The following is a 92318-nucleotide window of genomic DNA, read 5'->3' as shown; positions in this document are numbered from 1 at the left end:
GTCGTTGATGCGCGGGAGGCCGGCACCGAACCGTCCACGGAAGCCGAGCGACTCGTGCTCGTGGCGGATCTCCTCGGCGACCTTCTTCCACTCCACGCCAAACGGCGGGTTCGCGAGCATGTAGTCGAAGGTCTGACCCTCGAGCCCGTCGTCCGTGAACGAGTTGCCGGGATGGATGTTCGACGCGTCCTGCCCCTTCAGCATCATGTCGGCGCGGCAGGTCGCGTACGTCTCGTCGTTGAGCTCCTGGCCGAACACCTTCAACTGCGCGGCCGGGTTGTGCTCGCGGACGTAGTCCTCGGAGACCGACAGCATCCCGCCCGTGCCGCAGGCCGGGTCGAACAGCGTGAGCACGCGGCCCGGCTTCGCGAGTACGTCCTCGTCGGGGAGGAACAGCAGGTTCACCATGAGCCTGATGACCTCGCGCGGCGTGAAGTGCTCGCCGGCCGTCTCGTTCGACTGCTCCGAGAAGCGGCGGATCAGCTCCTCGTACACGTAGCCCATCTCGGTGTTCGACACGACGTCGGGATGCAGGTCGATGTCGCAGAAGCGCGCGATCACGAGGTACAGGAGCTTCGAACGCTCCAGACGGTCGATCTGCACGTCGAACCCGAACCGGTGGATCACCTCGCGCGCGCCCGACGAGAACCCGGCGATGTAGCGCCGGAGGTTCGCGGCGATGTCGTTCGGCGCGTCGAGCAGCTTCGGGAAGTCGAACGGCGACACGTTGTAGAACTGCTGACCCGCGACCCGCTCCAGGATGGGGTCGACGTGCTCTACCCGGCCTCGGAGCCGCTCGTGCTCGGCGAGCACGGTCGCCTTCGTCGGTTCGAGGACGCAGTCGAGGCGGCGGAGCACGACGAGCGGGAGGATGACCTTCCCGTACTCGGACTGCTTGTAGTCGCCGCGCAGCAGGTCCGCGACGGACCAGATGAACGCGACCTTCTCCTGGAAGTTCTCCACGCGACCCACCCTCAACGCGTCGGCGTCAGGTTCCGATCACCTTAGGCAGCACGCGACACCGGGTCGTTCACCCCGGCTGCAAACGCGACTCCAACAGCTCGACCGTGCGCGTGTGCACCGCGACCTTGCGCGGCTCCAGGCCACGAACCGTCGCGACCTCGGCCGACGTCGCGATGCGGAAGATCGCGGCGCGCAGCAACAGCTGGTCCGCGTCCGGCACGTCGTGCAACCACTCGAACGCGCCGGCGCCCGCGCCCTCCCACTCGTAGGCATCGATCACGACGACCGCGCTCGCCCACTCCACCGGGCGCCAGTACGGCGTGAAGTCGAGCACGATGGGCCGACCGCGCGCGTCGAACAGCACGTTGCCGCACAGGTCGGCATGGACGACTTGCGACCGCGCCGACACCGGCGCGCGCAACGCCGACAGCCGCTCGACGAGCGCGACCAGCTCGGGTGCGCCGACCGGCGGCCACGCCTTCCACGCGACCGCGTCGGCGCGCCTCCACCAGTCGTCGGCCCGGTCCATCCACGCGGGTCGCGCGACGCCGGCGAGCGCCCGGTGCAACGCGCGGCCGGCCGCGATCACGTCGAGCCACGCGTTCGGACGCGGCCGCGCCTCGACCCATCGGTTCGCGCTCCACCCGTCGACCACCCACCGTGCGTGCGCGCCGCGCACGGGCGGGATCACCACCCCCGAGACGTCGACGCGTGACAGCACGTCCGCGCTCCAGATCGCCTGCTCGACGTCCGTGACCGGTTTGAGGACGACGTCTCCGCAACGCCACGACGCGCCTCCGCCGCCCGCGAGTCGTACGGGTTCACCGCGACAACCGAACGCGCGGCGAACGTTCACGCTCGGTGCACGCGCCCCCGGAGTCACCGCGCCATCTTGACGGACCGCCGACCACAGACCGAGGTCACGCTCAAGGTCGCTCACCGTGTGCCGACGAATACCGCCACCCAGTCGACCAACGAAGGGGATCCGATGTACAAGCGCGCGGCGGTCACGCTCGCCCTCACCGCGACGATCGCAGTCGGCGCATGCGGCGGCGGTTCGAGCCACCTGAGCAAGAAGGACTTCGTCAAGAAGGCGGACGCGATCTGCGCGGCCGGGCAGAAGAAGACGAACGCGCTCAAGGCACCCGACTTCGACCCGTCGGCCGACAACCTCACCGCGGCGCAGCTCACGCAGGTCGCGGACTATCTCGACAAGGGCGTCGCGATCCAGTCGTCGAGCAACGCCGACCTCAAGAAGCTGAACCCGCCCGCCGCGGACGAGAGCACGATCAAGAGCATGCTCTCTCTCGTGGACAAGGCTGACGGTCAGTTGAGCGACGCGGCGTCCGCGGCGCGGAAGAACGACGGCGCCAAGTACCGGAGCGGCATCCAGACCGCGACCGAGACGTTCGACAGCGCGTCGGCGAAGGCCAAGGCGTACGGCCTGACCACGTGCGGCCAGAACTGACGGTACGATCCGTACGCGAACCGACGGGACCGGGTCGACGATCCGGTCCCGTCTCGCGTCCGGGAGGATCGATGCGCGTCCACGCCGTTACCGCGCTGTTGACAACGACCGCCGCACTCACGCTCACCGCATGCAGTGGCGACGGCTCCGGCATGTCGAGGGCGGACTACGTCCGCAAGGGGAACGCGGTGTGCGCGGACCAACGGCGCGCCGTCGACGCGATCGAGACTCCGAACGTCGACGTGCAGTCGAACGACCTCACCCGCGCGCAGCTCGCCGAGGTGGCCGCCTTCTTCGACGCGGGCGTGAGGATCCAGCACGCGACCGTCGCGAAGCTGCGCGCGCTCGGGTACCCGAAGGGTGACCGGGCGACGCTGACGAAGATCTACGACCAGGCGGACCACGGCGCCGACTCGATCCAACAGGCGGCGAACGCGGCACGCGCCGGCGACCTCGCCCGGATGCGCTCCGCGCTCGACAAGGGAACCACCGACCTCGACGCCGCGCAGCACGCGGTCAACGCGTACGGGCTCGACAAGTGCGGGAGCGCCTGACCGAACCCGGCGCGACGCCCGAGCCTGACGTTGACGTCAGCCTCGTCGCTGGTGACACTCCCACCCCATGCAGACGAGTCGCTCGCCCATCCTCATCGGGTTCCTCTACGACTTCCCCCAAGGCGACGGAGGCACGGCCTTCGAGGAAGCCGTCCGCCTCGGGCTCGACACGCTCGACGAGGGCCGCATCGACCGGCCGGTCGAGTTCGTGACGCGTCACGTCGCCGGGCTGCCGGCCGGGAGCGAGCGCGCGGTCCAGCAGGGGTTCCGCGAGCTGGACGACGAAGGCGTGCTCCTGATCCTCGGGCCGTCCATCTCCGACAACGGCCTGATCGCGCAACCGCTCGCGGACGAGGCGCGCATCCCGTGCATCAACTACACGGGCGGCGAGCGGACGCGAGGCGAGTGGATGTTCCACTACCAGATCGGGTCGCTCGAGGAGGAGCCCGCGATCCTCGCGGGCCGGCTCGCGCAACGCGGGCTGCACCGCGCCGCGGTCGTGTTCGACAACTCGCCCGTCGGCCGTCGCTACGCGGAGTGCTTCGACGAGGCGCGGGTGACCGTCGGGGTGGACGTCACCGGGAGCTCCGCGATCTCGCCGCTGTCGGAGGACGTCACCGACGTCGTGTCGCGCCTGCGCGACACCGATCCCTCCGCGCTCGTCTACCTCGGTCTCGGCGTCGCGTCGCGCGCGGTCGCGCTCGCGCTCGCCGCGCTCCAGTGGGACGTGCCCGTCGTCGCGAACTCGTCGCTGATGTTCGGATACGCCCGGCCCGACTGGCGCGACGGCTGGCGCGGCTGGGAGTACATCGACGCGATCGCCGACGACAACACGATGCGGGCGGAGCTCGCGCAGGTCTCGAAGCGCACGGCGGCCGGACCCGTCCCGTGCGGCGCGTACGACATGGGACGGCTCGTCGGCGAGGCGATCGCGCGTGCGCACCACCTGACGCGCGCCGGTCTCAAGGACGGGCTCGAGCGCGTCAAGCAGCTCCCCGCGACGACGGGTGTCGAGGGGACGACGATGGGGTTCGGCCACTGGGACCACGCCGCGCTGAAGGGCGGCTACCTCGTGCTGCGCGAGTGGCGCGACGGCCGAACGGTGCAGGTCGGGACCTAACCGGAAGAGAGCTTCCGGATCGCGGCTACGATCCGGAACCATGGTCCCGGTTCCCGACACCCTGCCCCGACGCGCCGACGCGCGACGCAACCGCGAACAGGTCCTCGGCGCGGCGGAGGCCGTGCTGTCCGAGGTCGGCCTGAGCGCGCCGGTCGAGGAGATCGCGCGCCGCGCGGGCGTGGGCGTCGGCACGGTGTGCCGTCACTTCCCGACGAAGCAGGACCTCGTGGACGCCGTCCTGCGGCGGATGTTCGAGGCGCTCGTGCAGGACGCCAACGCCGCGCTCGAGGTCGACGACCCCGGTGAGGCGTTCCGCTCGTTCGTCGTCGCGCTGTCGGAGTTCCAGGTTCGCCACCGCGCGCTCGCCGAGCAGATGGCAGCACAGATCGAGGGGTCCGCCGAGGGCAAGCCGTTCCGCGTCGCGCTCTGGGACGCGATCACCGAGCTGCTGGCGCGCGCGCAGTCCGCGGGCGCCGTGCGCGCGGACATCGGCCCGTCCGACGTCGCCATGCTCGTCTCCGGTGTCGCGCACGCCGCTGCACTGGTCGGCGACGGGCACGCGCGCGTGCGCGAGCGCTACGTCACCATCGTGCTCGACGGGCTGCGCCCCGCCGAGCCGAGCGCGCTGCCCGGTCGCGCGATGTCGTTCGCGCAGCTCCAGCGGGCCAAGGACCGGCAGAGAACCTCGTGAGCGACGCACCGTACGCGCGCCGGTGGTGGATGCTCGGCGTCCTCTGCCTGAGCCTCCTCATCGTCTTCGTGGGGAACTCGAGCCTCAACGTCGCGATCCCGACGCTGTCACGCGACCTGCACGCGACGGAGTCGCAGCTGCAGTGGGTCGTCGCGGCGTACTCGCTCGTGTTCGCGGGGTTGCTGTTCTCCACGGGCGCGGTCGGCGACCGCTTCGGCCGCAAGGGCGCGCTGCAGCTCGGTCTCGTCGCGTTCCTCGCCGGCGCGGTGCTCGCATCCATGTCGGACGCGATGTGGCAGCTGATCGCGTGCCGCGCGCTCATGGGCGGCGCGGCCGCGTTCATCATGCCGTCGACTCTGTCGATCCTCGTCAACGTCTTCCCGACCGAGGAGCGCGCCAAGGCGATCGCGATCTGGGCCGCGACGACGGGTGCGGCCGGCGCGGTGGGCCCCGTCGCGAGCGGCTGGCTGCTCGGTCACTACTGGTACGGGTCCGTCTTCCTCATCAACGTCCCGTTCATCGTCGTGGCCCTCGTCGCCGGATGGTTCCTCGTGCCGACGTCGCGCGACCCCGAGGAGGCGCGCCTCGACCCGGTCGGCGCGGTGCTGTCGACGATCGGCATCTCGTCGCTCGTGTACGCGCTCATCGAAGCGCCGGACAAGGGCTGGGGCAGCACGGTCACGTTGAGCGCGTTCGCGATCGCGCTCGTCGTGCTGAGCGCGTTCGTCGCGTGGGAGCTCCACCGCGACGAGCCGATGCTCGACATCCGGTACTTCCGCAAGCCCGCGTTCAGCACGGGGACGGGCGGGATGGTCCTCGTGTTCCTCGCGATGTTCGGCGTGATGTTCCTGATCACGCAGTACTTCCAGCTCGTCCTCGACTACAGCCCGCTGTCGGCCGCGCTGCGCCTGCTCCCGATGGCGCCGATCATGATCATCGTCGCCCCGTTGACGCCGAAGCTCAGCGAGCTGTTCGGCGCGCACCGCACGGTCGCGAGCGGGATGCTGTTCGTCGCGGGTGGGTTCGTGATGTTCCGCTTCCTGGGTGTGCACACGCCGTACCTCTACGTGCTCGCGTGCATGATCCCGCTCGTGAGCGGCATCGCGCTCGCCATGTCACCGATGACCGCCGCGATCATGTCGGCGGTGCCGCCGCGCCGGGCCGGGGCAGGGTCCGCGATGAACGACGCGACGCGGGAGCTGGGTGCGGCGCTCGGTGTCGCGGTGCTCGGCAGCGTCGCGTCGTCGCACTACGGCTCCGCGCTCGGAAAGTTCCTCACCGGCCTGTCACCCGCGGCGCGCTCGACCGCGCGCGCGTCGATCGCGGGCGCGTTGCAGGTCGCAGGCAGAACGCCGGGCACCGCGGGTCCGCGTCTCGCGAGCGGGGCGCAGCACGCGTTCGTGGGCGGCATCCAGCTCGCGGTCACCGCGGGCGCGATCCTCGCCGTCGTCGCGGCCGGGATCGTCCTCCGCTACCTGCCCCACGAGCTCGCGCCGGAGGGCGCACTGCACGGTCCGGCGGAAGCGATCGAGGACGTCGCCGAGCTCGGCCTGGCCGGGGTCCCGACCGCGTTCGGCGACGAGCCGACGCGCGGCGACGCGAAGCGCTCGGCCTCAGGCGGGCCGGGCGTGTCAGTGACGCTTCAGTGAAGCGTGGGTCGGTCGAGGACCGACTCACGCTTCATCGAAGCATGTGCGACGGGCGTCAGACGCCGGCGCGGACGCGCTCGACGGTCTGGCGCCCGACGTCGCGCGCCTTGTCGAGCACTCCCGCGGCCGCGCCGGCCAGCAGGTTCGCGGGCGGCGTGTCGGGTGAGCGCGGGTGCGGACGCGTCGGCGCGACCTTCTTGCCGGCTGTGAGACGGGCCCCGAGCTCGTTGAGCGCGGCCTTGTCCATCGCCTTGCGGACGGAGGGGAACATCTCCTTCTCCTCCTCCTTGACGTGGTGGCGCACCAGCTCGATCAGTACGGTGACCTTCGCGTCGAACCGCTCGTCGTCGGGCGACATGCCCTCGAGCTCCGACAGGACCCACTTCACGATGCCGTGCTCCTCGAGCGACTCGAGCACGTCGGACGTCTCGTCCGGATCCCAGTTGCGGACGGTCGGATAGAAGATCTGCTCCTCGATCGCGGCGTGGACCGAGAGCTCCTTGATCATCTTGTCGACGAGGGTCCCCTTCGACTTCTTGGCCCGCGAGCCGGCGTTCTCGAACTTCGAGAAGAGCTCCTCGACCTCACGGTGGTCCTGCTTCAACAGCGTGATGGCGTCCATGTCGTCTCCGGTTCGTGGGCAACGCCTCGTCGATACCGCGAGCCGCCGTCCTCGGAAACGTGACGCCCGTTGGCCCGGTTTCGCTGACACACCCCCGTGTGATGATGGAAGCGTCGTATCCCAAGCGTGTAGTTTCACGCGTGTCATTCGATCGGGAGAAGCTCCCATGAACGACGTGACCAGCATCGACGCGACGAGCATTGACGTGACAAGTCTCGACGTGGGTGAGCCGACCGGAGCCGTCCGGTTCGAGCCGTGCGCGCACTACGTGCCGGACGGTGACTCGCCGTGGGCCTGCTGCGAGGGCTGCGGCTGGCTCGAGGCCGACCACGAGTCCGTCGCGGCCGTCGCTCACCTCCCCCGCCGCCACCTGGTGGAGCGCCGGGCGTCCTGACGCGGCGCTCCCGCCGGAGCGCGGCCGTCAGGCGGAACGACGGGGACGGGCCGCCTTCTTGGCCCCGGTCGCCTTCGTCGCGGTCTTGGCGGTCTTCGACGACTTCGCCGCCTTGCGCGGCGCGGCCGCGGCCTTGCCGGCCTTCCCGGCGCGCTTGGCCGGCGCGGTCTCGGGCTCGTCGTCGGCCGCGTTCTCGTCGGCGCCCGGTGACCCGCCCGACGTGCGGGCGAGGCTGGCCTCGAGCGCGGCCATGAGGTCGAGGACCTTGGCCGGCGCCTCCGAGACCGGCTCGGCGACGATCTCCTCGCCGGCGGCCTTGCGCTCGATGAGGTCGAGGAGCTGGTCGCGGTACTCGTCGCGGTACTTGTCGGGCTCGAACGGGCCCGACAGCGCCTCGACGAGCTGGCGCGCCATCTCGACCTCGCGCCGGTTGACCTCGACGTCCTCGCCGGGCACGCCCTCGAGCGAGTCGATCGCCACGACCTCGTCGGCGTAGCGCATCGTCTCGACGCACAGCACGCCGTCGACGGGCCGGATCGCGACGAGGTGCTCCTTCGAGCGGATGACGACCCGTCCGATCGCGACCTTGCCGAGCCCGGTCATCGCCTCAACGAGCAGCCGGTACGGCTTCTGCGCGTTCTTCTCGGGGACGACGTAGTACGGCTGCTCGAAGTAGACGGGATCGATGTCGGCGAGGTCGACGAAGTCCTCGATCTCGATCGTCCGGGTGGCCACGGGTGCGAGCGCCTTCAGCTCGTCGGGCTCGATCACGACGTAGCTGCCCTTGCGGACCTCGTAACCCTTCACGATCTTGTCGTAGGGGACCTCGTCACCGGTCTGCTCCGAGACCCGCTTGTAGCGGATGCGCGCGCCCGTCCCCTCCTCGAGCTGGTTGAAGCTGACGTCGTTCGATCGGGCCGCTGACGTCATGCGGACGGGCACGGAGACGAGCCCGAAGCTGATCGACCCGCTCCACACTGCGCTCGGCACCGCCAACCTCCATCCCGACGAGACGGCCACCAGGTCAGACGTCCGCGACGCGCACGACTCATCGCCTCGTCACGTCGGGGCGCCGACCGGCGTCCTAGGTTCGCAGGTCATGACCCCGCGATGCACGCGCCGGGCCGTCGCGTGACGGCGACCCACGTCGACGTCGGCGGCCGGCACCTGACCCTGACCAACCTCGACAAGGTCCTGTACCCCGCCGCCGGGTTCACGAAGGCCCAGGTCGTCGACTACTACGCGCGCATCGGCGAGTGGATGCTCCCGCACCTCGCCGGACGCGCGCTCACGCTCGTGCGGTGCCCGGACGGCGTCGAGGGCGAGCGGTTCTTCGAGAAGCGCTGCCCGCCCCATCACCCCGACTGGGTCCCCGCGGTCGGCGAGCTGCGCTCGTGCGAGGTGCGCGAGCTGGCGACGCTCGTCTGGCTCGCCAACCTCGCCGCGCTCGAGCTGCACACCCTCCAGGCCCGGGTGACGCGGCCGGACCGCCCGACCGCGATGGTGCTCGACCTCGACCCCGGCCCGCCGGCCGGGATCCTGGACTGCTGCCGCGTCGCGCTCGATCTGCGCGCCCTGCTCGACGAGCTGGGACTCGCCGCGGTCGTCAAGACGTCCGGCTCGAAGGGACTGCACCTGTCCGTGCCGCTCAACACCGACGACGCCGGCGTCACCGCGGAGACGACGAAGGGATTCGCGCTCCAGATCGGCCGCGCGCTCGCGGCGCACTTCCCGGACCGGGTCGTCACCGACATGCGCAAGGACCTGCGACCGGGGCGCGTGTTCGTCGACTGGAGCCAGAACGACGAGCACAAGACGACCGTGTGCGCGTACTCACTGCGCATCGGGCCGCAGCCGACCGTCTCGACGCCCGTCTCGTGGGACGAGGTCGACGACGCGCTCGCGGGCGGCGACGCGGACGCGCTCGTGTTCGAGACCGCCGACACGCTGCGACGGGCGTCGGACGGCGGCGACCTCTACGCACCGAACGTGGAGCTCGAGCAGCACCTGCCCCGGTTGACGTAGCACGCGTGCGTCACGCGCGCCGGGGAACCTGCTGGATGTAGATCCGGACGCGCGCGATGAGGCCGTCGCGGGTGAGGTCGAACACGAGCGCCTCCGGCGTGACGGTCGACTCGCCGTGCACCTCGACGGTCTCGCTGAGCTCCGCGGTGGCGGACCTCCCGTCGGCCGCGTACGTGACGCGCGCGACGTCCATGCCGTAGCCACGCAGCGTCGGCATCAGCCCCGAGATGAACGCGAGATACTCGGCCTTCGACGGGTACGTGTCGCCGTAGGGGCCCGTCCGCGAGAAGTCGTCGGCGAGGCACGCTGCCAGACCGTCCCAGTCGTGGTCCGTCAGCGTCCGGAGGTAGCGATCGACGACGTCGGACACCGCAGGATCGTACGCCGGGACCGCGTCCGGGGACCCCGAAGCGGTCCGGTACCGTGAGCCGGCATGTTCGGGGCTGTCTCGAGTACGCCCTCACCGCCATCCGGCCACGGCTCCACCCCGTAGCGCGCGGTCATGCGCGTCCTGACCCAGGGGACGGGCCTCGGCATCGACGTCGAGGGCCTCACGCACACGTACGGCAGCGGCCCCGACGCGCTCGTCGTGCTCGATCACCTCGACGTGTCGATCGCGCCCGGCGAGTACGTCGCGGTCACCGGGCGATCCGGCGCGGGCAAGAGCACGTTCCTCGCGATCCTCGGCGGGCTGGAGCGTCAGCAGTCGGGACGCGTCGTCGTCGGCGACGTCGACCTCGGCGCGCTCGACGGTGACGCGCTCGCGTCGTACCGGCGCGACCGGGTCGGCTTCGTGTTCCAGCACTACGGGCTCCTCGGCTCGATGACGGCCGCGGAGAACGTCGAGCTCGCGATGACGTTCGCGGGTGTGTCACGCGCCCGTCGTCGCGCGCGTGCGAGCGAGCTGCTCGACGCGGTCGGCGTCGGCGCGCGCGCCGGGCACCGGCCGAGCGAGCTGAGCGGCGGCGAGAGCCAGCGCGTCGCGATGGCACGCGCGCTCGCGAACGAGCCGCGACTCGTGCTCGCGGACGAGCCGACCGGCAACCTCGACGACGACAGCACCGTGCTCGTCCTCGACCTGCTCGAGCGACTGCCGTCCGAGCACGGCTGCACCCTGGTCGTCGTCACGCACAACCACCTCGTCGCCGAGCACGCCGACCGCCGGCTCGTGCTCGCGGGAGGCCGGCTCGTCACGCCGCGCGGGACGTGAGCGAGGCGCGGTGAGCTGGCGGGACGCGTGCGGTGTGGCCGCGCGCAGCATCGGGCGGCGGCTCGGTCGTGCCGTGCTGACCGTGCTCGCGGTGATGCTCGCGGCCGCGCTCCTCTCCGCGCTGCTCATCGTCGCGGGGGCGGCGCGCACGCGCGTCCTCAGCCAGCTCTCGAAGGGCGGACCGCTGGCGGGCATCCAGGTCGCGGCCGCGGCGCCCGACCCCGGGCAGCTCGACACGGACAACCCGCGTCCGGGCCCGGCACGCGACCTCGACGACGACGCGCTCCACATGATCCGCAACCTGCCGGGCGTCCGGTCCGTCATCCCGCTCATCAGCACGCCGGTGCGCGTGATCGTCCCCGATCCGCCCGTCACCGGTCACGGGACGACGACGGCGAGCGCGCCCGAGCCGTTCACCGAGACGATGACGGGCTTCGACATGCGCCACAGCGGGCAGCTGCCGATCACCGTGCTGTCCGGTCGCCTGCCGGCGCCGGGGTCGCTCGTCGAGGTCGCGGTCACCGAGCAGTACCTGCAGCGGATCCACGCGCAGAAGACCGACGCGAAGCGCGTGGTCGGCACCGAGCTCGAGCTCGGCGCACCGCGCGTGTTCCCGAACGACGACACGGTGCGCGGCCGGTGGACGCGCGCGCTCATCGTCGGCGTCGTCGCGCAGGGCAACGCGGCCGGTGACGTGATCGCACCGATCGAGCAGGTGCAGGCCGCGCAGCGGTGGAGCGCGTCGGGTGTCGGGTTGGACGACCTGCCGACGTCGAAGTACAGCGGGCTGTTCGTCGTGGCGAACGGTCTCGATCAGGTGGGCCCGGTGCGCAACGCGATCACGCAGCGCGCCGGCTACTCGACGAGCGCGCCGGAGAACCTGATCGCCACCGTGCAGCGCTACTTGCGCGTCGTCGAGATCGTGCTGAGCGGGATCGGGCTGATCGCGCTCGTGATCGCTGCACTCGGCATCACGAACGCGCTGCTGGCTGCGGTGCGCGAGCGCCGTCGTGAGATCGGCGTGCTCAAGGCGATCGGGGCGCGCGACCGCGACGTGCGGCGGATCTTTTTGATCGAGGCGTCGCTCCTGGGCCTCGCCGGGGGCGCGCTCGGGACGCTGGCCGGGTTCCTCGTGTCGCAGCTGATGGCCGCGATCGTGAACCAGTACCTGACCGAGCAGGGGCTGTCCGCGGTGCACGTCGGACTGCCGGTCCTCGTGTTCGTCGTCGGCGTCGTCGGGTCGGCGCTGCTCGCGCTCGTCGCCGGGACGGTGCCCGCCCAGCGCGCGGCGCGGCTCCCGGCGCGCCAGGCGATGGGAGACCTCTGATGCGCGGCCGTGCGCTGATCCCGACGCTCGCGCTGCTGACGGCGACGGTCGTGCTGCTGGGCGCCTGCACGGCCGGGAAGCCGCGCACGCTCCCGCGTGCGCGCAACGGTCCCGCGTTCACGTACGTCGCGATCGGCGGTGCAGACACGCTCGCGGACGGGACCGACGATCCACTGCGCCAGGCGTGGCCGCAGGTACTGTTCCGCACCGCGCTGCCGCGCAACGCGACGCTCGTCAACCTCGCGTCCTCGCCCGCATCCGTGCAGGACGTGCTCGACAGGCAGGTACCGCAGGCGCTCACGCTGCACCCGACGCTCGTGACCGTGTTGATCACCGACGACGCATTCCGCGGGACACCGACCGCGACGTTCGAGACCCGCTTGCGCGACGCGCTCGTGCAGCTGCGCCAGGGCGGCCGCGCACGCGTCCTCGTCGCCAACATCCCGCCCCTCGACGCGCGGCCGGGCTACCTCGCGTGCTTGCCCGGCGCGGCAGCCGCGTCCGACTGCACGCTCGACCGCCCCGTCCCCGACGTCGCGACGCTCGACGCACGCGTCGACGCGCTCGATGCCGCCGTCGCGCGCGCCGCCGCGGCAACGGGCGCGAACGTCGTCGACCTGCATGCCGCGGTGCTCGCCGAGCGCGCAGCAGGACGCGAGACGGCCGAGTACGACCCCGGCGCGATCTCGCCGAACGCGCAGGGCCAGCGCGTGATCGCCACCGCGTTCGCGGACGCGTACCGGCGCAGCAACGCATGACGGACGCCCGGCCGCCGCGTGACGCGCAACGCCGTCGCGTCTACCTCGCGGAGACGCCGTTGCCGGGCCGCAAGCTGCCCGCGTTGGACCAGTGCGCGGCGTTCGTCGACACGGTCGTCGGATCGCTGTGGTGGGAGCTGCGCTTCCCGCACCTCACGATGGCCGACGTCCCGCGCCTGCGCCCGGGCCACGGCGCGCGCCAGGCGTTCTACTGCGAGCTCCCGAGCGGGCCCGCGATCACGCTCCCGCGCCGCTACCGCACGACGGGTGTGGTGCTCCACGAGCTCTGCCACTGGGCGCTGGCCCGGGACGACGACCTGCCCAACCACGGCCGGACGTTCGCCCGTCTGCTGCTCGACGCGACCGAGGAGTTCGGGGGCGCGCCGCGTGCCGACGCGCTCGCGGAGTCGTATCGCGCGCAGCGGGTGCACGTCGCGAAGCCGCCCCGGCTCGGGCCCGACGGCCGGCTGCGCTACGGGTGGGACGAACGCCTGCGCCTCGGTCGGGGAAGACTGTTCGACGTGCACTGCCACGACGGTGACGGCAACGGCAACAGCACGGGGACGACGACGTGCGTCCGGGCGCGCTTCGACGGCTGGGGTCGCGGCGGTGCGACGTTGCGGTTGCGCCGGCAGGACGAGACCGTCGTCGTGCGCGCGTCATCGGTATGGGACGTCCGCCGCGTGCCCGACGCGCGCGCGACGCCACGCCGGTAGCGGGCTTCCGTGCACGAGGGCAGTCGCCGCGCGGTCGTCGCCGCGTTGCTCGCGAACCTCGGCATCGCGGCCGTGAAGCTCGCCGTCTTCCTGGTGACGGGTGCGGCCTCGATGCTCGCCGAGGCGATCCACTCCTTCGCGGACACCGGGAACCAGGGCCTCCTGTTCCTCGGCGGCAACCGCGCGCGACGCGCGCCGACGCCCGAGCACCCGTTCGGCTTCGGCAGCGAGCGCTACTTCTGGGCGTTCGTCGTCGCGGTGATGCTGTTCACGCTCGGTGCGCTGTTCGCGTTGCTCGAGGGTGCCGAGCGGATGGTGCACCCGCAGTCGGTGTCGTCGCCGGGGTGGGCGCTCGGGACGCTCGTCGCCGCGATGGTCCTCGAGAGCCTGTCGTTCCGCACCGGCACGCAGGAGGCGCGCAAGCTCAAGCGACCCGGGTGGACGTGGTTCGACTTCATCCACCGCTCGACGAACCCCGAGATCACCGTGGTGCTCCTCGAGGACTCGGCCGCGCTCGTCGGGCTCGTGTTCGCGTTCGCCGGCATCGTGCTCGCGTGGATCACGGGGAACGACCGGTTCGACGCGGGCGGGAGCATCGCGATCGGTCTGCTGCTCGGTGTCGTCGCGGTCGTCCTCGCGTCCGAGATGCAGAGCCTGCTGATCGGCGAGTCGGCGGGTCCCGCCCGCGAGCAACGGATCCGCGACGCGATGGCCGACGGGCCCGAGGTGCGCCGGGTCATCCACCTCCGTACGCTCGTCCTCGGCCCGGAGGAGCTGCTCGTCGCGGCGAAGCTCGACATCGTCGCGCCCTCGATCGCCGAGCTCGCCGCCGCCATCGACACGATCGAGGCGCGGGTCCGTCGCGCGGTGCCGACGGCGCGGGTGATCTACATCGAGCCCGACCTGTACCGCGACGCGACGCCCTCCGAGGACGGCGGGATCCGTGACGATCAGTCGAGCCGGCGGAGCTCCGAGCGGTAGCGCTCGCCGTTGCGGACGTAGCCCTTCGCGTTCTCGAGGATCATCGACTCGGGATCCACGGCGCCTTCGCGGAGCTTGGCGGGCACGCCGAGCGCCATCGCGCGGGCGGGGACCTCCATGCGGTTCGGGACCAGCGCGCCCGCACCGACGAGCGCGCCGCTGCGCACGACCGCCTCGTGCAGCACGATCGAGCCCGACCCGATCAGCGCACCCGACTCGACGGTGCAGCCCTCGAGATGCGCGAGATGCCCGACGACGCAGTCGTCGCCGATCCACGTCGACAGCTCCGCGGTCGCGTGCACGATCGCGCCGTCCTGGATGGACGTGCGCGCGCCAACGGTGATGCGACCGACGTCACCGCGCAGCACGGCCTGCGGCCACACGCTCGTCTGCGACCCGATCGTGACCGCGCCGATGACGGTCGCGTCGGGATGGACGAACGCGTCGGGAGCGATGACGGGCCTGACGTCGCCGAGCGCGTAGAGGGCCATACCCTGGAGGCTACGTGGCCCGTCCGCGCACGGGCCGCAGCGCGTGGGCAACAGTCCCCCACTCGCTCAAGTCGACCGCGCGCGTGCCGAGATGAACGCTGTGACGCTCACCACAGCCGACCCGATCGCCCTCCCCGGCGTCGACCACGGCGCCCGACGCCTCGCGGTGCTCGGCCGGGTGAAGCTGCCCACCACGATGGCGCTGCTCGAGGGACTCGGGCTGCGGGCCGGGATGCGGTGCCTCGACGTCGGGTGCGGGTCGGGCGCGATCACGCTCGCGATGGCGTCGGTCGTCGGGCCGACGGGTCAGGTCGTCGGCTTCGACCACAACAAGGCGGTGCTGCGCTGGGCCGTCGACGCCGCGCACCGCGAGCACGTCACGCAGGCCACGTTCTGCACGGCGGACGTCTCCGATCTCGACGCCGACGGGTGCTACGACCTCGTGTTCGCGCGGTTCCTGCTCAGCCGAGTCCCGAACCCCGACGACGCGCTCGACCGGATGGTGCGCGCGCTCCGCCCGGGCGGGATCGTCGTCGTCGAGGACGAGGAGTTCGCGGGCCAGTTCTGCCACCCGCGCTCGGCGGCGTTCGACCGGTTCGCCGAGCTGTACGCCGCGGCGCTGCGCCGGCGAGGAGGAGACCCGGAGATCGGTCCGGAGCTGCCGGGCCGTCTCGACGCCCACGGGCTCGAGAGCGTCGGCGTCAACGTCGTGCAACCGACGTTCCGGCAGGGCGAGGGCAAGCGTCTGCCCGCGCTCACGATGGCGCACCTCGGTCCCGAGCTCGAGGCCCACCACATCGCGGACCTGGACGAGGTCGACCACCTGACCGCGCAGCTCGAGGAGCTCGCCCTCGACGACACGTCGATCGTCGGCCTCCCCCGCGTCTACCAGTGCTGGGGCCGCCGCCCCGCCTGAGCGAGGTCGCCCGGAGGGCGACCGGAAGCGGTGGCCCGAGCGGCCCGGCGCCGCAGGCGCCACGAGCGGAACAGCCTGAGCGTCGCACCCGCACCGCAGTACCCTCCCGCGGGTGACCACCAGCACGATCGACGTCGACGCGCACGTCGCGCGCATCGCACGTGAGGGCTACACGATCGTCGAGCACGCGATCGAGCCCGACCTCGTCGACGAGCTGTCCGAGGACCTGGTGCGGCTCGAGCGCGTCTACGACGTCACGCCGTCCGCGAACAGCTTCGAGGGCGCGAAGACCGTCCGCATCTACAACCTCCTCGCGTTCGGCGAGTGCTACGAACGCATCCCGGTGCACCCGAACGTGCTGCCGATCGTCGAGGGGGTGCTCGACCGCGGCTGCCTGGTGTCGTCGCTGTCGTCGATCGCGATCTGCCCCGGCGAGGTCGCGCAGCCGATCCACGCCGACGACCAGCTCATCCCGCTGGCCAAGCCGCACGCGCCGACGGTGTGCAACACGATGTGGGCGCTCACGGACTTCACCGAGGCGAACGGCGCGACGCGCGTGATCCCGGGCTCGCACCTCGCGGACCACTCACCCGACTACGGCCGGCCGTACGAGAGCGTCGCGGCCGAGATGCCGCGCGGCAGCGTCCTCGTGTGGCACGGCAGCCTCTGGCACGGCGGCGGCGCGAACAGCACCGACGATCGTCGGGTCGGCATCGCGATGAACTACTGCGCGGGCTGGATCCGCCAGCAGGAGAACCAACAGCTCGGCATCCCCCGGGAGATCGCGGCGCGCTTCTCACCCCGCCTGCGCGAGCTGTGCGGGTACGGCGTCTACAACGGGCTGATCGGGCACATCGACAAGCACAGCCCCGCCGAGATGCTCGACGCGATCGCGGCGAGGGGCGACGGCCGCCGCGACGCGACGAGCCCGATGGTGTGGGACCACCTCACGTGACCTTGTAGAGCGCCTCCATCCCCGCGACGAGGTGGTCGTTGACGTGGCAGTGGAACAGCCACGTCCCCTGGTTGTCGGGGCGCATGTCGGCGACGACCATCGATGCGGGCAGGAGGTTCACGACGTCGACGCGCATGCCCATCGACGTGACGTCGTTGCCGTGCCAGTGCGGTGTGTGGAGGTCGACCTCGGTCCCCATGCCCATGACGTACCAGCGGACGCGCTGGCCTCGCTTCATGGTGAGACCGGGCAGGTTCCCGAAGTCGTACCCGTTGATCGAGTGCATCAGGTTGCTCTCGTGGAACTCGTCCGACTGCTTGTCCACCGCGGATGGGTCGAGCGTGTACTTCTGGATGTTGGTGTCGATCCACGGGCTGTCGTTCTCGTCGTCGACCTCGAAGTTCACGACGAGCTCACGGTCGACGTCGCGCGGTGAGCCGTCGGCGCGGGCCATGCCCTTGCGGGTGACGATGATGGCGCCCATCAAGCCCGCGTAGACGTCCGGGCCCTCGTCGCTGTGCGAGTGGTACATCCACATGATCGAGCTCGGGTCGGCGGGACCGGGACCCGAGCGCTCGCGCACCTGCCACACGTACGTGTGCGTGCCGCCCGTCGCGACGCTGTCGTCGGCCTTGTCGGCACCCGACGTGCCGTCGTCGTACGGCGCGCCTTCGGAGTCCTTCTCGTAGTAGACGCCGTGCGCGTGCATGCTCGCCGGGAACGGCGTGTTGTTCCTGAACACGATCTTCAGCGTGTCGCCGACCTCGGCGTGCAGCACCGGCCCGAGGTCACCGAGGTGCTGCCACTCGGGAGCGACGGGCGCGAGCTTCGTGAACGTCGCGTCCGTGTACTCGCGGTAGATCGACTTCATGTACACGTGGCCGATCGTCGTCGGCCCGCGCTCGTCCCAGGTCGCCTCCGGCTCGCCGAGCGGCTTGCCCGTCACGAGGTTCTTGCCGCTCGGCGCGTAGTCCCAGGCGACGGGATCGGCCGCGATGTAGTGCACGCGGACCTTGCCGTGCAGCGCCGCGAACGCGCGCTCGTCGGCCTCGTCGGAAGATGCGGCTGCCGTGGTCGTCGGTGTCGCGTGCCCCGCGTGCGCTGCGTGCCCGTCGTGGGCCGGGGCCCGGGCCGCGCCGCCCCGCGGCGATGCGCCGCAGCCCGCCGCGATGATCGCCCCGAGCGCGAGCACCGCGCCCAACCGCCGTGTCGTACGTTCCGCCCGCATCCCGCCGCTCCCCTGCACTGCACGACAGGGGCCCACCCGCGCCCTGCCTGGCCCTGCACCGATTCGAGGGCGGGAGGTTAGGGCTACCTTCCCTTCCCCGGCAAGGCCGGGCGCACGATCGGCCGGTGCCGGCGCACGACGCGCGCGACGTCGCGCCGCAACGGGAGCCTGTACTCGATCACGCCGTCGCGGTGGTCGAGGAACTCGACGCGATCCTCGGGCAGTCGCGGGAGCGGCGGGTCGGCGTGCGTCTCGGCATCCGGTCGTTGTGGGTCAGACTGACGCCATGCAGACCGTCCTCGGCATCGACATCGGCGGCAGCGGGATCAAGGGCGCGCCCGTCGACCTCGAACAGGGCCGCTTCGCCGTCGACCGCGTGCGCATCCCGACGCCCGAGGGCGCGCCGCCCGGGCCGGTCGCGGAGGTCGTCGCGAAGGTCGTGTCGTCCTTCGAGACCGACGGACCGTTCGGGTGCACCTTCCCGGCCGTCGTCGTCAATGGCGTCGCACGCACGGCCGCGAACGTCGACCACGCGTGGATCGGGACCGACGTGCACGCGTTGCTCTCCCAGCAGACGGGGCGCGACGCCGTCGTGATCAACGACGCCGACGCCGCCGGCCTCGCCGAGGTGCGTTACGGCGCGGGGCGCGATCGGGACGGGACGGTCGTGGTCCTCACACTCGGCACCGGGATCGGCTCCGCGGTGTTCATCGACGGGCACCTGGTGCCGAACACCGAGCTCGGCCACCTCGAGATCCGCGGGAAGTCGGCCGAGGAGCGCGCGTCGGACCGCACGCGCGACGACGAGGACCTCGGCTGGCACCACTGGGCGCAACGTCTGAACGAGGTGCTGGCGACGATCGAACGCCTGCTCAGCCCCCAGCTGTTCATCCTCGGCGGCGGCGTCAGCAAGCGGAGCGACAAGTTCCTGCATCTCCTGTCGACCCAGGCGGAGGTCGTCCCGGCGTCGCTGCGCAACGACGCGGGGATCATCGGCGCGGCGTTGGTGGCGAGCGGCGCGCGGTAGAAATGCACGCACCGTGCAACCGTCCCCCGTGCACCCGGGAGGTCTCGTGACCGACGCGACCGTCGACACCCGTTCCGGCAAGGTCAGCGGCACGTTCAGAGACGTGCGGACGGAGCCGGGCCGTGCGCGGACGCGCGGGACGGCCCGGCCAGAGGGAGCCGACGGCAACGGCGTGCACGTGTTCCGGGGCATCCCGTACGCGGCGCCGCCCACCGGACCGCGCCGCTACCGCGCGCCCCAGCCACCTGATCCCTGGACCGACGTGCGCGAGTGCCTCGACGCCGGACCGGTCGCGCCGCAGCCGCCCTCGCCGTTCGAGGCGATGCTCGGCGCCCCGAGCCCGCACTGGGACGAGGACTGCCTGACGCTCAATGTCTGGACGCCCGGCCTCGACGACGCGCGCCGGCCGGTCATGGTCTGGATCCACGGCGGCGCGTTCGTCAACGGCAGCGGCTCGACGCCGTGGTACGACGGCACGCGCTTCGCCCAGCACGGCGACCTCGTCGTCGTGACGATCAACTACCGGCTGGGCGCGCTCGGCTTCCTGCACCTCGCGCCGTTCGACCGCGACCGGTTCGCCGACGCGGGCAACTGCGGCCTGCTCGACCAGATCGCCGCGCTGGAGTGGGTGCGCGACAACATCGAGAACTTCGGTGGCGACCCGTCCCGCGTGACTGTGTTCGGCGAGTCGGCGGGCGGGATGAGCGTCGGCACACTGCTCGGCATGCCGGCCGCGCAGGGACTGTTCGCGCGCGCCATCGTACAGAGCGGGTCGGCATCCTTCGTCGCCGACGAGGCTCGCGCGACGCGCATCGCCGAGCGACTGCTCGCGAAGCTCGACCTCGACCCGTCGCGCGTCGACGAGATCGAGACGATCCCCGCGCAGGCCGTCGTCGACGCCCAGTCCCGCCTGTACGACGAGGAAGCGCGCACGCAGCTCCCGTTCGTCCCCGTCGTCGACGGGCTCCACATCCCACGCCCGCCGCTCGAGGAGATCGCCGCCGGTGACGCGGGTGACGTCCCGCTGCTGATCGGGACCAACGCCCACGAGATGACGCTCTTCCTGCTCCTCGACCCGTCGCTCGCGTCGCTCGACGAGGCGTCGCTCACCAAGCGGGCGGTCGGCGCGCTCGGCGAACGAGGCGAGGAGGCGGCCCGGCTGTACACGTCGAACCGTCTCGGCGCGCCGCTGGGCGACGCGCTGATCGCGCTCGAGAGCGACCGGGTGTTCCGCATCCCGGCGATCCGCCTCGCGGAGGCCGAAGTGCGCGCGGGCCGGCCGGTGCACATGTACCTGTTCGCGTGGGAGACGCCCGCGTTCGGCGGCGCGCTGCGGTCCGCGCACGCCCTCGAGCTGCCCTTCGTGTGGGACGCGCTCGACCAGAACGGCGTCGGGATCCTGACGGGTGACGGCCCCGAGCGCCAGGCGCTCGCGACCAGGATGCACCGACACTGGATCGAGTTCGCGCGCACCGGCGAGCCCGGATGGCCCGAGTACGACCTCGAGTCGCGTCGTGTCGTCGTGTTCGACGGCGAGGGCGAGCGCGTCGTCGCGGACCCGGCCGGTGACGAGCGCCGGCTGTGGGACGGCGTCGGGTGAGGATCTTCCGGCGCTCCCGTCGCGCCCGTGACGACGCCGGCGCTCGCCCGAACGAGCGCATCGACGAGCTCGTCGAGGAAGCGCGCGAGGACAACCCGGACGAGACGACGCGCCGCGAGGCGTACGAGCTGGAGCTCATGGAGGAGGAGCGCTCGCGGGAGGGCGCCCAGGTCGAGGTCGACGAGCCCGACGAGCGCTAGGACGTGAACCAGACGCGTGCGGACGCGCGCGTCTCGCCGTCGACCCGGATCCAGACGGTGAGCGGCTCGTCGCCGCGCGCGGGCGCGACCACGACCGCGACCTCGTCGTGCGGGTTGATCGGGGTGTGGTACTCGAGCTGCGCGCACCGCACTGCACCGCGCTCACCCGCGGCGAGGAGCTCGTCGACGGGCTCCCAGTAAGCCGCGTTGTTCATGTGACCCATCAGGTCGAAGTCCGACGCGCGGGTCGTCCAGACGCGCGCTGTGGCGTCGGCCGGCGCGGGTGGGTGGATCAGGTGTGTGCTGACGCGTGGCGCGCCGTCGGGGTGCGGGAACCACGCGTCGAACCCGTCGGGCAGACGCGCGGGCCGACCGGTCCGCGGGTCGACGAAGATCCACACCGCGCGTGACACCACGTGCGCGCCGCGGTCGCCGCGCAACGTCGTCACACGTTCGGCCCAGCGGGGCCCGAGACCGGTTCCCCGCGTCTCCATGCGCACGTTCTCGAGGAAGCGTGGGAGCGCACGGACGTCGAGGTCGATCCGGCGCAGCACCCACGCGCCGCTGCGACCGAAGCCGGCGTCTGAGATGTCGTCGTAGGCGATGTCCTGGTGATGGCGCGCCAACGGCGCGAGGCGGAGACGGCCGTCGCGCCCGACGTCGCCGAGCCGGACCGTGACGTCTTGCGTGAAGACGCGGTCGCTCACGACGCGCGCGCCAGCGTCGCGAGGGTGTCGACGAGCGCGCGCGTCGGTGGCGCGAGCTCGCCGTCGGCAAGATGACGCCATCGCGGACCGAGGCCGCGCACCCGCGGCGGGAGCTCGATCTGCACGCCACGCCGGGCGAGGTTCACGGGGTTGGCGGGGTGAAGCCCGCGCAGCGCGACCGGGATCGTCGCGACGTCGTCGACGATGTCGTACTCGGGGAGCGCCGCGCGCAGCGCGGTCGCCACGGTCGCGGCGAGCGCGCGGTCGGTGCCGCCGACGAGCAGCGTCGTCCAGTAGCCGTCGCGGCCGTGACCGTGGAGCGAGAACACCACGTCACAGTGTGCGAGGAACGCGCGCAGCGCGTCCGACTCGGCCGGGTCCGCGAGATGCGAGGGAAGGTGCCAGCGCAGGTCCTCCGGCTGCAGGACCGCGTAGAGCGACGCGCCCGCGCACGTCGCCGCGAGCGCCGCGACCTCGGCCGTCCGGCGTTCGAGGCTGCCGCCGTGGAGCGCCATGAAGCCCACTCGCGAGCGCAGCTCGACGCGCTCCTCGACGCCCGGCGTCCCGAGCAACTCGGCGAACACGGCCGGAAGGCTACGTCGTGGGAGGAACCCGACGGAATGCCCGCGGCTCGGGCAGCTGCTCTCCTTGCAAAGAGGTGGGGCCGGCTGACGCGCCGCCAGGCGAGAATGCCGTGCGATGGACACCGACGCGCTCGTGCTCGTCGCTCCCCGGCGGCTGGAACGCCGGCGGCTGCGGGTGCCGGACGTCGGCGAGGACGACGCCGTCGTGCGGGTCGAGGCGTGCGGGCTGTGCGGGACGGACCACGAGCAGTACACGGGGACGCTGCCGCTCCCGTTCGCGTTCGTGCCGGGACACGAGACCGTCGGGACGGTCACGGCGATCGGCGACATGGCGGCGCGGCGGTGGGGCGTCGAACCGGGCGACCGGATCGCGGTCGAGGTGTTCCAGTCGTGTCGCGAGTGCGCGCCGTGCCGGGCCGGCGAGTACCGCCGCTGCATCCGTCATGGGCTGCGCGACATGTACGGCGCGACATCGGTCGAGCGCGCGCCCGGGTTGTGGGGCGGCTACGCCGGACATCAGTACCTCTCGCGCGACACGATGCTGCACCGCGTGCCGGGCAATCTCGATCCGGTCACGGCCACCGTGTTCAACCCTCTCGGCGCCGGGATCCGATGGGCGGTGACGGTGCCCGGGACGCGTGAAGGCGACGTCGTCGCCGTGCTCGGGCCCGGGATCCGCGGGTTGTGCGCGACCGCGGCCGCGAAGGACGCGGGTGCGGGGTTCGTCATGGTCACGGGCGTCGGTCCGCGCGACGCGCCCCGGTTGGCGATCGCGTCGCAGTTCGGCGCGGACGCCGTGTGCGACGTCACGAGCGACGACCCCGTCGACGTGTTGCGCGACGGCGCGGGGTGTCTCGCCGACGTCGTCGTCGACGTCACCGCCAAGGCACCCGAGGCGCTCGCGCAGGCGGTCGCACTCGCGCGGCCGGGCGGGACGGTGGTCGTCGCCGGGACGCGCGGCGTCGCGGAGACGCCCGGCTTCCATCCCGACCACGTCGTGTACAAGGAGCTGCGCCTCGTGGGCGCGCTCGGCGTCGACGCCCCCGCGTACGCGCAGGCGCTCGACGTGCTCGCCTCGCGGCGCTACCCGTTCGACACCCTCCCCCGGCGCGTCGCGTCGCTGGGCGAGACCGAGACGCTCCTGCAGGCGATGGCCGGCGAGACCGATGTGCCGCCGCCCGTCCACGGCGTCGTCGTCCCCGACGCGTAACGTCCTTCGCTCATGAGCGACATCCGCACGCCGCTCGAAATCGTGAGAGAGGTCTACGCCGCGCTCGGGGCGAAGGACCTCGACCGCGTCGTCGCACTGTGCGATCCGGACGTCGTCGTGATCCAGGACGACGCGCTGCCGTGGGGTGGGCACCACGTCGGCGCGGACGGGCTCGCCCAGTTCGCGATCGCGCTCGTCGGCACCATCGACTCCGCCGTCACACCGCACGCGATGTTCCAGGCGGGGAACCGCGTCGTGCAGTACGGCCGCACGGTCGGAACCGTGCGCGCGACCGGAGTGTCGTTCGACCTCCCGGAGTGCCACGTCTGGACGGTCGACGACGGCCGCGTGACGAAGGCGGAGTTCTTCATCGACACGCCCGCGATGCTGGACGCGCTCGGCAACACCGCGTCCGGCTAGCTATCGGCTCGTCCGGTTCGCTCGTGCGTAGCGCTCCGGTGTCGTGCCGATCGCGGCGGCGAAGTCCCGGATGAGATGCGCCTGGTCCGAGTAGCCGAGCTCGGCCGCGACCTGGGCCCAGTCGACGTCCGCGCCGTCACGCACGCGCTCCGCCGCCTCGTACAGCCGGTACCGGCGCACGACCGCCTTCGGGCTCACCCCGACCTCATCGGCGAAGCGCCGTTGCAGCTGCCGGACGCCGATGCCGACGTCGCGCGCGAGCTTCTCGACGCGCGCGTACGTGGGGTCGGCCGCGACTCGCTCGACGAGCGCCGTCATGTCCTCCGACGGTTGGCGCGCCTCGGGAGCGCGCGCAGCAAGGAACCGATCGATCACCGCGACGCGCGACTCGTTCGTCGTCTCGTTGCGGACGGCTTCCACGAGCTCGTCGCCCGCGGCCCCGAACACCTCCGCGACAGGCACCGAGCGGTCGCGTAACTCCGACATCGGGCCGTCGAGAAACGGGCGGAAGCCCGCGGGCCGGAACATCACGCCGAACGCGCTCCCCGTCCCCTCCAGCCGCCGTTCCGTGACCCGGGTCGTCACACCGTGGACGAGCGCCACATCGGGCTCGAAGACGACGTTGACGACCGGGTGCGCGAAGACCCGCTGGGTATACGACTCACCGGGCGGGAGATCCCACGTCGGGACCCAGTAGCGGTCGACGAAGCGGGCGACGGGCGGGCGCGGCGGATACCGGTCGAGCCGGAACCGTTGCAGACCTGCAGCGGGGGCGATGATCCCGCGCGCGTCCTCGTCGACCGGTCGCACCACGTCGTGGACCGTATCGGAGCCGATGTCGTGTTTCTTCAAGATGGCACGTGGGCCAGTACGCGATCGTGGGCGCATGAACGAGATCTCGGAGCGCTACGCACGCCTGGCCGGCGAGTTCGCGACAACGATCGCCGGCGTTCCCGACGACCGGTGGACCGCCCCGTCGCCGTGCGAAGGATGGACCGCGCGCGACGTGGTGCGGCACGTGGTCGAGACGCCGGCGATCTTCCTGCGCCTGGTCGGACGCGAGATGCCCGAGGTGCCGTCCGTGGACGACGACCCGGCTGCCGCGTTCGACGCGTCGCGCAAGGTCGTGCAGGCGGACCTCGACGACCCGGAGCGCGCGAACGTCACGTTCGAGGGCGTGTTCGGGACGATGACGTTCGCGGAGTCGATCGACCGCTTCATCAACTTCGACCTCGTCGTGCACCGATGGGACCTCGCGCACGCGACCGGTCAGGACGAGACCATCGCTCCCGACGAGATCCGGCGCGTCGAGGACGCGACCGCGGGCTTCGGTGACGCGCTGCGCGGCGAGGGTGTGTGCGGCCCGGCGCTCGACCCGCCGGCAGGCTGCGACGAGCAGACGAAGGTTCTGGCGTTCCTCGGCCGGAAGGCGTGGTGAGCGAAATCGGGTGAAGCGCCGCGTCCCGTCGCCGTAGCGTTCGCGTTGCGTGCGAGTTCGCCTCGGAGACGCCGACGACACGGACGCCGCGATCGCGGTGTGGAAGGCGTCTCGCGAGGCGCGAGACGCCGGGGTCGTGACGTCGGCCGACCGGGAGCGTCGCGCTCGCGACGACTTCTCTCGCCCGGACAGCTTCCTCGTGGTTGCCGAGGACGATCGCGTGGTCGGCATGGCGCTCGCGATGCACACACGCGACGGTGACGGCAGCGGACCCGTCGTCCCCGGCCGCTGCCACGTCGAGATGGTGTTCGTCACGCCGGACCGATGGGGCACGGGCATCGGTGCCCGCGTGCTGGATGGGCTGCTCGACGAGGCCTGCGCACGCCGCTACGAGTCGATCGAGCTGTGGACGGGGATCGACAACGAACGCGCGCAACGGCTGTACGAGAGCCGAGGCTTCGTGCGGTCGGGACAGGAGCAGGACACCGAAACAGGCGATCGCATCGTCCAGTACGAGCGACCTTTGGGGTATGAACGGTACAGAACACCGGGCAGATCCCAGAGTTCGGCCTGACAGGCGGTCCCGCGGGACCGCCGGCGCGCGGGTGCGGCGCGTCACTCCACCCAGGTGCCGTCGCGCATGACGACGCGGCCCTCCAGCTCGTCTGCCTCACGCCACGCGAGGACGCGCACCGGGCGCATCAGCAGGTACACCCAGCCGCCGCCGTACGGGCGCGGATCCCAGCCCAGCCGCTCGGCGAACAGCTGCGCGTGCGCGTCGCCGACCTCGGTCGCGCCGACGACCTCGACCTCGGTGTCGACGACCACGACGTCACGCGTCGGACCGAGCCCGAGACGAGCACGTCCTGACGCCACGACGTTGCGCGCGGTGACGCTCGTCGCTTCGGTCGCTATCACGACGCGCTCGCCGTCCCACACGAACGACAGTGGTACGAGATGCGCGACGCCCGCGGGCGACGCGGTCGCGACCCACGCGTCCTCGTCGTGCGCGAGCTTCTCGAGCGCGTCCGCCTTCCGCTGCGCGCGTGGTCGTGGCGGCACGGCGACGCCTGCCTCAACCGTTCCGCGGCACCTCGCGGAACGGTTGGCCGCGGTACGGGTCAGGCTCCTTCGGGAGACCGAGCACACGCTCGCCGATGATGTTCTTCTGGATCTCGTCGCTGCCGCCGTAGATCGACGGCGCGGGCGAGAAGAGCGCCATCTCCTGGATCGCGCCGCCGCCCGGCGTGTCGGGACCCATCAGCGTCCCCCACGGCCCGAGGATCTCGAGACCGACCTCGCGCGACAGCCGCGTGATCCGGCTCATCATCAGCTTCGCGGTGTTCGCCTCCGGCCCTGGACCGCGCCCGGCTGCACGCGCGGCCTTCGTGCGCAACGCGGTCATGCGACCGATCTCGTTCAACGTGTAGAGCTGCGCGAGGTTCTGGCGGACGACGGGATCGCGGTCGCGCCCGAGCTCCTTTGCGAGCTGCATGAAGAGCTTCCCGCTGCGCGTCGACCCGACGTTTGCACCGGCCCCACCACCGCGCGGCGCGCCACCCGCGAGATCGCCGGCACGCCGGTCGAGGAAGCCGGCCTTGCGTCCCGGGAACGCGCCGCCGAGCGCGCCGCTGCCTCCGCTCCCGAGGCCCGCGCGCTCGTTCGCGAGCGTCGTGTTCGCGACGGCCCAGCCGCCGTTCAGCTCACCGATGCGCGCGTCGTCGGACACACGGGCATCGGTGAAGAACACCTCGGAGAACAGCGCGCGCCCCGTCATCTCGCGCAACGGCCTGACCTCGACGCCGGGCTGGTCCATCGGGAGCGCGAAGTACGTCAGCCCCTTGTGCTTCGGCACGTCCCAGTCGGTGCGCGCGACGAGCATGCCGAGGTCCGCGAGCTGGCCGCCCGACGTCCAGACCTTCTGCCCGTTGACGACCCACTCGTCGCCGTCGCGCTCGGCGCGCGTCTGGAGACCGGCGAGGTCGGATCCCGCGCCCGGCTCGCTGAACAGCTGGCACCACGCCTCCTGGCCGTTGATGATCGGCTTCAGGTACCGGCGCTTCTGCTCGTCGGTGCCGTGCGTGATGATCGTCGGCCCCGCGAGCAGGATCCCGAGCCCCGACGGCGGCCCGACCGCGCCCGCAGCCGCGATCTCCTCGGACACCGCGGCCGCGAGGTCGCGGGTGAAGCCCTTGCCGTACCACTCCTCCGGCCAGGTCGGCACCGCCCAGCCCGACTCCGCGAGCCGGTCCCACCACTGCGCCAGCGTGAGGTCGGGGTCCCAGTTCTCGGCGAGCCACGCCCGCACCTCTTCACGAACGAGCTCAGCCGTGAGCACAGCCATCGAGGCTCCTCTTCGTCTCGCTCAATCGAGCAGTTCCAGCACCTTGTCGGACGGGCGGGCGATGATCGCACGCTCGCCGCGGAACACGACAGGTCGCTGCATGAGCTCGGGGTGCGCGAGCAGCACGTCGACGACCTGCTTCCGGGTCCGGTAGTCGGCCTCGTCCAGCCCGAGCTCCTTGAACCGCTTGTCCTTGCGGACGAGATCGGCCGGCGGGTCGGGGATGTGGTCGAGGATTCGTTCCAGCGTGACGCGATCCGGCGGGGTCTTCAGGTACTCGACGACGTCGAACTCGACGCCTCGCTCGCGCAGGATGTCCACTGCGCCGCGCGCCTGGCCTCAGCCGGGATTGAAGTAGACGAGCAACTTCTCCATCGCGTTCACCCTAGGCGGTCGACCCGCTCCCGCAGCGCCCGAACCTCGGCGCGGAGCTCACCGATCTCGGCCCGTAGCTCGGCGAGTCCGTCCCGCTCGCGTTCGGCGGGATCCGCGACGGGCGCCGGCGACGCGGGTGCGTCGGTGCCGAGCAGCTGGGCGTACCGCGTCTCCTTCTGACCGGGCTCACGGGCGAGACGGGCAACGAGCGGCTCGTCGCGCGCCGCGAGCGCGTCGAGCGTCGCGACGACGTCGTCGAGCGCCTCGAAGTGGTGCAGCCGGTCGGCGCGCCCCTTGAGCTCTCCCGGCGTCTGGGGGCCGCGCAGCATGAGCACGGCGAGCAACGCCGTCTGCGCGTCGTCGAGACCGAGCGACTCGTCGAGCAGCTGCCAGTACTTGATGACGCGACTGCCCGATGTGACACCGCGCCGCGACAGGCCGCGGTCACGCAGACGGTCGAGCGCGGCCTCGATCGTCGCCTCGTCGTACGACGCGACCGGGTCACGGTTCGTCGTCTGGTTGCACGCGCTACGCAGCGCGTTGAGGCTCAACGGATACGTGTCGGGAACGGTGCGCTGCTTCTCGACCAGACAACCGAGAACGCGCACCTCCTCAGGCGTCAGCTCGTGCACGGGTCGAGCCTACGGAGCGTGGTGGGTGTTCAGCACAGCCCTCCACGAGCCGATCTACCGTTGTTCCCCGTTCGGCTCCCGGGAGGGTGGGCCCCGTGTCAAGGCTGGATCGGCTCGGTCGCGCCGCGGCCCGCCGCCACTGGTTCGTCATCGCCGCGTGGCTCCTCGCGGCCGTGGTGGTCGTCGTCGCGGCATCGGCCTCGGATGGACGTCCCGTCGACGTCTACTCCATCCCCGGCGCCGAGTCGCAGCACGCGCTCGACCTCCTGCGGGAGCGCTTCCCCGCGCAGGCGGGCGACAGCGCGACGGTCGTGTTCGCCACGGAGACCGGCACCGTGCGCGCCGCGGCGCCGTCCGCCGGGATCGCGGCCACCGTCGCGAAGCTGCAGAAGCTGCCACACGTCTCGTCCGTCGTCGCGCCCGAGGGTCCGCTCGCGGCCGCGCTCGTCTCGAAGGACGGCCGCATCGCGTTCGCACGCGTGCAGTACGACCGCAGCGCGGAGCAGCTCGGCACCGTCGCGTTCCGAGACCTGCAAGCCGCCACCGCGCCAGCGCGCGCCGCGGGGCTCGACGTGCAGCTCGGCGGCACCGTCGTCGACTACGGGAACCAGTCCGCGCACGGCAACGGTGACGCGATCGGCCTGCTCGTCGCGATCGTCATCCTGCTGTTCGCGTTCGGCTCCGTGATCGCGATGGGGCTCCCCATCGGGACCGCGCTGTTCGGTCTCGCGATCGGGCTCTCGCTCATCACGTTGCTCGCGTCGGTCACCGACGTCGGGACGGTCGCGCCCGAGATGGGGACGATGATCGGCCTCGGTGTCGGTATCGACTACTCGCTGTTCGTCGTCACGCGATACCGCGAGTCGCTCGCGACGGGGCTCGACGTCGACGCCGCAGTCGGTCGCGCCATCGCGACCGCCGGTCAGGCGGTGTTGTTCGCGGGCACCACCGTCGTGCTCGCGATCTGCGGGCTGCAGCTGTCCGGCATCCCGTACGTCGCGGTGCTCGGCTACACCGCGGCGATCGTCGTCGCGGTGATGATCGCCGCCGCGCTGACGCTGCTGCCGGCCCTGCTCGGGCTCGTCGGCCGCGGCATCGACCGCCTGCGCGTGCCCGGCATCCGGTCGTCGATCCCCCGTGAGGGCACCGGCTCGCACGCGCACGGGTTCGCGCGCTGGGCGCAGTTCGTGGCCCGTCACCCGTGGCCGCTCGCGGGCGTGAGCCTCGCGGTGCTGCTGACGCTCGCGTACCCGGTGACGCAGATGCGGCTCGGCCAGACCGACGACGGGAGCGCGCCGGCGTCGTCCACCCAGCGCAAGGCGTACGACCTCCTCGCCGACGGCTTCGGCCCGGGTGTGAACGGACCGCTCGTGCTCGCGATCGCGCTCCCCCGCCCCGGCGACACGACACCGGCGAACGCCGTCGTCGACGCGGTGAAGGGCGTGCCCGGCGTCGCCGCGGTCGCACCGCCCCAGATCAGCCCGGACCACGACGCGGCCGTCGTCACCGTCGAGCCGTCGTCGCGCCCCGACTCCGCGGCGACGGCGTCACTCGTGTCGACGCTGCGGCACGACGTGCTGCCGCCCGTCGTCGCGAAGACCGGCGCGAAGGTCTACGTCGGCGGCGTCACGGCCGCGTACGTCGACCTCGGCGACCGCATCGCGGCGCGGCTGCCGTGGTTCATCCTCGCCGTCGTCGGGCTCTCGTTCCTCTTGCTCATGGCCGCGTTCCGGTCGGTCGTGATCCCGTTGACCGCGGGCGTCATGAACCTGCTGTCGATCGGCGCGGCGTACGGCGTCGTCGTCGCGGTGTTCCAGTTCGGGTGGGGCAAGGAGCTGCTCGGCCTGCACAGCACCGTGCCGATCGTGTCGTTCGTGCCGATGATGATGTTCGCCATCCTCTTCGGCCTCTCGATGGACTACCAGGTCTTCCTGCTCACCCGGATCCGCGAGGAGTACGAACGGACCGGCCAGACGCGCGCCGCCGTGGTGTCCGGCCTGGCAACCACGGCGCGCGTCATCACGTCGGCCGCGCTGATCATGATCAGCGTGTTCCTCAGCTTCGTCGCGACACCCGCCGTCGTCGTGCAGATGTTCGGCGTCGGGCTCGCCGTCGCGGTGCTCGTCGACGCGTCGATCGTGCGCATGGTGCTCGTCCCGGCCGCGATGGAACTCCTCGGGCGAGCCAACTGGTGGCTGCCGAGCTGGCTCGACCGCGTGCTGCCGCGCATCGCGCTCGAAGGTGGGGAGGGTCCGCGGCCCGCGACCCCGGAGCCCGTCCCGGTGCCCGAGACGGTCGCCGCCCGCTAGGCCTCAGCGCGCGCGGCAGGCGGGGCGAACGCGGTTCGTCTTCTGCGGGCTCGCGGCGAGCGGCCCGCGGCTGCGGGCTGGGAGCGGCGTCGCCCGGACACGGTGCGAGGAGTCGCGCGACGTGTCGCGACCGAGCGGCGGGTCGACGGCCGACACCGCGAAGAATCCCAGCAGCATCCCGAGGATCGCGACGGCGCCGCCCAAGCCGAGCATCAGCAACCCGACCACGTGCTCGTTACCCCCCAAGGGTGCCGGCCGCCGGAGGCTGCGGCCGTTCGTGCGAACGTTACCCGCGCGTCACTTGGTGACCAAGGCATCCGCGCCCGCCGACGGGTCGGGCCGTCAGACTGCCGTCACCGGCGCGGGCAGCGCAGACTCGCCCGCGAGCCAGCGGTCGACGGCGGCCGCGCACGAGCGCCCCTCGGCGATTGCCCACACGATGAGACTCTGGCCCCGGCCCATGTCGCCGCACACGAACACGCCGTCGACGTTCGTCGCCCAGTGCTCGTCCCGGGCCACGTTGCCGCGGGCGTCCAGGTCGACGCCGAGCTGCTCGAGCATCCCGCCCCGCTGCGGCCCGGTGAACCCGAGGGCGAGGAGGACGAGCTCGCACGGCAGCTCGAAGTCCGTGCCCTCGATCTTCTCGAACGCGGTGCGCCCGTCGTGGGCCACGCGCTGCACCTCGTGGGCGCGCAACGCGCGGACGCGCCCGTCGTCGTCACCGACGAAGCACTCGGTGTTCACCGAGAAGACGCGCTCGACGCCCTCCTCGTGCGCGGACGACGTCCGGAACATGAGCGGCCACATCGGCCACGGTGTGCTCGGGTCCCGCTCGTCGGGAGGGCGGGGCATGATCTCGAACTGGTGCACCGACGTCGCGCCCTGCCGGATCGCCGTGCCGAGGCAGTCCGCGCCCGTGTCACCGCCGCCGATGATCACCACTCGCTTGCCGTGCGCGGTGATCGGCGCCTCGGTGATGTCGCCCTCCTGCACGCGATTGCCCCACGGGAGGTACTCCATCGCCTGGTGGATCCCCGCAAGGTCACGTCCCGGGATCGGGAGGTCGCGCCACTGCGTCGCGCCGCCCGCGAGCACGATTGCGTCGAACGACGCGCGCAGCTCGTCGACCGCGACGTCGACACCGACATTCGCGTTCACACGGAACTCGGTGCCCTCGGCGCGCATCTGGTCGAGGCGGCGGTCGAGGAACCGCTTCTCCATCTTGAACTCGGGGATGCCGTAGCGCAGCAGCCCGCCGATGCGGTCCGCGCGCTCGAACACGACGACGTCGTGACCCGCGCGCGTCAATTGCTGCGCGGCGGCGAGCCCCGCGGGACCGGAGCCGACGACGGCGACGCGCCGACCCGTCTTGACCGTCGGCGTCACCGGCGGGAGCCAGCCCTCCTCCCAGGCGCGCTCCGCGATCGTGACCTCGACCTGCTTGATCGTGACCGGGTCCTCGTTGATGCCGAGGACGCACGAGGCCTCACACGGCGCGGGGCACAGCCGGCCCGTGAACTCCGGGAAGTTGTTCGTCGCGTGGAGTCGTTCGCTCGCCTCGCGCCAGTCGTCGCGGTACACGAGGTCGTTCCACTCCGGGATCAGGTTCCCGAGCGGGCAGCCCTGGTGGCAGAACGGGATGCCGCAGTCCATGCAGCGCGCGGCCTGCGTCTGCAGGCGCTCGGCGGGGAACGGCTCGTACACCTCGTGCCAGTCGCGCACGCGCAGCTCGACCGGGCGCCGCTTCGGCGTCTCCCGCCGGTATTTCATGAACCCCGTGACCTCACCCACGCTGTCTTCTCGCTCGTTTCATTGAAACCTGAGTACCGCCCAGCAACCGATTTCTCTCAATGAGAGATCGCGCTAGCCGTGGGCCGCGCTCATGACGGCTTCGTCGACGGACAGGCCGCGCTCCTCGGCGATGCGGGCGGCTTCGAGGACGCGCTTGTAGTCGGTCGGCATGACCTTCGCGAAGCGCTGCACCTCGTGGCGCCACGACTCGAGCATGCGGCGCGCGACCGCGGAGCCGGTCTCCTCGTGGTGCCGGCGCACGATCTCGCGCAACCACTCCTGGTCGTCCTCGTCGAGCTGCTCGAGGTCGACCATCTCGCGATTCAGCCGCGTGTAGAAGTCGCCGTCGGGGTCGTACACGTACGCGATCCCGCCCGACATGCCGGCACCGAAGTTCCGACCGGTCGAACCGAGCACGACGACGCGACCACCCGTCATGTACTCGCACCCGTGGTCGCCGACCCCCTCGACGACTGCGGTCGCCCCCGAGTTGCGGACGCAGAACCGCTCGCCCACGACGCCGCGGAAGAACGCCTCGCCGCCGGTCGCGCCGTAGAGCACGACGTTCCCGGCGATGATGTTGTGCTCGGCGACGAACGCGGACTCCTTCGGCGGGAAGACGACGATCCGCCCGCCCGACAGGCCCTTGCCCGTGTAGTCGTTGGCGTCGCCTTCGAGCCGCAACGTGATGCCACGCGGCACGAACGCGCCGAAGCTCTGCCCCGCCGACCCCGTGAAGTGCACCTGGATGGTGTCGTCGGGGAGCCCGTCGCCGCCGTAGCGCTTCGTCAGCTCGTAGCCGAGCATCGTCCCGACCGTGCGGTTGACGTTGCGGATCGGCAGCTCGAGCGAGACGGGCTGGCCGTCCTCGAGCGCGCCCTCGCACAGCTGGATCAGCGTGTTGTCGAGCGCCTTGTCGAGCCCGTGGTCCTGGCTCTTCGTGCAGTACCGGTCCTGGGCCGGGTCGTACTCGGGGACGTACAGGATCGGCGTGAGGTCGAGCCCGGACGCCTTCCAGTGATCGACGGCCTTCCGCACGTCGAGCATCTCCGCGTGCCCGACCGCCTCGGCGACGCTGCGGAACCCGAGCTGCGCGAGCAGCTCGCGCACCTCCTGCGCGACGAACTCGAAGAAGTTCACGACGAACTCGGGCTTGCCGCTGAACTTCTTGCGCAACTCCGGGTTCTGCGTCGCGATCCCGACTGGGCAGGTGTCGAGGTGACAGACGCGCATCATCACGCAGCCGCTCACGACGAGCGGCGCGGTCGCGAAGCCGAACTCCTCCGCGCCGAGCAGCGCGGCGACCACGACGTCGCGACCGGTCTTCAGCTGACCGTCGGTCTGGACGACGATCCGGTCGCGCAGCCCGTTGAGCAACAGCGTCTGTTGCGTCTCCGCGAGCCCGAGCTCCCATGGCGCGCCGGCGTGCTTGATCGACGTGAGCGGTGACGCGCCGGTGCCGCCGTCCTGACCGGAGATCAGCACGACGTCGGCGTGCGCCTTCGCGACGCCGGCCGCGACCGTCCCGACACCCACCTCGGCGACGAGCTTCACGTGGACCCGCGCGCGCGGGTTCGCGTTCTTGAGGTCGTGGATGAGCTGCTTCAGGTCCTCGATCGAGTAGATGTCGTGGTGCGGCGGCGGCGAGATGAGCCCGACGCCCGGCGTCGAGTGCCGCGTCTTCGCGATCCACGGGTAGACCTTGTGCCCGGGCAGCTGCCCACCCTCGCCCGGCTTCGCGCCCTGCGCCATCTTGATCTGCAGGTCGTCCGCGTTGACGAGGTACTCGCTCGTCACGCCGAAGCGGCCCGACGCGACCTGCTTGATCGCCGAGCGACGGAGGTCGCCGTTCGGGTCGGGCACGAACCGGTCGGCGTCCTCGCCGCCCTCGCCCGTGTTCGACTTGCCGCCGAGGCGGTTCATCGCGATCGCGAGCGTCTCGTGCGCCTCCTGCGAGATCGAGCCGTAGCTCATCGCACCCGTCGAGAAGCGCTTGACGATCTCGGAGACCGGCTCGACCTCGTCGATCGGGACGGGCGGCCGCTCGCCGAGCTTGAGCTCGAAGAGACCGCGCAGCGTCGCGAGCTGCTTCGACTGCTCGTCGACGAGACGCGTGTACTCCTTGAAGATCTCGTAGCGCTTCGTGCGCGTCGAGTGCTGCAGCCGGAACACGGTGTCCGGGTTGAAGAGGTGGTACTCGCCCTCGCGCCGCCACTGGTACTCGCCGCCGACCTCGAGCTCACGGTGCGCGAGCTCCTCGGGACGGGCCGGGTACGCGAGCGCGTGGCGCGCCGCGACCTCCGCCGCGATCACGTCGAGGTCGATGCCGCCGAGACGGCTCGTCGTGCCGGTGAAGTACTCCTCGACGAGCTCGTCGCCGAGGCCGACCGCCTCGAAGACCTGCGCGCCCGTGTAGGACGCGACCGTCGAGATCCCCATCTTCGACATGATCTTGAGGATCCCCTTGCCGGCGGCCTTGATGTAGTTCTTGATCGCCTTCCGCCGGTTCACGCCCTGCAGGTGACCCTCGCGGATCAGGTCGTCGAGCGACGCGAACACCAACCACGGGTTCACCGCGCTCGCGCCGTACCCGATGAGCAGCGCGAGATGGTGGACCTCGCGCGCGTCGCCCGCCTCGACCACGAGGCCGACGCGCGTGCGCGTCTTCTCGCGGATCAGGTGGTGGTGCACCGCCGACGTGATGAGGAGCGACGGGATCGGCGCCAGCTCCTCGGTCGCGTAGCGGTCCGAGAGGATGACGAGGTTCGCGCCGCCCGCGATCGCGTCGCTCACCTGCCGCCGGATCCGCTCGATCGCGCGGTGGAGCGCGTCGCCGCCGCCGACGACCGGGTAGAGCGCGTCGACGGTGACGGCCTTGAAGCCGATGTCGTCGCCGTCCTCGTCGATGTAGCGGAGCTTGGCGAGGTCCTCGTCGTCGATGACGGGGTGGGGCAGCACGATCTGCCGGCAGCTCTCGGGCCCGGGCTCGAGGAGGTTCGACTCGGGACCGATCGTCTGGCGGAGCGACGTGACGAGCTCCTCGCGCATCGCGTCGAGTGGGGGGTTCGTCACCTGCGCGAACAGCTGCGTGAAGTAGTCGAACAGCATGCGCGGCCGGCTGGACAGCACCGCGATCGGCGTGTCGTTGCCCATCGAGCCGAGCGCCTCGCCACCGGTGCGCGCCATCGGCGCGACGAGGATCCGGAGCTCCTCCTGCGTGTAGCCGTGCAGCCGCTGCTGGCGCACCGCCGACGCGTGCATCGGCGTGAGCGTGGTGCGCGGCGCGAGATCGTCGAGATGGACGAGACCCTTGTCGAGCCACTCGCCGTACGGGTGCTGCGCGGCGAGCTGCGCCTTGATCTCGTCGTCCTCGACGATGCGGCCCTGGGCGGTGTCGACCAGGAACATGCGGCCCGGCTCGAGCCGGCCCTTGCGCACGACGGTCGCGGGGTCGACGTCGAGCACGCCCACCTCCGACGCCATGATCACGAGGTCGTCGGACGTCACCCAGTAGCGCGACGGACGCAGGCCGTTACGGTCGAGCACCGCGCCGATGACCGTGCCGTCGGTGAACGCGATCGACGCGGGACCGTCCCAGGGCTCCATGACCGACGCGTGGAACGAGTAGAAGGCGCGCTTCTCGTCGCCCATCGCCTGGTGGTTCTCCCAGGCCTCCGGGATCATCATCAGCACCGCGTGCGGGAGCGAGCGGCCGCCCAGGTGGAGCAGCTCGAGCACCTCGTCGAAGCTGGCGGAGTCGCTCGCGGCCGGTGTGCAGATCGGGTACGCACGCGAAAGATCACCGGGGATCAGGTCGGAGTGCAGCAGCGACTCGCGGGCGCGCATCCAGTTGCGGTTGCCCTTGAGCGTGTTGATCTCGCCGTTGTGCGCGATGTAGCGGTACGGGTGCGCAAGCGGCCACGCGGGGAACGTGTTCGTCGAGAAGCGTGAGTGGACGAGCGCGAGCGCGCTCTCGACCCGCTCGTCGGCGAGGTCGGGGTAGAAGTCGCGCAGCTGCGGCGCCGTGAGCATCCCCTTGTAGACGAGCGTCCGCGCGGAGAGGCTCGGGAAGTAGACGTCCGTCTCGTGCTCGGCCCGCTTCCGGAGCACGAACGCGCGCCGTTCGAGGTCCATCCCGGCGAGGCCAGGGCCGCGATCCGACGCCGCGCCGGCGACGAAGACCTGCCGGAATGTGGGCTCGACGTCCTTCGACGACGAGCCGATCATCGAGTCGTCGACGGGAACCGCACGCCAGCCGAGCACGCGCAACCCCTCTTCCTCGGCCAGGCGCTCGAACGCGGCCTCGGTCTCGCCGACGTCGGCCGTCTGCGCGGGGACGAACGCGATGCCGGTCGCGTACTCGCCCGGGGCCGGGAGCTCGAAGTCGACGACGTCGCGCAGGAAGCGGTCCGGGACCTGGAGCAGGATCCCGGCGCCGTCGCCGGTGTTGACCTCCGCGCCGACCGCGCCGCGGTGCTCGAGATGGCAGAGCGCGCGGATGCCCTGCTCGACGATCGCGTGCGTCGGCCGCCCCTTCATGTCGACGACGAACGCGACGCCGCACGCGTCGTGCTCGAACGAGGGGTCGTAGAGACCCTGGGTCCTGCCGGTCGTCATGACGTAGCTCCGGGCGAACACGCCGTGGTGCGGCGCATCCAACGGGGGGACCTGCCCGGGACGACGCTGGCCCTGTGCAGAGTTGCGTCAGCTTACAGCATCGACACCCGAACCGAACGCCATGATGGTGCCGTGAACCTCCTTCCCCGGCCCCGTCACGTCACGCCCGGTCACGGTCGCGTCCCGGTCTTGGAACCGGAGGTTCACGTCGACGACTCGCTCCCGCCCGAGGGTTACGAGCTCAGGATCGGCGACCACCGGGTACAGGTCCTCGCGGCCGATCCCGCCGGCGTGTTCTACGCGCACCGCACGCTCGCGCAGCTCGTCGCGACCGAGGGCGCATCGCTCCCCGCGTGCACGATCCGCGACTGGCCGGACCTCCCGGTGCGCGGCGTGATGCTCGACGTCTCGCGAGACAAGGTCCCGACGCTCGCGACGCTCGAGGAGCTCGTCGAACGGCTCGCGTCGTGGAAGGTGAACCAGCTGCAGCTCTACATGGAGCACACGTACGCGTACCCAGGACACGAGGAGGTGTGGCGCGACGCGTCGCCCTACACCGCGGAGGACGTCCGCCATCTCGACCGCTTCTGCCGCGACCGTCACGTCGAGCTCGTGCCGAACCAGAACACGTTCGGGCACATGGAGCGCTGGCTGCGCCACGACCGGTACCGCCCGCTCGCGATGGCACCCGACGGATGGACCACCTGGAAGGGCCGGCTGATGCCGCCCACCACGATCGACCCGTCGAAGCCGGGGTCGCTGCGCCTCGTCCGGGAGCTGCTCGACATGCTGCTGCCGGAGTTCGACAGCCGGCGCGTGCACGTCGGCATGGACGAGCCGTGGGAGATGCCGCCCGAGCGGCTCCCCGACTACCTCGGGTGGATCCGTGCACTGCGCGAGCTGCCCGAGCTGACCGGCTACGAGGTCCTCATGTGGGGTGACGTCGTCGCCGGGGCGCCCGAGCGCGTCGCGCACGTACCGGGTGGCGTCACGGTGTGCGAGTGGGGTTACGACGCCGGGCACCCGTTCGACGACCGTTGCGCCGGGTACGAGGCCGCCGGGGTGCCGTTCTGGGTGTGCCCCGGAACGTCGAGCTGGGTGAGCATTCTCGGGCGCACCGCCAACATGCGGGCCAACTGCGTCGAGGCGATGGAGGCGGGGCTCGCGCACGGCGCGGCGGGCGTCCTCAACACCGACTGGGGCGATCTCGGTCACCTGCAGTACGCGCCGGTCATGGAGCCCGGCCTCGCGTTCGGTGCCGCGGTGAGCTGGTGTCTCGACACGAACCGCGACCTCGACCTCGCGCCCGCGCTCGACACACACGTGTTCGCGGACCACGGCGGCGAGCTGGGACGCGCACTGCTCGACCTCGGGGAGGTCCACTCGCTCGTGACGGGCGACTTCCCGAACCTCGCGCCCTTCGTCGTACACCTGTACTACCCGCAGACCGTCGTCGGCGCGGAGTTCACCGCCGGTGCACGTCGCGAGGAGTTCGCGGCCGCCGAGGAACGGCTGGCGGAGCTGGGCGCGCTCGTCGACCGTGCCCGCCCGCAACGAGCCGACGGCGCGCTCGTGCACGACGAGCTGGAGAACGCGATCGCATTGGTGTCGCTCGCGTGCCGCGACGCGCAGGCGCGCCTCGAGGGCGACGGGACATTGCGCTCGGTTCCGGCGTCGCTCCGGCGGGAGCTCGCCAAGGAGCTCGACGTGATCGTCGATCGGCACCGCGAGCTGTGGCTCGCGCGCAACCGCCCGGGTGGGCTCTCCGAGAGCGTCGCGTGGCTCGACAACCTCCGCCTCGCGTACGACACCGGCGAGCCCGACCCCGACTGGGGCAACTACTAATGAGGGAATGCAGCCGCGTGGCGGGGGGGTTGGATGCGGGCATGAGCAAGGGACACCGCATCGAGATCCGCGACGGGGACATCCACGTCGAGGTGCGCGTCGCGGGCAACACCGTCGCGAGCACGCGGCGGCCGAAGATCCTCCAGGAGACGGGCCTCCCACCCCGTTACTACATCCCGCGTGACGACGTGCTCGTCGACCTGTCGCCGACCGAGACGTCGACGACCTGCCCGTTCAAGGGCGCGGCCTCGTACTGGACGGTCGGCTCGGACGGCGACGCGGTCGTCGACGTCGCGTGGTCGTACGAGGAGCCCATCCCCGAGGCCGAACCGATCCGGGGCCACGTGGCGTTCTTCGACGAGCGCGTCGACGTCCTCGTCGACGGCGAGCTCCAGGCGCGCCCGACGACGCCGTGGTCCTGATCTGAAGCGCTGGGCGTCAGGCTGCGTCGCGGCAGTGCGCGTGGCTGCCGCAGAGGTCCTCCTGCACGAACGACACGCCCGGAACATTCCCGTCGCGCGCGATGCGCTCGAGCGCGCGGTGGTCGTGCTCGAGGTAGGCGTCGAAGAAGTCGACGACCGTCTTGACGGTGGGCGCGAGCCACTGCGCGAAGAATGGCGTGTGCGGCGCGCCGACGAGCGTCAAGAAGACCTTCGGCGGCGGAGCCTGCGAGTAGACCTTCACGCTGCCGCCGTACGGGACGAGCTTGTCGGCGTTGCCGTGGACGAGCATGAGCGGCGGCGTCGGCTGCGCGAACCACCTGCCGTTCGGGAACAGCTCCAGGCCCGAGAACGACACGGCTGCGTCGATGCGACGGTCCTGGCAGCACGTGTTCGCGGCCACGCCGAGCGTCGTGATCGCACCGAGCGAGTGCCCGGCGACACCGATCTCGTCGTCGTCGATCACGTGGCGCAACGGGTCGCCCTTCGTGTCGTCGAGCCGCAGCATCTGCGTGATGACGAAGCTCACGTCGCCAGGCTGGTTGACGTAGTCGCGGATCGTCGGACCGCCGGGCGCCTGCCCGTTCGAGAGCGGGAACGTCGGCAACGCGACGACGTACCCCGCCCGCACGAACTGGGCGGCGAGCGACGCGTAGACGGAGCCGTCCGCGGTGAACCCGTGCGAGAAGACGATGAGCGGGAAGCCGTCACCGTGGTGGACCGGCGTCGCGCCCGGCACGATGCCGTTGCTCGCGTCACCGACGGCCGGGTAGAGGACGAGCGTCGGCAACGTGCGCGTCGGCGCCCCCGGGTACGTGCCGTTCGGCGGCGTCGCGCGCGTCGTGTCGACGAACGTCGTCGTGCGCGACCCGACCGCGTACGGCGGACCGGATGGCCGCCGGTCGTGCTCCGCGAACGCGGGACCCGCGCTCGCCAGCGCGCTGACGACGACGACCGCGACCGCGGCGACCACCGCGAGGACGCGCCTGTCGGCCCTGCCCGTCGTGTTCATGCCGCACCTCCCGCGCGCAGCGTACGCGCGCGCCGCGCGCCGATCACGCCGGCACGAACATCGGGACGACCACCTCGCGGTCAGGAACCGTCCGGAACCGCAACGGGCGGAACGTCGCGACGACCGGCATGTCGCCGGTGAGCATGTCGGCTTCGCAGTCGACGACGTACGACACGATCCGCACCCTGGGGTCGTCGTCGAGCGCGACGAGACCGGAGACGAACGGCACGCGGTCCTCGAACGCGGGAAGGAAGGCACGCTCGACCACGGTCCAGGAGAACAGCCGGCCGCGTCCGCTCACGGCCGTCCACGTGAACGACGGGCCGCCGCAGACGTCGCAGGCCGGCATCGGATACCACGCGAGTGTGCCGCACGCCTCGCAGCGCGGGATGACCAGCTCGCCGCGCGCGGCGCCGGCGAAGAACGGGGCGGTCCGCTCGTCGGTGAGGTCGGGCAACGGGAAGTCGGCGCGCTTGATCGCCATCACACGTCCTTCCGCAACACGAGCGTGGACGTCGTCGCGCCGGTGTAGCCGCCGTAGACGCCGACCTCGGCACCGGGAACCTGCGCGGCGGCGGTCCCGCGGAGCTGCTTCACGACCTCGACGACGTGGGCGATGCCCAGCACGTACGCGTGGCTCAGCAGCCCGCCGTGCGTGTTGAACGGCAGCCTCCCGGCGTCGTGGAAGAGCGTGTCACCGTCGACGAACGCGCCTCCCTCCCCCTTCTCGCAGAACCCCATGTCCTCGATCTGCATGAGCGACACGATCGTGAAGGGGTCGTAGACCGTGAGCACGTCGACGTCGGACGGCGTGATGCCCGCCATCGCGAACGCGGCCGGTGCGGAGAACACCTGCGGTGTCGACGTGAGCTCGCGCTGCTGGCTCCAGTGCGCGTTCCGTCCCGTGAGCTCGGCCTCCGCGACCCCGGCGACGATCACCGGCGGCTGCCGCAGGTCGCGCGCGCGCTCGGTCGACGTCGTGAGGAACGCGGCGCCGCCGTCGGAGATGAGGCAGCAATCGAGCAGCCGGAGCGGATCGGCCAGGAGGGGCGAGGACAGGTAGGCGTCGATCGTCATCGGGCGCCCGTGCATCACGGCGTCCGGGTTGAGGTTCGCGTGGCGGCGTGCCGCGACCGCGATCGCGCCGAGCTGCTCGGGCGTCGTGCCGAACTCGAGCATGTGCCGGCGCGCGATCGTGGCGAAGTAGACGGGCTGCGGGAACCAGCCGAAGGGCACCTCGAGGTTCTGCTTGAGCGGCTGCGTCGCGTGCGTCTCCCCCGGCCCGCCCGTCATCGACGAGCGTTGCGTCGCCCACGCGACCGGGAACACGTTGAGGATGTGCCGGGCACGCCCGTCGCGGATCGCCCTCGCCGCGAGGTAGGGCGCGGTCCCGGCCCACGTCATGCCGCCGCCCCACGGCGACGACCACATGTCGTGACTCGTGCCGAAGTGCTCGTGGAAGGCGGCGACGTCGAAGTCCGCGAACGCGCCCGAGTACGTGAGCCCGTCGACGTCCGCGGGATCGAGCCCCGCGTCGGCGATCGCGCGCTCGGCCGCCTCCGCGCCGATCTCCTTCGCGGTGCGGCCCGACGCCTTCGTGTACGCGGTCTCGCCGATGCCCGCGATCGCGACGTCACCCGCGATGTCGTCGAGGGGCTTCGCGCGACCCCAGTCGTGCGCGGGCATGAACGTGAGAGGCTAGCGGCGCGTCGCCGGCACTCGCTCGACGACGAAGAGCTGCACGGGGCCGTCGAACCCCTTCAGCATGCGACGACCGGCCGGCTCGAAGCAGAACGACGGCCCGGCCGCCCGCGCGACGTCCGCGGTGACGAGGATCTCGTCCGGGACGGCGAGCTGCGCGACCCGGGCCGCGACGTTCACGACCGGGCCGTAGTAGTCGCCGCCCCGTGTGACGACGACGCCGTAGCCGAGCCCGCCGCGTGGCGTGACGCCGTCCGTGTCGCGGAACTCGTCGACGAGCGCGAGCGCGATCTCGCAGGCGGTCGCGGCGTCGACCGCGGCGAACATGATCTCGTCGCCGATGAGCTTCACCACCCGGCCGCGGTGCGCCACGACGACGTCCGCGGCACGCGCCTCGAAGTCCTCGACGAGCGCGGCGAGCCCGGGCGCGTCGAGCTCCAGCGAGAGGGGCGTGAACCCGACGAGGTCGACGAAGCCGACCGCGATCCGCGCGGTCCCGAGCGACTCCCCGCCGCGCGCCACGCGCGACCGTTCGATCGCGTGCTCGACCTGCTGGCGGAACAGCGAGTCGAGCACGAGCGACACGCCGTCCAACCCGCGCGTCGCGTCGAGGTTGGCCTGCGCGAGGGCCAGCTCCCCGGCGGACGCGTCGACGAGCCGGGACTCGACGTTCACCTGGAACAGGGACACCGCGGCCTCGGCGATGCGCGCGAGCGACGCGCCCATCACCCGGGTGAACTGCAGCGTCGCCGGCCACCCGAACATCTCGGCGGCGACGCGGAACACGAAGAACGAGTCGACGTCCGCCTCGGTGAACGCGCCCACGCCGTCGGGGACCGGCGGCGATCCGCTCGCCTGCACGATGCGCTGGATCTCGTCGACGGTGTTGCCGCTGCGCTGTGCCGCCTCGGCGACCGTCAGGCGCGCGCCGGGGCGTACGACGCGGTCGCCGACGAGCCCCGTCAGGCTGCCGCGCTCGGCGACCGCCGCCCGCATCTCCTCGATCGTGATGCCCTGCTCGCCGATCCACTCCAGCAGCGCGAGCCGGCCGGCCGCGTTCGGCGCGTCCGGGTCGTAGAGCCCGGCGGCCTCGAGGTTCGCGGGGTCGAGCGCCACCGCGGCACGCTACCGCCCCGAACCGCGACGAATCCGCCGCGAATGCTGCAGGAACGGGCCCGATCTGCCGAGGAGAGACGAAACCGGCGGACGCGCCGCCGCGAGCCATGCGCCGCGGCCGCGCGAGACCGGACAGGGGCGTCGGAACCGGGTCCTGCGAGGCCCGGTTCCGACGCGCGCTCACGACGCGTCCGGGGTCACCGTGTCGACCGCCCGCCAGCAGTACCAGGCCGCGACCGACCGGAACGGGCGGTAGCGCTCTCCCATCTCATCCAGCTCGCGCGGCTTCGGCAGGGGGTCGAGCGAGTGCAGCTGCGCGTAGCCCTTGCGCACGCCGTAGTCGTCGACGGGCCACACGTCGACCCGTCCGAGCTGGAACATCAGGAACATCTCCGCCGTCCAGCGGCCGATCCCGCGCACGCTCGTCAGCTCGCGCACGACGTCGTCGTCGCCGAGGCGGCCGATGCGGTCGAGCTCGACGACGCCGGCGCGGACCTTCTCGGCGAGATCGCGTATCGACGCCGTCTTCGCGCCGGACAGACCCGCGGCGCGCAACGCGTCGACCGGCAGCGCCAGGACGGCGTCCGCGGTCGGCGGCCCGTCGAACAGCGCCGTGAAGCGCGCATGGATCGCGGCCGCGGCCTTCCCCGCGAGCTGCTGGTAGACGATCGACGCGGCGAGCTGTCCGAAGTCGGTCGTCGGCGGACGCCGGCTGCGCAGCGTGCACGGACCGACGGCCTCGACGACGGGCGCGAACGCCGGGTCGCGTCGCGCGAGCTCCTCGCTCGCCTCGACCAGCTCTCGACGGGCACGGACCACGGGCGGCACCGTAACGAACGCTGCGAGACTCGGCGCATGACGGAGCTCCTGGACATCGCGGACAAGCTCTTCACCGGCGACCTCGACATCGCCGCGCACCACCCGTTCCGGCTCTTCGGCGAGCTCGCGGAGCTCGACGGCGGGGCGTTCGTCGCCGCGTTCTCGAACTCGAGCGCGCTCACGACCGACGACGGGCTCCTCGTCGTCGACACGAGCAGCACGTTCATGTCCGAGCGCGTGCACGACGTGCTGCGCGCGTGGAGCCGTGCGCCCGTCCACACGATCGTGTTCACGCACGGGCACATCGACCACTGCTTCGGCGTCGAGCGCTACGAGGCCGACGCGCGACACGACGGGAGCGCACCGCCGCGCGTGATCGCGCACGAGGCGATCGCCGACCGGTTCGCGCGCTACGTCGCGACTGCGGGATACAACGGCATCATCAACGCCCGGCAGTTCCAGGCCGCCGGCTTCTCGTGGCCGACGGAGTACCGCTATCCGGACGAGACGTATCGCGACGCGCTGACGCTCGAGCTCGGCGGCGAGCGGTTCGAGCTGCACCACGCGCGTGGCGAGACCGACGACCACACGTGGGTCTGGGCTCCGGACCGGCGCACGCTGCTCACCGGCGACCTGTTCATCTGGGCCTCGCCGAACTGCGGCAACCCGCAGAAGGTGCAGCGGTACCCGCTCGACTGGGCTCGTGCGCTCCGCGAGATGGCGGCGCTGAGCCCGGAGCTGCTGCTGCCGGGCCACGGCCTCCCGATCGTCGGCGCGGACCGCGTGCAACGCGCGCTCGACGACACCGCGTCGTTGCTCGAGTCGCTGCACGACCAGACGCTCGTGCTCATGAACGAGGGCGCGCGCCTCGACGACATCGTCCACACGGTGAAGGCACCGCCCGAGCTCCTCGAACGCCCGTACCTGCGACCGATCTACGACGAGCCGGAGTTCGTGGTCCACAACGTCTGGCGGCTCTACGGCGGTTGGTACGACGGGAACCCCGCCCGTCTCAAGCCCGCGCCCGACCGCGCCGTCGCGACCGAGGTCGCGCGGCTCGCGGGTGGTGCCGCACGCCTCGCGGAACGGGCCGCACAGCTCGCAGCCGCGGGTGACCTCCGGCTCGCCGGGCACCTCGCGGAGTGGGCCGCGGCCGCCGCACCGGACGACGCGGGCGTCCACGGCGTCCGGGCCGACGTGTTCGCGCGGCGGGCAGAGGTCGAGGCGTCGACGATGTCGAAGGGCATCTTCTCGTGGGCGGCGGCGGAGTCGCGCGCCCGGCTCGAGGGCACGGGGGGCCCGGGCGGCGGCGGATCTGCCGGCGGGCGGGCCGAAAGCGGGTGGGCCGAAAGATAGAGTCTGGGGCTCCGCCGCAGAACGCACCCGCGCGGACAGCGCGCAGAACGGACACGATGCCGGAGGAGACCGGGACCGAGCTCGGGGCGTCCGAGCGCGTCAGCTCGCTGCCGCGGCTGTCGCTCAACGGTGACGCCATGCCGCGCCGGCCGTCGCGCGCCCTGGCGCTGCTGCGCACCGCCCGGCCACGCCAGTGGGTCAAGAACGTGCTCGTCGCCGCGGCGCCGGGCGCGGCCGGTGTGCTGTCCCACGGCCACGCGCTGCTCGACACGTTCATCGCGTTCGCCGCGTTCACGCTCGGCGCGGCCGGCACCTACTTCCTGAACGACGCGTTCGACGTCGAGGCCGACCGCCGGCACCCGACGAAGCGGCGCCGCCCTGTCGCCGCCGGTCTCGTCGGCGTGACGACGGCCAAGGTCGTGGGCGCGGTCCTGATCGTCGCGGCCGTGGGCGTCGGCTTCGCGGCCGACTGGCGGCTCCCCGTCGTGATCGCGTGCTACGTGATGATGACGACGAGCTACAGCATGTGGCTGAAGCACGTCGCCGTGCTCGACCTCGGCATGGTCGCGGCGGGCTTCGTGCTCCGCATGATCGCGGGCGCCGTCGCCGTCGACGTCCCGATCTCGAACTGGTTCTTCATCGTCGCGTCGTTCGGGTCGCTGTTCGTCGTGGCCGGGAAGCGCCTGGCGGAGCACCGCGAGCTCGGTGCGTCGCGTGCGGACGTGCGCAGCACGCTCGCGCAGTACACGACCGCGTACCTCGGTCACGTCACCGCGGTGAGCTCGGCGGTCACGATGGTGGCGTACTGCCTGTGGGCGTTCGAGCGCGCACGCGGTCACGCGGGAGTGCCGTGGTTCGAGCTGTCGATCGTGCCGTTCGTCCTCGGCGTGCTGCGGTACGCGCTCGTGCTCGAGTCGGGTGGCGGCGCCGCGCCGGAGGAGATCGTCCTCGGCGACCGCGCGCTCCAGCTCATGGGGCTCGCGTGGGTGATCGTCGTCGCGATCGGGATCTATGTCGCCTGACGTGCGCGCGACGACCGAGGTCCTGACCGGGTGGGGACGAACGGCGCCGAGCGGCGCGCGCGTCCGCCGGCCGCGCTCGGACGACGCCGTCGCGCACGCCATCGAGGCCGCACCCGAGCGCGGCACGATCGCCCGCGGCCTCGGTCGGAGCTACGGCGACGCCGCGCAGAACGCCGGCGGGGACGTGCTCGACCTCACGGGCCTGCACGGCGTCCGCGCGCTCGACCTCGACCACGGCGTCGTCAGGGCGAGCGCGGGCACCAGCCTCGACGAGCTCATGCGGCGGCTCGTGCCGCTCGGGTGGTTCGTCCCCGTCACGCCGGGCACGCGCTACGTGACCGTCGGCGGTGCCGTCGCGGCCGACATCCACGGCAAGAACCACCACACCGAGGGCAGCTTCTGCACGCACGTCACGGAGATCACGTTGCAGACGGCGAGCGGCGAGCGGCTCGTCGTCGGTCCCGACCGTCAGCCGGAGATCTTCTGGGCGACCGCGGGCGGGATGGGTCTCACCGGCGTCGTCCTCGACGCGACGTTCCGGTTGCTCCCGATCGAGACCTCGCGCATCCGCGTCGACACCGAGCGGTGCAGCGACCTCGACGACCTCATGAGCCGCATGGCCGCCCGTGACCACGAGTACCGGTACTCGGTCGCGTGGATCGACTGTCTCGCGCGCGGCAAGTCGCTCGGCCGCTCCGTGCTCACGCGCGGCGACCACGCGCGCCTCGACGACCTCGCACCGAAGCAGCGCGCGACCGCGCGCGCGTTCGACCCGCGCATGCTCGTCACCACCCCGCCCTGGGTGCCGCGCGGGCTCGTGAACCCGTTGACGATGCGCGCGTTCAACGAGGTCTGGTTCCGCAAGGCACCGCGCGAGGAGCGCGGCGGCATCGAGACCATCAGCGGCTTCTTCCACCCGCTCGACATGGTCGACGGCTGGAACCGGATGTACGGGTCGACGGGGTTCCTCCAGTACCAGTTCGTCGTCCCCTTCGGCGCCGAGGACGCCGTGCGCATGGCCGTCGAGCGCCTCAGCGCCGCCGGCGCGGCGTCGTTCCTCGCGGTGCTCAAGCGGTTCGGTCCTGCCGACCCCGGCCCGTTGTCGTTCCCCGCGCCCGGGTGGACGCTCGCGCTCGACATCCCCGCGGGCGATCCCGGTCTCGGCGCGCTGCTCGACGGGCTGGACGACCTCGTCGTCGAGGCGGGCGGCCGCGTCTACTTGGCGAAGGACTCCCGGGTGCGACCCGAGCTGCTGGGCCGCATGTACCCTCGCCTCGACGAGTGGCGGGAGGTGCGGGCGAAGCTCGACCCCGACCACGTCTTCCAGTCCGACCTCGCGCGACGCCTCGCGTTGTGATGCGGCGACCAGAGCGAGCGCAGCAAGCGTCGGGAGCTCGCCAGCGAACGAACGGCCGCGGCTCGGGTATCGCGAGCCGCAGGGAGTGAGCGAGAAGACATGAAGGACGCACTCGGTGCGGTGCAGTCCGTGCTCGTGCTCGGCGGCGGGTCCGACATCGGGCTCGCGACCGCGCGGAAGCTGATCGAGGCGCGCTGCCGCACCGTCGTGCTCGCGGGCCGCGACCCGGAGGGCATGGAGGCCCGGGCCAAGGAGCTGCGCGCGCTGCCGGGCGAGCCGAGGGTCGACGTCGTCGCCTTCGACGCGCGGGACCTCACGTCGCACGAGCACTTCGTGCGCGAGGCGTTCAGCCGCTACCCGGATCTCGACGTCGTGATCGTCGCGTTCGGGATCCTCGGCGAGCAGGAGCAGGCCGAGCGCGACGCGCGCCACGCGCTGCAGATCGTGACGACGAACTTCCTCGGCGCGGTCTCCGTGATGGTCCCGGTCGCGAACGCGCTGCGGGACCAGGGCCACGGAACGCTCGTGGTGCTGTCGTCCGTCGCAGGCGAGCGCGCCCGCAGGTCGAACTTCGTGTACGGGTCGTCGAAGGCCGGGCTCGACACGTTCGCGCAGGGTCTCGCAGACAGCATGGTCGGGTCGGGCGCGAACGTGCTCGTCGTCCGACCCGGGTTCGTCACGACGAAGATGACCGACGGCATGAAGCCCGCGCCGCTCTCCACGACCGCGGAGGCGGTGGCCGACGCGATCGTCGACGGCCTCGCGTCGGGCGCGACGACGGTCTGGGTCCCGCCCGCGCTGCGGTGGGTGATGTCGGGCCTGCGTCATCTCCCCCGCCCGGTGTTCCGCCGCCTGCCGATCTGATGACGGCCGACGTGACGGGAGACGGCGTCACGCGCGTCGTCGCGGCCTTCGACTTCGACGGCACCATCACGCGTCGCGACACGCTCGTCCCGTTCCTCGCGTACGCGTGCGGTCGGGCTCGCGTCGCGGCCGCGCTCGCCGCGGTCGGGCCGCAGCTCGCGCTCGCGCTCGGCGGACGAGGGTCGCGCGACGACGCCAAGGTCGCGCTGCTCGAACGCGTCGTCGCGGGCCGTGACGCGGCCGAGCTCGCCACCGCGGGCTGCGCGTTCGCCGACCGGCTCGCGGGCGACCGGCGGCGCCTGCGGACCGACGTCCTCGACCGCGTCCGCTGGCACCGCGACGAGGGCCACGAGCTCGTCCTCGTCTCGGCCTCGCTCACGACGTACCTCGACCCGCTCGCGCCGCAGCTCGGCTTCGACGTCGTGCTGGCCACGACGCTCGAGGTCGGGCCGGACGGCCGCCTGACCGGCCGCCTCGCCGGGCTGAACTGCCGCGGTCCGGAGAAGGTCGCCCGGCTCGACGCGTGGCTCGGCGGCTCGGCGTGCGTGCTGTGGGCCTACGGGGACAGCTCGGGTGACGACGAGCTCCTCGCCCGGGCCGATCGGTCGCATCGCGTAGGACCCGGCGCGCGCCACGCGCGACGCTGAGGCCCCCCGGAACGCCCGAGAGAAGCCCCCGGAGGTTCGTGGTGCAGGTCGAGGAAGCGGCGCCGACGGGCCCGGCGGAGCCCGAGGTCGAGACGCCGGACGGCGGGCGGGCGGCGTCGACGGTCCCGCTGTTCGTGCTCATGGCCGTGACCGCGTTCGTCGCGACGGTCGTGGCCGTCCTCGCATCCCTGGTGCGCAACCACGGCCATCTCGTCTATGTGCTCGACGACCCGGCCATCCACATGAGCATGGCGAAGCAGCTCGCGCTCCACGGGACGTGGGGCGTCACCACCGGGGTGTACGAGTCGGCGTCCTCGTCGCCGGCGTGGACGTTGGTGCTCGCCGTGCTCACGCGCGTCGTGCCGTTCGCGTTGAACGTCCTCCCGCTCCTGCTGAACATGGCGGCGGCCGCCTGGCTGCTCTGGTTGTTCGCGTCCGAGCAGGGCTTCCTCGCGCGCGTGCGCCGCAACTGGGTCGGCGTCGTCCTCATCCTCTTCACCACGGTGTTCGCGCTGTACATCCCCGCGCTCGCGATGATCGGGATGGAGCACACGCTGCACGCGGCGATCGTCGTCGAGATCCTCGTCGTCCTCCATCGGCTCGAGCGACGAGAGCTCACCGTTCGCAACACGTGGCCCCTGCTCGCGCTGTTCTTCGCCGGCACGGCCGTCCGCTACGAGACGGCGTTCCTCGCCGTCGGTTGCGTCGTGGCGATCCTCGTCGCGACCGCGCTCGGGCGCGAGCGCGACGACACACCGCCCCGGTGGAACGCGGTGTCCAGCGTGCGCACGTCCGCGTTGATCGCGATCGCGTCCGGGCTGCCGATCGTCGTGTACGGCTTCGTCAACAGGGCGATGGGCCAGAGCTTCCTGCCGAACTCGATCGTCGCGAAGTCCGTCGCCGATCAGCACGTGAGCCTCGCACCGGACCTCGTCGGGCTGCTCCAGGAGATCCAGCACCAGCCGCTAATCAGCCTGTTCCTCGTCGTCGCGTTCGCGTACGCGGTCGCGTCGATCGTCGGACCGATGCGGCCGACGTTCACCATGGCCGCCGCGTACGTGGTGCTCGTGCTGCTCCACGCGGCGTACGGCCAGTTCGGGTTCTACGGGCGCTACGAGGAGTACCTGATCATCGCGGGATTGTTCATCACGCTGCGGATCTCGAGCGAGCTCGTCCCGCCGCGGCTCGACACCGCCGCCGCGCTCGTCATGGCGCTCGTGATGGCGGCGCTGTTCACCGTGCAGATCGGTCTCGTGGTCGACGTGCCGCTCGCGAGCAACAACACGTACAAGCAGCGCTACCAGATGGCCCGCTTCTTCGAGAAGTACTACGCGGGTCGGACGGTCGCCACGGGCGAGCTCGGGTACGTGTCGCTGTTCCACAAGGGTGGGCTCCTCGACCTCCTCGGACTCGGGAGCCACCAGGTCACCGCGCTGCTGAGGCAGCGCAACGGTCGCCTGACGACGGCCGACAACGCGCAGTTCGTCGACGACGCGCACGTCGTCGCGATCGGGATGTATCCCGAGACCACGCTGTTCCACACGCCGCGGAGCTGGTACTTCGTGGCCGAGTGGCGACTCGACGAGAAGAACGTCAGCGGCTTCGACAAGCGGCTCGAGTTCTACGCGCCGAACCCGCGGCTCGGGCAGGAGCTCGACCGGAACCTGCGCGCCTTCCAACCCGAGCTCCCCACGGGCGTCACCGTCACCTACCGCAACGACCTCCTGCGCCGCTTCCTCCAGGGCCTGGCGAAGAACAAGGCCGGGCAGTGAGCCAGCGGTCGTGCCTACGTCGCGAGCGACGGTGACACACGCGGCGACGAGAACCGATCCTTGAGGCGGAGGATCGGACCTTCGACGTAGCGGTACGAGAGCGCGGCGAGCGCGAACGTGACCGCCCACATCGTCGGGACGAGGACCGACTCGTGGGTGATCACGTGGCTCAGCAGCGAGAACACGACGCCGTGGATGACGTAGACGCCGTAGGACCGGCGCCCGACCCAGACCGCGGCGCGGTGTGACAGGACCCGTGCCATCCGGATGCCCGGGTGCAGGACGAGCGCGCCGGTGATGGCGGCAGCCGCGACCTCGAACACGAGCAGGCCCCACTCCGGGAGGAAGATCGTGCGCGGCTGCGCGTTCGCGCCGTGGATCACGAGCAGGATCGCGATCGTGCCCGCTCCGGCGGCGAGAGCGGCGACCTTCGGCGTGACCCGGAGCACGACCGGGAACGAGACGAGCAGCACCGCGAGCGCGCAGCCGATCAGCAGCCCGTCCGCGTGGGTGACGGAGCTGTAGTAGATGCGCTCCGAGACGTGGAACTCCTTGCCGTTCTGGACGAGCATCGCGGGCAGGAATCCGCGGATCCTCGCCGGGAAGTGGTTCACCGCGTACCACTGGTAGGCCCGGTACCCGGCCGAGCCGAGCGCGAGCGCGACGGGGACGGCGAGCAGGATCCACCGTGACGCGCGCCGCCAGAGCAGGAGCACGAGCACGGGCGGCCAGAGCAGGTAGAACTGCTCCTCGATCGCGAGCGACCACGCGTGGCCCATGAACCCGAGCGCGTTCGGTCGCCACAGGTGCATCCAGTTCGCGAAGTAGAGCGCGACGCTGGCGACGCCCTGCCACTCGGGCCGCCCGGCGAAGCCGACCGACGTCGTGCGGTTCACGATCGCGCCCACGAGCGCGAGCAGCCCCGCGAGGGGGAGGAGCCGCAGCGCGCGCCGCACGTAGAAGTTCCGGAGGCTGATCCGGCGCCACCTCCTGGCCTCCTGCAGCAGGAGCACCGTGATCAGGAACCCGCTCAGCACGAAGAAGAGGTCGACCCCGAGATATCCCGCCTGGAAGAGCGTCTTGCCGTGCCAGTCGGTGTGGAAGACGAGCACCATGAGGATGGCGATGCACCGGATGCCGTCCAGCGCGGGCTGGTAGCCGAGCACGGACGCGCGCGTCCTCCGGTCGACCGCGTCGCGCGACCCGTCGTGCACGTCCCGGGACATCCGCCGCCAGCCTCGCACGCCGCGAGCGCCGCGATCGACGCGTGCGCGCGTTCAGGCCGGAGGCGCCGACCTGACGCCGGTGTCATGATGCGGGCATGCAGATCGACGGGGCGAGGTTCCTCGTGACGGGCGCGTCGTCGGGCATCGGCGCCGCGCTCGCACCGCAGCTGGCCGCCAAGGGTGCGACGGTCGGCGTCGTCGCGCGCCGCGCCGAACGGCTCGAGCAGGTCGTCGAGCAGTGCCGCGCGCACACGCCCGGTTCCACCTCCTGGGCCGCGGATCTCGGCGACGTCGAGCGCGCGCAGCAGGTCGTCCTCGAGGCGTGGGACGCGTTCGGCGGGCTCGACTGCCTCGTCAACAACGCCGCCATCCCGAAGCGCACACCGGTCCCCCGTCTCGACCTCGACCAGGTCGACACGGTGATGCAGGTGAACTTCCGCTCGCCCGTCGCGATGACGCTCGCGGTGCTCCCCCGCATGCTCGACCGCGGCCGCGGCCTCGTCGTCAACGTGTCGAGCATGGGCGGCCGGATCGGCATCGCGCACGAGGCTGCGTACTGCGCGTCGAAGTTCGCGTTGTGCGGCTGGAGCGAGGTGATGCGCATCGATCTCGACGGCACGGGCGTCGACGTGAAGCTCGTCCTCCCGGGGCCGATCGCCACCGAGATCTGGGACCAGCCCGGCAACGACCCCGCGCTCTACGACGGGCCGTTCGTCCCGGCCGACGAGTGCGCCGCGAGCATCGTCGCCGCGATCGAGGACGACGGGTTCGAGTACTTCGCCCCGCCCGAGTTCCCCGGCGGCCTCGCGCAGCGCGACATCGTCATCGGCAAGACGAACGACCCCGACGGCTTCCTCGCGGGCATGGCCGCCATGGAGCGAGCGAGCCGCGAGGCGAGCGGAAGCGGCGCCTGACCGACGGGCTCGGTCGCTCAGGTCGCGAGGGACGGCGTGACGGGGCGGGTCGAGAACCGGTCCTTCAGGCGCAGGATCGGCGTCTCCAGGAACCGGAACGACAGCGCGGCCAACGCGAACGTGAGCCCCCACATCGCCGGGATGAGCACGCCGTCGGTGTGGAAGACGTGGGCCAGCAGCGTGAACACCGCGCCGTGGATGACGTACAGCCCGTACGACCGCCGGCCGACCCACACCGCGACCGGGTTCCCGAGCGCGCGGCCGAGCAGCAGACGGGGTCGCAGGACGACGGCCGCCGTGACCGCGGCGACGCCGAGCTCGAACACGGGCAGTCCCCAGTAGGACAGGAACGACCCGATGCCCGCGGGGCCGGCCTTCGCCACGACGACGCCTGCCGCGACGACACCGGCCGTCGCGATGGCGACACCGAAGCGGGGCACGACGCGATGCAGGCTCGGGAACGAGACGAGGAGCACGGCGAGCGCGCAGCCGATCAGCAGCCCGTCGGCGTGTGTGAACGACGAGTAGTAGATGTGGTCGCCGGCCTTGAACTCCCGCTGGCCCAGGACGAACCGCCCGAACGCGGACGCGGTCATGGCGTGCCCAGGGTGCGTCACGGTGTACCAGCGGTACGCGCGCAGCGCCGCGGACCCGCACGCGAGCGCGACCGCGATGAGGAGGAGGGGCCACCGCCCGACGCGGCGCCACAGCAGGAGCACGAGCAAGGGCGGCCACAGCAGGTAGAACTGCTCCTCGATCGCGAGTGACCAGGCGTGGCCCATGAACCCGAGCGCGCTGGGCTGCCAGAGGTGCATCCAGTTCGCGAAGTAGAAGAGGACGCTGGCGACGCCCTCCGGCCACGGGCGTTCCGCGAAGCCGCGGCTCGTCGTCAGGTTCACGAGCGCACCGGTGAGCGCGAGCGCGCCGGCGAGCGGCAGCAGGCGCAGCGCGCGACGCACGTAGAACCTCCGCAGGCTCACGTGGCGCCAGCGGCGCGCCTCCTGCAGCAGCAACGTCGTGATCAGGAACCCGCTGAGCACGAAGAACGCGTCGACGCCCAGGTACCCGCCGGCGAAGAGCGCCTTGTTGCGGTAGATCGTGTGGAACAGCAGGACCATGACGATCGCGACCGCGCGGATGCCGTCGAGCGCGGGCTGGTAGCCGAGCACGGCCGCAGTCGCGTGCGCGCGGGTGGAGCGGTCTTCGTCGACGGGGGCCGCGGCGGCCACCGGGGCAGCGTCGCGCCCCCTCCCGCGCCGCCGCCAGCCGCGCGAGACGGGTCGCCCTACTCCGCGGGGAACCAGTTGCCGTGCAGACCGGCGGGAACGCGTGCCGGCAGGTGCACGACGGCCACCGGCGACGACGCCACGCGCGCGGCGTCGAGGATCACGAGGTCGCTGCGGTCACGCGCGAGGTCGTACGCGAACACGAGCAGCCAGCCGTCGTCCTCGTCCCAGCCGCCGGGCCGGGGCGCGAAGACGGGCTCGCCCACGACGACGCCGGGCGGGAACCGGTGCTCGGACGACGTGCCGCTGTCGACGTCGTAGCGGACGATCGTGTCGAACGACCCGCCCTTCACGCCGTCGGGATGCGTCACGGCGGCTGCGTAGCCGACACGGTGGTGCAACCCGGTGCGGCGATCGTCGATGCGCGGGAACTCCACGGTGCGGTGGTCGACGAGCTCGTCGCGCACGGAGCGTCGGCTCAGGTCGATCACGGCGCGGTGCATGCGGGGCGCGTTGTCCGGCGACGAGCCGACCAGGTCGAGCCGGCGGCGGTACACGTAGTCGACGACGACGGTCTCGCCCTCCGTGTAGCCGTTGAGGAAGTGCATCGCGTAGCAGTCCTCGACCGGGATCCACACGACGCGCGGGTCGCCCTCACGGTTCATCACGCCGATGCGCGTCCCGCGGTTCTCGCGCCACGCCAGGACGGGGCCACCGTGCGTCATGGCGTCGAGGTCGAACACCGCGGGGCTGTCGAAGAAGACGACGTGCTGATCGGTGACGACGAAGTCGTGGATCATCACCGGGTCGGGCAGGTCGATCGGCTCGGTGCGCGTGATGCGCCCCTTGGGCCCGACGACGCCGTACACGAGGTACGGGGGCACGACGTCGTAGCGGAAGAAGCACAGCTCGTCCCAGATCGGGTCGAGCTTCGGGTGCGCGCACATCGCGGTGGGGAGCAGGCCCTCGTAGTCGACCTCGCCGACCGTCTCGAGGGCGGGCGTCAGCTCGTAGGGCAGGCCGCCCTCGTACAGCGCGAGCACCTTCCCGCAGTGGCGGACGACGTTGGTGTTCGCCCAGTTCTTGAACGGGTTGGGGTCGCCGTCGGGGCCGATGCGGGCGGGGTCGGGCACGATCGGCGTGAACGTGCCGCCGTACAGGGCGTGCCCGGCGCGGCGCTCGGCGACGAGCCCGCGGGTCGCCACCCACCGGTTGCGGTAGCGGACGTGACCCCCCTCGAACGTGACCATGTGGATCATGCCGTCGCCGTCGAAGGGATACGTGTAGCTGCCGAGGGGCGTGAACTGCGGGTTGGGGCCGTTGCGCAGATAGCTCCCGCGCAGCTCGGTGGGGACGTGCCCCTCGACCTGGAGCGCGTCCGCGTCGAGCTCCTCGGCGACGGGCGCGAAGACGCCCTGCAGGTACGGGTTGCCGGCCGGGTCGACCAGCTCGATGACCGACGGCGTGGGCGTCGGCGGCGTCCGCATGGGTTCGGCCACGGACGACTACTCGGCCGGTTCGGGGCCCGAGTTGAGGAAACGTTCCCGTTCCTCCCTTCGTCCCGCTACTCCTCGACCAGGCGGAGGGCGAGCGCCGGGCACGCGTGGACCGCCCGGCGGGCGTCGGCGAGGCAGCGCTGCGGGATCTCGGCACCGTCGACGATCGGGTACCCCCAGTCGTCGAGGGAGACGCGCTCGGGGAACATCTCGGCACAGATGCCGTGCCCGTCGCAGCGGATGATGTCGACCTCGAGGCGCAGCGTGCGAGCCATCGACGTGCTCACCTCCAACCCCGGTCGCGCGACTGCCCGGACGGCACGGGCAGCACCGGCGCTGTGGCCGAGCCGGTGCAACGGCCGCGGGCGTGCATGTCGAGCTCGTCGCGGAACGCGTCGAGGGCGCTGCGCACGAAGCGGATCGCACCGTCGGGGTGATGGCACGCGCCGCGGTCCGCGATCATCCGCGTCCAACGGTCGATCTGCCGCACCCGCTCAGGCGTCGCCTTCCGATACGCGATCTCCTCGACCGCACCCGCGACCGCGGCGAGCCCGTTGACGCAGGGACCACACTGGCCCGCCGTCTCGTCGGCAAGGTAGCGCGCCACGCGCGCGGCTTCGACGAGCCCGCACGCCGTCCCGGGGAGCGCGACGACGACGCCGCAGCCGATCCCCCCGCCGCGGGCGCGCAGCTCCGTGTTCGCGAGAACGGCCTCGTCGAGCGACGTCGCCGGCAGCCAGGTGCCGAAGTACCCGCCGACGAGGACGGCCGACAAGGGCGAGGTCGCGCCACCCGCGCGCGAGATCACGTGCCCGAGCGGTGTGCCGAGCTCGACCTCGCAGACGCCCGGAGACGCGACCGCGCCCGAGATCGTCACGAGGATCGACCCCGGCTCGGCGGGCGTGCCGACCGCGCGGAACCAGTCGCCGCCATGACGCGCGACGAGCGCGACGTGCGCGAGCGTCTCGACGTTCTGCACGAGCGTGGGCCGGCCGGACACACCGCGCTCGAACGGGCGGGGCGGGACGTTGGTCGGCTTGGCGTCGCCACCGTTCAACCAGTGGACGAGCGCGGACTCCTCGCCCGCGACGTACCGGGCCGGGACACCGACGACGCGCGGCACGACGCGGTCACGGCCGGTCGCCGCGCGCTCGGAGATCGCGCGGGTCACGGCGGTCACGAGCTCGGGCCGCGTCCGCTCGACGGCGAGCACCGCGTCGCGCGCGCCGACGGTCGCGGCCGCGACGGCGAGCCCGTCCAGCACGAGGTGCGGGAAGCGGGCGAGCAGCAGCGCGTCCTTCTGGCTCGCCGGCTCGCCCTCGCACCCGTTCGCGACGACCACGGCACGGCCCCGTCGGTCCGCGACCGCGCGCCACTTCCTCGCGGTCGGGAACGACGCGCCGCCACGGCCCGCGAGGCCCGAGCGGTCGAGCTCGTCGAGCATCGACCTCGGGTCGATCCGCGGCGGGAGCGCACCGTGCACGCGCAGGTGCTCCTCGAGGCTTCCGGTGCCGTCGCGTTCGCCGACGAGCAGCCGCGGCAGCCCGTCGGGCGCGTACCCGCCGCGCAGCCGTTCGTCCTGGACCGCGGTCATCGCTCGAATCCTCCGTCGTCCTCGTTCACCGGGGCGTTGGTCGTCGATGTCGTCGTCTGCCCCTGCGTCGTCTTCTCGAGCACGCTCGCCGGCGTTCCCGACCGCCGCGCCCATCCCGTCGCGAGCGGGCCGGCGCGCAGCCACCCGAGCAGCGCGAGCGGCAGGACGAACGTCATACCGAGGAGCGCCGTCCTGATCCCCGCCCGGTCCTCGCGCCAGCCGACGGCCAGCCGCCACCAGACCGCGGCGAGGACGGCCGCGACGCATGCCGCGTTCACGAAGAGCGCCCAACCCCGTTGGGTGTCGGTGCCGGTCGCGAGGCCGTGCACGACGGAGAAGCCCCACGCGCCGTACGCGAACCAGTGCACGAAGCGCCAGACGCGGAAGCCGACGCGGTGGCGCAACCAGCTCGTCGCGCCGACTGCGAGCAGCAGGTCGAACGCGACCGCGCCCAGACCGAGCCAGAGCGCGCGGTACGGCGACGAGAACGGCACGACCGCGGCCGCCCATCCGATCGGCGCGTAGCCGTCGAGGACGACCGTCGCCACGTGCAGCACGATGAAGGTCATCACGAGCAGCGTGACGTCGCGGTGGACGTACTCCACGACGAACCGCGGCCAGCGGCGCGAGCTCCAGCGGACGCTCGTGACCACGCCGAGCACCACCGTGACGGTGAGCAGGACGAGCGCGACCATCCCGGTCGCGCGCGCGAAGTACCAGAGCGGCGAACCGGCAGTTGCCGCGAGCACGGTGCTCACGACGCCACCGGCAATGCCGGTTCCGGCCAGCCGCCGACGCGCGTGACCGTGCCGTCGTGCGCGACGAAGCGGGCGGGGAGCCCGTGTCGCGCGACCCAGGCGGGCCCGTCCTCGCCGGCGACGAGCGCGGCGGTCGTCGCGACGTTGGCGTCGACGCACGATCCGGCCGCGACGCTGACCGTCCGGTACGGCGTGCGCGCGCTGCGACCCGTCGTCGGGTCGACGACGTGGTGGTGCTCCTCCCCGCCCATCGACCACCGACGTACGGTCGTGCCCGAGGTCGCAAGCCCACCTCCGTGGAGGTCGACGGTCTCGCCGGGCGCGTCGCGGCCCGCGGCGTGGTCGTCGGTGACGCGCACCGGCCACCCGCCCGGACGGGTGGGACCGGCCGCGCTCACGTCGCCACCGAGGCTCACGAGGACGGGGCGCTCGAGCTTGAGCGCGATCCTCGCCGCGGCACGGTCGGCCGCCCAGGCCTTGGCCGTCGCGCCGAGGTCGAGCTGCACGCCCGACGGGACGCGCAGGGTACGGGCGCGCCGGTCGATCGTGATCGCCTGCCAGCCGGGAACGCGGCGCGCCCACACGACGGAGCGCGGCCGGTCCGACGGGAGCTCGTCGAAGGTGCGGTCGTAGCCGAGGACCTGCAGCGCGCGCCCGACCGTGGGATCGACACGGCCGTCCGTCATGCGCGCGGCGCGCAGGGCGACCTCCACCGCGCCGAGCAGCATCGGCCCGACGACGACGGGCTGGCCGGCCGCGCGGTTGACCGCGCTGAGCTCGGAGTCGTCACGGAAGCGGCTGCACGCGCGGTCGAGCGCGCCGACCTCGTCCGCGAGGATCTCGCGCGCGACGGCGAGGTCGCCGCCGTCGACGACGACGGTCGCGGTCGTCCCGAGCGCCCGGAAGCTCGCCGACTCCGTCCGCTCCTTCACGACGCCCCCGAGTGCGTCACCGGCTGCCGCGAGGACGAGGAGACGCCGCTGCTCGACGAGAGCCCGTTGTCGGACGAGGACGACGACGAGGACGACGAGCTGCGGCTGTTGCTGCTGTTGCTGCTCCCGCTGCTCGACGACACCGAGCCCGACGACGTCGAGCCGTTCGACGTGTTCGACGTTGTCGTCGTCGAGCTCCTGTGCGGCAGCGTGAACGCGGTGAACAGAGCTGTCAGGCCGGCGGCACCACCGGCGAGCCACTTCGTGGTGCGGCGGACCCTTCGCATGCCGGCGTCGCGAGACGCCGTCGTGTGTCGTTGCATGCCGGCAAGGATCGACCGGCAGCCTGAGAGGCAGCGCGACGGGGCTGCAAGAGCAGGTAAATCGTCGTGCAGCGTTCGGTAGGCTGACGCCGCTGTCAGCAAAAGGGGGGGATCAGCGAATGAAGGCACTGGTGTTCGGCGTCGACCCCGGGCCCGTCGAGGCACCGCCCGCGGACGCCGACCCGCTGCTGCGCAACCTCGCCGCCACGCCGATGGCGCTGCAGGACGTCCCCGATCCGCAGCTGCTCGGTCCCGACTGGGTCGTCCTGCAGACGCGCATGACCGGGATCTGCGGATCCGACACGAAGCAGGTCCTGATGGACACGGGCGGCGACGCGTCCGACATGTCGATGACCGCGTTCATCTCGTTCCCCCAAGTCCTGGGGCACGAGGTCGTGGCGGACGTCGTCGAGACGGGACCGGAGGCGCGCGGCGTCGAGCGCGGTCAGCGCGTGTTGCTGAACTGCTGGCTGTCGTGCGGGCCGCGTGGCATCACGCCGATGTGCCCGCCGTGCCAGGAGGGCGACTACTCGCAGTGCTGGCACTTCCACGACGGCCGGCTCGCGCAGGGCATCCACACCGGGAACTCGTCCGACGCGACGGGCGGGTTCGCCGAGAAGCTCCCCGCGCACGATTCCATGGCGATCCCCGTGCCCGACGACGTACCCGACGAGGTCGCCGTCCTCGCGGACCCGTTCGCGGTGTCGCTGCACGGGATCGTGCGCAACCCGCCGCCGACGGGCGGGAAGGCCGTCGTGTGGGGCGGCGGCGCGCTCGGCACGACCGCGATCGCGATCCTGCGCGCGCTGTACCCGACGGTCGACGTCGCCGCGGTCGTCCGGCATCCCGCGCAACAGGCGCTCGCGCGGAAGCTCGGCGCGCTCGTCGTCGACTCCGAGCAGGGCGACGAGGCCGTCGTCGTCGCGCTCGCGGAGTGGTCGGGCGGTGTCCTGCGCGCGCCGTGGACGGGCCTGCCGGTGACGCACCCCGGATTCGTCGACGTCGTCTACGACACGATCGGCTCGCCGAAGACGATCGAGCTGGCGTTGCGCGTGATGGCGACCCGCGGGTCGATCGTCGTGAGCGGTGTGAACGCGCCCGGCCGGTTCGAGTGGTCGCCGCTGTACTTCAAGGAGGCGCGCATCGTCGGGTCGAACGCGTTCGGTGTCGAAGAGGTGGAAGGCGTTCGCAAGCACGCGATCGAGCACTACCTCGACCTCGTCCGCTCGGGGCGCGTCGACGTGAGCGCGATGCTGACGCACACGTTCCGCCTCGACGACTGGCGCGACGCCTGGACGACGATCGCCCGTCAGCACGACACCGGCGCGATCAAGTGCGCCTTCGACTTCCGGTGACTGCCCGAACCCCAGCCGCGTTGGGACGTTTCTCGGCGTAGCGACGACAAAACGTCCCAACGGAGGCGGCGGGCGGGCGCCGATAGCATCGGTTCGGTGACCGAGCGTCTCTATTTCCGGCAGCTGCTCGCGGGACGCGACTTCGCGCGCGACGACCCGATCGCGCGCCAGATGGTCAACTTCGCGTACGTCATCGGCGACCGCGAGACGGGCGACGCGGTGCTCGTCGACCCGGCGTACGGCGTCGCGGAGCTCGTCGACGTCGTACGGGGCGACGGCATGCGCGTGACGGGCGCGCTCGCCACGCACTGGCATCCGGACCACGTCGGCGGCGACCTGATGGGCTACCCGATCCAGGGCGTGCGCGAGCTGCTGGCGATCGACGGCGGCGTGCCCGTCCACGTCCAGCGGGACGAGGCGTGGGGCGTGAAGCGCGTGACGGGCGCGTCCGACAGCGACCTCGTGCTGCACGACGGCGGCGACGTGCTCGAGGTCGGCGCGATCCCGATCACGTTCCTGCACACGCCCGGCCACACGCCGGGAAGCCAGTGCTTCCTGCTCGACGGCCGGCTCGTCGCGGGCGACACGCTCTTCCTCGACGGCTGCGGTCGCACCGATCTGCCCGGCGGCGACGCGACGCAGATGTACGAGAGCCTCACGCAGCGGCTCGCCAAGATCCCCGACGACACCGTCCTCTACCCCGGTCACCTCTACTCACCCGAACCGTCCGCGACGATGGGCGAGACGCGCCGGCGCAACTACGTGTTCCGGCTCAAGACGCTCGACCAGTGGCTGACGATGTTCGGCGACGGGTCCTGACGGGCGCAGGCGGAGCGGGCAGGGGCGGGGCAGGTGGCAGCGGCGATCGCGGCGCTCGTCGTGTTCGTGCTGTTCACCGGCGCGCTCGTCGCGGTCGTCGTCGCGCGCAACACACGGCGCGTCGCCGACGACGAGCTGACGTTCGACGGCATCGAGCACGTCGACGTCGAGATCGACGCCGGCAGCGTCCGCGTCGTGGCGCACGACGGCGCCCGCCTCACCGTGCATCGGCACATGCGCTACGGACGACGGCGGCCGCAGACGCGGGAGACGCGCGCCGGGACGACGCTGCAGATCTCGGTCACCCCACCGCGCGGCCCGCTGGAGGGCTGGTGGTGGATCGACTACGAGCTGGTCGTCCCCGCCGGCACCGGTGTCCGTGCACGGACGGCCGCAGGCCCGCTCGCGGTCGACGGCGTGCGCGGCGACGTCGACCTCGCCAGCAACGCGGGCCGCATCGCGGTCAACGGTTGCGCGGGCGCGCTGCAGCTGCACAGCGACGCAGGCTCGATCGAGGTGGACGGCGCGCGGAGCGGGTGCGTGAAGGCGCACACCGACGCCGGCCACGTCCGGCTGGTGTTCGCCAGCGTGCCCGACGACGTCGACGCGACGAGCAACGCGGGCGCGGTCGAGGTCGTGCTGCCCGGTGGTCCGTACCGCGTGGACGCGCGCACGGACGGCGGCGACGTGCGCATCGGCGTCGCGACCGACCCGAACGCTTCGCGCTCCGTCCGCGCGCGCTCGCACGCGGGGTCCGTGCTCGTCAACGCTCTGCCGGCCGGCTGAACGCGCGCGTTACGCGGGAACCGGGTCGAACAGGACGTCGAGCGCCGCCGGACCGCGGAACGCGAGGCCCTGGATGCTGGGCGCCGGCCGGTCGGGGTCGAGCCGGAGGTTCGGGAGCCGGTCGAGCACGGCGTTGAGCGCGACGCGCAGCTCGAGCCGGGCGAGGTGCATCCCGAGGCACTGGTGCGGACCGGTCCCGAACGCGAGGTGCGGCTTCGGCTCGCGGTCGATGCGCCACTCGTCGGCATCCGGCCAACGGTCCTCGTCGTGGTTCGCGGACGCGGTGACGACGTTGACGGGCGACCCGCCCGGGATGGGGCAACCCGCGACCTCGACGTCGTGCGTCGTCACCCGCGACACCATCGTCACGGACGTCTCCCAGCGCAACGTCTCCTCGATGACCGCGGGGATCAGGTCGCGGTCGTCGCGCACACGCGCCATCACGTCGGTGTGCGTCAGCAGCGCGGTGAGGCAGTTGCCGAGCACGCGGAACGTCGTCTCCGCACCCGCGGGCAGGAGCAGGCGGAGGAACCCGTAGATCTTCTCGTCGGTGAGACGCTCGCCGTCGATCTCCGCGGTCACGAGCTCGCTGATGAGGTCGCCGCCGGGGTTGCGCCGCCGGTCCTCGACGATCGGCTCGAGGTAGGCGCGCATCGCACGCGACGCGGCCATGCCGACGTCGGGGTGCAGCGGTCCCGTGTTGATCTCCTCGGCCCACCGGTGGAACTGCTCGTGGTCCGCGAGCGGCACACCGACGATGCCGCAGATCACCTGGACCGGGTACTTGGTCGTCAGGTCGCGCACGAGGTCGGCGCGACCGAGTGGCGCGATCCGGTCGAGCAGCTCGTTGACGACTGGCGCGACGAGCTCGGCGTCCCAGCGCTCCAGCACCGACGCGCGGAACGCCTTGGCGACGAGGTTGCGGTACTGGCGGTGCTCCTTGCCGTTCATCGCGAGGATCAGCTCGCCCATGTACTGACCGATCTGCTCCCCGTTGATCGACGACGAGAACGTCTCCCAGTCGCGCAGCACCTTCTCGCAGTCGTCGAAGCGGGTGATCTGGTAGTTCGGGCGATGGTCGAACGCAGACGACTCGTGACGGATCACGGGGCACTCCGAGCGGGCCCGCTCCCACATCCCGTACGGCTGCCCCGTGAAGAAGTCGATCTCGCGGTACTCGGTCTCGATGTCGTACGTCATCGGAGCGGGACCCCCTGCGCGTGACGATCCGCGTGACCCTGACACGGTAGTCAGGTTCGGCCGGCCGCGCGCGGCGGAGGCCGCTACGGGATGTCGGTCGCGCAGTTCGCGGTCCGCGTGAGGGTCTGCGCGCCCGTCGACGGCGCGTTCGTCCGTGGGACGCCGTTGGCGAAGCAGAGCTTGTCGATGCGGAGCTTCCGCGCGCCGGTGCACTTCCCCGTCGACGGATCGGCCGGTCCCACGTACGCGTGGTACGCGAGCCAGCGGTAGCCGGCGTTGTCGGAGAACACCTCCACGCCCGCGGGCGCACACGCGTGCGCCGTCGACGCGATCCACTGCGTGGACTGGCCTCGGGTGCAGGACCCGGCGGCGAACCCCGTCGCGGTGCGTGTGCAGACCGCCCACCCGGTGCCGTACGCGGGCTCGTTGTACCAGTAGTGCCCGGCGTAGAAGACGACGTAGCGACCACTCGCCGCGTCGTACGTCATCGCCGGGGCCTCGATCTGACCGTGCTCCCAGTTCGAGGACGCCGTCATGACCGCCGACGGCGCCGAGCCGCTCGCGAACGACAGTCCGTCGGCGGAGAGCGGTTGCGCCCAGATGATCGTCGGGCGCGCGGGAACGAACAGGTTGTCCTCGCTCTTCCAGAACAGGAACGCCTGCCCGTTCACGGGATCGACGAACGCGCTCGGATCGATCGCACCGTTGTGGTCCGTCTGGCACACGAGCGGCGTCGCACGCGGCGTGAACGGCCCGTCCGGTGTCGACGCGACGGCCGTGCCGATGCAGTGCGTGCCGTTCGTGGCGCGGTCCGCGGGCTGGGCCGTGAAGTACAGGACGTAGGTCGGCGACGCGCCGCCGCGCACGAGGACGCTCGGCGCCCACGTCCGCCCGGCGACCGCCCACGACGGCAGCGTCGGCAGGACGTCCGTCGGCGCGCTCCAGTGCACGAGGTCGGTCGACGTGACGTGCTGGATGTTCATCGTCGGGTGGTCCACGTCGGGACCGTTCGTCGTGTACGCGTGGTACACGCCGTTGACGAGGACGACGAACGGGTCGGGCAGGCCGGCCGGATCGGGTGGTGCGGAGACCGGGTTGGTGTACGCGCAACCCGCGAGCACGGCAACGAGCGCGACGGTCGCCGCGGCGGCGAACCCGACGCCGCGGCGACCGCGTCGATCCATGCGTAGTCGTGCCGTTGTCCGCACGCTGCCGCTCGCGCGGTGCCGCTGCTAGAGCTGCAGCGACTTCACCTCGAGGAACTCCTCGAGCCCGTACTGGCCGAGCTCGCGACCGCTCCCCGACTGCTTGTAGCCCCCGAACGGCGCGAGCGGGTTGAACTTCTGGCCGTTGATGTCGACCTGGCCCGCCTGCAACCGCCGCGCGACACGCATCGCGGACTCGTCGTCCGGGCCGAACACGCCCGCGTGCAGCCCATAGACGGTGTCGTTGGCAATGCGGATCGCGTCCTCCTCGTCGTCGTAGGGGATGATCGACAGCACCGGGCCGAAGATCTCCTCCTGCGCGATCGTCATGTCGTTGCGCACGTTCGCGAAGACGGTCGGCTTCACGTAGTAGCCCTTGCGGAAGCCCCTCGGCTTCTCGGGGCCACCGGTGACGAGCGTCGCGCCCTCCTCGATCCCCTTCTTGATGTACTTCCGGACGCGCTTGCGTTGCGCGTCGGAGATGACGGGACCGATGCCCATGTGCGTCTCGTCGGCCGGGTCGCCGAGCGCGAAGCCCTCGGCGATCTCCTTCGCCTTCGCGACGATCTCGTCGTGCTGCGCGCGCGGCACGAGCATCCGCGTCCACGCGATGCACGTCTGGCCCGAGTTCATGTAGCAGCTGCCGATGCCCGCGGTGACCGCGGCGTCGACGTCCGCACCGGGCAGGATCACGAACGGCGACTTCCCGCCGAGCTCGAGCGCGACGCGCTTCACCGTCTGCGCCGCGAGCTCGGCGACGCGCTTGCCCGCGCGTGTCGAGCCGGTGAACGACACCATGTCGATGTCGGGGTGCGACGCGATCGCCTCACCGACGGTCTTGCCGGTCCCGCACACGAGGTTGAACACGCCCGGCGGCAGGCCGACGTCGTCGACGATCTCGGCGAGGATGAACGCGCTCAGCGGCGCGACCTCGCTCGGCTTCAACACGACGGTGCAGCCGGCGGCGAGCGCGGGCGCGACCTTCGCGACGATCTGGTGGAGCGGGTAGTTCCACGGGGTGATGCAGCCGACGACGCCGACGGGCTCGCGCACGACGAGGGAGTTGCCGACCTGCTCCTCGAACGTGAAGTTGTTCGCGATGTCGACGTAGCTGCCCATCACCGCGGTGGGCAGGCCGGCCTGGATCATCTTCGACCACATCAGCGGCATGCCGACCTCGCCGCTGACGGTCGCGGCGATCTCGTCGCTGCGCGCGCCGAGGCCCTCGGACAGGCGCTGCAGGTACTTGGCGCGCTCGTCGACCGGTGTCGCGCTCCACGCGGGGAACGCGCGCCTGGCCGCGGCGACGGCCTGGTCGACGTCGGCCGGCGTCCCGTCGGGGACGCGGCCCATCACCTCCTCGGTGGCCGCGTTGATGACGTCGATCGTGTCGCTGCCCGCGGAGGGCACCCACGACCCGTCGATGTAGAGCTTGTCGCGATCCTGCATGGGAGCTCCCTCGCTCGCGAACTCGACCGTCCGGTCAATCTACCGCCGCCCCCGGCCGGGCGTTCTGTGAAGCCTCAGACACACAGTGTGTGGTTGACGCTTCCCAGAATGGCGGGCGGGTGCTGACGGGGCCGTCAGGTTCGAGCCCGTGCTGGGTACGCTCACCAGCCGTGGCCTCACACGGAACCGATCCCTTTGCCGAGGACGACGACCGCCAAGCCCTGCGCAAGCTGGCGCGCGACGTCGCGGAGCGTGAGCTCGCACCGATGGCGCGTCACTGGGACGAGACCGAGGAGTTCCCGCAGGCGTCCTGGGACGCGCTGCGCAAGGCCGAGCTGTTCGGCATCACGATCGGCGAGCGCTACGGCGGCGCGGGGATGGGCGACGTCGAGTCGTCGATCGTGCTCGAGGAGCTCGCGCGGGTCGACGTGTCGTCCGCCATCCTGGCCCAGCTCATCTTCAACGGACCGCCGCGCGCGATCGAGCACCTCGGCAGCGACGGGCTCAAGGAGCGGTGGCTGCCGATGGCCGCGACGGGCGAGGCGCTGTTCTGCATCGGCATCAGCGAGAGCGAGGCGGGCTCGGCGGTCACGAACATGCGCGCCCGCCTGACGCCCGACGGCGACGGCTACCGCCTCGACGCGTACAAGAACTACGTGACGGGCGGCCACAAGGCCCGCGCGTGCCTCGTGTGGTGCCGCTTCCCGGGCAGCGAGGGCGCGAAGGGCATCGGCGCGGTCGTCGTCGACCTCGAGTCGGACGGCGTCAGCGTCGCGGGGACGCACGAGAAGATGGGGCTACGCGGCACGAGCGAGGCGGAGCTCGCGTTCGACGGCGTGCGCGTGGAACCCGGCGACGTGCTCCTCGCGGGCGACCCGTCGAACAGCGACGCGTTCAAGACGTTGATCTCGCACATCAACCACGAACGGTGCGGCAACGCGGCGATGTGCCTGGGTGCCGCGCAAGGCGCGTTCGAGTACGCGGTGCGCTACGTGAACGAGCGGACGATCGGCGGGCAGCCGCTCGCGAAGCTGCAGGGACTGCAGTGGAAGCTCGCGGACATGGCGACGCAGCTCGAGAGCGCGCGCCTGCTGCTGCAACGCGCGGTGCACCTCGCCGGACCACACGGCACTCCGCCGGCGCTCGAGACCGCGATGGCGAAGTCCGCCGCGAACCTCGCCGCGAAGTTCGTGTGCGACGAGGCGATCCAGCTCCTCGGCGGCTACGGGTACAGCCGCGAGTACCCCGTCGAGCGCGCGTATCGCGACATCCGCGGGCTGTGCATCGGCGCGGGAACCGTCGAGATCCAGCGCAACTTCATCGGCTCGAACGTCGTGAAGGGTGCGACGACCGTGAGCGCGGGCTGGCGCAACCCGCTCGTCGGCTGACGCGACCGGTGCGCGCGACCTACGAGCATCCCCGGGCGGCCGAGTACCGCAAGCCGTCCGGACCATGGGACATCCCGTCGCTCGACGAGCTCCTCACGCGCGCGGCACGGCTCGCGCGCGACGACGTCGTCGTCGACCCGTCCGCCGGTGTCCGGCTGAACGCGGAGCAGCTCGACGACCTCATCGCGCGCGTCGCGGGCGGGCTGCGGGAAGCGGGCGTGCGGCGCGGCGACGTCGTCGCGTGGCAGGCCCCGAACTGGTACGAGGCGATCGTGCTGTACCGCGCGTGCTGGCGCATCGGTGCGCTCGCGGCGCCCGTGCACCATCTCGCCGGACCGTCGGACGTCGACCGGATGCTCGCGCAGGTCGAACCGCGACTGGCCCTCTCGCGCGAAGACGTGCGCGGGCCCGCGTCCACGTTCGCGACGCTCGCGAGCAGCGCGCCGTTCCGCGGGTCCGCGGCGCGGCCGAGCGATCTGGCGGTCGTCCTGTTCACGTCCGGCTCGACCGGTGGCCCAAAGGCCGTGCTGCACAGCCAGCGCGGCCTCGCGTACAAGGGCCGTGTCATGGCGCGCTGCCACGCCCTGACGATGCAGGACTCGATCCTGATGCCCGCGCCGCTCGCGCACGTCTCCGGACTGTTGAACGCGGTGCTGATCCCGGGCCTCGTGCCGATGAAGACCGTGCTCATGGACCGTTGGTCACCCGACGCCGGCGTCGACGCCATCGCTGGCGAGCGGATCACGTTCATGATCGGTCCGCCGACGTTCTTCGTCGGGCTGTTGAGCGCGGACCGGTTCAGCGAAGCGGCCGTGGAGTCGCTGCGCCTCGTCTCGAGCGGTGGCGCGGGTGTGACGCCGGCGTTCGTCGCCGACGCGGCCGAGCGGTTGGGCGCGCGCGTGAAGCGCACGTACGGGTCGACCGAGGCGCCCACCGTCACGACGAGCACCGCGAACGATCCCGACGACCGTGCGCGTGAGACGGACGGCCGCTCGACCGGTGGGGCCGAGCTGCGCGTCACCGATCCCGCGACGGGACGCGCGGTCAAGCACGGTGACACCGGCGAGCTGTGGTTGCGCGGCCCGGAGCTGTTCGTCGGCTACGCGGACGCCAAGCAGACGCGCGACGCCGTCACGCGGGGCTGGTTCCGTACGGGCGACCTGGCGACCGTCGACCGCGACGGATGGCTCACGATCGTCGGCCGGATGAAGGACATCATCATCCGCGGCGGCGAGAACATCGCGGCCGCCGAGGTCGAAGGGGTCCTCGAGTCCCACCCGGCGGTGCGTCAGGCCGTCGCGGTCGGCTACCCGGACGACCGGCTGGGCGAGCGCGTGTGCGCGTTCGTCGTGAGCGACCGCGACCTCACGGTGGACGACGCGCGCGCGTGGTTCGAGACGCGGGGTGTCGCGCGGTTCAAGACGCCCGAGCGCGTGGTGCGCGTCGACGAGCTCCCCGTCCTCGCCGCGGGCAAGGTCGACCGCGCCGCGCTGCGGGACCGCGCCCGCCAGCAGTAACGCTGCGTTGGGTCGTTTGTCGTCGCTATGCCGACAAAACGACCCAACGCACGAGGGTGGGTGCGATCAGATGACGCTCTCGCCGGCCTCGACCCTCGGCCGGAGCATGGCCGCGAGCCGCCGGCGATGGAACGCGGCGTCGCCGAAGGTCAGCTGGTCGAGCTGCGTGCGCTTGAGGAACAGGTGCAGGTCGTGCTCCCAGGTGAACCCGACGCCGCCGTGCACCTGCAGCGCGGACGCCATCACGCGCTTCCCCGCGTCGGAGCACCACACCTTCGCGGTCGACGCGCTCACGGACGCGTCCGGGTCGTCCGCGCCGATGCACCACGCGGCCCAGTACGCGGTTGAGCGCATGCCCTCGACGTCGACGAGCATGTCGGCGCAGCGGTGCTTGACGGCCTGGAAGCTGCCGATCGGCCGCCCGAACTGCACGCGGTCCTTCGCGTACTCGACCGCCATGTCGAGCGCGCGTGACGCGCTGCCGAGCATCTCGGCGGAGAGGCCGGCCGCGCCGCGGTCGAGGAGCGTGTCGACGGCGTCGGCGCCACCGAGGCGTACCGCCGGCGTCCGGTCGAAGGTGAGCCATCCGAGCTCGCGCGTCTGGTCGATCGCCGGCTCCCGTGCGGGACGGTCGACGGCGTCGAGATCGACGGCGAACAGTCCGGGCACGTCGTCACCGTCGAGCGCGAACACGACCGCCAGAGACGCCGACGGCGCGTACAACGTGGGATCCGGACGCCCGCTCAGCACCCACGCGTCACCATCGCGTGCCGCACGGACGGCGTCGCGCGCCGCACTCCACGCGATGCACGCGATCGACCCGGTCGCGAGGAGATCGCCGACGCGCTCGTCGTGGCCGGCGCGGTGCAACGCGCCGAGCGCCAGCACCGTCGAGAGGAACGGCGCGGGAGCGACGTGGCGGCCGACCTCCTCGAGGAGGACGGCCGTCTCGACGGTCCCGAGCCCGAGCCCACCCGACGACTCGGGCAGCTCGAGCGCCGTCCAGCCCTGCTCGACCATCGCCGCCCACAGCTCGGCGTCGTAGCCGCCGCCCGCCTCGACGACGCCGCGCACGCGCGACGTCGGCGCGAGCCCGTCGAGCAGCTCCCGCGCCCCGTCACGCAGCGCGAGCTGATCCTCCGACAACTCGAAGTCCATGCCTACGGCTTCGCTTCCGCTCCGCTGCTTCCGTTCGCTGCGCTCACTCCATCCGCTCCGCTCGCTCCGCGTGCTCGCTGCGCTCGCGAGCCCGGGAGTCTGTCACGACTCCTGACACCGGCGTCAGGCGACCGGCGTCCGGATGCCACCGAACGTGGGTAGATTCGACCGGTATACGAATGAGGAGCTGAACCATGACTGAACCCCCCGCCGTACTCCGCCACGGCGACAACGAGATCGAGCTCCCGGTCGTGCGGGGCACCGAGGACGAGCTCGGTGTCGACATCTCCAAGCTGCGCGCGCAGACCGGTCTCGTCACCCTCGACTACGGATTCGTCAACACGGCGTCGTGCGAGTCCGCCATCACCTACATCGACGGCGACGCCGGCATCCTCCGCTACCGGGGCATCCCGATCGAGGAGATGGCCGAGCACGGGTCGTTCCTCGAGACGTCCTACCTCCTGATCTACGGGAAGCTGCCGACGCGCGAGGAGCTCGACACGTTCCGGTACGGGATCCGCAAGCACACGCTGCTGCACGAGGACGCCAAGCGGTTCTTCGACGGCTTCCCGAAGGACGCGCACCCGATGGGCATCCTGTCGTCCGTCGTCAGCGCGCTGTCGACCTTCTACCAGGACACGGAGGACCCTCACGACCCTGCGGGCGTGCAGCTGCAGATCACGCGTCTGATGGCGAAGCTCCCGACCATCGCGGCGTACTCGTACAAGAAGTCGATCGGACAGCCGTTCCTGTACCCGAACAACAAGCTCGACCTCATCGAGAACTTCCTCACGATGATGTTCGCGGTGCCGTCCGAGCCGTACGAGGTCTCGCAGAACGTCGTGCACGCGCTGAAGCTGCTGCTCATCCTGCACGCGGACCACGAGCAGAACTGCTCGACCTCGACCGTGCGTCTGGCGGGCTCCAGCGAGGCGAACCTCTACGCGTCGATCGCCGCAGGCATCAACGCGCTGTGGGGTCCGCTGCACGGCGGCGCGAACCAGGCCGTCGTCGAGATGCTGGAGAAGATCCGCGCCGACGGCGGCGACATCCAGAAGTACGTGAAGATGGCGAAGGACCCCGACAACCACTTCCGGCTGTCGGGGTTCGGTCACCGCGTCTACAAGAACTACGACCCGCGCGCGCGGATCATCAAGAACGTCGCGCACGACGTCATCGCCGAGCTCAACCGCATGGACGACCTGCTCGACCTAGCCCTGCAGCTCGAGGACGTCGCGCTCAACGACGAGTACTTCGTCGAGCGGAAGCTGTACCCGAACGTCGACTTCTACTCGGGCCTCATCTACCGGGCGATGGGCTTCCCCACACAGATGTTCCCGGTCCTGTTCGCGATCGGCCGGCTCCCCGGCTGGATCGCGCACTGGAAGGAGATGATGGAGGACCCGCGCACGAAGATCGGCCGGCCCCGCCAGATCTACGTGGGCGAGGTCGAGCAGGAGTACGTCCCGATCGACGAGCGCTGATCCCGGCCGCCGGTGGACCTCACGCCGACGGCCGGCGAGGCGGCGCTGCGCGACGAGGTGCGCGCGTGGCTGCGCGAGAACCTGCCGTGGGAGTACGGCAAGGGGCTCCCGCCCCGCTTCGACGACCTGCGCGAAGAAGTCGCGTTCGGACGCGAGTGGCAGGCGAAGCTCGCGTCCGGACGGTGGGTCGGCGTCGCGTGGCCCGAGGAGTTCGGCGGACGCGGGCTCGGACCCGTCGAGCACTACCTCGTGACCGAGGAGCTCGCGCGCGCACGCGCGCCGGAGCTCGTCGGTCGCATCGGCATCAACCTCGTCGGGCCGACGTTGCTCGCGCACGGCACGCCGGAGCAGAAGGCGCGCTGGCTGCCGAGGATCCTGTCGGCCGACGAGCTGTGGTGTCAGCTCTTCAGCGAGCCCGGTGCGGGCAGCGACCTCGCGTCGTTGCGGACACGCGCGACACCCGTGGAGGGCGGCTGGGTGCTGTCGGGTCAGAAGGTGTGGACGAGCTACGCGCAGTTCGCGGACTGGGGCGTCTGCCTGGCTCGCACCGACCCGGACGCGCCGAAGCAGCAGGGCATCTCGTACCTCGTCGTCGACATGCGCTCCCCCGGCGTCGACGTGCGGCCGCTCCGCCAGATCACCGACGAGTCCGAGTTCAACGAGGTGTTCTTCGACGACGTGTTCGTGCCCCGGGAGCGTCTCGTCGGTCCCGAGCACCAAGGGTGGCGGGTCGCGAACTCGACGCTGTCGCACGAGCGCGGCAGCAACCCGCGCCAGCTCGTCATCCACGCCCAGCTGCTCGACGAGCTGCTGCGGCTCGCGGACGACTCCGGCGCGTTCGACGACCCGCGCCTCGCACCGCGGCTCGCGCAGGCGTTCGTCGAGGTGCGCCTGTTCCAGCTGCACAACTGGCGGTCGATCTCGCGCCTGTCGAAGGGACTGGATCCCGGCCCGCAGGGGAGCCTCAACAAGCTCTGGTGGAGTGAGATGAGCAAGCGGCTCCACGACACGGTGATGACCGTGCTCGGCCCGTCGGCCCCGTTGTGGCGCGGTGCGGACGCCAACCCGGGTGGCGGCGCGTGGCAACGCTCGTGGCTGTACTACCAGGCGTCGTCGATCTGGGCGGGCACGAACGAGATCCAGCGCAACGTCATCGGCGAACGCGTGCTGGGCCTCCCGCGGTAGCGCGCATGTCGGCGGTACATTGCTGACGATTCCGTCAGCTCGTGCAGGGAACGGCGCGGCGCATGCAGTTCGACACCATTCGGTACGACGTCGACGGGGCGGTCTGCACGATCACGCTCGACCGTCCGGACGTCGCGAACGCGCAGAACACGCAGATGCTCGACGAGCTCGACGCCGCGTTCGACCGCGCGGACGCCGACGACGACGTGCGCGTCGTCGTGCTCGCCGCGGAGGGAAAGCACTTCTCGGCCGGTCACGACCTCAAGCAGATCCTCGCCGGCAGCGACCCGTGGTCCGCGATGCGCGACACCGCGGAGGGCAAGCTCCGCCACGAGCAGGTCATGTACTTCGACCGGTGCGTGAAGATCCGCGACTTCCGCAAGCCGACGATCGCCGCGGTCCAGGGCGCGTGCTCCGCGGCGGGCCTCATGCTCGCGTGCATGTGCGATCTCATCGTCGCGGCCGACGACGCGCGCTTCTCGAACCCGGTCCTGCGCATGACGGGTGCCGGCGTCGAGCTCCTCGTCGAGCCGTGGGAGCTGGGTCCCCGCAAGGCCAAGGAGTTCCTGCTGTGCGCGGAGACGATCGACGCGCACGACGCCGAGCGCTACGGGCTCGTCAACAAGGTGGTGCCGCGCGCCGAGCTCGCGGCGGCGGCCCGGGAGATGGCCGACAAGGTCGCGCTCGTCCCGCCCGTGACCGCGCAGGCCGTCAAGGACTCGATCAACCGGATGCTCGACCTCCAGGGTCAACGCGAGTCGTGGCGGTACCACTTCATGGTCCACCAGTTCGTGAGCAACACCGCGACCGCCCTGAACGCGATGACCGCGCGCAAGCAGGGCGGCATGGACGCCGTGAAGGCCGAGCAACGGGGCGACCGGTGACCACCCTCACGTTCATGCGTCGCTCGTCGTTGCTGTACGACGTTCAGCGACGCATGGACGCTTCGGGAGCGCGCTGATGGCGGGGCCGCTCGAGGGGCTGCTCGTGCTCGACCTCGGGACGCGCATCGCGGCGCCGTTCTGCGCGGGCCTGCTCGGTGAGATGGGCGCGGACGTCGTCAAGATCGAGCAGCCGGGGACGGGCGACTTCATGCGCACGATTGGCCCGTTCGTCGACGGTAGCGACGCGGGCGAGCCCGAGTACTCGCTGTTCTGGGCCGTCGAGGGGCGCGGCCGCAAGAGCGTCACGATCGACCTGCGCCGCCCGCAGGGCCAGCACCTGTTCCGCCGGCTCGCGGCGACGGCGGACGTGATGGTCGAGAACTTCCGGCCCGGCACGCTCGAGAAGTGGCACATCGCACCCGGTCACCTCGACCCGCGGCTCGTCACGGTGCGCATCAGCAGCTTCGGGCAGGACGGGCCGTACGCGTCGCGCCCGGGTCTCGACCGCGTCGGCATCGGCTACGGCGGGCTCCTGCACCTCACGGGCTATCCGGACCGGCCGCCCGTGCGCGTCGGTGTGACCATCACGGACTACCTGACCGGTGTCTTCGCGGCGAACGCAGCCGTCGCGGCGCTGTACGCGCGCGACGCGCGCCGCAAGGGCACCGGCGCGGTCATCGACGCCGCGCTCTACGGCTCCGCGTTGCGCATCCTCGAGTGGACGCTCGCGGCGTACGACAAGCTCGGGGTCGTGCGGACGCGCGAGGGGAACCGGCTCGCGAACTCGGCGCCGCTCGACAACTACCCGACCGGCGACGGCAAGTACGTCTGCATCGTCGCCGGCAGCGACGCGAACTTCAGCCGGCTGTGCAAGGCGATGGACCGTCCCGACCTGCTCGACGACCCCCGCTTCACGCGGTTGGCCGACCGCGCCGCGAACGGCGACCAGATCAACGGCATCGTCAGCGCGTGGACGAGCATGCACAGCGCCGAGGAGATCGAGACCGCGTGCGTCGCGTGTGACGTCCCGGTCGCGACGGCGTACACCGCGGCGGACATGTTCCTCGACCCGCACTTCGCCGAGCGCGGCGACCTGGTCACGGTCGACGACCCGGTCGCGGGTCCCGTCCGCCAGCAGGCGCCGTTCCCGCGCTTCGTCGGCGAGCCCGTGCGCGTCCCGGCCGGCGCTCCCCGACTCGGTGAGCACACGCGCGAGGTGCTCGGCGCGACGCTCGACCTCGACGACCGCGCGCTCGACGCGCTCGAGCGCGACGGGGTCATCTGACATGACGGTCCCCGTACGGGACGGGCTGTTCACGCTCGACGACCCACCCCGGCTCCTGGCCGGCCGCTGCACCGGTTGCGGCGCGTTCCAGTTCCCGCGCGCGTCCACGTGCTCGCAGTGCTCGGACGATGCGATCGAGGAGGTCGTGCTCGACGGCCGCGGCACGTTGTGGGGCTGGACCGCGGTGAACGCGCCGCCGCCCGGGTACCTCGGCGACGTGCCGTTCGGGTTCGGAGTCGTCGAGCTGCCCGAGGGCCTGCGTGTGATCACGCGACTGAGTCACCCGGTCGACGGGTTCACGTTCGGGTTGCCGATGGCGATGCGCCTCGCGCCGCTCCACGAGACCGAGGACGGTGACACCGTCGTGACGTACGAGTTCGCGCCGTCATGACCGACACGAACCGGGTGCGCGTCGCGGTCGCGGGCATCGGCATCCATCCGTTCGGCCGCTTTCCCGACGCCTCGCTGACGGAGATGGGCGTGCGCGCCGTCAGCGACGCGCTGCGCGACGCCGGTGTCGAGCGCGGCGGTTTCCAGGCCGCATTCTGCGGAGCCGTCTACGCGGGTGTCGCCGCCGGTCACAAGGTGCTCGACGCGCTGGGGATGACCGGCATGCCGATCGTCGACGTCGAGGCCGGCTGTGCGAGCGGCGGCGCCGCGATGATGCTCGCCGCCGGTGCGATCCGTGCCGGCCAGTACGACACGGTGCTCGTGTTCGGCCTCGAGAAGATGCCGAAGGGCATCATCCGCTCGTCGTTCTTCGAGCCGTGGCGCGAGGAAGCGGGCCTCGCCGCCACGCCGGCGTACTTCGCGCTCCGCGCGCAGCGCCTGATGCGCGAGTCGGGCGTCACCAAGGAGCACCTCGCGCGCGTCGTCGTGAAGAACCGAGCGAACGGCGTCGACAACCCGGACGCGATGTTCCGCAAGGAGGTCGCGCTCGAGGACGTTCTCGCGTCGCGCGTCGTGTGCGAGCCGCTGCACCTCTGGATGCTCTGCTCGCCGAACGAGGGCGCGGCCGCGGTCGTGCTACGGCGCGCGCGGGACGGTGACGGCGTCGAGCTCGCAGCGGCGGCGTTGCGCTCGCACATCCCCGGGAGCGTGCTCGGCGAGGCGACGCCGATGAGCGGCCTCGCGTCCGACGACGTCACGCCGCCGACGACGCTGGCCGCGCGCGCCGCGTACGAGGAGTCCGGCGTCGGTCCCGCGGATCTCGACGTGGTGGAGTGCCAGGACACCGACGCCGCCCGCGAGCTCCTCTCGTACGAGGAGCTCGGGCTGTGCGAGCCGGGCGGGTCGGCCGAGCTCGTCGAGACGGGCGCGACCGAGCGCGGCGGACGGCTCCCCGTCAACGTGAGCGGGGGGCTCCTGTCCAAGGGCGAGCCCCTGGGCGCGTCGGCCCTTGGCCAGGTCGTCGAGCTCGTCCGTCAGCTGCGCGGGGACGCCGGACCGCGCCAGGTCCAGGGCGCGCGGGTCGGGCTCGCGCACACCGTCGGGCGGGGCGCCAACGCGTGCGTCGCGATCCTTCGGCGCTGACGACGTCGCGCGTTTGCACTGCCACGGGGCGCGGGTACGCGACCGGCCGTGCGTCCGGGTGCTCACGCAGCGCGTCACGGTTGCGTCTTGGCGTGTTTGGGAGCGGCGATGGGCCTGGCGGTCGGCCTCGCGACCGCACCGGCCTCGTCGGCCGCGACGCAGGCCGCATGGCAGCCTCCGTGGACCGCACGGCCCGGCCCGGGCGGGCCCGGTTGGCCGCCGTGGGGCGGACCCTGGGGCCCCGGTCCCGCGCATCCCGGCCCCGGGCCCGGGCATCGCGGCCACGATCCCGGGCCGCCCGCGACGTCCCCCGCGCCCGCGGACCCGACACCACCGCCCACCGCGCGAGCGGGTTCCCCACCGTCGACGGCCACGCCGCCGCCGGCTCCGGCGACGGTCGTGCCGCCCGCCCGGGGTCGCGCGCCCGCCGGCGCCAGCGGCCCGAGCACGGCTTCGGTGAGCACCACGTCCACGGCCTCGACGACGTCGCCGCCGTCGACCGCGGGCGTTCCTGCGGCCGCCGCACCGGCATCGGCGGGCCCGCAGCCCACGCCCCCGACCGCGGGCGCCGCGCCGGCGACACGTCCGTCCGTCGAGGTCCGCGCGGCGGCGGTCCGCCGTACGGGTGACAGGGCGGCGACCGGCTCCGGGGTCAACCGGGCCGAGCTCGAGATCCTCGCCGGCTTCGTCGCGCTGGTCGCGCTGGGCGCCTTCTTCCGTCGTCTCCGGCCTCCCATCGTCTGAGGGCCGGGCGCGCGCTACAGCCGCGGGCCCCGACGGCCGACAACACAACCCGGGTCGGTCGCCGGACGAGCATCACCTTCGCGCCGGCGGCGACGGAGCCGGGCCGTGCGCGACGCGCGGGGAGGGGTCAGGCCCGAGGGAGCCATTGCACATGGAGCACTCGACCCGCGGCGGGCCGCGGCGCCCGACGCGGCTGCGCGATCGCCGCGACGCCGACGACGCCGTGTGTGTGGCCGCCGAGGACGGGCCGACGGTCCTCGTCGCGGATCGTGACGACGGCGAGCGCCGAGTCCTCGTGGAGGTCCTCGAGGCCGAAGGAATGCACACGCTCGAGGCGGCGACGCTCGCGGAGTGCCTCGCGTCGATCCAGTTGCGCGATCCCGACGCGGTCGTCATCGCGCGCGATCTCCACGACGAAGCAGCCGACGATCCCGTCACGGCCGTGCGCGCCGCGGACGACGGCGGGGCGGTGCCCATCGTGCTGCTGACCGACCTCGACGCGCCGACGATCTCCACGCGCGCCGCCGACGACATCGTCGTTCGTCCGCTCGATCCGCGCGCCGTCATCGACCGTCTGCGCGCGCGCCTCCGGCAACACTCGGCGTGGCTCTCGCACGTAGAGCGCAACCGGACGGCACACGCGCTGGTCGTCGACGCGCTGACGCGCGCACGTCCCGGTGACGACGCGGCGACCGTGGCCGCGTTCGTGTGCCGCACCGTCCGCCGCCTGCCCGACACCGGCGCGGTCGCCGTGCTCCAGGTGCTCCCCGACGATCGCCTCGGTCTGCTCGCGGGCGTCGACCGCGCGGGCGCGCCGCTCGCTCCCGACCACGTGCTCGGCCGACGGGAGTCGCGGCAGGTGCTCGATCGCACCGACTCGAGCGCGTGGGCGGGACCGCCGCCCGCGTCGATCGATCCCGACGAGTCCGGCGCGCCCGCCGTCTTCGCACCGATCCGCGCGCACGGCGACGTCGTCGGCGTCCTGGTGCTCGGGACCGCTCGCGACGCGACCCGCCGCGGTCACCTGACGAGGCTCGCGATCGGCACGCAGCTCGCAGCGGTGGCGGGGACGATCCTCGGTCCAGCACTCGCCGCGCGCGCCGAGAGGCATGCGCGCCGCGAGCTGGAGGCCGTCATCGCCGAGCGGGCCTTCCAGGCGGTGTTCCAGCCGGTCGTCGAGCTGGCCGACCGGACGGTCGTCGGGTTCGAGGCGCTGACCCGCTTCGTCGACGGCGGCGACGCCGACGCGCAGTTCGAGCGGGCGCGACGGCTCGGCCTCGGAACCGAGCTCGAGCTCGGGACGCTGCAGCTCGCCGTGGAGCGCAGCGCCCGGCTCCCGGCGGACACGTGGCTGTCGGTGAACGTCTCGCCGACGTTGCTGTGCGGGGACGGCGACGCCGTCGTGTCGTTGCTCGGACGCGTGGAGCGCCCGCTCGTCGTCGAGATCACCGAGCGCGAGCCCGTCGACGACTATGCCCGGCTCCGCGCGTCGGTGCGCGCGCTCGGGCGAGAGGTCCGCATGGCCGTCGACGACGTCGGCTCGGGCTACGCGAGCCTGCGTCACGTGCTGCACCTGCGGCCGGCGTTCGTGAAGCTCGACGCGACCTGGGTGCGGGACATCGACGCCGACGCGGCCCGTCAGGCGCTGGTCGCCGGCCTCGGGTACTTCGGCACGTACACCGGGTGCCGGCTCGTCGCCGAGGGCGTCGAGACCGAGCACGAGGCCGCCGCGCTCGCAGAGCTCGGCGTCGCACTCGCGCAGGGCAACCTGTTCGGCGCATCACGCCGCGTTTAGCAGCGGCGGCGACCGGAGGAGCCCGCAGGAGCGGCGAGCTGTACGAGCGCGACCAGCGAGCAACCTTCGGGCTCGTGTCAACGAGCCCGAAGGAACCAGCCGCGTGGGTCCCATGAGCGCAGTCGCGCGACCTCTTCGGCCGTGACGGGCGGGAGCTCGCGTACCTCGGGCGCGACCTGGAGGTCCCAGCCGCACTGCGCCTTCGCGGCCTGGACGCGCTCGTCGACGGTCCCCTCTCCCGCGGCGACCGCCGTGAGGACGAGCTCGGCACCGTCGACACCGTCGCCGCCGTCGTCGAGCTTCTCGAGGAGCGCGAGATCGGTCGCGAGCGCGCGCACGGTGCGCCCCGGCGACGTCACGTAGCCGCACTCGGGCGGCGTGCGCTGCGGCGTCAGCGTCGCGACGACGACCGACTCCGCGGCGACGCTCGCGACGTCGTTGCCGCCTCCCGACCCCACCAGGAAGGCGCCGCCCGGGATCACCGTCGAGTTGATGTTGCCGAACCGGTCGACCTGCGCGCCGCCGAGACACGCGACGGTCGTCGTCCCCGCGCCGCCCACGAGCGCGCCGAGGACCATCGTCGCGTCGTTGAGCATCGTCGCCGACGGGAAGTTGCGGTGGTTGAGCACGAACGGGTCGGCTGGCGTCGGCACGTACCCCCACAGGCCGATCTCGGCGGTGAGCTCGACGTGCGAACCCGCGGCCCGCGCCTGCTCGACGCCGAGCCACGCGGACAGGTTGGCGACGCCGGCACCCGCGAGGACCGCGTCGGCGTCGAGCGCGAGCACCCGCGTCGCGAGCTGGCGCGCGCCGTGCACCGCGGCGAGCTCCCACCGGTTCGGCGGCGCGTCGAGATCGGGAGCGAAGCACGCCTCGTCGTCGCGCCACGAGTCGGGTTCTGCCTTGCGTCGGAGGGCGCGCACACGATCGGTCCCGAGCCGTGCGACGTACGCGTCGTGCGTCGGCACGTCGAGCACCCACTCGCGGATCCAGGCATCGAAGTCGTCGCCCCGTGACGCCGCGCGCGCGTCGACCCAGAAGTCGTAGTCCTCGCCGTAGCCGTCGACGGGCAGACCGCGGGCGAACAGGCCGCCGGGGTGCGCGCCCATCGGCACCTCGCACACCGCGAGCACACGATGTGCGGGGATCGCGACGAGCGGGGACCACTCGCGGACGGACTCGACGACACGCTCGGCGGTCACGATGACGCCGCGCTTCGCCGCGAGCGCGCCCCAGATCCCCTCGAGCAGCGGCGGGTTCACGACGACGTTGCCCTCACGGTCTGCCAGCGGCGCGTGCACCAGCGCGACATCGGGCTGCAACGGTGCGAGCACACCGACCTCGCCGAACGGCGTGGCGACGCGCGCATAGCCGTCGTTCTCCTCCATCGACGACCCGACGATCGAGCGTGTCGCGATCGCGGGCAGGCCACGCGCCGCCGCCTCGAGCCGTTGCGCGAACGCGAGGAACGACCAGTGCTCGACCTCGACCTCGCCGCTGCGGTACGCGTCCCCGAAGATCCGGTTCGGCGTGAAGTTGGGGAACGAGTCCCCCGAGTAGCCCGTGACGACGCGCCGCACCAGCCCGCCCCGGAACAGCAGCGTCCCGAGGCTCGACAGGCTGAGCATGACGAGCGTGAACCCGGCGTCGCGTCCCCACCACTGCCGGACGACCTCGTAGGTCGCGGCGGTCCACCGCGTGTGCCCGACGACGGGGTGCAGCGCGTCGCCCGCCCGGACGTGCTCGGCGACCGCGTCGCGCAACGACGCGCGCTTGTCGGCCACGCCGGGTTACGCCGAGCCGAGGACCAGGTCCGCGAGCCGCTGCCGCTGGTGCCCCTGGTAGCCGAGCATCACGTCGTTCTGCTTCGCGCGCTTGTAGAAGAAGTGGGCGTCGCAGTCCCACGTGAACCCGACTCCGCCGTGGATCTGGATGTCCTCGCCGGTGATCATCACGGCGGCCTCGCCCGCGAAGCCCTTGCACATCGCGGCCGCGTGCTCGCGCGCCGGATCGTCAACGTCGGACGTCCACGCGGCATAGTGCGTCCCGACCCGTGCGAGCTCGAGCTCGTGCAGCATGTCGACAGCCTTGTGCCGGATCGCCTGGAACGACGCGAGCGGCCGGTCGAACTGCACGCGGTCCTTCGCGTACTGGACCGCCTCCTCGAGCGACTGCTCGCACGAGCCGACGAGCTCGGCGGCGAGCGCGACCGCGGCGTCGTCGACGACACGGTGCCAGATCTCGGTGTGGTCACCCATCGGTCCGATGGGCACCGCGCGACGCTCGTGCAGCTCGAGGCGCGCGGCCTTGCGCGTCGGGTCGAGCGTGGGGACGGGCTGCGCATCGGACAGGCCGTCCAGCAGGAACGAACCGAGACCCGCCTCGGTGCGCGCGACGACGATGGCCCAGTCAGCGGTGTGGCCGTCGAGCACGAGCGGCTTCAGGCCCGTCAGCACCCAGTCCGCGCCCTTGCGACGCGCGCGCGTGCGGACGCGATCGACGGGGTCGCCGTGACCGGTCTCCTCGAGCGCGACCGTGCCGCGCAGCTCGCCCGACGCGAGCTGCGCGAGGAGGTCCGGCGCGCCGAGCCGCCCCGCCGCGAGCGTGGCGAACACGCACGACGAGAAGAACGGGCCGGGCAGCGGCAGGCGACCCATCTCCTCCAACACGACGACCATGTCGACGAGCCCGAGGCCGAGACCGCCGTGCTCCTCGGGCACGAGGAGGCCCGGCCACCCCAGCTGCGCGATCTGCGACCACCAGTCGTCGGTGAAGCCGCGGTCGTCGTCGGCCATCGCGCGCACGTAGCTGCTCGGCGACTCGGCGGCGAGGAACGACCGCACGGAATCCCGGAGCGCGTCCTGATCAGCGGAGAATTGGAAGTCCATGTCTATTGCTCCGCTCCCACTCCACTACTTCCGCTCGCTGCGCTCACTTCATCCGCTCCGTTCGCTCCACATGCTCACTCGACTGCGCTCGCTCGCCTGAAGGTGGGCCGGAGAAACCTGACACGGACGTTAGCCCCGCGCGACGCGCGAACACTAACGTGCGTGTCAGGTTTCTCCCCGACGTTCTGTGAAGCGTGAGCTGCCGAAAATGGACGGTTTCGCTTCCAGAAGGAGCGAGTGAGGCGGTATGGATTTCAGCTACGCATCCGAGGATCTCGCGTTCCGGGACGAGCTGCGGGAGTGGCTCGACGAGCACCTCCCGAAGTTCCTCGCCGACTGGGGCGGCAACGACGATCCGGGGGGCGGGCTCACCGCGGGCATCGAGCGCACGCAGGAGCGTCGGCGCGCGTGGCAGCGAACGCTGAACGAGGGTCGCTGGGCGGCGATCAACTGGCCGAAGGAGTGGGGCGGGCGCGAGGCGACGCCCGTCCAGAACGTCATCTACTCGGAGGAGATGGCGCGCGTGCGCGCGCCCGGCATCTACAACACGAACGGCATCTGGCAGATCGGCCCGATGATCATCGCCTGGGGCACCGAGGAGCAGAAGCAGCGCTGGCTGCCGGGCATCCTCGACGCGAGCGAACACTGGTGCCAGGGGTTCAGCGAGCCCCAGGCGGGCTCCGACCTCGCGAACCTGCGGACCACCGCCGTGCGCGACGGTGACGAGTACGTCGTCAACGGTCAGAAGATCTGGATCTCCACCGCGCACCTCGCCAAGTGGGGGCTGTTCCTGCTGCGCACGGACCCCAAGGCGATCGAGGAGAAGCGCAAGCACGAGGGCATCACCGCGTTCATCGTCGACATGGAGACACCCGGCGTCGAGTGCCGCCCGATCCGCGACATCGTCGGTGACGAGATGTTCAACGAGGTGTTCTTCACCGACGCGCGCATCAGCGCCGACTGCCGGCTGGGCGAGGAGAACCAGGGCTGGCAGGTCGCGATGGGGACGCTCGGACGTGAGCGCGTCGGCACCGCAGGCCTCGCCATCAGCATGGCCGCCGATCTCCGGGCGATGATCTCCGCGGCGCGGTCGGTCAACCCGGACGCGCTGCGCGATCCGGAGATCCGCGAGCGCATCGCGCGTGCCTACACGCAGATCGAGTTCACGAAGCTGCTGAACTACCGCGCGCTGTCGAAGATCCTGAAGGGTCAGAAGAACTGGCCCGAGGTCCCGCTCGCGAAGCTGCAGTGGAGTCACCTCGCGCAGTACCTCGCGGAGCTCGCCGTCGACCTGCTCGGGCCGAGCGGTCTCCTCGCGCGGGGCGGCCCGGACGCCGTCGACGGCGGCACATGGACCCGGCTCTACAGCTTCCAGCGCTACACGTCGATCGGCGCGGGCGCGACCGAGGTGCAGAAGAACATCATCGCCGACCGTGCGTTGATGACCCGCAAGTAGCGAGCAGCGGTTCGAGCGGTTGCGCCTCGGGATCGTCACGCCCGTCCTCACGATGCTGCCGCGCGCGCACGCGCGCTGGGAGGAGACGGCCGGGATCGCCGAGGTCGAGCGCGTCGTGGTCGAGGCGGAGCGACTCGGGTACCACCACGTCACGTGCAGCGAGCACGTCGCGATCCCCCGCGACGTCGCCGAGGTGCGCGGCGCGCGCTACTGGGATCCGCTCGCGACGTTCGGGTACCTCGCCGCGAAGACGTCGACGATCCACCTCGCGACGCACGTGCTGGTGCTCGGGTACCACCACCCGCTCGCGATCGCCAAGCGCTACGGCACGCTCGAGCGCGTCTGCGCGGGCCGGCTGATCCTCGGTGTCGGCGTCGGGTCGCTCGCTGAGGAGTTCGCGCTGCTCGGCGCGCCCTTCGACGACCGCGGCGCCCGTGCCGACGACGCAATGCGCGCGCTGCGGATGTCGCTGCGCGAGAGCGAGCCGGAGTACCACGGTGCGTACTACGACTACGACGGGTTCGTCGTCGACCCGTGCGCGGTGCAGCCCGTCCCGCTGTGGGTCGGCGGGCGGACAGCACGGTCGTTGCGTCGTGCCGTCGAGCTCGGCGACGGCTGGGCCCCGTTCGGGCTCGGGACCGACGTGCTCGCCACGATGCTGGCTCGGACGCGCGACACCGAGGCATGGTCGGCGCGCGAGGCCCCGATCGAGGTGGTGCTCCAGAACGAGCGGCCGCTCGACCCGCTCGCCGAGCCCGACGTCGTGCGCGAGCGCGTCGCCCGCATGCGCGACGTGGGCGCGACGATCCTGAACTGCCGCTTCGTGCACCACTCCGTCGTGCACTATCTCGAGCAGCTCGCCGCGATGGCCGACGTCGCCGCGGACGTCTGAACCGTCGGTGACCTACCCCAGATACTCCAAGGTCTCCTCGCGCGTCGCGGTGCCGTCGTGCACGAGGACGCCGTCGCGCAGCACGACGACGCGCTCGACACGGTCGAGGAACGAGAACTGGTGTGTCGCGACGAGCACGGCCGCTCCGGCCGCCGCCGCGTTCACGAGCAGCTCGACGCACGTGTCCTGACCTTCCGGGTCCAGGCCGACGAACGGCTCGTCGACGAGCAGCACCTCGAACGGCCGGACGAGGCCGATCGCGAGCGAGGTGCGTTGCCGCAGCCCGCGGCTGAAGCGTGACGGGAGCTCGTCGGCACGCTCCGCGATCCCGAGCCGTTCGAGCAGCGCGTCCGCGTGCGCGGGCGCGCCCGTGAGCCCGTGCAGCCGCGCGACGTACTCGAGGTGCTCGGCGACGCTGAGGTCGTCGTAGAGGACGGGTTGGTCCGGCACGAACGACACCGCGGCGCGCGCCGCGAGCGAACCGGCCGGCTCGCCGCACACGTCGAGGTCGCCCTCGGTGGGGTCGAGCAGCCCGCTCGCGAGCCGGAGGAACGTCGACTTGCCGGAGCCGTTGTGCCCGACGAGCGCGACCAGCTCGCCGGCGCCGACGACGAGATCGAGGTCGTGCAGCGCGACGACGTCGCCGTAGTGCTTCGCGACGCCGTACGCGCCGATCGCCGGAACCTCGGGGACCTCGCTCACGCCCGCCTCGTCGCCCAGATCGACGCGAACGCGCCCGCGCCCGCCGCGAGCACCAGTGCGCCGACCGCGGCGCCTGCCGCCGCCCCGACCGTGCTGCCACCGTGTTGCATCGCCTGGCGCGCGGCGAGGACGGGTGCGATGCCTGCGATCGCGATCGCCGGGGGTGTGGCCGTACGGAGCACGAGCCCGATGCTCGCGAACTCGGGGAACGAGATGTCGAGGGCGCCGGGTGCTCGCGCGCCGAGCACGACCGCGACTGCGGCACCGCAGGCGGCCGCGGCCGCCGCGGGAACGACCATGAGGAGCGCGACCGCGAGCGCGTCGAGCGAACGGACGAGCGCGAACGCGACGGCTGCGCCGACCACCGTCCCGAGCACGAGGAGGCAGATGGCAACCGCGAGATGGCGCACCAGCAGCGTGCCGCGCGTGACGGGGACGCGCGCGCCGAGGTCGGGATGGTCGCTCTCCTGCGCGAGCGCCTCGGTCGCGTCCAGGCCCGCGAGGAACAGCGCACCCCCGGCGACGACGATCGACGGCGCCGTACCGGCTGCCGCGCCCGCGCCCGCCGCGCCCGCGACGGCACCGAGGACGAAGAAGCGAGCGACGCGGCCGGCGGGCCAGCGCAGCGCGCCCTGCCACCCGCGCCGCCAGCACGCGTGACCAGGTTCGGTGCGCGCCCGCACACGCAGCCACGGGCGCCGGCGCGGCTGCTCCTGCGCGAGCTGCCGGTGCAGGACGATCACCGTGCGGACGTCCTGCACGGTCGCCGCGAACCGCAGCTGGCCGACGAGGCTCGCGCGCCGCTCGGCCGACTCGATCGACAGCCCGCCGATGACGAGCATCCCCGTGACCGGAACGGCGAGCGCCACGGCGATCCCGACGACGGCGACCGCGTCGAACCGCATCGGCCACAGCGCGAACGACCCGAGCAGGCTGGCTGGCGACGTCGTCGTGCCCACCACGACGTCCACGGCCGTCCACGCGACGAGCGCGATCCCGGCACCGGTCGCGACTGCGGCCGTCACGCGACAACCCGACGCGAGCAACGCCGAGCCCCACACCGCGCCCGCGACGAGCGCGCCGAACACGATCCCGACGATCACCCAGACGGCGAGCGCGCCCGTCAACCGGGGCGCGGCGAGCGCACCTGCGATGCCGCCGGCGGCGGGGCCGACGAGCATCACACCGCGAAGCTGCCGCCACGCCTCGCCGCGCAGCACGGTGCCGCGGTCGACGGGCGCCAGCAGCACGTGCGACACGTCGGCGCCTTCCAGCGCGAGTGGCCCGCCGCGGCTCCCGCTGCGCAGGCCCAGCGCCACTGCAGCCGCGACCGCGAGACCGACCCAGGCCTCGCCGTGCGCGCGGACGGAGTGGAGCGTGCGTGCGTCGACGCGCGCGCCGCCGGCCGCGATGACGAGCCCCGCGATCGCCGCACCGACGACGGCCGCGGTGATGTACGCCTTGTAGAGCGCGTCGACCCAGTCGATCTGTGCGACCCGTCGCCGGCGCCGCGCCCGTCGCAACGCTGTCAGCGAGCGATGTGTCGCGGCACGAGATGTCTGCACGCCGGCGAGCGTACCGGCCCCCGAAGATGCGGCACTCACGTACGCCTTCCGTACGTCAGTGCCGCATCTCTCACGACAGGCGTTCGATGACCGTGGCGTTGGCCTGCCCGCCGCCCTCGCACATCGTCTGGAAGCCGTAACGGCCGCCGGTCGACTCCAGGTGGTTCAGCAACGTCGTCATCAGACGGATGCCACTCGCGCCGAGCGGGTGGCCGATCGCGATCGCGCCGCCGCGCGGGTTGAGCTTCGCGGGATCGGGCGCGAACTCGCGCGCCCACATGAGCGTGATCGCGGCGAACGCCTCGTTGCACTCGATCGCGTCGAAGTCCTCGATCTTCATGCCGCTCCGCTCGAGCAGCTTGCGCGTCACCGGGTTCGGTGCCGAGAGGACGAGCACGGGGTCGTCCGCGAGCACGGCGAAGTGCACGAACCGCGCCCGGATCGGGAGGCCGAGTCGCTCGGCGGTCGCGCGGTCGGCGATGAGCATTGCCGACGCGCCGTCGTTCATCTGCGACGCGTTGCCCGCCGTGATGTCCGGCGCGATCGACGGGTCCCACGTCGCCGCGCTCGGCAGCGCGGCGAGCTTCTCCATCGTGGTGTCACGCCGGATCCCCTCGTCGGACGACAGGACGTCGCCGGTGAGCTCGCCCTGCTCGTCCTTCACGGGGATCGGGAGGATCTCCTTCGCGAAGTGGCCGCTGTCGGTCGACGCGGCGGCGCGCTGGTGGCTCTGCAGCGACCACGCGTCCATCTCCTCGCGGGTGATCCCCCACTTCTCCGCCAGGATCTGCGACACCTCGAACTGCGTGAGCAGCTTGTTGTCGCACGCGGCGAGGAACGACGGGCTGAACGGGCCCGTCCCGCCCTTCGAGTTCGACGCCATCGGCGCGCGCGTCATCGACTCCACACCGCACGCGATCGCGAGGTCGTACGCGCCGGCCATGACACCCTGCGCGACGAAGTGGACGGCCTGCTGCGACGAGCCGCACTGCCGGTCGACGGACGTCGCCGGCACGTGCCACGGCAGCCCGGCCGCGATCCACGCGTTGCGCGTGACGTTCGTGCCCTGCTCACCGGACTGCGTGACGCAACCGCCGACGACGTCGTCGATCGTCGCGGGGTCGACGTCGTTGCGCTCGAGCAGCGTCTTCAGCGTGAAGCCGAGCAGGTCGGTCGGGTGCCAGCCCGCGAGCGCGCCCTTGCGCTTCCCGATCGCGCTGCGAACGGTGTCGACGATGACGGCTTCGCGGACCTGCATGGTTGGCCTCCCCGTGCGCTACCTGACATCGTAGTCAGGTATCTGTGCGGGTCCCGGAGGGCGCGGGAGGACGACCGCGGGAGGACGACATGGCCGACGTACCCGAGCACGATCACGTCATCGACACCGGCAAGAGCAAGCTCACGCTCGAGGAGCTCGGCGCCGTGCAGCCCGGCATGGCGCGCGTGATGCCGGAGATCGGCGTGCGGATCTGGAAGTGCTATTACGCGGGCAAGGCGCACAACAAGCCGCTCGCGCGCTTCCAGCTGAAGGAGGCCGTGAACCTCATGGAGATGGGCGTGCTCCTCCGTCCGAAGTACACGGACAACATGTACAAGTTCATCGAGGAGCAGGTCGAGAAGGTCAAGCAGAGCATCGAGAACGAGGACTGGGACGGGTTCGAGTCCGCGTTCCACGAGATGGTCGACGGCGCGAACGGCTATCACGAGCTCTACGACAAGCCATTCCTCCGCTGGAAGATCCCGGAGTACCCGCCGCCCGATCTCGACATGACGCCGCGCCAGTGACGACGCGGCGCTGAACGCGTCACGCCGACGCCGGCTCGCGCTTGGGTGGACGCCAGAAGACCGCGAGCAGCGCGAGCGCGCCGCCGATGCCCGCGGCCGCCGTCACGACGAAGCCCGTCCAGCCGGTGAGCTCGATACCGGCCGCGTGGTCGACGGACCACTGACCCGCGCCGAGCGCGCCGATCGCGAGCCCGCACACGCAGAGCGTCATCACGTACTCGAACCCCTCGCCCGGCCGGAAGATGAAGAAGCCGTTGCGCAGGTGGTTGATGATCCACGCGACGAGCATCACGCCGACGACGCCCGCGGCAGCGACCGGCGTGATGAGACCGACGACGAGCAGCGCGCCCGCACCGAGCTCGACGAGGCTCGCCATCCACGCGTGCATCCATCCCGGCCGCATGCCGAGGCTCTCGAACCACCGGCCCGTGCCCGCGATCTTCCCGCCCCGGAACACGTGGTTGTAGCCGTGCGCCAGCATCACGATCCCCACCACGACGCGCAGCAGCAGCAGCCCGAGGTTCCAATGATTCGCGTCCACCGGTCCCCTTTCGAGAGCTTGGCCCGGCGACGCTAGCGCGCCGCGCGCGTCACACCGAGTGACGCCGCGCGTGCACCGTGGAGCCGGCGCGACCAGCCCGTTTGCGCGTGACCGAGCCCTGGGTAGCTGCGCGATGCCACGGCGGGCAACGCGGCCCTCGGACGCTCTGGCGACGCCCGACCTCGCCCCACCGGAGGTGATCACGCTCGATCGAGAAGGGGGCCTGACGATGATGCGCAGAGACGACGACTACGGGATCACGGTGACACGTACGCCACCGTTCCGGCGGCGGCGCTACCGCGACGACCGCTCCCGAGACGAGATGCCCGAACCGCAGGAGCGTCCCGGGGCGGGACGCGACGGGCACGCCGCCTGGGAGAGCCGGACGCGCGTCGTCCTCACCCCGATCGCGGCGCCGTCGATCCTCGGGCTGTTCGGGTTCATGGGCGCGACGCTGATGGTCGCGGCGAACATGGCCGGTTGGTACGGCACGAGCACGACGTCACCGCTGTTCCTGTTCCCGTTCGCGCTCACGTTCGGCGGCATCGCGCAGCTCCTCGCCGCGATGTGGTCCTACAAGGCACGCGACGGCCTGGCGACGGCCGTGCACGGGACGTGGGGATCGTTCTGGATCGGATACGGGATCCTGTACGCGTTCGGTGCGGCCGGTGCCTTCGCGATACCGGCGAACAAGTTCCCCGAGCTGGGCTTCTGGTTCATCGTCCTCGCGTCGATCACGTGGGTCGCGGCCGCCGCAGCAGCGTTCGAGAACCTCGGCTTGTTCTCGGTCCTGCTGACGCTCGCGGCCGGCTCGACGCTCGCCGCGATCGGCCTGATGACCGGGACGCTCGGCGTGACGCGCGCCGCGGGTTGGGTGCTCGCGTTCTCCGCGTTCTTCGCGTGGTACACCGCCAGCGCCATGATGCTCGAGGGGATGTTCCGCCGGGTCGTGCTGCCGCTCGGCAAGTGGAAGGTCGCGGCGAACGTGCCCGGCCACACGATGCTCGACCCGATCGAGTACCCGGACGGGATGCCGGGCGTCCGCGCCGGCCAGTAGCACACTCGACCGCGTACACGCCCGCGACGCGAACCGCCGGATGGCGCCAGCCGTCCGGCGGTCGTCGCGCGACGTCGGGCTTGTCGGCCGGCGCCGGGGCGCCGCTCTGGGGGGAAGAGTCGACGGGGTTACGTCTGGCACCCCGACGCGACGGCCGTTGTCGCTTCATCGGCCGGCCGCACGCGGTGTTGAGGCAAACGACCGTGGTCGACCGCCGGTCGGCGACGGCAGTACCCTGACGCCGACGTCAGCATCGTGCGATCCGGGGGAAACGGCATGCGCACCGAAGACCTCGTCCTGGTCAGCGTCGACGACCACGTCGTCGAGCCGCCCGACCTGTTCCGCAACCACCTGCCCGAGAAGTGGCAGGAGTTCGCGCCGAAGAACGTCCACGACGACGAGCGCGACATCGACGTGTGGGTCTACGAGGGCAACGTGATCCCGAACATCGGGTTGAACGCGGTCGCGGGCCGTCCGCCCGAGGAGTACGACATCGAGCCGACGAACTACGGGATGATGCGCGCGGGTTGCTACGACATCCACGAGCGCGTCAAGGACATGAACCGCAACGGCGTCCTCGGCTCCATGTGCTTCCCGAGCTTCGTGCAGTTCTGCGGTCAGCTGTTCAGCAAGTCCAAGGACCCCGACATGGCCTTGAACCTGCTGCGCGCGTACAACGACTGGCACATCGACGAGTGGTGCGGCTCGTACCCGGGCCGGTTCATCCCGCTGTCGATCCCACCCATCTGGGACCCGCAGCTCATGGCCGACGAGGTGCGCCGCGTCGCGAAGAAGGGCTGTCACGCGGTCACGTTCTCCGAGAACCCGCACAAGCTCGGCTGGCCCCACATCTTCGGCGACCACTGGGACCCGTTCTTCGCCGCGTGCGAGGAGGAGGGGACGATCATCTGCCTGCACATCGGGTCGAGCTCGACCATGCTCGAGCTCGCCGAGGGCGCGCCGATCGACATCATGATCACGCTCACGCCGCTCAACACGATGCAGGCGGCGACGGACCTGCTCTGGTCGCAGGTGCTGCGCAAGTTCCCGAACCTGCAGTTCGCGCTGTCCGAGGGCGGGACCGGGTGGATCCCCTACTGGTTGGAGCGGATCGACTACGTGTACCAGCAACACCGGTTCTGGACGCACCAGGACTTCGGCGACAAGCTCCCCAGCCAGGTCGCGCGCGAGCACCTGACGTTCTGCTACATCAGCGATCGGACGGGCGTCGAGAACCGTCACGCGATCGGTGTCGACAACATCACGTGGGAGTGCGACTACCCGCACTCCGACTCGAGCTGGCCGCACTCCCCCGAGTCGCTCACGAAGCAGCTCGCAGGGATTCCGGACGACGAGGTCGCGAAGATGACGCACGAGAACGCGATGCGCATCTTCCGCTACGACCCGTTCGCCCACCGCACGAAGGAGTCGTGCACCGTCGGCGCGCTCCGCGCCGAGGTCGACTGACCCGACGCGTCGCGCTCACCCGACCCGGCGCCGGTGGCGGATGCCGGGCACGAGCCCTGCGCCCGCGAGCACGCGCACGGCGCGTTGCTCGTCGGCGTCGATGACGAGGGCGTCGCCTCGCCGCCGTCCGACGACGAACGTGACCACGCACTCGTCGCACGCGGCGGTGCCCTCCATGACGCACTCGTCGCACGAGATCCGGATCGTCCGCGGGGAAGTGGGTTCGCTCATGTCGTCACCCTCCCACGCGGGTATGACACTGACGGCGCCGACGTCTCCGGAGAGGAGGTGCCGATGACGGCTGTGGACGAGGCCGCCCGCCACGAGGCGGTCCAGCGCTACCGGATCCTCGACACGCCGCCCGACGGCGCTTTCGACCGGATCGTGCGGCTCGCGTCGCGGCTGCTCGACGTCCCGATCGCGATCGTCAGCATCG

89 protein-coding genes and 1 pseudogene are annotated in these 92318 nt (G+C 71.8%); 49 read left to right on the top strand and 41 right to left on the bottom strand.

The window, feature by feature from the left end; genetic code table 11:
* Nucleotides 1-963 (bottom strand): class I SAM-dependent DNA methyltransferase (locus tag VFC33_07630; GenBank protein HZR13107.1); only part of this gene is annotated, 963 nt, incomplete at its 3' end.
* A gap of 67 nt (nt 964-1030) precedes the next feature.
* Complete coding sequence (locus VFC33_07625) at nt 1031-1819, bottom strand: TIGR02569 family protein (protein HZR13106.1); 789 nt, start codon at nt 1817-1819, stop codon at nt 1031-1033.
* 132 nt (nt 1820-1951) lie between these two features.
* On the opposite strand from VFC33_07625, the gene VFC33_07620 reads away from it, so the two are divergent.
* The 5 genes from VFC33_07620 to VFC33_07600 all read left to right on the top strand — a co-directional run bounded on the left by VFC33_07620 (nt 1952) and on the right by VFC33_07600 (nt 6445).
* Nucleotides 1952-2431 carry a hypothetical protein gene (locus VFC33_07620; protein HZR13105.1) on the top strand — a complete coding sequence of 160 codons (480 nt, stop codon included), beginning with the start codon at nt 1952-1954 and terminating at the stop codon, nt 2429-2431.
* A gap of 152 nt (nt 2432-2583) precedes the next feature.
* On the top strand, nt 2584-2985 hold the full coding sequence (locus tag VFC33_07615; GenBank protein HZR13104.1) for a hypothetical protein: 402 nt from the start codon (nt 2584-2586) through the stop codon (nt 2983-2985).
* Nucleotides 2986-3052: 67 nt separating this feature from the next.
* On the top strand, nt 3053-4105 hold the full coding sequence (locus VFC33_07610) for an ABC transporter substrate-binding protein (protein HZR13103.1): 1053 nt from the start codon (nt 3053-3055) through the stop codon (nt 4103-4105).
* Nucleotides 4106-4145: 40 nt separating this feature from the next.
* Nucleotides 4146-4796: a TetR/AcrR family transcriptional regulator gene (locus VFC33_07605; GenBank protein ID HZR13102.1), complete on the top strand. Its 651-nt coding sequence runs from the start codon at nt 4146-4148 to the stop codon at nt 4794-4796.
* Nucleotides 4793-6445, top strand: a complete 1653-nt coding sequence (locus tag VFC33_07600; protein ID HZR13101.1) for an MFS transporter — start codon at nt 4793-4795, stop codon at nt 6443-6445. The genes VFC33_07605 and VFC33_07600 overlap by 4 nt, the downstream gene beginning before the upstream one ends.
* Before the next feature lie 55 nt (nt 6446-6500).
* On the opposite strand, the gene VFC33_07595 is transcribed toward VFC33_07600, so the two are convergent.
* The gene (locus VFC33_07595; GenBank protein HZR13100.1) at nt 6501-7067 is read right to left on the bottom strand and encodes a hemerythrin domain-containing protein; all 567 of its coding nucleotides are present in this window, start codon (nt 7065-7067) and stop codon (nt 6501-6503) included.
* Nucleotides 7068-7233: 166 nt separating this feature from the next.
* On the opposite strand from VFC33_07595, the gene VFC33_07590 reads away from it, so the two are divergent.
* Entirely contained in the window at nt 7234-7461 is a 228-nt protein-coding gene (locus tag VFC33_07590) for a hypothetical protein (protein ID HZR13099.1), read from the top strand.
* A 27-nt stretch (nt 7462-7488) separates the two neighbouring features.
* Here VFC33_07590 and VFC33_07585 read toward each other — a convergent pair whose 3' ends face one another.
* Entirely contained in the window at nt 7489-8451 is a 963-nt protein-coding gene (locus tag VFC33_07585) for a Ku protein (protein ID HZR13098.1), read from the bottom strand.
* Nucleotides 8452-8592: 141 nt separating this feature from the next.
* Between VFC33_07585 and ligD the strand changes: the two genes are divergently transcribed.
* Complete coding sequence (ligD, locus tag VFC33_07580) at nt 8593-9486, top strand: non-homologous end-joining DNA ligase (GenBank protein ID HZR13097.1); 894 nt, start codon at nt 8593-8595, stop codon at nt 9484-9486.
* Between the two features lie 10 nt (nt 9487-9496).
* On the opposite strand, the gene VFC33_07575 is transcribed toward ligD, so the two are convergent.
* Entirely contained in the window at nt 9497-9856 is a 360-nt protein-coding gene (locus VFC33_07575; protein ID HZR13096.1) for a nuclear transport factor 2 family protein, read from the bottom strand.
* 132 nt (nt 9857-9988) lie between these two features.
* On the opposite strand from VFC33_07575, the gene VFC33_07570 reads away from it, so the two are divergent.
* From VFC33_07570 to VFC33_07550, 5 genes are read left to right on the top strand one after another with little or no spacing between them, the layout of a single operon-like run.
* Nucleotides 9989-10696 carry an ABC transporter ATP-binding protein gene (locus VFC33_07570; protein HZR13095.1) on the top strand — a complete coding sequence of 236 codons (708 nt, stop codon included), beginning with the start codon at nt 9989-9991 and terminating at the stop codon, nt 10694-10696.
* 10 nt (nt 10697-10706) lie between these two features.
* Nucleotides 10707-12023 (top strand): ABC transporter permease, encoded by a 1317-nt coding sequence (locus VFC33_07565; protein HZR13094.1) that lies wholly within the window; start codon nt 10707-10709, stop codon nt 12021-12023.
* Complete coding sequence (locus VFC33_07560; GenBank protein HZR13093.1) at nt 12023-12781, top strand: GDSL-type esterase/lipase family protein; 759 nt, start codon at nt 12023-12025, stop codon at nt 12779-12781. The genes VFC33_07565 and VFC33_07560 overlap by 1 nt, the downstream gene beginning before the upstream one ends.
* On the top strand, nt 12778-13497 hold the full coding sequence (locus VFC33_07555) for a hypothetical protein (GenBank protein HZR13092.1): 720 nt from the start codon (nt 12778-12780) through the stop codon (nt 13495-13497). Before VFC33_07560 ends, VFC33_07555 begins: the two co-directional genes overlap by 4 nt.
* Before the next feature lie 9 nt (nt 13498-13506).
* Nucleotides 13507-14478: a cation diffusion facilitator family transporter gene (locus VFC33_07550; protein ID HZR13091.1), complete on the top strand. Its 972-nt coding sequence runs from the start codon at nt 13507-13509 to the stop codon at nt 14476-14478.
* Here VFC33_07550 and VFC33_07545 read toward each other — a convergent pair.
* Nucleotides 14448-14969 carry a gamma carbonic anhydrase family protein gene (locus VFC33_07545; protein ID HZR13090.1) on the bottom strand — a complete coding sequence of 174 codons (522 nt, stop codon included), beginning with the start codon at nt 14967-14969 and terminating at the stop codon, nt 14448-14450. The genes VFC33_07550 and VFC33_07545 overlap by 31 nt on opposite strands.
* A gap of 100 nt (nt 14970-15069) precedes the next feature.
* Between VFC33_07545 and VFC33_07540 the strand changes: the two genes are divergently transcribed.
* The gene (locus tag VFC33_07540; GenBank protein HZR13089.1) at nt 15070-15885 is read left to right on the top strand and encodes a class I SAM-dependent methyltransferase; all 816 of its coding nucleotides are present in this window, start codon (nt 15070-15072) and stop codon (nt 15883-15885) included.
* A gap of 112 nt (nt 15886-15997) precedes the next feature.
* Complete coding sequence (locus VFC33_07535) at nt 15998-16840, top strand: phytanoyl-CoA dioxygenase family protein (protein ID HZR13088.1); 843 nt, start codon at nt 15998-16000, stop codon at nt 16838-16840.
* On the opposite strand, the gene VFC33_07530 is transcribed toward VFC33_07535, so the two are convergent.
* On the bottom strand, nt 16833-18068 hold the full coding sequence (locus tag VFC33_07530; GenBank protein ID HZR13087.1) for a multicopper oxidase domain-containing protein: 1236 nt from the start codon (nt 18066-18068) through the stop codon (nt 16833-16835). The genes VFC33_07535 and VFC33_07530 overlap by 8 nt on opposite strands.
* 119 nt (nt 18069-18187) lie before the next feature.
* Nucleotides 18188-18280, bottom strand: a pseudogene (locus VFC33_07525) (PIG-L family deacetylase).
* Between the two features lie 74 nt (nt 18281-18354).
* On the opposite strand from VFC33_07525, the gene VFC33_07520 reads away from it, so the two are divergent.
* Genes VFC33_07520 through VFC33_07510 form a run of 3 tightly spaced genes read left to right on the top strand, consistent with a single transcriptional unit; the run spans nt 18355 to nt 20895 of the window.
* Entirely contained in the window at nt 18355-19095 is a 741-nt protein-coding gene (locus VFC33_07520) for an ROK family protein (GenBank protein ID HZR13086.1), read from the top strand.
* Between the two features lie 46 nt (nt 19096-19141).
* A complete protein-coding gene (locus VFC33_07515) occupies nt 19142-20695 on the top strand; it encodes a carboxylesterase/lipase family protein (protein ID HZR13085.1) in 1554 nt (517 codons plus the stop codon).
* Nucleotides 20692-20895, top strand: a complete 204-nt coding sequence (locus tag VFC33_07510; GenBank protein ID HZR13084.1) for a hypothetical protein — start codon at nt 20692-20694, stop codon at nt 20893-20895. Before VFC33_07515 ends, VFC33_07510 begins: the two co-directional genes overlap by 4 nt.
* Here the strand turns inward: VFC33_07510 and VFC33_07505 are convergent.
* The gene (locus VFC33_07505; protein HZR13083.1) at nt 20892-21602 is read right to left on the bottom strand and encodes an acyl-ACP thioesterase domain-containing protein; all 711 of its coding nucleotides are present in this window, start codon (nt 21600-21602) and stop codon (nt 20892-20894) included. The genes VFC33_07510 and VFC33_07505 overlap by 4 nt on opposite strands.
* The gene (locus tag VFC33_07500; GenBank protein ID HZR13082.1) at nt 21599-22186 is read right to left on the bottom strand and encodes a poly-gamma-glutamate hydrolase family protein; all 588 of its coding nucleotides are present in this window, start codon (nt 22184-22186) and stop codon (nt 21599-21601) included. Before VFC33_07500 ends, VFC33_07505 begins: the two co-directional genes overlap by 4 nt.
* Nucleotides 22187-22301: 115 nt before the next feature.
* Here VFC33_07500 and VFC33_07495 point away from each other — a divergent pair, with 115 nt between their 5' ends.
* A complete protein-coding gene (locus VFC33_07495) occupies nt 22302-23396 on the top strand; it encodes a zinc-binding dehydrogenase (protein ID HZR13081.1) in 1095 nt (364 codons plus the stop codon).
* A gap of 12 nt (nt 23397-23408) precedes the next feature.
* The gene (locus VFC33_07490; GenBank protein ID HZR13080.1) at nt 23409-23816 is read left to right on the top strand and encodes a nuclear transport factor 2 family protein; all 408 of its coding nucleotides are present in this window, start codon (nt 23409-23411) and stop codon (nt 23814-23816) included.
* Here VFC33_07490 and VFC33_07485 read toward each other — a convergent pair whose 3' ends face one another.
* Nucleotides 23817-24629, bottom strand: a complete 813-nt coding sequence (locus VFC33_07485) for a helix-turn-helix domain-containing protein (protein HZR13079.1) — start codon at nt 24627-24629, stop codon at nt 23817-23819.
* A 73-nt stretch (nt 24630-24702) separates the two neighbouring features.
* On the opposite strand from VFC33_07485, the gene VFC33_07480 reads away from it, so the two are divergent.
* Nucleotides 24703-25254 (top strand): TIGR03086 family metal-binding protein, encoded by a 552-nt coding sequence (locus VFC33_07480; GenBank protein ID HZR13078.1) that lies wholly within the window; start codon nt 24703-24705, stop codon nt 25252-25254.
* A 49-nt stretch (nt 25255-25303) separates the two neighbouring features.
* Complete coding sequence (locus VFC33_07475) at nt 25304-25828, top strand: GNAT family N-acetyltransferase (GenBank protein HZR13077.1); 525 nt, start codon at nt 25304-25306, stop codon at nt 25826-25828.
* Between the two features lie 41 nt (nt 25829-25869).
* Here VFC33_07475 and VFC33_07470 read toward each other — a convergent pair whose 3' ends face one another.
* The 4 genes from VFC33_07470 to VFC33_07455 are packed head-to-tail and all read right to left on the bottom strand — an operon-like array spanning nt 25870 to nt 28605.
* Nucleotides 25870-26316, bottom strand: a complete 447-nt coding sequence (locus tag VFC33_07470; GenBank protein HZR13076.1) for a pyridoxamine 5'-phosphate oxidase family protein — start codon at nt 26314-26316, stop codon at nt 25870-25872.
* Between the two features lie 13 nt (nt 26317-26329).
* The gene (locus VFC33_07465) at nt 26330-27598 is read right to left on the bottom strand and encodes an acyl-CoA dehydrogenase family protein (GenBank protein ID HZR13075.1); all 1269 of its coding nucleotides are present in this window, start codon (nt 27596-27598) and stop codon (nt 26330-26332) included.
* Nucleotides 27599-27619: 21 nt separating this feature from the next.
* A complete protein-coding gene (locus VFC33_07460) occupies nt 27620-27919 on the bottom strand; it encodes an ArsC/Spx/MgsR family protein (protein HZR13074.1) in 300 nt (99 codons plus the stop codon).
* 59 nt (nt 27920-27978) lie between these two features.
* Nucleotides 27979-28605, bottom strand: coding sequence for a YceH family protein (locus tag VFC33_07455; protein HZR13073.1), 627 nt, complete (start codon nt 28603-28605; stop codon nt 27979-27981).
* A 95-nt stretch (nt 28606-28700) separates the two neighbouring features.
* On the opposite strand from VFC33_07455, the gene VFC33_07450 reads away from it, so the two are divergent.
* Entirely contained in the window at nt 28701-30914 is a 2214-nt protein-coding gene (locus tag VFC33_07450; protein HZR13072.1) for an MMPL family transporter, read from the top strand.
* A 3-nt stretch (nt 30915-30917) separates the two neighbouring features.
* On the opposite strand, the gene VFC33_07445 is transcribed toward VFC33_07450, so the two are convergent.
* From VFC33_07445 to gltB, 3 genes are all read right to left on the bottom strand, one after another.
* Entirely contained in the window at nt 30918-31142 is a 225-nt protein-coding gene (locus VFC33_07445) for a hypothetical protein (GenBank protein HZR13071.1), read from the bottom strand.
* 114 nt (nt 31143-31256) lie between these two features.
* Complete coding sequence (locus VFC33_07440) at nt 31257-32705, bottom strand: glutamate synthase subunit beta (GenBank protein ID HZR13070.1); 1449 nt, start codon at nt 32703-32705, stop codon at nt 31257-31259.
* A gap of 72 nt (nt 32706-32777) precedes the next feature.
* Nucleotides 32778-37322: a glutamate synthase large subunit gene (gene gltB / locus VFC33_07435; GenBank protein ID HZR13069.1), complete on the bottom strand. Its 4545-nt coding sequence runs from the start codon at nt 37320-37322 to the stop codon at nt 32778-32780.
* Nucleotides 37323-37454: 132 nt separating this feature from the next.
* On the opposite strand from gltB, the gene VFC33_07430 reads away from it, so the two are divergent.
* Together VFC33_07430 and VFC33_07425 are read left to right on the top strand one after the other, a co-directional pair.
* Nucleotides 37455-39167, top strand: a complete 1713-nt coding sequence (locus tag VFC33_07430) for a family 20 glycosylhydrolase (GenBank protein HZR13068.1) — start codon at nt 37455-37457, stop codon at nt 39165-39167.
* Between the two features lie 41 nt (nt 39168-39208).
* Entirely contained in the window at nt 39209-39589 is a 381-nt protein-coding gene (locus VFC33_07425; GenBank protein ID HZR13067.1) for a DUF427 domain-containing protein, read from the top strand.
* A 16-nt stretch (nt 39590-39605) separates the two neighbouring features.
* Here the strand turns inward: VFC33_07425 and VFC33_07420 are convergent, their stop codons facing one another.
* From VFC33_07420 to VFC33_07400, 5 genes are all read right to left on the bottom strand, one after another.
* Nucleotides 39606-40619 carry a phospholipase gene (locus VFC33_07420; protein ID HZR13066.1) on the bottom strand — a complete coding sequence of 338 codons (1014 nt, stop codon included), beginning with the start codon at nt 40617-40619 and terminating at the stop codon, nt 39606-39608.
* Between the two features lie 43 nt (nt 40620-40662).
* Nucleotides 40663-41103, bottom strand: a complete 441-nt coding sequence (locus VFC33_07415; protein ID HZR13065.1) for an OB-fold domain-containing protein — start codon at nt 41101-41103, stop codon at nt 40663-40665.
* A complete protein-coding gene (locus tag VFC33_07410; GenBank protein HZR13064.1) occupies nt 41103-42305 on the bottom strand; it encodes a thiolase family protein in 1203 nt (400 codons plus the stop codon). Before VFC33_07410 ends, VFC33_07415 begins: the two co-directional genes overlap by 1 nt.
* Before the next feature lie 12 nt (nt 42306-42317).
* Nucleotides 42318-43436 (bottom strand): adenylate/guanylate cyclase domain-containing protein, encoded by a 1119-nt coding sequence (locus tag VFC33_07405; GenBank protein HZR13063.1) that lies wholly within the window; start codon nt 43434-43436, stop codon nt 42318-42320.
* Nucleotides 43437-43616: 180 nt separating this feature from the next.
* Nucleotides 43617-44255 carry a DNA-3-methyladenine glycosylase 2 family protein gene (locus VFC33_07400; GenBank protein ID HZR13062.1) on the bottom strand — a complete coding sequence of 213 codons (639 nt, stop codon included), beginning with the start codon at nt 44253-44255 and terminating at the stop codon, nt 43617-43619.
* 36 nt (nt 44256-44291) lie between these two features.
* On the opposite strand from VFC33_07400, the gene VFC33_07395 reads away from it, so the two are divergent.
* From VFC33_07395 to VFC33_07370, 6 genes are all read left to right on the top strand, one after another.
* Nucleotides 44292-45611, top strand: a complete 1320-nt coding sequence (locus tag VFC33_07395; protein ID HZR13061.1) for an alkyl sulfatase dimerization domain-containing protein — start codon at nt 44292-44294, stop codon at nt 45609-45611.
* A gap of 56 nt (nt 45612-45667) precedes the next feature.
* Nucleotides 45668-46633 (top strand): decaprenyl-phosphate phosphoribosyltransferase, encoded by a 966-nt coding sequence (locus tag VFC33_07390; protein HZR13060.1) that lies wholly within the window; start codon nt 45668-45670, stop codon nt 46631-46633.
* The gene (locus VFC33_07385) at nt 46623-47990 is read left to right on the top strand and encodes an FAD-binding oxidoreductase (protein HZR13059.1); all 1368 of its coding nucleotides are present in this window, start codon (nt 46623-46625) and stop codon (nt 47988-47990) included. The genes VFC33_07390 and VFC33_07385 overlap by 11 nt, the downstream gene beginning before the upstream one ends.
* Before the next feature lie 99 nt (nt 47991-48089).
* A complete protein-coding gene (locus tag VFC33_07380) occupies nt 48090-48854 on the top strand; it encodes a decaprenylphospho-beta-D-erythro-pentofuranosid-2-ulose 2-reductase (GenBank protein HZR13058.1) in 765 nt (254 codons plus the stop codon).
* Nucleotides 48855-48865: 11 nt separating this feature from the next.
* Nucleotides 48866-49501: an HAD-IB family hydrolase gene (locus VFC33_07375; protein ID HZR13057.1), complete on the top strand. Its 636-nt coding sequence runs from the start codon at nt 48866-48868 to the stop codon at nt 49499-49501.
* Nucleotides 49502-49542: 41 nt separating this feature from the next.
* Nucleotides 49543-51273: a hypothetical protein gene (locus tag VFC33_07370; protein HZR13056.1), complete on the top strand. Its 1731-nt coding sequence runs from the start codon at nt 49543-49545 to the stop codon at nt 51271-51273.
* 14 nt (nt 51274-51287) lie between these two features.
* On the opposite strand, the gene VFC33_07365 is transcribed toward VFC33_07370, so the two are convergent.
* Nucleotides 51288-52499, bottom strand: coding sequence for an acyltransferase (locus VFC33_07365; protein HZR13055.1), 1212 nt, complete (start codon nt 52497-52499; stop codon nt 51288-51290).
* Nucleotides 52500-52594: 95 nt separating this feature from the next.
* Between VFC33_07365 and VFC33_07360 the strand changes: the two genes are divergently transcribed.
* Nucleotides 52595-53413, top strand: a complete 819-nt coding sequence (locus tag VFC33_07360; protein HZR13054.1) for an SDR family NAD(P)-dependent oxidoreductase — start codon at nt 52595-52597, stop codon at nt 53411-53413.
* A gap of 17 nt (nt 53414-53430) precedes the next feature.
* On the opposite strand, the gene VFC33_07355 is transcribed toward VFC33_07360, so the two are convergent.
* The 6 genes from VFC33_07355 to VFC33_07330 form a co-directional block, all read right to left on the bottom strand.
* Entirely contained in the window at nt 53431-54642 is a 1212-nt protein-coding gene (locus tag VFC33_07355) for an acyltransferase (protein HZR13053.1), read from the bottom strand.
* 56 nt (nt 54643-54698) lie between these two features.
* Nucleotides 54699-56138, bottom strand: a complete 1440-nt coding sequence (locus VFC33_07350) for a carotenoid oxygenase family protein (GenBank protein ID HZR13052.1) — start codon at nt 56136-56138, stop codon at nt 54699-54701.
* Between the two features lie 65 nt (nt 56139-56203).
* Nucleotides 56204-56410 (bottom strand): ferredoxin, encoded by a 207-nt coding sequence (locus tag VFC33_07345; GenBank protein HZR13051.1) that lies wholly within the window; start codon nt 56408-56410, stop codon nt 56204-56206.
* An 8-nt stretch (nt 56411-56418) separates the two neighbouring features.
* A complete protein-coding gene (locus tag VFC33_07340; GenBank protein ID HZR13050.1) occupies nt 56419-57729 on the bottom strand; it encodes an NADH-ubiquinone oxidoreductase-F iron-sulfur binding region domain-containing protein in 1311 nt (436 codons plus the stop codon).
* Nucleotides 57726-58487 carry a ferric reductase-like transmembrane domain-containing protein gene (locus VFC33_07335; GenBank protein HZR13049.1) on the bottom strand — a complete coding sequence of 254 codons (762 nt, stop codon included), beginning with the start codon at nt 58485-58487 and terminating at the stop codon, nt 57726-57728. The genes VFC33_07340 and VFC33_07335 overlap by 4 nt, the downstream gene beginning before the upstream one ends.
* Nucleotides 58484-59680: an FAD:protein FMN transferase gene (locus VFC33_07330; GenBank protein ID HZR13048.1), complete on the bottom strand. Its 1197-nt coding sequence runs from the start codon at nt 59678-59680 to the stop codon at nt 58484-58486. The genes VFC33_07335 and VFC33_07330 overlap by 4 nt, the downstream gene beginning before the upstream one ends.
* Before the next feature lie 181 nt (nt 59681-59861).
* Here VFC33_07330 and VFC33_07325 point away from each other — a divergent pair, with 181 nt between their 5' ends.
* From VFC33_07325 to VFC33_07315, 3 genes are all read left to right on the top strand, one after another.
* Nucleotides 59862-61097, top strand: coding sequence for a zinc-binding dehydrogenase (locus VFC33_07325; GenBank protein ID HZR13047.1), 1236 nt, complete (start codon nt 59862-59864; stop codon nt 61095-61097).
* Between the two features lie 96 nt (nt 61098-61193).
* Nucleotides 61194-61916 (top strand): MBL fold metallo-hydrolase, encoded by a 723-nt coding sequence (locus VFC33_07320; GenBank protein HZR13046.1) that lies wholly within the window; start codon nt 61194-61196, stop codon nt 61914-61916.
* A 33-nt stretch (nt 61917-61949) separates the two neighbouring features.
* Nucleotides 61950-62702, top strand: a complete 753-nt coding sequence (locus VFC33_07315; protein HZR13045.1) for a DUF4097 family beta strand repeat-containing protein — start codon at nt 61950-61952, stop codon at nt 62700-62702.
* 9 nt (nt 62703-62711) lie between these two features.
* On the opposite strand, the gene VFC33_07310 is transcribed toward VFC33_07315, so the two are convergent.
* The 3 genes from VFC33_07310 to VFC33_07300 form a co-directional block, all read right to left on the bottom strand.
* The gene (locus VFC33_07310; GenBank protein ID HZR13044.1) at nt 62712-63902 is read right to left on the bottom strand and encodes a cytochrome P450; all 1191 of its coding nucleotides are present in this window, start codon (nt 63900-63902) and stop codon (nt 62712-62714) included.
* Nucleotides 63903-63985: 83 nt separating this feature from the next.
* On the bottom strand, nt 63986-65086 hold the full coding sequence (locus tag VFC33_07305; protein HZR13043.1) for a glycoside hydrolase family 43 protein: 1101 nt from the start codon (nt 65084-65086) through the stop codon (nt 63986-63988).
* 48 nt (nt 65087-65134) lie between these two features.
* The gene (locus VFC33_07300; GenBank protein HZR13042.1) at nt 65135-66556 is read right to left on the bottom strand and encodes an aldehyde dehydrogenase family protein; all 1422 of its coding nucleotides are present in this window, start codon (nt 66554-66556) and stop codon (nt 65135-65137) included.
* 170 nt (nt 66557-66726) lie between these two features.
* Here VFC33_07300 and VFC33_07295 point away from each other — a divergent pair, with 170 nt between their 5' ends.
* On the top strand, nt 66727-67944 hold the full coding sequence (locus tag VFC33_07295; GenBank protein ID HZR13041.1) for an acyl-CoA dehydrogenase family protein: 1218 nt from the start codon (nt 66727-66729) through the stop codon (nt 67942-67944).
* Nucleotides 67945-67952: 8 nt separating this feature from the next.
* Nucleotides 67953-69461 (top strand): AMP-binding protein, encoded by a 1509-nt coding sequence (locus VFC33_07290; GenBank protein ID HZR13040.1) that lies wholly within the window; start codon nt 67953-67955, stop codon nt 69459-69461.
* A 66-nt stretch (nt 69462-69527) separates the two neighbouring features.
* On the opposite strand, the gene VFC33_07285 is transcribed toward VFC33_07290, so the two are convergent.
* Nucleotides 69528-70619, bottom strand: coding sequence for an acyl-CoA dehydrogenase family protein (locus VFC33_07285; GenBank protein HZR13039.1), 1092 nt, complete (start codon nt 70617-70619; stop codon nt 69528-69530).
* A gap of 194 nt (nt 70620-70813) precedes the next feature.
* Between VFC33_07285 and VFC33_07280 the strand changes: the two genes are divergently transcribed.
* The 8 genes from VFC33_07280 to VFC33_07245 all read left to right on the top strand — a co-directional run bounded on the left by VFC33_07280 (nt 70814) and on the right by VFC33_07245 (nt 79529).
* Nucleotides 70814-72103: a citrate synthase gene (locus tag VFC33_07280; GenBank protein HZR13038.1), complete on the top strand. Its 1290-nt coding sequence runs from the start codon at nt 70814-70816 to the stop codon at nt 72101-72103.
* Nucleotides 72104-72115: 12 nt separating this feature from the next.
* Nucleotides 72116-73288, top strand: coding sequence for an acyl-CoA dehydrogenase family protein (locus tag VFC33_07275; GenBank protein ID HZR13037.1), 1173 nt, complete (start codon nt 72116-72118; stop codon nt 73286-73288).
* A gap of 62 nt (nt 73289-73350) precedes the next feature.
* The gene (locus tag VFC33_07270; GenBank protein ID HZR13036.1) at nt 73351-74172 is read left to right on the top strand and encodes an enoyl-CoA hydratase; all 822 of its coding nucleotides are present in this window, start codon (nt 73351-73353) and stop codon (nt 74170-74172) included.
* Between the two features lie 76 nt (nt 74173-74248).
* The gene (locus tag VFC33_07265) at nt 74249-75457 is read left to right on the top strand and encodes a CaiB/BaiF CoA-transferase family protein (protein HZR13035.1); all 1209 of its coding nucleotides are present in this window, start codon (nt 74249-74251) and stop codon (nt 75455-75457) included.
* A gap of 1 nt (nt 75458) precedes the next feature.
* Entirely contained in the window at nt 75459-75848 is a 390-nt protein-coding gene (locus VFC33_07260; GenBank protein HZR13034.1) for an OB-fold domain-containing protein, read from the top strand.
* The gene (locus VFC33_07255; protein HZR13033.1) at nt 75845-76990 is read left to right on the top strand and encodes a thiolase family protein; all 1146 of its coding nucleotides are present in this window, start codon (nt 75845-75847) and stop codon (nt 76988-76990) included. The genes VFC33_07260 and VFC33_07255 overlap by 4 nt, the downstream gene beginning before the upstream one ends.
* Before the next feature lie 456 nt (nt 76991-77446).
* Nucleotides 77447-77734, top strand: a complete 288-nt coding sequence (locus tag VFC33_07250; GenBank protein ID HZR13032.1) for a hypothetical protein — start codon at nt 77447-77449, stop codon at nt 77732-77734.
* 151 nt (nt 77735-77885) lie between these two features.
* Nucleotides 77886-79529 carry an EAL domain-containing protein gene (locus VFC33_07245; protein HZR13031.1) on the top strand — a complete coding sequence of 548 codons (1644 nt, stop codon included), beginning with the start codon at nt 77886-77888 and terminating at the stop codon, nt 79527-79529.
* Between the two features lie 77 nt (nt 79530-79606).
* On the opposite strand, the gene VFC33_07240 is transcribed toward VFC33_07245, so the two are convergent.
* Together VFC33_07240 and VFC33_07235 are read right to left on the bottom strand one after the other, a co-directional pair.
* Nucleotides 79607-81313, bottom strand: coding sequence for a CoA-transferase (locus VFC33_07240; GenBank protein HZR13030.1), 1707 nt, complete (start codon nt 81311-81313; stop codon nt 79607-79609).
* A gap of 6 nt (nt 81314-81319) precedes the next feature.
* The gene (locus tag VFC33_07235; protein ID HZR13029.1) at nt 81320-82417 is read right to left on the bottom strand and encodes an acyl-CoA dehydrogenase family protein; all 1098 of its coding nucleotides are present in this window, start codon (nt 82415-82417) and stop codon (nt 81320-81322) included.
* A 247-nt stretch (nt 82418-82664) separates the two neighbouring features.
* Here VFC33_07235 and VFC33_07230 point away from each other — a divergent pair, with 247 nt between their 5' ends.
* Nucleotides 82665-83873 (top strand): acyl-CoA dehydrogenase family protein, encoded by a 1209-nt coding sequence (locus tag VFC33_07230; protein HZR13028.1) that lies wholly within the window; start codon nt 82665-82667, stop codon nt 83871-83873.
* A gap of 52 nt (nt 83874-83925) precedes the next feature.
* On the top strand, nt 83926-84765 hold the full coding sequence (locus VFC33_07225) for a TIGR03619 family F420-dependent LLM class oxidoreductase (GenBank protein HZR13027.1): 840 nt from the start codon (nt 83926-83928) through the stop codon (nt 84763-84765).
* Nucleotides 84766-84777: 12 nt separating this feature from the next.
* On the opposite strand, the gene VFC33_07220 is transcribed toward VFC33_07225, so the two are convergent.
* The 3 genes from VFC33_07220 to VFC33_07210 form a co-directional block, all read right to left on the bottom strand.
* A complete protein-coding gene (locus tag VFC33_07220; protein ID HZR13026.1) occupies nt 84778-85467 on the bottom strand; it encodes an ABC transporter ATP-binding protein in 690 nt (229 codons plus the stop codon).
* Nucleotides 85464-87032 (bottom strand): hypothetical protein, encoded by a 1569-nt coding sequence (locus VFC33_07215; GenBank protein ID HZR13025.1) that lies wholly within the window; start codon nt 87030-87032, stop codon nt 85464-85466. Before VFC33_07215 ends, VFC33_07220 begins: the two co-directional genes overlap by 4 nt.
* Before the next feature lie 70 nt (nt 87033-87102).
* Nucleotides 87103-88290, bottom strand: a complete 1188-nt coding sequence (locus VFC33_07210; GenBank protein ID HZR13024.1) for a thiolase family protein — start codon at nt 88288-88290, stop codon at nt 87103-87105.
* An 89-nt stretch (nt 88291-88379) separates the two neighbouring features.
* On the opposite strand from VFC33_07210, the gene VFC33_07205 reads away from it, so the two are divergent.
* Entirely contained in the window at nt 88380-88817 is a 438-nt protein-coding gene (locus VFC33_07205; GenBank protein HZR13023.1) for a hypothetical protein, read from the top strand.
* Nucleotides 88818-88836: 19 nt separating this feature from the next.
* Here VFC33_07205 and VFC33_07200 read toward each other — a convergent pair whose 3' ends face one another.
* Nucleotides 88837-89358, bottom strand: a complete 522-nt coding sequence (locus tag VFC33_07200; protein HZR13022.1) for a DoxX family protein — start codon at nt 89356-89358, stop codon at nt 88837-88839.
* A 229-nt stretch (nt 89359-89587) separates the two neighbouring features.
* Between VFC33_07200 and VFC33_07195 the strand changes: the two genes are divergently transcribed.
* Nucleotides 89588-90415 carry a GPR1/FUN34/YaaH family transporter gene (locus VFC33_07195; protein ID HZR13021.1) on the top strand — a complete coding sequence of 276 codons (828 nt, stop codon included), beginning with the start codon at nt 89588-89590 and terminating at the stop codon, nt 90413-90415.
* A gap of 276 nt (nt 90416-90691) precedes the next feature.
* Nucleotides 90692-91882, top strand: coding sequence for an amidohydrolase family protein (locus tag VFC33_07190; protein ID HZR13020.1), 1191 nt, complete (start codon nt 90692-90694; stop codon nt 91880-91882).
* A 15-nt stretch (nt 91883-91897) separates the two neighbouring features.
* Here VFC33_07190 and VFC33_07185 read toward each other — a convergent pair whose 3' ends face one another.
* Nucleotides 91898-92113, bottom strand: coding sequence for a hypothetical protein (locus tag VFC33_07185; protein HZR13019.1), 216 nt, complete (start codon nt 92111-92113; stop codon nt 91898-91900).
* Nucleotides 92114-92318 lie beyond the last annotated feature (205 nt).

This window comes from Acidimicrobiia bacterium, from assembly GCA_035651955.1.
Taxonomy (GTDB): domain Bacteria; phylum Actinomycetota; class Acidimicrobiia; order IMCC26256; family JAMXLJ01; genus JAMXLJ01.
Note: the sequence above shows the minus strand (reverse complement) of the source record. Positions and strands in the feature narration are given on the sequence as shown.

Excerpts from the sequence above, each read along its gene's own strand:
- VFC33_07425 (HZR13067.1), top strand. The coding sequence starts at position 39,209 with ATGAGCAAGGGACACCGCATCGAGATCCGCGACGGGGACATCCACGTC.
- VFC33_07595 (HZR13100.1), bottom strand. The coding sequence starts at position 7,067 with ATGGACGCCATCACGCTGTTGAAGCAGGACCACCGTGAGGTCGAGGAG.
- VFC33_07495 (HZR13081.1), top strand. The coding sequence starts at position 22,302 with ATGGACACCGACGCGCTCGTGCTCGTCGCTCCCCGGCGGCTGGAACGC.
- VFC33_07620 (HZR13105.1), top strand. The coding sequence starts at position 1,952 with ATGTACAAGCGCGCGGCGGTCACGCTCGCCCTCACCGCGACGATCGCA.
- VFC33_07570 (HZR13095.1), top strand. The coding sequence starts at position 9,989 with ATGCGCGTCCTGACCCAGGGGACGGGCCTCGGCATCGACGTCGAGGGC.
- VFC33_07260 (HZR13034.1), top strand. The coding sequence starts at position 75,459 with ATGACGGTCCCCGTACGGGACGGGCTGTTCACGCTCGACGACCCACCC.
- VFC33_07410 (HZR13064.1), bottom strand. The coding sequence starts at position 42,305 with ATGCCCGCGCACGACTGGGGTCGCGCGAAGCCCCTCGACGACATCGCG.
- VFC33_07610 (HZR13103.1), top strand. The coding sequence starts at position 3,053 with ATGCAGACGAGTCGCTCGCCCATCCTCATCGGGTTCCTCTACGACTTC.
- VFC33_07340 (HZR13050.1), bottom strand. The coding sequence starts at position 57,729 with ATGACCGCGGTCCAGGACGAACGGCTGCGCGGCGGGTACGCGCCCGAC.
- VFC33_07345 (HZR13051.1), bottom strand. The coding sequence starts at position 56,410 with ATGGCTCGCACGCTGCGCCTCGAGGTCGACATCATCCGCTGCGACGGG.
- VFC33_07210 (HZR13024.1), bottom strand. The coding sequence starts at position 88,290 with ATGCAGGTCCGCGAAGCCGTCATCGTCGACACCGTTCGCAGCGCGATC.
- VFC33_07365 (HZR13055.1), bottom strand. The coding sequence starts at position 52,499 with ATGTCCCGGGACGTGCACGACGGGTCGCGCGACGCGGTCGACCGGAGG.
- VFC33_07560 (HZR13093.1), top strand. The coding sequence starts at position 12,023 with ATGCGCGGCCGTGCGCTGATCCCGACGCTCGCGCTGCTGACGGCGACG.
- VFC33_07300 (HZR13042.1), bottom strand. The coding sequence starts at position 66,556 with ATGCAGGATCGCGACAAGCTCTACATCGACGGGTCGTGGGTGCCCTCC.
- gltB (HZR13069.1), bottom strand. The coding sequence starts at position 37,322 with ATGACGACCGGCAGGACCCAGGGTCTCTACGACCCCTCGTTCGAGCAC.
- VFC33_07305 (HZR13043.1), bottom strand. The coding sequence starts at position 65,086 with ATGGATCGACGCGGTCGCCGCGGCGTCGGGTTCGCCGCCGCGGCGACC.
- VFC33_07490 (HZR13080.1), top strand. The coding sequence starts at position 23,409 with ATGAGCGACATCCGCACGCCGCTCGAAATCGTGAGAGAGGTCTACGCC.
- VFC33_07310 (HZR13044.1), bottom strand. The coding sequence starts at position 63,902 with ATGACGTACGACATCGAGACCGAGTACCGCGAGATCGACTTCTTCACG.
- VFC33_07265 (HZR13035.1), top strand. The coding sequence starts at position 74,249 with ATGGCGGGGCCGCTCGAGGGGCTGCTCGTGCTCGACCTCGGGACGCGC.
- VFC33_07235 (HZR13029.1), bottom strand. The coding sequence starts at position 82,417 with ATGGACTTCCAATTCTCCGCTGATCAGGACGCGCTCCGGGATTCCGTG.
- VFC33_07360 (HZR13054.1), top strand. The coding sequence starts at position 52,595 with ATGCAGATCGACGGGGCGAGGTTCCTCGTGACGGGCGCGTCGTCGGGC.
- VFC33_07270 (HZR13036.1), top strand. The coding sequence starts at position 73,351 with ATGCAGTTCGACACCATTCGGTACGACGTCGACGGGGCGGTCTGCACG.
- VFC33_07190 (HZR13020.1), top strand. The coding sequence starts at position 90,692 with ATGCGCACCGAAGACCTCGTCCTGGTCAGCGTCGACGACCACGTCGTC.
- VFC33_07415 (HZR13065.1), bottom strand. The coding sequence starts at position 41,103 with ATGGCGATCAAGCGCGCCGACTTCCCGTTGCCCGACCTCACCGACGAG.
- VFC33_07285 (HZR13039.1), bottom strand. The coding sequence starts at position 70,619 with ATGGACTTCGAGTTGTCGGAGGATCAGCTCGCGCTGCGTGACGGGGCG.
- VFC33_07195 (HZR13021.1), top strand. The coding sequence starts at position 89,588 with ATGATGCGCAGAGACGACGACTACGGGATCACGGTGACACGTACGCCA.
- VFC33_07185 (HZR13019.1), bottom strand. The coding sequence starts at position 92,113 with ATGAGCGAACCCACTTCCCCGCGGACGATCCGGATCTCGTGCGACGAG.
- VFC33_07230 (HZR13028.1), top strand. The coding sequence starts at position 82,665 with ATGGATTTCAGCTACGCATCCGAGGATCTCGCGTTCCGGGACGAGCTG.
- VFC33_07245 (HZR13031.1), top strand. The coding sequence starts at position 77,886 with ATGGAGCACTCGACCCGCGGCGGGCCGCGGCGCCCGACGCGGCTGCGC.
- VFC33_07420 (HZR13066.1), bottom strand. The coding sequence starts at position 40,619 with ATGAACACGACGGGCAGGGCCGACAGGCGCGTCCTCGCGGTGGTCGCC.
- VFC33_07555 (HZR13092.1), top strand. The coding sequence starts at position 12,778 with ATGACGGACGCCCGGCCGCCGCGTGACGCGCAACGCCGTCGCGTCTAC.
- VFC33_07480 (HZR13078.1), top strand. The coding sequence starts at position 24,703 with ATGAACGAGATCTCGGAGCGCTACGCACGCCTGGCCGGCGAGTTCGCG.
- VFC33_07395 (HZR13061.1), top strand. The coding sequence starts at position 44,292 with ATGACGGAGCTCCTGGACATCGCGGACAAGCTCTTCACCGGCGACCTC.
- VFC33_07380 (HZR13058.1), top strand. The coding sequence starts at position 48,090 with ATGAAGGACGCACTCGGTGCGGTGCAGTCCGTGCTCGTGCTCGGCGGC.
- VFC33_07225 (HZR13027.1), top strand. The coding sequence starts at position 83,926 with ATGCTGCCGCGCGCGCACGCGCGCTGGGAGGAGACGGCCGGGATCGCC.
- VFC33_07385 (HZR13059.1), top strand. The coding sequence starts at position 46,623 with ATGTCGCCTGACGTGCGCGCGACGACCGAGGTCCTGACCGGGTGGGGA.
- VFC33_07520 (HZR13086.1), top strand. The coding sequence starts at position 18,355 with ATGCAGACCGTCCTCGGCATCGACATCGGCGGCAGCGGGATCAAGGGC.
- VFC33_07325 (HZR13047.1), top strand. The coding sequence starts at position 59,862 with ATGAAGGCACTGGTGTTCGGCGTCGACCCCGGGCCCGTCGAGGCACCG.
- VFC33_07545 (HZR13090.1), bottom strand. The coding sequence starts at position 14,969 with ATGGCCCTCTACGCGCTCGGCGACGTCAGGCCCGTCATCGCTCCCGAC.
- VFC33_07205 (HZR13023.1), top strand. The coding sequence starts at position 88,380 with ATGGCCGACGTACCCGAGCACGATCACGTCATCGACACCGGCAAGAGC.
- VFC33_07605 (HZR13102.1), top strand. The coding sequence starts at position 4,146 with ATGGTCCCGGTTCCCGACACCCTGCCCCGACGCGCCGACGCGCGACGC.
- VFC33_07530 (HZR13087.1), bottom strand. The coding sequence starts at position 18,068 with ATGCGGGCGGAACGTACGACACGGCGGTTGGGCGCGGTGCTCGCGCTC.
- VFC33_07390 (HZR13060.1), top strand. The coding sequence starts at position 45,668 with ATGCCGGAGGAGACCGGGACCGAGCTCGGGGCGTCCGAGCGCGTCAGC.
- VFC33_07280 (HZR13038.1), top strand. The coding sequence starts at position 70,814 with ATGACTGAACCCCCCGCCGTACTCCGCCACGGCGACAACGAGATCGAG.
- VFC33_07615 (HZR13104.1), top strand. The coding sequence starts at position 2,584 with ATGTCGAGGGCGGACTACGTCCGCAAGGGGAACGCGGTGTGCGCGGAC.
- VFC33_07590 (HZR13099.1), top strand. The coding sequence starts at position 7,234 with ATGAACGACGTGACCAGCATCGACGCGACGAGCATTGACGTGACAAGT.
- VFC33_07465 (HZR13075.1), bottom strand. The coding sequence starts at position 27,598 with ATGGCTGTGCTCACGGCTGAGCTCGTTCGTGAAGAGGTGCGGGCGTGG.
- VFC33_07255 (HZR13033.1), top strand. The coding sequence starts at position 75,845 with ATGACCGACACGAACCGGGTGCGCGTCGCGGTCGCGGGCATCGGCATC.